Origin of the sequence: Acinetobacter seifertii (assembly GCF_000368065.1) — a bacterium.
GTDB lineage: Bacteria > Pseudomonadota > Gammaproteobacteria > Pseudomonadales > Moraxellaceae > Acinetobacter > Acinetobacter seifertii.
Genome location: NZ_KB851200.1, coordinates 379,170 through 492,542, shown reverse-complemented (window position 1 = coordinate 492,542; position 113,373 = coordinate 379,170). Strand labels below are relative to the sequence as shown.

124 protein-coding genes, 3 tRNA genes, 8 pseudogenes and 2 other annotated features (2 of these 137 running past the window's edge) are annotated in these 113,373 nt (G+C 39.1%); of the genes and pseudogenes, 52 read left to right on the top strand and 83 right to left on the bottom strand.

From position 1 onward, the window contains the following. From queF to F985_RS09710, 6 genes are all read left to right on the top strand, one after another. On the top strand, positions 1–517 hold the 3' portion of the coding sequence (gene queF, locus F985_RS09735) for an NADPH-dependent 7-cyano-7-deazaguanine reductase QueF (RefSeq protein ID WP_004700447.1). It extends 296 nt beyond the left edge of the window; the window shows 517 of its 813 coding nt (coding positions 297–813); the start codon falls outside the window, past its left edge; its stop codon occupies positions 515–517. Between the two features lie 23 nt (positions 518–540). Beyond that, positions 541–1,191: a hypothetical protein gene (locus tag F985_RS09730; protein ID WP_004700442.1), complete on the top strand. Its 651-nt coding sequence runs from the start codon at positions 541–543 to the stop codon at positions 1,189–1,191. 126 nt (positions 1,192–1,317) lie between these two features. Then, a complete protein-coding gene (rodA, locus tag F985_RS09725) occupies positions 1,318–2,460 on the top strand; it encodes a rod shape-determining protein RodA (RefSeq protein WP_004700437.1) in 1,143 nt (380 codons plus the stop codon). 19 nt (positions 2,461–2,479) lie between these two features. Next, positions 2,480–3,481 (top strand): lytic murein transglycosylase B, encoded by a 1,002-nt coding sequence (mltB, locus tag F985_RS09720; RefSeq protein WP_004700436.1) that lies wholly within the window; start codon positions 2,480–2,482, stop codon positions 3,479–3,481. Positions 3,482–3,771: 290 nt separating this feature from the next. After that, a complete protein-coding gene (locus F985_RS09715; protein ID WP_004700433.1) occupies positions 3,772–4,389 on the top strand; it encodes a septal ring lytic transglycosylase RlpA family protein in 618 nt (205 codons plus the stop codon). A 586-nt stretch (positions 4,390–4,975) separates the two neighbouring features. Next, positions 4,976–5,428: an Mpo1 family 2-hydroxy fatty acid dioxygenase gene (locus tag F985_RS09710; protein WP_004700432.1), complete on the top strand. Its 453-nt coding sequence runs from the start codon at positions 4,976–4,978 to the stop codon at positions 5,426–5,428. Positions 5,429–5,466: 38 nt separating this feature from the next. Here the strand turns inward: F985_RS09710 and F985_RS09705 are convergent, their stop codons facing one another. From F985_RS09705 to rpsB, 6 genes are all read right to left on the bottom strand, one after another. Next, a complete protein-coding gene (locus F985_RS09705) occupies positions 5,467–5,784 on the bottom strand; it encodes an AzlD domain-containing protein (RefSeq protein WP_004700429.1) in 318 nt (105 codons plus the stop codon). A 1-nt stretch (position 5,785) separates the two neighbouring features. Next, on the bottom strand, positions 5,786–6,502 hold the full coding sequence (locus tag F985_RS09700) for an AzlC family ABC transporter permease (protein ID WP_004700427.1): 717 nt from the start codon (positions 6,500–6,502) through the stop codon (positions 5,786–5,788). Positions 6,503–6,596: 94 nt separating this feature from the next. Next, the gene (locus tag F985_RS09695) at positions 6,597–7,421 is read right to left on the bottom strand and encodes a helix-turn-helix transcriptional regulator (RefSeq protein ID WP_004700426.1); all 825 of its coding nucleotides are present in this window, start codon (positions 7,419–7,421) and stop codon (positions 6,597–6,599) included. Positions 7,422–7,517: 96 nt separating this feature from the next. Then, entirely contained in the window at positions 7,518–8,000 is a 483-nt protein-coding gene (locus F985_RS09690; protein WP_004700425.1) for a DUF3465 domain-containing protein, read from the bottom strand. A gap of 66 nt (positions 8,001–8,066) precedes the next feature. Then, a complete protein-coding gene (gene tsf, locus F985_RS09685; protein ID WP_004700424.1) occupies positions 8,067–8,942 on the bottom strand; it encodes a translation elongation factor Ts in 876 nt (291 codons plus the stop codon). A gap of 137 nt (positions 8,943–9,079) precedes the next feature. Further along, positions 9,080–9,832 carry a 30S ribosomal protein S2 gene (gene rpsB / locus F985_RS09680; protein ID WP_001982118.1) on the bottom strand — a complete coding sequence of 251 codons (753 nt, stop codon included), beginning with the start codon at positions 9,830–9,832 and terminating at the stop codon, positions 9,080–9,082. A 210-nt stretch (positions 9,833–10,042) separates the two neighbouring features. On the opposite strand from rpsB, the gene map reads away from it, so the two are divergent. The 4 genes from map (at position 10,043) to F985_RS09660 (ending at position 15,269) form a co-directional block, all read left to right on the top strand. Next, the gene (map, locus tag F985_RS09675) at positions 10,043–10,867 is read left to right on the top strand and encodes a type I methionyl aminopeptidase (protein WP_004700423.1); all 825 of its coding nucleotides are present in this window, start codon (positions 10,043–10,045) and stop codon (positions 10,865–10,867) included. Between the two features lie 205 nt (positions 10,868–11,072). After that, positions 11,073–12,128, top strand: a complete 1,056-nt coding sequence (locus F985_RS09670; RefSeq protein ID WP_004700422.1) for an OmpW/AlkL family protein — start codon at positions 11,073–11,075, stop codon at positions 12,126–12,128. Between the two features lie 410 nt (positions 12,129–12,538). Further along, positions 12,539–13,885 carry an MFS transporter gene (locus F985_RS09665; RefSeq protein WP_004700421.1) on the top strand — a complete coding sequence of 449 codons (1,347 nt, stop codon included), beginning with the start codon at positions 12,539–12,541 and terminating at the stop codon, positions 13,883–13,885. 169 nt (positions 13,886–14,054) lie between these two features. Further along, positions 14,055–15,269: an MFS transporter gene (locus tag F985_RS09660; RefSeq protein ID WP_004700419.1), complete on the top strand. Its 1,215-nt coding sequence runs from the start codon at positions 14,055–14,057 to the stop codon at positions 15,267–15,269. 243 nt (positions 15,270–15,512) lie between these two features. On the opposite strand, the gene sthA is transcribed toward F985_RS09660, so the two are convergent. Further along, complete coding sequence (gene sthA, locus F985_RS09650) at positions 15,513–16,925, bottom strand: Si-specific NAD(P)(+) transhydrogenase (RefSeq protein WP_004700414.1); 1,413 nt, start codon at positions 16,923–16,925, stop codon at positions 15,513–15,515. A gap of 202 nt (positions 16,926–17,127) precedes the next feature. Here sthA and lipA point away from each other — a divergent pair, with 202 nt between their 5' ends. The 3 genes from lipA to F985_RS09635 all read left to right on the top strand — a co-directional run bounded on the left by lipA (position 17,128) and on the right by F985_RS09635 (position 21,373). Next, positions 17,128–18,141, top strand: coding sequence for a lipoyl synthase (gene lipA / locus F985_RS09645; protein WP_004700412.1), 1,014 nt, complete (start codon positions 17,128–17,130; stop codon positions 18,139–18,141). 279 nt (positions 18,142–18,420) lie between these two features. Beyond that, positions 18,421–20,886 carry an acyl-CoA dehydrogenase gene (locus F985_RS09640; RefSeq protein WP_004700411.1) on the top strand — a complete coding sequence of 822 codons (2,466 nt, stop codon included), beginning with the start codon at positions 18,421–18,423 and terminating at the stop codon, positions 20,884–20,886. Positions 20,887–20,989: 103 nt separating this feature from the next. Continuing rightward, the gene (locus F985_RS09635) at positions 20,990–21,373 is read left to right on the top strand and encodes a carboxymuconolactone decarboxylase family protein (RefSeq protein WP_000043120.1); all 384 of its coding nucleotides are present in this window, start codon (positions 20,990–20,992) and stop codon (positions 21,371–21,373) included. A gap of 38 nt (positions 21,374–21,411) precedes the next feature. Here F985_RS09635 and F985_RS09630 read toward each other — a convergent pair whose 3' ends face one another. Then, on the bottom strand, positions 21,412–21,948 hold the full coding sequence (locus F985_RS09630; RefSeq protein ID WP_004700408.1) for a cysteine peptidase family C39 domain-containing protein: 537 nt from the start codon (positions 21,946–21,948) through the stop codon (positions 21,412–21,414). 221 nt (positions 21,949–22,169) lie between these two features. On the opposite strand from F985_RS09630, the gene ahcY reads away from it, so the two are divergent. The 6 genes from ahcY (at position 22,170) to F985_RS09600 (ending at position 32,024) form a co-directional block, all read left to right on the top strand. Continuing rightward, a complete protein-coding gene (gene ahcY, locus F985_RS09625; RefSeq protein ID WP_004700407.1) occupies positions 22,170–23,552 on the top strand; it encodes an adenosylhomocysteinase in 1,383 nt (460 codons plus the stop codon). Positions 23,553–23,622: 70 nt separating this feature from the next. Next, positions 23,623–24,459, top strand: a complete 837-nt coding sequence (gene metF, locus F985_RS09620) for a methylenetetrahydrofolate reductase [NAD(P)H] (protein ID WP_004700404.1) — start codon at positions 23,623–23,625, stop codon at positions 24,457–24,459. A gap of 18 nt (positions 24,460–24,477) precedes the next feature. After that, complete coding sequence (locus F985_RS09615) at positions 24,478–25,200, top strand: 16S rRNA (uracil(1498)-N(3))-methyltransferase (protein ID WP_004700403.1); 723 nt, start codon at positions 24,478–24,480, stop codon at positions 25,198–25,200. Between the two features lie 134 nt (positions 25,201–25,334). Beyond that, the gene (locus F985_RS09610; RefSeq protein ID WP_004700401.1) at positions 25,335–28,187 is read left to right on the top strand and encodes a putative bifunctional diguanylate cyclase/phosphodiesterase; all 2,853 of its coding nucleotides are present in this window, start codon (positions 25,335–25,337) and stop codon (positions 28,185–28,187) included. A 236-nt stretch (positions 28,188–28,423) separates the two neighbouring features. After that, positions 28,424–30,694 carry an NADP-dependent malic enzyme gene (locus F985_RS09605; protein WP_004700400.1) on the top strand — a complete coding sequence of 757 codons (2,271 nt, stop codon included), beginning with the start codon at positions 28,424–28,426 and terminating at the stop codon, positions 30,692–30,694. 91 nt (positions 30,695–30,785) lie between these two features. Continuing rightward, positions 30,786–32,024: a multifunctional CCA addition/repair protein gene (locus F985_RS09600; RefSeq protein WP_004700397.1), complete on the top strand. Its 1,239-nt coding sequence runs from the start codon at positions 30,786–30,788 to the stop codon at positions 32,022–32,024. A 49-nt stretch (positions 32,025–32,073) separates the two neighbouring features. On the opposite strand, the gene F985_RS09595 is transcribed toward F985_RS09600, so the two are convergent. After that, positions 32,074–33,249, bottom strand: a complete 1,176-nt coding sequence (locus F985_RS09595; RefSeq protein WP_004700395.1) for a S1C family serine protease — start codon at positions 33,247–33,249, stop codon at positions 32,074–32,076. A gap of 194 nt (positions 33,250–33,443) precedes the next feature. On the opposite strand from F985_RS09595, the gene F985_RS09590 reads away from it, so the two are divergent. From F985_RS09590 to F985_RS09565, 6 genes are all read left to right on the top strand, one after another. After that, positions 33,444–34,202, top strand: a complete 759-nt coding sequence (locus F985_RS09590; protein WP_004700393.1) for a Nif3-like dinuclear metal center hexameric protein — start codon at positions 33,444–33,446, stop codon at positions 34,200–34,202. 145 nt (positions 34,203–34,347) lie between these two features. After that, a complete protein-coding gene (locus F985_RS09585) occupies positions 34,348–34,974 on the top strand; it encodes a superoxide dismutase (RefSeq protein ID WP_004700390.1) in 627 nt (208 codons plus the stop codon). 146 nt (positions 34,975–35,120) lie between these two features. Then, positions 35,121–35,196 (top strand) — tRNA-Asn (locus F985_RS09580). A gap of 8 nt (positions 35,197–35,204) precedes the next feature. Beyond that, a tRNA-Asn gene (locus F985_RS09575) sits at positions 35,205–35,280 on the top strand. 181 nt (positions 35,281–35,461) lie between these two features. Continuing rightward, positions 35,462–35,537, top strand: a tRNA-Asn gene (locus F985_RS09570). Between the two features lie 56 nt (positions 35,538–35,593). Then, on the top strand, positions 35,594–36,037 hold the full coding sequence (locus F985_RS09565) for a DUF2726 domain-containing protein (RefSeq protein ID WP_004700388.1): 444 nt from the start codon (positions 35,594–35,596) through the stop codon (positions 36,035–36,037). Positions 36,038–36,048: 11 nt separating this feature from the next. On the opposite strand, the gene F985_RS09560 is transcribed toward F985_RS09565, so the two are convergent. From F985_RS09560 to glnA, 6 genes are all read right to left on the bottom strand, one after another. Continuing rightward, positions 36,049–36,249 carry a hypothetical protein gene (locus F985_RS09560; RefSeq protein ID WP_004700385.1) on the bottom strand — a complete coding sequence of 67 codons (201 nt, stop codon included), beginning with the start codon at positions 36,247–36,249 and terminating at the stop codon, positions 36,049–36,051. A gap of 119 nt (positions 36,250–36,368) precedes the next feature. After that, positions 36,369–37,070 (bottom strand): IS1-like element ISPa14 family transposase, encoded by a 702-nt coding sequence (locus tag F985_RS09555; protein ID WP_001223318.1) that lies wholly within the window; start codon positions 37,068–37,070, stop codon positions 36,369–36,371. A 78-nt stretch (positions 37,071–37,148) separates the two neighbouring features. Continuing rightward, complete coding sequence (locus F985_RS09550) at positions 37,149–38,456, bottom strand: alpha/beta hydrolase family protein (protein ID WP_004700383.1); 1,308 nt, start codon at positions 38,454–38,456, stop codon at positions 37,149–37,151. A 110-nt stretch (positions 38,457–38,566) separates the two neighbouring features. Continuing rightward, on the bottom strand, positions 38,567–39,445 hold the full coding sequence (gene ubiA / locus F985_RS09545; protein WP_004700380.1) for a 4-hydroxybenzoate octaprenyltransferase: 879 nt from the start codon (positions 39,443–39,445) through the stop codon (positions 38,567–38,569). Next, entirely contained in the window at positions 39,442–39,951 is a 510-nt protein-coding gene (locus F985_RS09540) for a chorismate--pyruvate lyase family protein (RefSeq protein WP_004700378.1), read from the bottom strand. The genes ubiA and F985_RS09540 overlap by 4 nt, the downstream gene beginning before the upstream one ends. Positions 39,952–40,076: 125 nt before the next feature. Continuing rightward, positions 40,077–41,492, bottom strand: a complete 1,416-nt coding sequence (gene glnA, locus F985_RS09535) for a type I glutamate--ammonia ligase (RefSeq protein ID WP_171057781.1) — start codon at positions 41,490–41,492, stop codon at positions 40,077–40,079. Positions 41,493–42,194: 702 nt separating this feature from the next. On the opposite strand from glnA, the pseudogene F985_RS09530 reads away from it, so the two are divergent. Both F985_RS09530 and F985_RS09525 read left to right on the top strand, forming a co-directional pair. Next, a pseudogene (locus F985_RS09530) lies at positions 42,195–43,756 on the top strand (peptide MFS transporter). Next, positions 43,753–45,555 (top strand): aminopeptidase P family protein, encoded by a 1,803-nt coding sequence (locus F985_RS09525; protein ID WP_004700372.1) that lies wholly within the window; start codon positions 43,753–43,755, stop codon positions 45,553–45,555. The pseudogene F985_RS09530 and the gene F985_RS09525 overlap by 4 nt, the downstream one beginning before the upstream one ends. Positions 45,556–45,682: 127 nt before the next feature. On the opposite strand, the gene F985_RS09520 is transcribed toward F985_RS09525, so the two are convergent. From F985_RS09520 to F985_RS09510, 3 genes are read right to left on the bottom strand one after another with little or no spacing between them, the layout of a single operon-like run. Next, on the bottom strand, positions 45,683–46,162 hold the full coding sequence (locus tag F985_RS09520; protein WP_004700369.1) for a hypothetical protein: 480 nt from the start codon (positions 46,160–46,162) through the stop codon (positions 45,683–45,685). Continuing rightward, positions 46,152–47,468: a LysM peptidoglycan-binding domain-containing protein gene (locus F985_RS09515; RefSeq protein ID WP_004700368.1), complete on the bottom strand. Its 1,317-nt coding sequence runs from the start codon at positions 47,466–47,468 to the stop codon at positions 46,152–46,154. Before F985_RS09515 ends, F985_RS09520 begins: the two co-directional genes overlap by 11 nt. A 2-nt stretch (positions 47,469–47,470) precedes the next feature. Beyond that, positions 47,471–47,911: a hypothetical protein gene (locus F985_RS09510; RefSeq protein ID WP_004700366.1), complete on the bottom strand. Its 441-nt coding sequence runs from the start codon at positions 47,909–47,911 to the stop codon at positions 47,471–47,473. Positions 47,912–48,024: 113 nt separating this feature from the next. Here F985_RS09510 and F985_RS09505 point away from each other — a divergent pair, with 113 nt between their 5' ends. Beyond that, the gene (locus F985_RS09505) at positions 48,025–48,675 is read left to right on the top strand and encodes a hypothetical protein (protein ID WP_139344720.1); all 651 of its coding nucleotides are present in this window, start codon (positions 48,025–48,027) and stop codon (positions 48,673–48,675) included. A 397-nt stretch (positions 48,676–49,072) separates the two neighbouring features. Further along, positions 49,073–49,834 (top strand): annotated as a pseudogene (locus tag F985_RS09500) (tyrosine-type recombinase/integrase); the annotation flags it as partial. Positions 49,835–49,887: 53 nt separating this feature from the next. Here F985_RS09500 and F985_RS09495 read toward each other — a convergent pair. Continuing rightward, entirely contained in the window at positions 49,888–51,222 is a 1,335-nt protein-coding gene (locus tag F985_RS09495; protein WP_004699130.1) for an ISNCY family transposase, read from the bottom strand. A gap of 92 nt (positions 51,223–51,314) precedes the next feature. Here F985_RS09495 and F985_RS09490 point away from each other — a divergent pair. Further along, positions 51,315–51,755: pseudogene (locus F985_RS09490) on the top strand (tyrosine-type recombinase/integrase); the annotation flags it as partial. On the opposite strand, the gene F985_RS09485 reads toward F985_RS09490, so the two are convergent. The 3 genes from F985_RS09485 to F985_RS09475 form a co-directional block, all read right to left on the bottom strand. Continuing rightward, on the bottom strand, positions 51,752–51,946 hold the full coding sequence (locus F985_RS09485) for a hypothetical protein (protein ID WP_004700357.1): 195 nt from the start codon (positions 51,944–51,946) through the stop codon (positions 51,752–51,754). The pseudogene F985_RS09490 and the gene F985_RS09485 sit on opposite strands and share 4 nt — an antisense overlap. A 127-nt stretch (positions 51,947–52,073) precedes the next feature. After that, on the bottom strand, positions 52,074–52,619 hold the full coding sequence (locus F985_RS09480) for a glycoside hydrolase family 108 protein (protein ID WP_001019718.1): 546 nt from the start codon (positions 52,617–52,619) through the stop codon (positions 52,074–52,076). Positions 52,620–52,957: 338 nt separating this feature from the next. After that, positions 52,958–53,857 carry a BRO-N domain-containing protein gene (locus F985_RS09475; protein ID WP_000096283.1) on the bottom strand — a complete coding sequence of 300 codons (900 nt, stop codon included), beginning with the start codon at positions 53,855–53,857 and terminating at the stop codon, positions 52,958–52,960. Between the two features lie 165 nt (positions 53,858–54,022). On the opposite strand from F985_RS09475, the gene F985_RS09470 reads away from it, so the two are divergent. Beyond that, entirely contained in the window at positions 54,023–54,283 is a 261-nt protein-coding gene (locus F985_RS09470) for an Arc family DNA-binding protein (protein WP_000124482.1), read from the top strand. 19 nt (positions 54,284–54,302) lie between these two features. Here F985_RS09470 and F985_RS09465 read toward each other — a convergent pair whose 3' ends face one another. From F985_RS09465 to F985_RS09395, 16 genes and pseudogenes are all read right to left on the bottom strand, one after another. Then, positions 54,303–54,794: a hypothetical protein gene (locus F985_RS09465; RefSeq protein WP_001226299.1), complete on the bottom strand. Its 492-nt coding sequence runs from the start codon at positions 54,792–54,794 to the stop codon at positions 54,303–54,305. A gap of 56 nt (positions 54,795–54,850) precedes the next feature. Continuing rightward, a complete protein-coding gene (locus tag F985_RS09460) occupies positions 54,851–55,177 on the bottom strand; it encodes a hypothetical protein (protein WP_000735265.1) in 327 nt (108 codons plus the stop codon). 3 nt (positions 55,178–55,180) lie between these two features. Next, on the bottom strand, positions 55,181–55,522 hold the full coding sequence (locus F985_RS09455) for a hypothetical protein (protein ID WP_000720514.1): 342 nt from the start codon (positions 55,520–55,522) through the stop codon (positions 55,181–55,183). A 198-nt stretch (positions 55,523–55,720) separates the two neighbouring features. Then, complete coding sequence (locus F985_RS09450; protein WP_004700351.1) at positions 55,721–56,110, bottom strand: hypothetical protein; 390 nt, start codon at positions 56,108–56,110, stop codon at positions 55,721–55,723. A gap of 118 nt (positions 56,111–56,228) precedes the next feature. Next, positions 56,229–56,768 carry a DUF4376 domain-containing protein gene (locus tag F985_RS09445; RefSeq protein ID WP_004700348.1) on the bottom strand — a complete coding sequence of 180 codons (540 nt, stop codon included), beginning with the start codon at positions 56,766–56,768 and terminating at the stop codon, positions 56,229–56,231. Continuing rightward, positions 56,765–61,855 (bottom strand): TipJ family phage tail tip protein, encoded by a 5,091-nt coding sequence (gene gpJ, locus F985_RS0104270; protein WP_004700345.1) that lies wholly within the window; start codon positions 61,853–61,855, stop codon positions 56,765–56,767. The genes F985_RS09445 and gpJ overlap by 4 nt, the downstream gene beginning before the upstream one ends. A gap of 56 nt (positions 61,856–61,911) precedes the next feature. Beyond that, positions 61,912–62,580 (bottom strand): tail assembly protein, encoded by a 669-nt coding sequence (locus tag F985_RS09440; protein ID WP_004700344.1) that lies wholly within the window; start codon positions 62,578–62,580, stop codon positions 61,912–61,914. After that, positions 62,564–63,319, bottom strand: coding sequence for a C40 family peptidase (locus tag F985_RS09435; protein WP_004700342.1), 756 nt, complete (start codon positions 63,317–63,319; stop codon positions 62,564–62,566). The genes F985_RS09440 and F985_RS09435 overlap by 17 nt, the downstream gene beginning before the upstream one ends. A gap of 6 nt (positions 63,320–63,325) precedes the next feature. Beyond that, positions 63,326–64,132 (bottom strand): phage minor tail protein L, encoded by an 807-nt coding sequence (locus F985_RS09430; RefSeq protein ID WP_004700340.1) that lies wholly within the window; start codon positions 64,130–64,132, stop codon positions 63,326–63,328. Then, positions 64,119–65,288, bottom strand: coding sequence for a phage tail fiber protein (locus tag F985_RS09425; RefSeq protein WP_004700337.1), 1,170 nt, complete (start codon positions 65,286–65,288; stop codon positions 64,119–64,121). Before F985_RS09425 ends, F985_RS09430 begins: the two co-directional genes overlap by 14 nt. Positions 65,289–65,341: 53 nt before the next feature. Then, positions 65,342–65,686 carry a phage tail protein gene (locus F985_RS09420; RefSeq protein ID WP_004700334.1) on the bottom strand — a complete coding sequence of 115 codons (345 nt, stop codon included), beginning with the start codon at positions 65,684–65,686 and terminating at the stop codon, positions 65,342–65,344. 146 nt (positions 65,687–65,832) lie between these two features. After that, positions 65,833–65,991: a hypothetical protein gene (locus F985_RS25890; protein WP_004700330.1), complete on the bottom strand. Its 159-nt coding sequence runs from the start codon at positions 65,989–65,991 to the stop codon at positions 65,833–65,835. Between the two features lie 207 nt (positions 65,992–66,198). Then, positions 66,199–68,319 (bottom strand): annotated as a pseudogene (locus F985_RS09415) (transglycosylase SLT domain-containing protein); the annotation flags it as partial. A 532-nt stretch (positions 68,320–68,851) separates the two neighbouring features. After that, a protein-coding gene (locus F985_RS09410; RefSeq protein ID WP_085945696.1) for an IS3 family transposase occupies positions 68,852–70,071 on the bottom strand; the annotation gives its coding sequence in 2 pieces (ribosomal slippage) (positions 68,852–69,795 and positions 69,795–70,071; 1,221 coding nt in all). Further along, positions 69,680–69,796: a sequence feature (AL1L pseudoknot), on the bottom strand. Its footprint overlaps the gene before it by 117 nt. Before the next feature lie 58 nt (positions 70,072–70,129). Then, positions 70,130–71,572, bottom strand: a pseudogene (locus tag F985_RS09400) (tape measure protein); the annotation flags it as partial. Positions 71,573–71,641: 69 nt separating this feature from the next. Next, positions 71,642–72,085, bottom strand: a pseudogene (locus F985_RS09395) (KilA-N domain-containing protein); the annotation flags it as partial. Between the two features lie 50 nt (positions 72,086–72,135). Between F985_RS09395 and F985_RS09385 the strand changes: the two are divergent. Further along, a protein-coding gene (locus F985_RS09385) for an IS3 family transposase (protein WP_085945696.1) occupies positions 72,136–73,355 on the top strand; the annotation gives its coding sequence in 2 pieces (ribosomal slippage) (positions 72,136–72,412 and positions 72,412–73,355; 1,221 coding nt in all). After that, positions 72,411–72,527 (top strand) — a sequence feature (AL1L pseudoknot). (Overlaps the previous gene by 117 nt.) 37 nt (positions 73,356–73,392) lie before the next feature. On the opposite strand, the pseudogene F985_RS09380 reads toward F985_RS09385, so the two are convergent. Together F985_RS09380 and F985_RS25880 are read right to left on the bottom strand one after the other, a co-directional pair. Beyond that, positions 73,393–73,875, bottom strand: a pseudogene (locus tag F985_RS09380) (KilA-N domain-containing protein); the annotation flags it as partial. Between the two features lie 79 nt (positions 73,876–73,954). Continuing rightward, the gene (locus tag F985_RS25880; RefSeq protein ID WP_164463375.1) at positions 73,955–74,116 is read right to left on the bottom strand and encodes a ribbon-helix-helix domain-containing protein; all 162 of its coding nucleotides are present in this window, start codon (positions 74,114–74,116) and stop codon (positions 73,955–73,957) included. 124 nt (positions 74,117–74,240) lie between these two features. On the opposite strand from F985_RS25880, the gene F985_RS26310 reads away from it, so the two are divergent. Beyond that, positions 74,241–74,759 carry an Arc family DNA-binding protein gene (locus tag F985_RS26310; protein WP_001293807.1) on the top strand — a complete coding sequence of 173 codons (519 nt, stop codon included), beginning with the start codon at positions 74,241–74,243 and terminating at the stop codon, positions 74,757–74,759. A gap of 42 nt (positions 74,760–74,801) precedes the next feature. Here F985_RS26310 and F985_RS09365 read toward each other — a convergent pair whose 3' ends face one another. The 10 genes and pseudogenes from F985_RS09365 to F985_RS0104260 all read right to left on the bottom strand — a co-directional run bounded on the left by F985_RS09365 (position 74,802) and on the right by F985_RS0104260 (position 80,381). Then, on the bottom strand, positions 74,802–75,725 hold the full coding sequence (locus F985_RS09365; protein ID WP_004700318.1) for a hypothetical protein: 924 nt from the start codon (positions 75,723–75,725) through the stop codon (positions 74,802–74,804). A 64-nt stretch (positions 75,726–75,789) separates the two neighbouring features. Then, entirely contained in the window at positions 75,790–76,314 is a 525-nt protein-coding gene (locus F985_RS09360) for a DUF4468 domain-containing protein (protein ID WP_004700315.1), read from the bottom strand. Positions 76,315–76,412: 98 nt separating this feature from the next. Continuing rightward, positions 76,413–76,817, bottom strand: a complete 405-nt coding sequence (locus F985_RS09355) for a type II toxin-antitoxin system HicB family antitoxin (protein ID WP_004700312.1) — start codon at positions 76,815–76,817, stop codon at positions 76,413–76,415. Between the two features lie 64 nt (positions 76,818–76,881). Continuing rightward, a complete protein-coding gene (locus F985_RS09350; RefSeq protein WP_004700309.1) occupies positions 76,882–77,064 on the bottom strand; it encodes a type II toxin-antitoxin system HicA family toxin in 183 nt (60 codons plus the stop codon). Positions 77,065–77,392: 328 nt separating this feature from the next. Then, complete coding sequence (locus F985_RS09345) at positions 77,393–77,926, bottom strand: hypothetical protein (protein WP_004700308.1); 534 nt, start codon at positions 77,924–77,926, stop codon at positions 77,393–77,395. 51 nt (positions 77,927–77,977) lie between these two features. Next, positions 77,978–78,913, bottom strand: a complete 936-nt coding sequence (locus F985_RS09340; protein ID WP_004700306.1) for a phage tail tube protein — start codon at positions 78,911–78,913, stop codon at positions 77,978–77,980. A 106-nt stretch (positions 78,914–79,019) separates the two neighbouring features. Beyond that, complete coding sequence (locus tag F985_RS09335) at positions 79,020–79,232, bottom strand: hypothetical protein (RefSeq protein WP_004700304.1); 213 nt, start codon at positions 79,230–79,232, stop codon at positions 79,020–79,022. Position 79,233: 1 nt separating this feature from the next. Next, positions 79,234–79,677 (bottom strand): phage tail terminator-like protein, encoded by a 444-nt coding sequence (locus tag F985_RS09330; protein WP_004700302.1) that lies wholly within the window; start codon positions 79,675–79,677, stop codon positions 79,234–79,236. Further along, positions 79,634–80,002: a hypothetical protein gene (locus tag F985_RS09325; RefSeq protein WP_004700301.1), complete on the bottom strand. Its 369-nt coding sequence runs from the start codon at positions 80,000–80,002 to the stop codon at positions 79,634–79,636. The genes F985_RS09330 and F985_RS09325 overlap by 44 nt, the downstream gene beginning before the upstream one ends. Further along, a pseudogene (locus tag F985_RS0104260) lies at positions 79,968–80,381 on the bottom strand (hypothetical protein). The gene F985_RS09325 and the pseudogene F985_RS0104260 overlap by 35 nt, the downstream one beginning before the upstream one ends. 91 nt (positions 80,382–80,472) lie before the next feature. Between F985_RS0104260 and F985_RS09320 the strand changes: the two are divergent. After that, the gene (locus F985_RS09320; protein ID WP_001223318.1) at positions 80,473–81,174 is read left to right on the top strand and encodes an IS1-like element ISPa14 family transposase; all 702 of its coding nucleotides are present in this window, start codon (positions 80,473–80,475) and stop codon (positions 81,172–81,174) included. Positions 81,175–81,228: 54 nt separating this feature from the next. Here the strand turns inward: F985_RS09320 and F985_RS09315 are convergent, their stop codons facing one another. The 30 genes from F985_RS09315 to F985_RS0104255 form a co-directional block, all read right to left on the bottom strand. Continuing rightward, positions 81,229–81,759: a hypothetical protein gene (locus tag F985_RS09315; RefSeq protein ID WP_004700297.1), complete on the bottom strand. Its 531-nt coding sequence runs from the start codon at positions 81,757–81,759 to the stop codon at positions 81,229–81,231. A 62-nt stretch (positions 81,760–81,821) separates the two neighbouring features. Then, on the bottom strand, positions 81,822–82,190 hold the full coding sequence (locus tag F985_RS09310; RefSeq protein WP_004700296.1) for a hypothetical protein: 369 nt from the start codon (positions 82,188–82,190) through the stop codon (positions 81,822–81,824). Continuing rightward, positions 82,190–82,570, bottom strand: coding sequence for a hypothetical protein (locus F985_RS09305; RefSeq protein WP_004700294.1), 381 nt, complete (start codon positions 82,568–82,570; stop codon positions 82,190–82,192). The genes F985_RS09310 and F985_RS09305 overlap by 1 nt, the downstream gene beginning before the upstream one ends. 3 nt (positions 82,571–82,573) lie before the next feature. Beyond that, positions 82,574–82,909, bottom strand: a complete 336-nt coding sequence (locus F985_RS09300; RefSeq protein WP_004700291.1) for a HeH/LEM domain-containing protein — start codon at positions 82,907–82,909, stop codon at positions 82,574–82,576. Between the two features lie 44 nt (positions 82,910–82,953). After that, complete coding sequence (locus F985_RS09295) at positions 82,954–83,904, bottom strand: major capsid protein (RefSeq protein WP_004700288.1); 951 nt, start codon at positions 83,902–83,904, stop codon at positions 82,954–82,956. A 13-nt stretch (positions 83,905–83,917) separates the two neighbouring features. Continuing rightward, entirely contained in the window at positions 83,918–84,673 is a 756-nt protein-coding gene (locus tag F985_RS09290; RefSeq protein WP_004700287.1) for a hypothetical protein, read from the bottom strand. A gap of 108 nt (positions 84,674–84,781) precedes the next feature. Then, positions 84,782–85,096, bottom strand: coding sequence for a Gp49 family protein (locus F985_RS09285; RefSeq protein ID WP_000589036.1), 315 nt, complete (start codon positions 85,094–85,096; stop codon positions 84,782–84,784). Positions 85,097–85,147: 51 nt separating this feature from the next. Next, positions 85,148–85,300: a hypothetical protein gene (locus F985_RS25875; RefSeq protein WP_004700284.1), complete on the bottom strand. Its 153-nt coding sequence runs from the start codon at positions 85,298–85,300 to the stop codon at positions 85,148–85,150. 15 nt (positions 85,301–85,315) lie between these two features. Then, the gene (locus F985_RS09280; RefSeq protein WP_000004552.1) at positions 85,316–85,546 is read right to left on the bottom strand and encodes a hypothetical protein; all 231 of its coding nucleotides are present in this window, start codon (positions 85,544–85,546) and stop codon (positions 85,316–85,318) included. Continuing rightward, entirely contained in the window at positions 85,543–86,649 is a 1,107-nt protein-coding gene (locus F985_RS09275; protein WP_004700283.1) for a minor capsid protein, read from the bottom strand. The genes F985_RS09280 and F985_RS09275 overlap by 4 nt, the downstream gene beginning before the upstream one ends. A gap of 9 nt (positions 86,650–86,658) precedes the next feature. Continuing rightward, on the bottom strand, positions 86,659–88,002 hold the full coding sequence (locus tag F985_RS09270) for a DUF4055 domain-containing protein (protein ID WP_004700281.1): 1,344 nt from the start codon (positions 88,000–88,002) through the stop codon (positions 86,659–86,661). 39 nt (positions 88,003–88,041) lie between these two features. Continuing rightward, positions 88,042–89,358 (bottom strand): phage terminase large subunit family protein, encoded by a 1,317-nt coding sequence (locus F985_RS09265; RefSeq protein WP_004700278.1) that lies wholly within the window; start codon positions 89,356–89,358, stop codon positions 88,042–88,044. Next, a complete protein-coding gene (locus tag F985_RS09260) occupies positions 89,342–89,899 on the bottom strand; it encodes a DUF2280 domain-containing protein (RefSeq protein ID WP_004700276.1) in 558 nt (185 codons plus the stop codon). Before F985_RS09260 ends, F985_RS09265 begins: the two co-directional genes overlap by 17 nt. A 59-nt stretch (positions 89,900–89,958) precedes the next feature. Further along, a complete protein-coding gene (locus F985_RS09255) occupies positions 89,959–90,600 on the bottom strand; it encodes a putative metallopeptidase (protein WP_004700274.1) in 642 nt (213 codons plus the stop codon). Continuing rightward, complete coding sequence (locus F985_RS09250) at positions 90,560–91,003, bottom strand: hypothetical protein (protein ID WP_004700270.1); 444 nt, start codon at positions 91,001–91,003, stop codon at positions 90,560–90,562. The genes F985_RS09255 and F985_RS09250 overlap by 41 nt, the downstream gene beginning before the upstream one ends. An 11-nt stretch (positions 91,004–91,014) precedes the next feature. Further along, positions 91,015–91,206, bottom strand: coding sequence for a hypothetical protein (locus F985_RS09245; protein WP_004700268.1), 192 nt, complete (start codon positions 91,204–91,206; stop codon positions 91,015–91,017). Positions 91,207–91,283: 77 nt separating this feature from the next. Next, complete coding sequence (locus F985_RS09240) at positions 91,284–91,496, bottom strand: hypothetical protein (RefSeq protein ID WP_000527469.1); 213 nt, start codon at positions 91,494–91,496, stop codon at positions 91,284–91,286. Between the two features lie 172 nt (positions 91,497–91,668). Beyond that, complete coding sequence (locus F985_RS09235) at positions 91,669–92,421, bottom strand: hypothetical protein (RefSeq protein WP_004700265.1); 753 nt, start codon at positions 92,419–92,421, stop codon at positions 91,669–91,671. Between the two features lie 62 nt (positions 92,422–92,483). Continuing rightward, positions 92,484–92,942 (bottom strand): hypothetical protein, encoded by a 459-nt coding sequence (locus tag F985_RS09230; RefSeq protein ID WP_004700264.1) that lies wholly within the window; start codon positions 92,940–92,942, stop codon positions 92,484–92,486. A gap of 5 nt (positions 92,943–92,947) precedes the next feature. After that, positions 92,948–93,271, bottom strand: coding sequence for a hypothetical protein (locus F985_RS09225; RefSeq protein WP_004700262.1), 324 nt, complete (start codon positions 93,269–93,271; stop codon positions 92,948–92,950). Further along, positions 93,261–93,467, bottom strand: a complete 207-nt coding sequence (locus F985_RS09220; RefSeq protein WP_004700260.1) for a hypothetical protein — start codon at positions 93,465–93,467, stop codon at positions 93,261–93,263. The genes F985_RS09225 and F985_RS09220 overlap by 11 nt, the downstream gene beginning before the upstream one ends. Continuing rightward, a complete protein-coding gene (locus F985_RS09215) occupies positions 93,460–93,861 on the bottom strand; it encodes an HNH endonuclease (RefSeq protein WP_004700257.1) in 402 nt (133 codons plus the stop codon). Before F985_RS09215 ends, F985_RS09220 begins: the two co-directional genes overlap by 8 nt. Beyond that, a complete protein-coding gene (locus F985_RS09210; RefSeq protein ID WP_000017854.1) occupies positions 93,858–94,265 on the bottom strand; it encodes a hypothetical protein in 408 nt (135 codons plus the stop codon). The genes F985_RS09215 and F985_RS09210 overlap by 4 nt, the downstream gene beginning before the upstream one ends. Beyond that, positions 94,262–95,011: a hypothetical protein gene (locus F985_RS09205; protein ID WP_004700254.1), complete on the bottom strand. Its 750-nt coding sequence runs from the start codon at positions 95,009–95,011 to the stop codon at positions 94,262–94,264. The genes F985_RS09210 and F985_RS09205 overlap by 4 nt, the downstream gene beginning before the upstream one ends. Further along, positions 95,004–95,954 carry a YdaU family protein gene (locus F985_RS09200; RefSeq protein WP_004700253.1) on the bottom strand — a complete coding sequence of 317 codons (951 nt, stop codon included), beginning with the start codon at positions 95,952–95,954 and terminating at the stop codon, positions 95,004–95,006. The genes F985_RS09205 and F985_RS09200 overlap by 8 nt, the downstream gene beginning before the upstream one ends. Next, a complete protein-coding gene (locus tag F985_RS09195) occupies positions 95,951–96,865 on the bottom strand; it encodes a DNA cytosine methyltransferase (protein WP_004700250.1) in 915 nt (304 codons plus the stop codon). The genes F985_RS09200 and F985_RS09195 overlap by 4 nt, the downstream gene beginning before the upstream one ends. Next, complete coding sequence (locus F985_RS09190; protein ID WP_004700249.1) at positions 96,862–97,164, bottom strand: hypothetical protein; 303 nt, start codon at positions 97,162–97,164, stop codon at positions 96,862–96,864. The genes F985_RS09195 and F985_RS09190 overlap by 4 nt, the downstream gene beginning before the upstream one ends. Further along, entirely contained in the window at positions 97,161–97,445 is a 285-nt protein-coding gene (locus F985_RS09185; RefSeq protein ID WP_031944437.1) for a hypothetical protein, read from the bottom strand. Before F985_RS09185 ends, F985_RS09190 begins: the two co-directional genes overlap by 4 nt. Positions 97,446–97,494: 49 nt before the next feature. Then, entirely contained in the window at positions 97,495–97,815 is a 321-nt protein-coding gene (locus tag F985_RS09180) for a hypothetical protein (protein WP_000048916.1), read from the bottom strand. 10 nt (positions 97,816–97,825) lie between these two features. Further along, entirely contained in the window at positions 97,826–98,014 is a 189-nt protein-coding gene (locus F985_RS0104255; RefSeq protein WP_000703023.1) for a hypothetical protein, read from the bottom strand. A 104-nt stretch (positions 98,015–98,118) separates the two neighbouring features. On the opposite strand from F985_RS0104255, the gene F985_RS09175 reads away from it, so the two are divergent. The 5 genes from F985_RS09175 to F985_RS09160 all read left to right on the top strand — a co-directional run bounded on the left by F985_RS09175 (position 98,119) and on the right by F985_RS09160 (position 100,374). After that, positions 98,119–98,871 (top strand): LexA family transcriptional regulator, encoded by a 753-nt coding sequence (locus tag F985_RS09175; protein ID WP_000052252.1) that lies wholly within the window; start codon positions 98,119–98,121, stop codon positions 98,869–98,871. Between the two features lie 14 nt (positions 98,872–98,885). Next, positions 98,886–99,089 carry a hypothetical protein gene (locus F985_RS09170; RefSeq protein WP_000370476.1) on the top strand — a complete coding sequence of 68 codons (204 nt, stop codon included), beginning with the start codon at positions 98,886–98,888 and terminating at the stop codon, positions 99,087–99,089. Positions 99,090–99,219: 130 nt separating this feature from the next. After that, positions 99,220–99,558, top strand: coding sequence for a hypothetical protein (locus F985_RS0104250; RefSeq protein ID WP_025469088.1), 339 nt, complete (start codon positions 99,220–99,222; stop codon positions 99,556–99,558). A 113-nt stretch (positions 99,559–99,671) separates the two neighbouring features. Next, positions 99,672–99,911 (top strand): hypothetical protein, encoded by a 240-nt coding sequence (locus F985_RS09165; RefSeq protein WP_000891954.1) that lies wholly within the window; start codon positions 99,672–99,674, stop codon positions 99,909–99,911. Between the two features lie 259 nt (positions 99,912–100,170). After that, positions 100,171–100,374, top strand: a complete 204-nt coding sequence (locus F985_RS09160; RefSeq protein ID WP_000845537.1) for a hypothetical protein — start codon at positions 100,171–100,173, stop codon at positions 100,372–100,374. A gap of 6 nt (positions 100,375–100,380) precedes the next feature. On the opposite strand, the gene F985_RS09155 is transcribed toward F985_RS09160, so the two are convergent. Further along, positions 100,381–100,623 (bottom strand): hypothetical protein, encoded by a 243-nt coding sequence (locus tag F985_RS09155; protein WP_000051959.1) that lies wholly within the window; start codon positions 100,621–100,623, stop codon positions 100,381–100,383. Positions 100,624–100,816: 193 nt separating this feature from the next. On the opposite strand from F985_RS09155, the gene F985_RS09150 reads away from it, so the two are divergent. The 12 genes from F985_RS09150 to F985_RS09095 all read left to right on the top strand — a co-directional run bounded on the left by F985_RS09150 (position 100,817) and on the right by F985_RS09095 (position 106,461). Further along, complete coding sequence (locus F985_RS09150; protein WP_001102070.1) at positions 100,817–101,260, top strand: hypothetical protein; 444 nt, start codon at positions 100,817–100,819, stop codon at positions 101,258–101,260. Then, a complete protein-coding gene (locus tag F985_RS09145; RefSeq protein ID WP_004700239.1) occupies positions 101,260–101,550 on the top strand; it encodes a hypothetical protein in 291 nt (96 codons plus the stop codon). The genes F985_RS09150 and F985_RS09145 overlap by 1 nt, the downstream gene beginning before the upstream one ends. Beyond that, positions 101,543–101,866: a hypothetical protein gene (locus tag F985_RS09140; protein WP_002134806.1), complete on the top strand. Its 324-nt coding sequence runs from the start codon at positions 101,543–101,545 to the stop codon at positions 101,864–101,866. Before F985_RS09145 ends, F985_RS09140 begins: the two co-directional genes overlap by 8 nt. 11 nt (positions 101,867–101,877) lie before the next feature. Continuing rightward, positions 101,878–102,999 (top strand): ATP-binding protein, encoded by a 1,122-nt coding sequence (locus tag F985_RS09135; protein ID WP_004700236.1) that lies wholly within the window; start codon positions 101,878–101,880, stop codon positions 102,997–102,999. Then, positions 102,996–103,997 carry a hypothetical protein gene (locus tag F985_RS09130; protein ID WP_004700234.1) on the top strand — a complete coding sequence of 334 codons (1,002 nt, stop codon included), beginning with the start codon at positions 102,996–102,998 and terminating at the stop codon, positions 103,995–103,997. Before F985_RS09135 ends, F985_RS09130 begins: the two co-directional genes overlap by 4 nt. A 1-nt stretch (position 103,998) precedes the next feature. Then, positions 103,999–104,244, top strand: coding sequence for a hypothetical protein (locus F985_RS09125; RefSeq protein ID WP_000654847.1), 246 nt, complete (start codon positions 103,999–104,001; stop codon positions 104,242–104,244). Between the two features lie 2 nt (positions 104,245–104,246). Further along, the gene (locus tag F985_RS09120) at positions 104,247–104,579 is read left to right on the top strand and encodes a hypothetical protein (RefSeq protein ID WP_025469087.1); all 333 of its coding nucleotides are present in this window, start codon (positions 104,247–104,249) and stop codon (positions 104,577–104,579) included. Continuing rightward, on the top strand, positions 104,566–104,790 hold the full coding sequence (locus F985_RS09115) for a hypothetical protein (RefSeq protein ID WP_000854113.1): 225 nt from the start codon (positions 104,566–104,568) through the stop codon (positions 104,788–104,790). Before F985_RS09120 ends, F985_RS09115 begins: the two co-directional genes overlap by 14 nt. Continuing rightward, the gene (locus F985_RS09110) at positions 104,787–104,996 is read left to right on the top strand and encodes a hypothetical protein (protein WP_000028947.1); all 210 of its coding nucleotides are present in this window, start codon (positions 104,787–104,789) and stop codon (positions 104,994–104,996) included. Before F985_RS09115 ends, F985_RS09110 begins: the two co-directional genes overlap by 4 nt. Further along, positions 104,993–105,493, top strand: coding sequence for a DNA N-6-adenine-methyltransferase (locus F985_RS09105; RefSeq protein ID WP_004700228.1), 501 nt, complete (start codon positions 104,993–104,995; stop codon positions 105,491–105,493). The genes F985_RS09110 and F985_RS09105 overlap by 4 nt, the downstream gene beginning before the upstream one ends. Then, on the top strand, positions 105,493–105,762 hold the full coding sequence (locus tag F985_RS09100) for a hypothetical protein (RefSeq protein ID WP_004700226.1): 270 nt from the start codon (positions 105,493–105,495) through the stop codon (positions 105,760–105,762). The genes F985_RS09105 and F985_RS09100 overlap by 1 nt, the downstream gene beginning before the upstream one ends. A 114-nt stretch (positions 105,763–105,876) precedes the next feature. Beyond that, positions 105,877–106,461 carry an anthranilate synthase component II gene (locus tag F985_RS09095; RefSeq protein ID WP_000925676.1) on the top strand — a complete coding sequence of 195 codons (585 nt, stop codon included), beginning with the start codon at positions 105,877–105,879 and terminating at the stop codon, positions 106,459–106,461. Positions 106,462–106,558: 97 nt separating this feature from the next. On the opposite strand, the gene F985_RS09090 is transcribed toward F985_RS09095, so the two are convergent. Together F985_RS09090 and F985_RS09085 are read right to left on the bottom strand one after the other, a co-directional pair. Then, on the bottom strand, positions 106,559–109,330 hold the full coding sequence (locus tag F985_RS09090; protein ID WP_077164824.1) for a M1 family metallopeptidase: 2,772 nt from the start codon (positions 109,328–109,330) through the stop codon (positions 106,559–106,561). Positions 109,331–109,337: 7 nt separating this feature from the next. Beyond that, the gene (locus F985_RS09085; RefSeq protein WP_004700223.1) at positions 109,338–112,070 is read right to left on the bottom strand and encodes a TonB-dependent receptor plug domain-containing protein; all 2,733 of its coding nucleotides are present in this window, start codon (positions 112,068–112,070) and stop codon (positions 109,338–109,340) included. Between the two features lie 357 nt (positions 112,071–112,427). On the opposite strand from F985_RS09085, the gene trpD reads away from it, so the two are divergent. Beyond that, a protein-coding gene (gene trpD, locus F985_RS09080; RefSeq protein ID WP_077164829.1) for an anthranilate phosphoribosyltransferase crosses the window boundary here: on the top strand, positions 112,428–113,373 show its 5' portion. It continues 104 nt past the right edge of the window; only the first 946 of its 1,050 coding nucleotides appear in the window; its start codon is at positions 112,428–112,430; its stop codon lies beyond the right edge, outside the window.

Genomic DNA, 113,373 nt, shown 5'->3' with positions numbered 1-113,373 from the left:
AGCGTTATTTATTGAAACAGTTGAAAAAGATTTATCGGCTGCGGCAGGTGCAAAAGTTGAGCTAACGCTATTTCAAGTAGATGATCTCGATATTTCCAAGCCACAAGGCATTTGTATTGATGATCTAACACCTGAACGTTTAGAACAACATCCCGATGCATCGCTTTTAAAACTAGATGAGTCTGACGAAGAAGTTGAAATTGAACTGTATTCTCATCTTTTGAGAAGTAACTGCCCAGTCACGGGACAACCAGATTGGGGGACAGTTTTTATCCGTTTTAAGGGCAAAAAACCTTGTTATCGTAGTGTTTTAGCTTATATTATCTCGTACCGTCAGCATAACGGTTTCCACGAACAGTGTGTTGAGCAAATCTTTGCAGATGTTTGGCAAAATTTGCAGCCTGAAAAGCTGATGGTTTATGCAACTTATACTCGCCGCGGTGGACTTGATATCAATCCTTGCCGAGTATCGGATCTATCATGGATGCCAAAACCGATTCGATTGGCACGACAATAAAACGAATAATTTGAGGATACACCATGCCGTTTTTTGGTTTTACCCCTTCTGAAGGCTTATTGAACGATATGCAGACTGGAATTGCGAATAAAAATTCTAGTGAACCGCTATATCCACTTCGAGACAAAATTGCTTTACAACTCAATGAAGAAATTATTGATAATGTACTGATTCAGTTAGTACAACATTTCCCAGCGAGTGAAAAAAGAGATACTGCCGAAAAACTTGCTGGTTATGTCAAATCTACAGTTGCCGTACTTTTAAAGCAATTACTCAGTAAAGCACCAAATGACGTTGTTAAGCAGTCAGTTGAGTTTTCAGAGAAAAGCTTATTTAAAGATCCACAAGGTCAATATAAAGTTGGCGTAGCTTTAGATGCTAGCTTAGTGACTAATTTGAAGCATAATTTTGCTGAGCTTCAAGCAGGTAATGACATTAATAAAGCAGCATTAGCAGAACTCTATAAACAGTTTGGCGATGCTATGGTTAGACACTTTATGTCTGATTTTAACAAGACATTAGATTTAGGCATGATTAAGCGTAAAGCAGCCGATATTGGCGCTGCTGCTGTGACTAAAGCGGTTCATATCGCGATCGATAAACTCATTCCAAGTTTAAATCGCACTGAATTGAAAGCGATGGCTGAATATCATGATGGTCTATTCTTTAACTAATAAAAAGTAGACTATCGGAAACCTGGCAAACGCCAGGTTTTTTTATTGCAAAATATTGATATACATTGCCATAAATCACGTTTATGTTAGCATGCGCCAAGCACTGATTGACCTAGTTAAAGCCGCATGTCTCCTAGTCCACAATATAAATTTTTACGCCAAGCTCCTCGAGATGGTCTTAGTACTGCCATGCAACCTTCACGTTGGCAGCAACTCCATATTGACCCTTGGTTATGCCTATTTTTATTCCTAAATGCTCTGTTAGGTTTAACGGTACTATATAGTGCATCTGCACAAGATGTCGGCTTAGTCAGTAAACAGGCTATGAGCTTTGGTATTGGCTTTTTAGTCATGATTGGTCTGGCTCAAATTCCTCCAAAGGTTTATCAAGCTTTTTCACCCTACTTTTATTTATTTGCACTATTTTCCTTAATTGGAGTTATGGTCTTTGGTGAAGTTCGTATGGGGGCTAAACGCTGGATTGATATTCCCGGTTTCGGAAGTGTGCAACCCAGTGAGTTCATGAAAATTGGCATGCCAATGATGATTTCATGGTTTTTAGCACGCAAACCACTTCCCCCTAGCTTTTCTCAAGTTATTTTATCATTAATGTTAATTGGTGTTCCTTTTTTACTCATTGCGGAACAACCTGACTTAGGAACATCTCTACTCGTATTAGCCAGTGGTATTTTCGTACTATTTTTAAGTGGTCTATCTTGGCGTATGATCGGCGCAGCAGCAGCCTGTGCCGCTATTGTTATTCCAATTGCATGGGAATTCCTTTTACACGACTATCAACGTCAACGTGTTCTAACGCTACTTGACCCAGAAGCAGATGCATTAGGAACAGGCTGGAACATTATTCAATCTAAAACAGCTATTGGTTCTGGCGGCTTCTCAGGTAAAGGTTTTCTTGAAGGTACACAGTCACATTTACACTTTTTACCAGAAGGTCATACTGACTTTATTATTGCGGCTTATTCCGAAGAATTTGGCCTGATTGGCGTGCTTATATTAGTTATTCTTTATTCAGCTATTATTTTTAGAACATTCCAAATTGGTTTACAGAGCTTTCATAATTATGGACGCTTGGTTGCTGGCGCCTTTGGTTTGTCTTTTTTTGTTTATGTATTTGTAAACGCAGGAATGGTCAGTGGTATTTTACCTGTAGTGGGTGTTCCTTTGCCTTTTATGAGTTATGGCGGTACAGCTATTATTACTTTAATGGCCACTTTTGGTTTAGTCATGTCTATTCATACACATCGATAATTTGGAATTTTAAAAAGATATGTTGTCTCAATTTGTTAATAAAACTTTAAAAGTACTCGCTTTGTGTACTGGTCTAGTGAGCACAAGTCATTTTGCTCAGGCCAATGATTTTGTAAATGATCCTAATTATTTAAATTTTAAACAAAAAGCCATGAATACTTATGGTTTAAGCAGTGTACAAGTAGATGCCGCGATGAGCGGTGCAAAAAATTTACCAAACATTATAAATATTATGACTCGCCCAGGTGAAAGTAAGCCTTGGTATGATTATCGCTCTATGTTTTTGGTTGAAGGCACTATTCAGCGTGGTGTCCGCTTTAAAAACCAATATGCAGATGCACTTAACCGAGCTGAACAGCAATTTGGTGTCTCTCAAGCTGTCATTTTAGGTATTTTAGGTGTTGAAACAGGATATGGAGCCAATAAAGGTTCTTTCATCACTCGTGACGCGCTCGCGACATTAGCATTTGGTTACCCGCGCCGTGCTGATTATTTCAGTGATGAGTTAGCTGCTCTGATTGCATGGACCTATAAAGAAGGCTATCCAACCAATAGTATTGTTGGCTCTTATGCTGGAGCAATTGGCTACCCACAGTTTATGCCAAGCAATATCAGTAAGTATGGAGTCGATTTTGACGGTAATGGACACATTGATCTTCGTAACTCTGCGGAAGATGCAATTGGCTCAATCGCAAACTACTTAGCAAAACAAGGATGGCAACGCGATCAACCGATTGGCTTCATGGCTCGTTATGTTGGCTCAAATCCAGAAAATATCATTGCTAAAGACCTAACTCAGCCCTCTCCATATGGCGTACTCAAAACTCAAGGGATTTCACCATTAAACCCTTTAGTTAAAATTGATGACCTAGATATGGTAAATGTTATTCAATTACAAGACTATTACGGTCCGATTTACTATTTAACCTATCCAAATTTTCAAGTGATTACGACTTATAACAAAAGCCGAATGTATGCGACTGCAGTATGGTTGTTAGGCACAGAAGTAGCTAGCCGATAGGCTAGCTTTTTGATGGGTTTTTGTAAAAGTCAATAAATATTTTTGTTAAATCGATCACAATACACACATTTTAAATATCCTTTTACATATTTGATTATTTTTTAATCTAAAACTGTAAGTTTTTGCCCTTTTTGTAACTATTTCTCGTTAAAGACTAGACACTCTCCGTAAGCGATGAATATTATCCACCCCAATCAAGCAATTGCAAAAGTGAATAATTAGGCATGTTCACTTCAATTTTTAGTCTGCCGGCTAAAAGAAAAAGAGCATGTTCTCAGGAGTTTATATAAATGCAGTTATCGCTGAAATACATTCTTGCACTGACGGCTAGTTTAAGTATGGCCCCGCTGCACGCTGAAATGATGCAGTCATCATCATTAAACAGTGATGTAGATGGTCCAAATGCAAATTTAGCAGCACGTGTATTGAGTAAAGATACTCAAAGCTTTAATTCTCGTTTTTCTAACATTAACAGTCTTTCAATCACTGAACGTTCTGGCGATCAAATTCGCCGTCAAGCTATCGCAGCTAAAATTGAAATCCCTGAAGATGAGCCTTCAGTGATTGAAAAACTTAACACAGTAGCTTCAAATACTGTTCGTAAGTTTAGCCAAACTGGTATGGCATCTTGGTATGGTCGTCAATTTCATGGCCGTAAAACTGCAAGTGGTGAAACATTCGACATGAATGCACTTACTGCTGCTCATCGCAGTCTGCCATTGAACTGTTATATCCGTGTGACAAACAAAGACAATGATAAAAGTGTGGTAGTAAAAGTAAACGACCGTGGTCCATTCCATGCAAATCGTGTACTTGATTTATCATACGGTGCAGCAAAACGCCTTGGTATTACCAATGCTGGTACTGCAAAAGTAAGTATTGAACGTGTAGACGGTCCTACTTCATAAGCGATTACTCCTAGAGTTCATGAAAAAGCCACAATTTAATTTGTGGCTTTTTAATTTTTAGCCCCCCAATATAAAAATCATGCTCAAAATTTTATGTTTTCACTCTTTTTTTAATTACAAAATTGATTAATTTTTAACCCAAAAACACATCTTTTTAATACCTCTCATTTTTTTCTTCTATTTTTCGATTAGAGCCATTTTAAAAAAATTACGCTACCCTAGTACCACTTTAGTCTAAAAAGGGCTATTTATCGCCTTTTAAGAGCAGTTGAGTTGAGTATTTTTCTGTTATTTTCCGGCTTTTCATAAAAAAGTGCTTTTTTGGGTCATTTCCTGACTTCAAAACCCGCAAATAAGTAGTTCGAGTTTTTTTAAGTACATCTCACTCTTTCTAAGTTCATCTTTTAATTTTTCAAACCTATTTTTATAGATGGTCAGATCTTAAATTTATGCTTATAAGAATATTCAGAATAAATGAATAAACGATAAGGAACATGTACAACTTGTCTTGTCTACTCAGATAACAACAGGCTAAAATATAGGCATAAAAAGAATGATTCAAAATTAGACATGGAGAAAAAGGTCTATGAAATCTATTGGTGAATGGTTTGATGAATACAGTCAAAGCCATCAAAATCCAAAAAACAAGAAAATCCACTGGGTATGCGTCCCAGCTATTTTATTTTCTATTATCGGAATCATTGCCCACTTTAGCGCCTTACTCACTGCTTTACTCATTGTACTGACTCTAATTTTCTATGCTCGACTCGATCTTGTACTTGCAGTAGCAATGGCTGCACTTCTCGTTGTAATGGCTTGGCTTATTTATGTCCTACCTGTTGGTGTCGGGTTTTATATTGCTCTTTTTGTTATTGCTTGGATTGGACAATTTTACGGACATAAAGTTGAAGGGAAAAAACCTTCCTTCTTTAAAGATTTACAATTTTTATTGATTGGTCCAGTTTGGTGTATGGATGCGTATCTTGGAAAAATGTTGCCAAAGTGGAAAAGTCGGCAGAACAAATTGATTACTCAATAATTTATTAAAAAGCTGAATCTTTTAGATTCAGCTTAAATTTACTGATTTATTAGAAAATTTATAAAATAGAAAAATGCTAGGCTGAGTAGAACACTGGGTAAAACTTTTTTTAAATAGAAAGCAATTACAATACAAAATATTGTCGTGTATAAGTAAGGATTATCAAAAATACCTCTTAGTTCATTTCCCTCAAAAAAGATTACTGGTATACAAATAGCAGTTAATAAGCAAGGTGCTGAATAATTTAGCATTTTATTCATCAATACGGGTAATTTTACTTTTACATTGGGTTCTAAAAAATAATAACGATTAAAAAACACAATAGCAGCCAATCCTAAAATCATGAGCCATGACATATTATTTTTCTCCTGTTCTATTTTCTGCAAAAACCGCAATAAGCATTCCCAATAAACCAGAAATTAGAATACCTCCTTCCAAGTTTAAAAATTTGAAAAAAAAGCCAGTAATGCAAGTTGTTAAAACTCCAGCTATGACAGGCTTTTCCTTACACATAGGAATAATCATGGCCACAAAAATAGCAATAATCGAAAAATCTAAATGGTAGGACAATAAATCTGGAATCGCCGTAGCCAATAAAATTCCGGCTAAACTAAAAACCACCCAGAATAAATAAAAACATATACCCGCCCCTAACAAATAATGAGGATGCCTTTTTTCGTTCGGAGCACTTAAAGCAAACAATTCATCTGTTAGCAAAAAACCTAAACTTAATCGCTTTGGCAAAGACAAAATAGAAATGTTATTTCTTAAAGTTAATGCATAAATAAAATGCTGTGCAGTAAGAAAGAAAATCGTGATATAGATTGTTAATAATGATGCACCTTCCATCACCATACTCAAACTGACCAATTGTGCAGCACCAGCAAACACAATTCCTGACATTGCTAATGCTTTATAAAATGATAAACCTGCATGAATTGCCATTGAACCAGCCAAAATAGCCCACGGAATAACCGAAATAGACAATGGCAATATATCTACCGCCCCTCGTAAAAAAAGATAAGGTGGTTGGCCTTTAGAAAATCTTACAGATTGATTTAAGTGAGCATTCATCTCTAGACATCTATAACATTAGGTATTTATAGAGCTTCTTGTATTTCGCCCAAACTCTCTTGAACAAAATTGCGGTTAGAAATGAAAATAAATTTTAGAGATTAAGGCTTGCTACATACTGGGTAGGTGTAACGCCCATTGCCTTTTTAAAGTGACGGTTAAAATGACTTTGATCAGAAAACCCACATTGCTGTGCAACCATCACAATTTGATCACCTTGCTTTAATAGCTGTCTCGCTTTTTGCAAACGTGCCTGTACCAACCACGCATGAGGTGGTAAACCCACATATTTTTTAAATTGTCTTAAAAAATGCCAAGCGCTTAATCCAACCATATCAGCCAATTCCTGCAAAGAAAAATTCTTTTCAGGCATATCTACCAACAAATCTTTAACTTTTAAGATTTTCGAATAAGCTTCTGGTAGCTCACAAAAGGTATGCCGTGATTTACCATGACGCATCATTAAACAAGCCAATGTCGACAGATACATGGTTTCTTTCAGCAAAAAATTATCTTTTTGTTCTAATAAATCAAATAACAAGCAAAGTTGTTGAGACAAACCCAGATCTTGAATAACTGCTTGAGGAAACCAAGGTGCGCCATGACCATTCTCAAAAAAATCCTGGCTCACTTCAGCAAGCATATCTGGTGTGGGATAAATTGCTCTATAACGCCAACCCGATTCGACAGCAGATGAACCTGTATGAATTTCATCTGCATTCACCAAAATAATGTCGCCTTTAGGGGCTACATGTAGCTGTCCCGTCCTAAAAAAAGACTGTGCACCTTCTTCAATCACACCAATACAATACCCTTCGTGGGTATGCTTTGAAAATTGCGTTTGGTGGTAATGTGCTTTTAATAGTTCTAAACCGCCCAACTCTCGCAAATGCAAGTAGTCAGCCTGTTCGCGGTACATATATACATCTCATCTACTTATCTAGAAAAAACATAGCATGTTTTAAAAAGATGCATAGAACAAAATTGCTGTTAGATAGAAATGTATATCCGTTTTCTATTGGTAAATACGCCCATTATGTTTTAGCCAACCATTTTCATGTCGATTTTGTGGATCATGGTGCGTCCAATGCAATACACCACCTTTTTCGTTATATTCATATTCACCATTAAATTCGACAATATCCCCTTTTTGCAAATCTTCAATTTTTGGTGCTAAATCAATATTATGTGCGACCAAAATTGAAAGACCATTTTTTAATACAAGAATAAATTTCTGGTGTCTTGTCCCATCATTATCTTCTCTTAAAATTGCTTTTACTCGACCACTTCCCTGCACTTGAACATTACTTTGTTTACGATCATAAGCAGTTTTTATGGTATCCGCACCATCATTTGAAAGCGCCGTTTCAGTATGCTGAGTGATCGGAGTGGGTGATGATGTTTGATTCTTCTTATGCCCAGATGAATCTAGACCGAAATATGCAGCAATCAATAAGACAATAATGCCGCCAATACTTAGATTTTTTTTATTTGTCATCTTTATATTCCGATTTCAATAGGGATAAAAAAAGCCCCATAGGGGCTTTTTTTATTGTGATACGAATTACTTCGCAGCAGCTTGAGCAGCAGCAACTTCTTCAGCGAAGCTCATTTCTGCTTTTTTCTCGATACCTTCACCAACTTCGAAACGTACGAAGTTAACAACAGTTGTACCAGTCGCTTTTAATACGTCAGCAACTTTTTTGTCGTTGTCGATAACGTACATTTGACGGTCAAGAGCAACTTCGTTTAAGTATTTCTCAACAGAACCAGTTACCATTTTCTCAACGATGTTTGCTGGCTTACCAGATTCTAACGCTTTCGCTTCAGCAATTTCTTTCTCTTTAGCGATAAGGTCAGCTGGAACAGCTTCAGCGCTTACTGCTACTGGGTTGAATGCAGCAACGTGCATTGCAATACCTTTACCAGTGTCAGCATCACCTGTGTAAGAAACTACAACACCGATTTTTAAACCGTGTTTGTAGATAGCCAAGTTTTCGCCTTCAACGATTTTCGCGCGACGAACTTGGATGTTTTCACCGATTTTTTGAACAAGCGCAATACGAGCTTCTTCAACTGATTGGCCATCAGCCAATTTTAATTCAGCGATTTTAGCAGCATCAGTTTCGCCAGCAGCTAAAGCAGCAGCAGCAACTGCGTGTGCAAAGTTAGAGAAGTTTTCGTCTTTAGCAACGAAGTCAGTTTGACAGTTTACTTCAACTAAGATCGCTTTCTTACCGTCTTGAACGATAGTGATTGCACCGTCAGCAGCAATGTTGCCAGCTTTTTTAGCAGCTTTAGCTTGACCAGATTTACGAAGGTTATCAATAGCAAGTTCGATGTCACCGTTCGCTTCTGTTAATGCTTTTTTGCATTCCATCATTGCAAGACCAGTACGGTCACGTAATTCTTTTACCATGCTTGCAGTAATTGCAGTCATGTTGATCTCCTAAAATCGGTAGAAAATAAATCTTTTCAACAAAAACGGCCCAAAGAAACTCTGGGCCGTTTGCACTCTCGACGCTTAATTTGCCACCATTACATGTCGCAAAAATGACAAGCCTGCGTCAAAACGCATTAAGCCTCAGAAGCGTCTTTCGCAGCGTCATCGCCTTTTGCTTGAGCGTTCGCTTGAGATTGAGCGTATTCTTTACCAGCAAGAATTGCGTCAGCCATAGCTGAAGCATATAAAGTTACTGCACGGATCGCATCGTCGTTACCAGGAATAACGTAATCAACGTTGTCTGGGTTAGAGTTTGTATCAACGATACCGATAACAGGAATACCTAAGTTCTTAGCTTCTTTAATTGCAATCGCTTCGTGATCAACGTCGATTACAAATAATGCGTCAGGTAAACCACCCATGTTTTTAACGCCGCCTAAAGAACGCTCAAGTTTTTCCATCTCACGAGTACGTTCTAAAGCTTCACGTTTAGTAAGCTTAGCAAAAGTACCGTCTTGAGATTGAGTTTGAAGATCTTTTAAACGGTTGATAGATTGGCGAAGTGTTTTCCAGTTCGTCAACATACCACCTAACCAACGGTGGTCTACATATGGTTGACCAGCACGTTGAGCTTGTTCACGGATGATGTTAGAAGCAGCACGTTTTGTACCAACGAACAAAACTTTATTCTTTTTGCTTGCTAATTGGTTAGCGAAGTTCAAAGCATCATTTAACGCAGGAACAGTGTGCTCAAGGTTGATGATGTGAATTTTGTTGCGCGCGCCAAAAATGTATTGACGCATTTTTGGGTTCCAGAAACGAGTTTGGTGACCAAAGTGCGCACCTGCTTGAAGAAGGTCGCGCATGCTTACGTTGTAATCTGCCATTTTCTTTACCTTAAAAGTTGGGTTAGGCCTCCATATATCCGCATTCTCCACCTTTTTACGGGCACCCAGAGTAATGTGACGATATATGTGCGGATTTTTTACTCCATCTATCAAAATTCTTCGTAAAAGATATTCACGAAAAGCATTTGATAAAATGGGCGGCTATTTATACCATAGACGCTTGTAAATTACCAAAAGTTTTTAGAGATCATGAACAGTACTTATACAGCTCCACGTCGATTAATCAAAACTCCAGATGAAATTGAAAAAATGCGCATTGCAGGACGACTGGCGGCTGAAGTTCTAGAGATGATCAAGCCGTATATTAAGGCCGGTGTAAGCACCCTCGAACTTGATACGATTTGCCGTAATCATATTGAAAATGTACAACACGCTATCCCAGCTTGTGTGGGTTATGGCGGTGCTCCAGGACGCCCTGCTTTTCAACATTCTATTTGTACTTCGGTTAACCATGTCGTGTGTCATGGTATTCCTTCTGAAAATAAAATCTTAAAAAACGGCGATATCCTTAACATTGATGTGACCGTAATTAAAGATGGTTATCACGGCGACACCAACATGATGTATGTCGTAGGAGGTGAAACTTCTATTTTGGCAAACCGTTTATGTAAAGTTGCTCAAGAAGCAATGTACCGTGGAATGGCAACAGTTAAAGACGGTTCATACCTAGGTGACATTGGCCATGCTATCCAGAAATATGTTGAGTCAGAACGTTTTAGCGTAGTACGTGAATATTGTGGTCATGGTATTGGTACCGTTTTCCATGACGAACCTCAAGTGTTGCATTATGGACAAGCTGGCACTGGTATGCGCTTAGAAGCAGGTATGACCTTTACGATTGAACCAATGGTCAATGCTGGTGTTTGGCAGACTAAATTACTTGGTGACAAATGGACTGTTGTAACGAAAGACCATAAACTTTCTGCTCAATATGAACACACTATTTTAGTGACTCAAACAGGTATCGAAGTGTTAACTGCTCGTCCTGAAGAAGACCTTTCTCGCTTCAACTAATAATTTAATAAGCATTAACAAAAGGCTACTTTGAGTAGCCTTTTGTTTTTTATTTTGTATTTTTTATTAATAATTCTTTCCAAATATAAACAAATATTTCAAAACAATTACAATTATTAATTTTTATTAAACAATCAATTTAATAAAACGCGCTATGGTGGGCTCAATAAAAATCAGTAAACAAATGTCGGACATGGAGTCCTTTATGATGAAAAAGTCATTATTTTGTATGACAGCTGCCTTTTTTGCTCTGCCAACAGTCACTTTCGCCGCTTCTCCATATTTTAGCTTAAAAGATGGTGATGGTTTTAAACGCTTTTCAGTCTCTGCCGGCTGGTTACATGCAATGCCACAAGGAAGCGCAAATCCAGTCAACATTAATACCAGTGTCGCTGAAGGAACCAGTTCTAAAGTAGGTTCTGTATCAAAACAATCCGTCTTAAATGCGGCGGATCGGAATTCCAATCCCCTCTTATACGATGCAATTAAAATTCTACCTACAGATACATTACCATCCATTCTTACAGGTACTGCAAAAGTAAATGGATTATCAAATTGGCAAAGTGAAGGTACAGGCTTAGAAGCTCAAAGTGTTGATACTCTAGGTATCATGGCAAATTATAATTTTACAGATAATTTATCTCTGGAAATTAAAGCTGGCGTTCCTCCAAAGGTAGATATAAAAGGTAAAGGAAATATTTATGCACCATTATCTGGTTCAGCAAACACAGCTCTTGGTTCAATCGGTCTAAAAGAAGATATTCATATCACTGATCTTACTCAAGGCGGTAAAGCTGCCACAGCACGAGCTTGGTTACCAGCAGTTGAACTGCATTACCAATTTGGTAAATCTGGTGTAAATAAATTTCGTCCATACATTGGTGCAGGTGTGATGTATGCCTATTTTAATGACTTAAAAATGAATTCAGGGATTGAATCAGATTTAATTAAAGCAGGCCATATGATTCAAAATATTCATGATGGTCAAGCGGGTGCAGCATTAGACGGTAAAACGTCTTCAGCTAACCCTATTGTTAAACTTGAAGCGACCGATACTTTCGCACCGATTCTTACGGTTGGAGCGACCTATGACTTCAATCCGAACTGGTTCGCCGTCGGCTCAGTTTCTTATTCAAAAATGAATAATGAGGCAAAAATTTATGTCACAGATCAAAATACAGGTAAAGAGCTAATTAAAGCGAATACCAAAATTGATATCGACCCACTTATTACTTATGTAGGTGTAGGCTACCGTTTCTAATTTTTTAAAACACTCAAGCTATAAAAGCCTTACTGAAGCTTTTATAGCTTTTTACTGGTAAGTTGAATCCTGCTTCTTTTTAAACCAATATGCTAAAAAAATGAGCATTTCTTATTAAATTATTAGGAAAAACTCATGTCCTACCTCCGTAGTTTCCTTTTTTCTTAATTTTATTTTGTTAATTAATTTTATTAAATTCCAACTAACTGAATAAAATTAAAAACTAACATTTTCCTTTTAGTAAAAATTATTTTTTGGCACATCCTTTGCTTTATCTAAAGCATGATGAATCAATGGCGATTCAATGGATAAACCAAGACGGCCAAAGACGTCCGCTCTGATCGGTATGCAAATAGACAATTTATTTTGTCGTGCAAATTAAAAATTCGTTCAGTTCAGAGGGACGGCGTATGTCTTCAAATATCAATCTAGATGCAAAAAAAGCAACTGAGATTAAATTATTCAGCTTCTCAACTCCAGCAATGCGTGCCTTTCACATGTCTTGGCTCGCTTTCTTTGTCTGCTTCTTCGCATGGTTTGCCTGTGCACCTTTAATGCCTGTTATTAAAGGTGAGTTCGGTTTAACTAAAGACCAGATTGCCAATATTAATATTGCCGCCGTTGCAATTACAATTTTAGTGCGACTCGCTGTCGGTCCCCTTTGCGATAAATATGGTCCACGTATTACCTACACAGCCCTTCTCTTACTAGGCAGTATTCCAGTATTTGGTGTTGCTGCTGCCAACAGTTATGAATCATTTCTATTCTTCCGCTTACTGATTGGTGCAATTGGCGCAAGCTTCGTTATTACGCAATATCATACAAGTATTATGTTTGCACCTAATGTTGTAGGTACAGCAAACGCAGCGGCGGCTGGTTGGGGTAATGCTGGCGGCGGTGCAACTCAAGCCTTAATGCCTTTATTACTCGGTGCAATTGTCATGTTCGGTGTTGAGCAAACTATGGGCTGGCGTATTGCTCTTATCGTACCGGGTGTGATGATGGTGATTGTGGGAGTCCTTTACTGGAAGTTAACTCAAGATTGTCCTCAAGGTGATTTTAAAGAAGTTCGTGCACAAGGCATTGATGTTGGCAGCGGCAAAAAAGGTGGTATGGCAATTTTAATGCAGGCTGCGCGTAACTACCGTGTCTGGATTTTATTTCTGGCTTATGGTGCATGCTTTGGTATAGAAATTTTTATTCATAACGTAGCAGCCATGTACTATGTTGATCAATTCAAAATGGATTTAAAAACTGCGGGTTTAACGGCAGGAATATTTGGTCTTCTTGCATTATTTGCACGTGCACTAGGGGGCATTATTTCCGATAAAGTCGCACTTACTAAAGGACTAGATGGACGTACGAAAGTACTTGTACTCATGATTTTAGGCGAAGGTTTATTCTTAGTCCTTTTCTCTCAAATGAATGGTGTCGCCCTCGCTATTCTTTCAATGACTATTTTTGCACTATTTACACACATGGCCTGCGGCGCAACATATGCTCTTGTGCCATTTATTGACCGTAATGCATTAGGCGGTGTAGCAGGAATTATTGGTGCGGGTGGTAATGCAGGTGCAGTTGCAGCTGGCTTTTTATTAAAAGGTGTACTTGATATTCAAACTTGCTTATTTATTTTAGGTGGACTGGTTATGGTTGCAGGTTGTAGCGTGATTTTGATTCGCTTCACAACCGAACACAAAGAAAAAGAACAAGTCCTTTTTGAAGAAGCGCTACTTGAGCGTAATTCTGCAACTTAATTTTTTATAATCAGCAGAAATTAAAATGATTTCTGCTGATTTGCTTTTGTTATAAAGAGACTAGCGTTGTTACCTTTTAATTTTTCTTAAATATTCCACCATCTATATCGATATCTTTCGATACATCTTCTACAATAACTCATCACTTTCCTATAATTTTCCAATCACAATGACTAAAACAGGCAATCAGTTCTCACAGCCACTTATATACATGTTAATTGGTAGCGCTCTTATCTTGGCTCTTTCATTAGGTGTTCGTCATGGTTTCGGCCTTTATTTAGTTCCAATGAGTCATGATTTTGGTTGGGGGCAACATGTTTTTAGTCTTGCAATCGCAATGCAAAATTTAATATGGGGAGCCGTTCAACCTTTTACAGGTGCAATTGCAGATAAATATGGCAGTAAAATTGTGGTTGCTGTTGGTGGGCTGCTTTATACCCTTGGCCTACTGTTAATGGCCTTTAGTTCAAGTGTACTCATTTTGAATTTAAGCTTAGGTCTTATTATTGGTTTAGCTTTATCAGCAACTTCTTTCACAGTTTTACTCAGTGCCGTAGGCCGAGCTGCTCCACCAGAAAAAAGAAGTATGGCAATGGGCATTGCCAGTGCGGCAGGCTCTTTCGGTCAGTTTATTATGCTGCCTTCCACCCTTCTCTTACTTAAAACAGTAGGATGGTCCGCAGCTTTAATGGTGAGTGCTCTCCTTATTGCTCTAATTATTCCTCTAGCATGGATGTTAAAAGGGCCAAGCAACCAAGCCCCAAAAGCAATCGCTCAACCTCAGCTCACCTTTAAACAAGTACTAAATATTGCTAGAAAACATAAGCCGTTCTGGTGGTTAGCTTTAGGTTTTTTAGTATGCGGGTTCCAAGTTGTATTTTTAGGGGTACATTTACCAGGCTATTTAATCGACCATGGCTTTGATGCGGCGACAGGTACAGTGTTTCTGGCTTTAATTGGCTTATTTAATATTGTGGGAACTTATGGGGCGGGTTGGCTGGGAGATCGTTTCTCAAAACCTAAATTATTAATGGCACTTTATGGTAGCAGAGGGATCGCGATCATTGCCTTTCTACTATTACCTTTAAGCACTTATACAGTATATGCTTTTGGCGTCGTTATGGGTCTTCTATGGCTCTCTACTGTTCCCCTCACCAATGGCATTGTCGCAAATATGTTTGGTGTTAAATACCTTTCAATGCTGAGCGGTATTGTGTTTTTCACCCATCAAGTTGGTTCTTTCTTTGGTGGTTGGCTTGGCGGCGTTAACCATGACTTAACAGGTAATTACAATGCGATTTGGCTATGTTCAATAGCTTTGAGTATATTAGGGGTAATTGTACATTTCTTTGTAAATGAGGAGGCTGTTATTCATGACGCATAATGCCTTACTTTTGAAAACAATTATGACTTTCTTCATTGTCGCTCTTTTGGTTCTTTCCATCATTTTATGGAAACAGACACCTGATTTATTTGAATATTTTAATCAAGCATTTTGTGCACACTAGAAAGATGAGGCGCTGAAATCACTCTGTAGATTGTCATAAAAATATAAAAAACGTATGGTCTAATGAAAATAAAAAAGCCCGCAAATTTGCGGGCTTTTTTATTGAAAAATTATTTAAAATCAAAACAAGCGATTCATACCGTTAAGTGCAGCTACACGGTAAGCTTCAGCCATGGTTGGATAGTTAAACGTTGTTTCGACAAAATATTTCAAAGTATTGTTTGGGCTGTGCATAACTGCTTGCCCAATGTGGATAATTTCGGCAGCGTTATTACCAAAACAATGAATACCTAAAATTTCTAAAGTGTCACGATGGAAAAGAATCTTCAATTCACCTACTGTATCACCCGTAATTTGTGCACGAGCTAAATGACGGAAAGAAGCTTGACCTACTTCATACGGAATTTTCTCTTCCGTTAATTCCTGTTCATTTTTACCAATAGATGAAATTTCCGGAATGGTGTAAATACCCGTTGGGATATCACGTACTGGCTTCGCATCTTCACCACTCATGTTTGCACCAGCACAGCGCCCTTGGTCATAAGCAGCAGAAGCAAGTGATGGCCAACCAATCACGTCACCAGCAGCATAGATATTTTCAACTTCAGTTTGATACTGATCATTTACAGAAAGTTGACCACGGTTGTTTGGTACTAACCCAACATTCTCAAGACCTAAGCCTTCTGTATTACCTGAACGGCCATTACACCAAAGGATCGCATCGGCTTTAATCTTTTTACCACTTTGTAAATGTAGTACAACATGGTCATCAAATGTTTCAAGATGATCCATTTGCTCGTTGTGACGAATTAGCACACCCTGTTCACGTAAGTGATAAGACAAAGCATCAGCAATTTCATCATCTAGATAACTTAATAGTTTTTGCTGAGTATTAATCAAGTCAACTTTATGATCTAAACCAATAAAGATCGAAGCATATTCACAGCCAATAACGCCTGCACCGTAAATAATGATTTTTTGAATTGAGTAATCGAGATCAAGAATTTTGTCTGAATCAAATACACGAGGATGGTCAAAGTCGAGACCTTGTGGATGATAAGGACGACTACCTGTCGCAATCACGATTTGCTTACAAATGATTGTTTCTTTAATGCCTTCATGGCTAAAAACTAAAACTGTATTTTTATCTTGAATATATGCACGGCCATGAAATACGCCGATTTTGTTTCGGTCATAAAAGCGTGTATGTGTATCAACCTGTTGTTGAATCACTTTGTGTGCGTTACGCAACACCTGTTTCATGGTGAACTGTTTCCATTCACCTACTTTTTGAAACATCGGGTCACGTTGATAGCGAATAATACTAGAAACTGTTTGACGTAATGCTTTACTTGGAATAGTCCCTACGTGAGCACAGTTACCACCCAGTTGATCACGTACATCTACAATTGCAACACGCTTACCCGCTTTTGCAAGCTTCATTGCCGCGCCTTCACCTGCAGGTCCAGAACCGAGAACTACCGCATCGTACTTAACGAAATTCCCACTAACGACCTCTTTTTTACGTGGCATTGAAAGCTCCTTCCTCTCTTGAATGACCATATTTTATAATAGATTATGACTAATATGCGGTGAATTTATGTATTTCTCAACCCTATATTTCTGAATAACCACATTTATTATATGAATAGTTATTTTCCGCTATTAACCAAAGAACTCGGCTATAATACAATGTCAATGTCAATGTCTCTATAAACGAGTGGAAAAGTTAAATATGTCAGAACACCGTAAACCTGAACAGGGTGTAAAACTTCGTGGCGCAGAAAAAGTCGCAAGAATTCCTGTAAAAGTTGTACCTACGGTTGAAGTGCCGCGTAAACCTGACTGGATTCGTGTCAAGATGACGGCACCAGAAGAAGTTCAGCGTATTAAAACCACTTTACGTGCTCAAAAACTCCATACCGTTTGTGAAGAAGCAGCTTGTCCTAACCTACCAGAATGCTTTGGTGGTGGTACAGCAACATTCATGATTATGGGTGATATTTGTACACGTCGTTGCCCGTTCTGTGATGTCGCACATGGTCGACCAAATGCATTAGACCCTGATGAACCTCGTCACATGGCAGAGACTATTGCCAATCTTAAACTCAAATATGCAGTAATTACTTCGGTTGACCGTGATGACTTACTTGACGGCGGTGCACAACATTTTGTGGACTGTATTAAGGAAGCTCGTGCGCTTAGTCCAAGCACATTACTTGAAATTTTAGTTCCAGACTTCCGTGGACGTATGGATATTGCTTTACGCATTATGACTGAATGTCCGCCAGATGTTTTCAACCATAATATTGAGACTGTACCTCGTCTCTATAAAGCGATGCGTCCAGGTTCAGATTACCAACATTCTTTAAACTTATTGAAAATGTTTAAAGAATACTGCCCTGACATCCCGACAAAATGTGGTTTGATGGTAGGTATTGGTGAAACTGAAGAAGAAGTCATTGCATTGCTTGATGACTTACGTGCTCACGATGTCGACTATGTGACTATTGGTCAATACTTGCAACCTTCAAAACAACACGCACCAATTGACCGCTTTGTAACACCAGAAGAGTTTGAGCGTTATGCAGAGCATGGCCGTAAACTTGGTTTTAGAAACATCTGGTCTGCGCCAATGGTTCGTTCGAGTTACTTTGCTGACCGTCAATATCACGGTGAGCCAGTACCAGAAGTTCGTCGTAAAGTAGATCCAGCTAAAAAAATCGCTGTTCAAGTCGTCGAAGCTTAAAAATTAAATTTCTATAAAAAGCCCTCTAATACTGAGGGCTTTTTATTTGTATAAGAAAATCAATAACATTTCTTGACAAATAGATAAAACAAGCTATTACACTTTCACTCAAAAATATCTTATACCTAAAAGTACGATATATCCCTGCTCTAGCATATAGATCAATTGCGACATAAAAAATCAAATTTAAACAGCATTAAAAATGAGCTAGTTAAGCCTTAAATCTCTCCTCGCCTTTTGTAACGTCTAACTTGAGGGCTTATCTAGCAAGGAGCAAGTATGATTTTCCTACTCTTTGTTTTAAGTATTGTCATTCAGCTTATTGCAATATGGGCAATTTTCTTTTTTAACCTAAATAGAGTCATTGGTAGTGTTATTACGATTGCTGTAGCCATCCTTACTGCACTCATTTTAACGCCATGGTCACTGCTTTTAGGGATTCCTGTTATTGCTCTTAGCATTATTATTTTGTTTAAGCCTTTACGGTTTAGCTTAATTACAAAACCTGCATATAAAACTTTGGCAAACTCAATGCCGAGCATCAGTACCACTGAGCAAGAGGCTTTAGAAGCAGGAACAAGTTGGTGGGAAAAAGAATTATTTATGGGTGCTCCAGATTGGTCGCAATTTGAGAAGTATCCTTACCCGACACTTTCATCAGAAGAACAAAGTTTTATTGATAATGAAGTTGAAGTGCTATGTAGCATGCTCAATGAATGGGAAATTCATCATCAATTAAAAGACCTTCCACCTGAAGTTTGGCAGTTCATTAAAGATAAAGGTTTCTTAGGCCTAATTATTCCAAAATCATTTGGTGGTAAAGAATTTAGCTCATTTGCTCAAAGCCGCATTATGAGCAAAATTGCGTCACGCTCATTAACTGCTGCGGTAAGCTGCATGGTTCCTAATTCCCTAGGACCCGGTGAGCTACTCATGCACTACGGTACAGATGCTCAAAAGCAGCAATATCTACCGGGTCTTGCCAAAGGTGAAGAAATTCCATGCTTTGGTTTAACTAGTCCTGAAGCTGGTTCAGATGCAGGCGCCATTCCAGATTCGGGTGTGGTGTGCTACGGCGAATATGAAGGTGCTCAAGTCCTTGGCCTGCGTATGAATTTCTCTAAACGCTGGATTACACTTGCTCCGATTGCCACAGTAGTTGGCTTAGCATTTAAGCTTTATGATCCTGAAGGTCTACTCGGCGATAAAAATAAAACCGAATACGGTATTACCTGTGCCCTCATTCCTGCAAGCCACGCAGGTGTAAAAATAGGAGCACGCCATTATCCAGGCTCTCCATTTATGAATGGAACAGTTGAGGGGGAAGATGTTTTCATTCCTATCGACTGGATTATTGGTGGACAGGAAAATGCGGGTAAAGGCTGGCGTATGCTGATGGAGTGTTTAGGTGTTGGGCGTGGTATCTCCCTTCCAGCATTAGCTACAGCCGCAGGTGAAATGAGCTATTTAACTGTAGGTGCTTTTGCGAGAATTCGTCAACAGTTCAATATTTCTGTTGGTAAATTTGAAGGTGTGCAAGAAGCAAGCAGTGAAATTGCCAGTGATGCCTATATGCTTGAAGCATTTCGTTATTTAGTAACATGTGGCCTAAATCAAGGTGGAACTCCTGCCGTGATGACTGCCATGGCAAAATACTATGCAACAGAAACTATGCGTAAAGTCATTAATCACGGTATGGATATTGCCGGTGGACGTGCTATTCAGCTTGGACCTCGTAACTTCCTTGCACTCACCTATCAAGCCATTCCTATTGCAATTACGGTCGAAGGTGCAAACATTTTAACCCGCTCACTCATGATCTTTGGTCAGGGTTCAATGCGCTGTCACCCTTATCTTTTTGAAGAGCTACAATTACTTCAGTCTGACGACAAAGCCAATGCAGTTCAAAAATTCGATGACCTGTTATTTAAACACTTAGCGTATACCTTTAATCGCGGCGCAAAATCATTTGCTTATGGTTGGACAGGTGGTTCAAGTGATGCACCTCAATCATCAGATCAATTCACGGCAAGTTACTATAAAACCATTAACCGTTTTAGTGCCAACTTCGCCCTTGTTTCTGATATGTCACTAGGTTTACTTGCAGGAGATTTAAAACGCAAAGAAATGCTCTCAGGACGTTTAGCTGATATTCATGCACACTTGTTTATTGCCACTGCAATTTTAAAGTTTTATGAAGCTGGGCAAAAAACTGAAGCTGAACAACTGCATGCAAAACTAGCATTACAAAAAGCGTTCTTAAATATTCAGGAAGCATTTTGGGGATTATTTGACAACTTCCCAGCCAAGCTTCCAGCAGCCTTAGTGAAATGGATTTGTTTCCCGTTAGGTCGTGTGATTGCAAAACCTGATGATGAGTTAAAACAGCAAGTTGCTGAACTCATGATGGAAGAACATCCGTTTAGAGAGCAACTCAAACGCCATGTGTACTATTCAACTGAACCTAACGATGTTACTGGCCGTCTAGAGCACACGTTCCAGATTTTAAGAACCCTTGAACCGCTTTGGGATAAGTTTAAGAAAGCTGAATCCAAAGGCAAGTTTACTGGTCTTACTTTTGAAGAGAATATTGCACAAGCGATAAAAGAAGGCTTTATTTCTGAAAACGAAGCTCAACAATTATTGCAATACAACGCAATTCGATTTGACAGCATGCTTACCGATGTTTTTGATGAAAAACTCGATAAGGACCTACCTTTGTCAAACCCTCATCAAATAGTGTGACTGATGCCTCCACCAATTCACTATTGCAATCATTTTTGATTCGCATTAATTAATAAATAGCCATAAAAGCGTCACACGACGCTTTTATTTTTAGGAGAAATTAATGTCTAAGCAAGATTACGAAAATGGATTAAAAGTACGTACAGAAGTGATGGGAGAAGCTTTTGTAAAACGTGCCCAAGAAAATACCGTACCCTTTACTCAACCTTTACAAGACTGGATTAATGAACATGCATGGGGATCAACTTGGCAACGTGAAGGTGTGCTTCCACGTAAATATCGCTCATTAATTACTTTAGCAATGCTCACAGCACTTAAATCGCCAACTGAACTTAAAGGCCATGTTCGTGGCGCACTCAACAATGGTTGTACAGTTGAAGAGATTCAAGAAACTTTATTGCATAGTCTGCCATATTGCGGCGCGCCTGCTACTCAAGAAGCCTTTCGTGCTGCTTTAGAAGTCATTCAAGAATATCAACAAAAATAACTTCAATCTGAGCCAGCACTCTACTGGCTCACTTTGACCTAATTTAACGTAGTCGAATAAATATTTAAATTACGATCACCAATTACAATAGCCTGACGACAAATCCCTTCTGCTTTACGCTGGTTCTCAAAAACTGTTGCTGACATCGGCTCAAAACTATCGAAAAAGCAAATTTCTTTTGAATCTACAGAATAAACGAGCGACTGATTTCCAACACCATCTAAAGTGTCGTAGTACACGATTACCATTTGCCCATCTTGAATTGCGTCTTGAATGTCTTGATAGCTCAAAGCAGGCCCTGTCGATATGTTCAATACCATTGCCTCTTTATAACTCATACGTTCGCTGGGGCTAATGTTAGGGTCTTTATCTGAATAAAATGAAACATCAAAGCCAAACTTTTTTAAAGCAACAGCTAAAGCAATGGTATAGGTACCATCTTGCTCATATCGGCAAACTTTAATCAACTCAGCAACATCAACTTGAACCCCATAATGCTTTAGCACCATCCAAACTGCAAAAACACCACTGTTTGCCTCGAGGTTTGCCAAAGATTCGGGAATATTTAAGGCCATAATTTAAATCTAAAGTCGTAATTAAGCAGATAATAAACAAAACTGGATTGGCACTAAAAGCTTTTCCAAGTACAATGTTTCGCTAGTCGAGGGATGCTGCGACAAATGATCGGCACTAAAGATCAATTTGCCAGGCTCGACGATCGGTTAAACACTCGTTTTAACCAACAACGGCATCCGCGAACAGAATGATCAATACTATTTTTTCCTAGGAGATCCTGATGAACGCGGTTAATGCTTCATTTACAGATTACAAAGTTGCTGACATCTCACTTGCTGACTACGGTCGTAAAGAAATCAAACTTGCTGAAGCAGAAATGCCAGCTTTGATTGGCTTACGTAAACGCTATGCAGCATCTAAACCACTTGCTGGCGCAAAAATTCTTGGTTGTATCCACATGACCATTCAAACAGCGGTTCTTATTGAAACGCTTGTTGAATTAGGTGCTGAAGTTCGCTGGACTTCATGTAACATTTTCTCTACTCAAGACCACGCTGCTGCTGCAATTGCTGCTCGCGGTATTCCAGTTTTTGCTTGGAAAGGTGAAACTGAAGAAGAATATGTATGGTGCTTAGAACAACAGATCAATGTAAATGGCCAACCTTGGGATGCCAACATGATTTTGGACGATGGCGGTGACTTAACTGCTCTTGTTCATGAAAAATACCCTGCTCTTTTAGAACGTATTCACGGTATTACCGAAGAAACAACTACAGGTGTTCAACGTCTTATCGAAATGTGGAAAGACGGCACTTTAAAAGTACCTGCAATTAACGTAAATGACTCTGTTACTAAGTCTAAAAACGACAACAAATATGGCTGCCGTCATTCATTAAATGATGCAATCAAACGTGCTACAGATATGTTGTTATCTGGCCGCCGTGCACTTGTGATTGGTTACGGTGACGTAGGTAAAGGTTCTGCTCAATCTTTACGTCAAGAAGGCATGATTGTTCGTGTAACAGAAGTTGACCCGATTTGTGCAATGCAAGCATGTATGGACGGCTATGAAGTTGTATCTCCATACAAAAACGGCGTACAAACAGGTAAAAAAGAAGATGTTAACCAAGACCTTCTTGGCAACACTGACCTTGTTGTAACGACTACTGGTAACTACCACGTATGTGATGCTGCAATGTTAGATAGCTTAAAAGCTGGTGCAGTTGTATGTAACATCGGTCACTTCGATACAGAAATCGACACAGCTTATTTACGTGGTTACAAGTGGGTTGAAGTTAAGCCACAAGTTCACCAAGTTTATCGTTCAGAAGACGAAAATAACTACCTTATCCTTCTCTCTGAAGGTCGCCTTGTAAACCTAGGTAATGCAACTGGTCACCCATCACGCGTGATGGACGGTTCTTTTGCTAACCAAGTTTTAGGTCAAATTCACTTATTCCAAGAGAAATTTGCTGACCTTCCTGCAAACGAAAAAGCTGCAAAAATTCGTGTAGAAGTTCTTCCTAAGAAACTTGACGAAGAAGTTGCTGCAGCAATGGTTGCAGGTTTCGGTGGTGTACTTACCCAGTTAACTCAAAAGCAAGCCGATTACTTAGGCGTTGCTGTTGAGGGACCATTCAAGTCTGACGCTTACAAATACTAAGAACTTAAGGGCAGACGGTGAACCGACTGCCCTTTTTTCTAAAATGTTTCGCTGTTTACAAGGATTTGACATGACTAAACGTACACCTATTTCTTTTGAGTTTTTCCCGCCAAAAACCGATGCCGGTGCTGAAAAACTGCGTATTGTTCACCAAGAACTACAGCTATTAAACCCTGAGTTTTTCTCGATTACTTATGGAGCTGGTGGCTCTACTCGCGAACGCACGCTTGCTGCTATTGATGATTTCAATGGCAAAGGTACACCGGTTGCCCCTCACCTTTCTTGTATTGGTGATGATAAAGCGCGTATTGCTGAACTACTCAATTTATACAAGGCACAAGGTATTGACCGTATTGTCGCTTTACGTGGCGACTTACCATCTGGTCAAGTTGGACTTGGCGAGCTTCCTTATGCTCAAGATTTAGTACGTTTTATTCGTGAGCACTCAGGTGATCATTTTCATATTGAAGTTGCAGCTTATCCAGAAATGCATCCTCAAGCTGAAAATCTTGATTCAGATATTCAACGTTTTATTGAAAAAGTACAAGCTGGTGCTAATGCAGGAATTACCCAATTCTTTTTTAATCCAGATTCGTACTTTTACTTTATAGAGCGCTTGGAAAGTGCAGGAATTAACATTCCAGTGGCTCCTGGTATTATGCCAATTACTAATGCAAGTAACTTAATTCGCTTTGCAGATGGTACTGGTGCTGAAATTCCTCGTTGGATTCGTAAGCAATTACAAGCCTATGGCGATGACAGTGAAAGTATTAAAGCTTTCGGTCATGAAGTTGTTGTTAAGCTATGCGAGCGCCTGATTGCAGGTGGTGCACCAAGCTTACACTTCTATTCAATGAATCAAGTCGAACCAACCCGTCAACTTGTTGTTGATCTTGGTTTAAATTAATTGTGTAAGGCGTACCCAATGAATCGTTTTTTTATCGAAACTGAACTTACAGTTGGCTCAACAATTCAACTGACTGAATCGGTATTTCATCATTGGGTGCGTGTTTTACGCGCACAACTACAAGAACAAGCGACTCTATTTAATGGACAAGGTGGCGAATATCTTGCGACACTCACCGAAATTAATAAAAAAAATGCATTTGTCGCCATTGAGAATTTTAATCCTGCCAACCGTAATGCCCCTTTTAAAGCTGTTCTTGGTCAGGTCATGAGTAAAGGCGACCGAATGGATTATGCCATTCAAAAAGCCACCGAACTTGGTGTAAGCAAAATTCAGCTTTTAACCAGTGAACGCTGTGAAATGCGTTTAAAATACGACCGCGACCAAAAAAAATTAGATCATTGGCAAGCTGTTGCAATTGCAGCCTGTGAACAATGCGGGCTTAACTTTGTCCCAGAAGTTTTAGCACCCGTCCCTCTTCATGAATGGCTAAAATCTTCTGATCTTCCTGCATCTAAATTTGTTTTGGCTCCTGAAAAAGAACAAAAAGATGTATTAGCAGGGATCCAACCAGAACTCGCTCTCTTAATTGGTCCTGAGGGTGGTTTAAGTGAAAATGAAATTACACAAGCTAATCAAGCAGGATTTATGAACTGGTGTATTGGAGATCGTGTTTTACGCACCGAAACTGCGCCTGTTGTTGCATTATCTATTTTAAATTATCGGTTTTTATCCATATAAGCTAATTGAACATTGATTAAATCAACAATTAAAGTTAACTTACTTTTAATGTATGAATATTAATTTAAATTCTTTTCCACTGATAAATCAGATTCTTTCTGTATAAATGTAAAAAAATAGGATAGAAAAATCTTATGTCTGGCCTTCAGGAAGAATATTTACAGCATCAAACAAGGATTGAGCAGCTCCGACTCTCAATTCAATATATTCGCTTGTATCTGATTAGCTTAATATTACTTTGCTTAATTTCGGCCATTATTTTCACTTGTTACTTTACTTCTTACATCACAAATTTTATTTGGTCAATTGGTTTCACTATTTTATGTCTTGGTTGTCTATTATTTATCCCAAAGTTTTTAACACGTTATCGTGACATTAATTTCATTAGAAAAACTGATTTAACATTACAAGCTATTTGTTTGGTATCAGGGATATTAATGGGATTAAATATAATTGTTCTGCATTTCTCTCTTCCTTCTACAATTATATCTATCTCTGATGTTCATATTCTAATTGGATTATTTATTAGTTCATCTCATATTATCGGTCTTACCTTTCTAACTCAGCAACCCCGATATTTTTATTTACTTTTTATTCCAAGCACTGTTCCACTTATTATTAGCCAGTTTACACATGTACAGACATCGCAACTTCCCTTTTACTTTGCGTATAATTTAGCCTTCTTAGCTACCCTACTTTGTGCTTACGCAACTCAACGCAACTACCAAAAAATTTCTCAGCTCCTATTTAAAAATAAACAACTCGTACAAGTTGCGGAACAACATACGCAATGGGCTGAAGAATTATGTATACAACTTCAACAAGAAGTAAATAAATCAAAAGATATTGAAGCACAGCTTCAATTTAATAATCATTTGCTCGAACAGAAAGTACGTGAAAGGACCTATGATTTAACCAAAATGAATGAGAAGCTTGAAAGCCATCATCATAATTTAGCATTTGCTCATGAAACTGCTGGTATTCGTCCGTGGGATTGGGACATTGAAAAACAAAAATTAGAAATTACTTTTTTTGATCGACAAAAGCAGACTCAAAGTACATCTTTACACCTCAATACAATTTTAGAACGTATCCATCCTAATGATCGAAAGTTATTTGATGAGCGCCTAAAAGAGCATTTAGATGGAAAATCTGATCACTTCAATATTACCTTTCGTATTCTACGGCGTAATGGTTCTTGGCGCTGGATTCACGATGTAGGCCGTGTCATTAGCCGTGACCCTAAATCCAATAAAGCTTTACGCATGGTGGGAATGACCAGAGATATTCATCAAGAAAAAAAAGATCAAGAACATTTGAGACTTTGCGCTATTGTGCTTGAACAAGCAGCAGAAGGAATTTTTATTTTAGATGATAAACTGAATTATATTGATGTTAATCCCTATTATGAAAAATTAACTGGTTTCTCGAAATCTGAATTGTTAAATCAACAACTATTCAATATCACAATAAATCAGAAATTACAGCAACAAGAGTTTCATGACTCCATTACCCAGCAACTACTTAAAACTGGCGAATATATGGGTCAATTTGATGAAAAGTTTGTATCAGGTAAAAGTGTTCACTTATGGCTCCATATTAATGCTGTGAAAGATGAACATAATCAAGTTATTAATTATATTGGTTTTGCACGTGATTTAACCGAACAAAAGCGGCAAGAGCAACATTTATCTTATTTAAAAAATTATGACAGCTTAACTCATCTTCCTAATCGTTTTTATTATTACAATCAATTACACCAGTATTTAATTAATCCATCTTATAGCTTTAAAAATCTTGCATTAATACGTATTAATATTGATAGGTTTAGAGCGTTTAATGAGTTTTTAAATAATGATAGTGGTGATGAATTACTAAAACAGTTTGCACAGCGTCTACGCCTCACCAACATTAATGCCATTTTAGTGGCTTACTTAAATGGTGATGATTTTGCAATTATTTATGAAATATCACCAATTCATCCTAATATTGAGCAATATTGTCAAAATATTTTACAAGCATTAAATGCTCCATTTTATATTGATCAACAAGAGTATTTTATTACCGCCTCTATTGGAGTTGCCTGCTTTCCAGAGCATGGTAGACAAATTGACCATCTCAATAACCATGCCGAACAAGCACTATCTGAAGCAAAACGTTTAGGGGGTAACATCATTTGCTACTATTTCAATAAAGCAACCAATCCGTATAAAACCGCAGATTTAGAGCAAGAATTACGCAAAGCCATCCAAAATGATGAATTTATTGTTTATTACCAACCAAAAATTAATTTAAATGACAAATCTCTTAAAGGTTTTGAAGCCTTAATTCGCTGGCAACATCCTGACAAGGAATTAGTCATGCCGAATATGTTCATTCCTTTTGCCGAACGTAGTAGCCTTATTTCCGATATTGGTAAAGTGGTTTTAGATAAGGTTGGCAAACAATTACAAGAGTGGAAAAACTTAGGTTATTCAGATATTCAAGTCTCTGTAAATATTGTTGCCCAACAAATTCATCGTGGACTTTTACTGAATGATCTAGATGAAGTTTTAGAGAAATATCAACTCGATGGATCAAATCTAGAACTCGAAATTACTGAATCGGCTTTATTAGACAATACTGATAATGTGAAAAAATTATTGCATTCAATTAAAGAACGCAATATTTCGATTGCACTCGATGACTTTGGTACAGGCTATTCATCTTTAGCTTACCTGACAGAATATCCAATCGATGTTTTAAAAATTGATCGAGCCTTTATTTCGAAAATCGGCGATCAAAAACAAGAAGCTATTGTCAATGCCATGATTGCGATGGGCAAAAGTATGGGGTTAAAACTGGTGGCTGAAGGTGTTGAAACCGAAGAGCAAGTTATTTATCTACAAAAACAACAATGTGATTTTTTACAAGGCTATTTCTTTAGTCGCCCACTTCATCCAAATCAGATTAAGCAATATCTTCAATCAAATACACATATTTCATAATTGTTTTAACAGTCTATTTTACATGCACTGGTTTTTCCAAAAATGAGCGTTTTTGACTGTGAGAAATAGAGAAGTAGTGTTATATTCTTTAGCATTTAGCTCACTATGGGGCTATTGGCAATTCGTCTACTATTCTCTTAATTGGTAAAAATTAAAGCATAGTAAGAGCGTCACATTGCCTCCCCCTAAATGAGTGATTTGACTAGTTTGCTTTTTTGTATCAAATAGAGACTCAGATGGACGATCAATCTTTAAAACAGGCCGCTTTAAATTACCACGAATATCCAAATCCAGGGAAAATCAGCGTCACGCCTAGTAAGCAGCTCGTCAACCAACGAGATTTAGCTCTAGCTTATTCACCAGGGGTTGCTGCTCCATGTTTAGAGATTGAACGTGATCCTTCAGCTGCTGCAAAATATACTGCACGTGGCAACTTAGTTGCTGTTGTAAGTAACGGTACTGCGGTTCTTGGTTTAGGTAATATTGGTCCATTAGCTTCTAAACCAGTAATGGAAGGTAAAGGCGTTCTTTTCAAAAAGTTCGCTGGTGTTGACGTATTTGATATTGAAATTGCTGAAAACGATCCAGATAAAATCGTTGATATTGTTGCTTCATTAGAACCAACTTTCGGCGGTATTAACCTTGAAGATATCAAAGCGCCAGAATGTTTCTATATCGAGAAGAAACTTCGTGAACGCATGAAAATTCCTGTGTTCCATGATGACCAACACGGTACAAGTATTATTGTAGGTTCAGCATTATTAAATGCTCTACAACTGGTTAACAAGAAAATTGAAGAAATCAAAATTGTTGCTTCAGGTGCAGGTGCTGCTGCCCTTTCTTGTTTAGATTTACTTTGCGCTTTGGGCGTAAATAAAGAAAATATCATTGTAGCCGACTCTCGTGGTCTTCTTACGACTTCACGTGAAGGCTTAGATGAATCTAAAAAACGTTATGTACAAGACATTAAAGCGACTCAATTACATGAAGTAATGGCTGGCGCAGATATGTTCTTGGGCCTTTCAGCTGCTGGCATTCTCACCAAAGACATGGTGAAACTAATGGCTGAAAATCCAATTATCTTTGCTTTGGCAAACCCAGATCCAGAAATTTTACCTGAACACGCGCATGAAGTACGTCCTGATGTCATTATGGCAACTGGTCGTTCGGACTACCCGAACCAAGTAAACAACGCTTTATGTTTCCCTTATATCTTCCGTGGTGCACTTGACGTAGGTGCTACAACAATTAATGAAGATATGAAAATTGCTTGTGTACATGCAATCGCACGTATGGCTCACGTAGAAGCTGATGCTGCTACTTATGGCGAAAAATCTGCTTCATTTGGTCGTGACTACTTAATTCCACGTCCACTTGATCAACGCTTAATTTTAGAAATCGCACCTGCTGTTGCTAAAGCTGCAATGGATTCAGGTGTGGCAACTCGTCCTATCGAAGACTTTGCTGCATATCGTCAAAAACTGTCTGAGTTTGTTTATAACTCTGCATTCTTGATGAAACCAATCTTCGCTCAAGCAAAAACAGATCCTAAACGTATTGCATACGCTGAAGGTGAAGATGAACGCGTATTACGTGCTGTTCAAATTGCAGTTGATGAAGATTTAGCTAAACCAATTTTAGTTGGTCGTACTGCAGTCATTGAAGCAAACATCAAAAAATTAGGTCTACGTTTACAACATGGCGTGAACATTGAGATTGTAGATCAAGAACAAAACCCGATGTACGAAGAGTTTTGGAAAGACTACTACCAAACAATGCAACGTAAAGGCATTACTGTTGAATATGCTCAACGTGAAGCTCGCCGTCGCTCAACTTTAATCGCATCGCTTCTGGTTAAATTTGGTAAAGCTGATGGTATGTTATGTGGTACTTACAGTAGCTATAACATTCACCTAGACTTCGTACGCAACGTTATTGGCCTTAAAGAAGGTATGAACAACTTCTTCACGCTCAATGCATTAATGCTTGAAGACCGTAACTTGTTTATTGCTGATACCTATGTAAACACTAACCCGACTGCTGAACAACTTGCTGAAATGACAATTTTAGCAGCTGAAGAAGTACGTCGCTTTGGTATTACACCACGTGTAGCTTTACTTTCTCACTCAAGTTTCGGTAGCGACCAGACTGATTCAAGCGCTCAAAAAATGCGTGAAGTTTATCGTATTTTATCTGAGCAAGCTCCAGAGCTTGAAGTTGAAGGTGAAATGCATGGTGATGCAGCATTAGATGAAAGCATTCGTCAATTTGCATTCCCAGGTTCACGCTTCAAAGGCTCGGCAAACTTGCTCATTATGCCGAACCTAGATGCAGCAAACATTTCATTTAACTTGCTAAAAGCAACTTCTGGTAACAACGTTACCATTGGTCCAATTTTGCTAGGTGCTGCTAAACCAGTTCATATTTTGACACCTACAGCGACGACTCGCCGCCTTATCAATATGACTGCTTTAACTGTTGCTGAAATTCAACAACAAGAAAAGTAATTTAGAAACTGCTTTTTACGAAAAGCGTTTCTAATGACTTGAGAAAACCTCTATTCTGTAGCATGATTGCTTGAAGAATAGAGGTTTTTTCATGCAAGTGTATTTAGTAGGCGGTGCTGTTCGAGATTATTTACTTGGGCATCCCTATCAAGAAAAGGACTATGTTGTGGTCGGTGCAACGCCGGAACACATGCTCGCCCAAGGTTTCCAACCTGTAGGCAAAGATTTCCCTGTGTTTCTTCATCCCCAAACCAAAGAAGAATATGCACTTGCACGAACCGAACGGAAGTCAGGTCAGGGATATCACGGATTTCAATTCTTTACTGATACCACCGTAAGCTTAGAAGATGACTTAATTCGTCGTGATTTAACCATTAATGCAATAGCCATGGATCAAGACGGCAAAATATACGATCCATATGGTGGGCAAAGCGACTTAGAGAATAAAACTCTACGTCATGTTTCAGAAGCTTTTGCTGAAGACCCTTTAAGAGTTTTACGTGTGGCTCGTTTTGCAGCACGATACTTCCCATATGGTTTTCAAATTGCTCCTGAGACTTTGCAGCTTATGCAAACTATGGCAGAGTCAGGTGAACTAGATGCATTAACACCAGAACGTGTTTGGAAGGAAACTTCTCGCGCTTTAATGGAAACTCATGCAGACATTTACTTCCAAACTCTGCGTGATTGTGGGGCGTTAAAACATCTTTTCCCTGAAATTGATGCTTTATTTGGTGTACCTCAACGTCCTGAATATCACCCAGAAGTAGATTGTGGCATTCATACTCTTATGTCATTACAACAAGCTTGTAAATCGAATTATTCACTCGATGTACGTTTTGCTGTTTTAGTGCATGATCTTGGTAAAGCATTGACCCCTGCTGATGAGCTTCCTCGCCATATCATGCATGAAGAGCGTGGTATTAAACCAGTTACTGAGTTGTGTGAACGTTTACGAGTTCCAACTCAGACCAAGCAGTTGGCATTATCAGTGTGCAAAGAACATTTAAAATGCCACCAGATTATGTCCTTAAAACCAGGCACTTTATGGCGTCTATTACAACGCCTAGATGTTTTACGTCGTCCTGAAAGAGTAGAAGCTTTTGTACAAGCGTGTGAATGTGATGCAAAAGGAAGATTAGGATTAGAAGATCGTCCTTATCCTCAAGCTCAATATATGCTTGAAGCCATGCAGATTGTTCGCTCTATTAAAGTTCAAAATTTACCTGAAAATATTAAAGGTGCTGAAATTGGTGAGATGCTCATTCAATATCGAATTGAAGCTTTAACTGAATTTAAAAATCAGCATCAAAGTGTTAGTCATTCCTAATGAGTAATCATAAAAAAAGCCTCTTTACGAGGCTTTTTTTATTTAGATTTTAACGCTTTGGAAGCGGAATATACTGAGATTGGGTATTTTGCGCTTTACGCTCCCCTACAGTCACAACAAAGTGTTGTTGTTTACCGTCTCGTTCAACCAGTACATTAATTTCGCTATTTGGTGCTTGTAAAGCCACATAGTTAATTAAGTGAGAAGCTGAAGTGATCTGTTCATTATTTACTTGAACAATCTTATCACCAACTTTAATACCAGCTGAAGCTGCTGGACCATTTTTCAATACATCAGCAACTACAACTCCGACCTGTTGTTTTGGTGCTAATACATCATCTTGCGTAGGTGGAAGTAAACTAATACCTAACCAACCACGGACTACACGACCATCTTTTAAAATAGAGTTGAGTACTTGTTGGCAAACTTTAGCAGGGATCGCAAAACCAATACCTAATGAACCACCAGATTGCGAGAAAATAGCAGTATTTACACCAATCAAGTTACCTGCGACATCAATTAACGCACCACCCGAGTTACCTGGGTTAATTGCAGCATCTGTTTGAATAAAGTCTTCGTAAGTATTGATACCTAAATCTGAGCGACCAGTTGCGGAAACAATTCCCTGAGTTACTGTTTGACCCACACCAAATGGATTACCAATTGCTAAGACAACATCACCAACTTCATTACCACTCAATTTAAATGGCAATACTGGTAACTTATCTAAATCAATTTTAATCACTGCTAAATCTGTATCAGGATCTGTCCCGACAATTGTAGCTACGGCACGACGTCCGTCATGTAAAGCAACTACAATCTGGTCGGCTTGAGCAATCACATGATTGTTCGTCAAGATATAACCATCGGCACGAACAATAACACCAGATCCTAAGCTATTTTCATTTTGCTGTTGTTGTTCAGGAACCTGATTTCCAAAAAATTCACGGAAGACAGGATCACTCAATAAAGGATGATTTTGTTTAACTTTCTGGGTCGTAAAAATATTCACAACTGCCGGCGCTGCAACTTTTACAGCAGCGCTATAGGACACCACCCCGCCCGTTCGAGAAGTATCCACCAGTGGTTCAACTTTCTCAGCAGGCATTTGCACACCATCAACTGCAACAGTTGGTTTCGGCCGATGGTATTTTTGCCATGCGATAAAACTGGCAATTACAATAATAAGTAACACCCAAGGTAACCATGTAAAGGTGCGGCGCACGTTCATATCCTCTACGAAAAGAAGTTTTTAATTAAATTAATATATTGAACAAAAAGAGTTTTCAATTACGCATTTTAAATTAAATATGTCGATATACATAAAAAAGTCAAAAAAGATTTGTCTAGCTTTAGTTACACAACAAAATATGTTTCTATAGCTTTAGCAATTATTTACTACTCAATTCAGGAAATATCATGGCGAATTTGCATGAAATTATTCAGTGGTGTGATCAAACCTTAAAAGCGGCAGAATTTAAAGATTACGCACCAAATGGCCTGCAAATTGAAGGTTCAACTGAAGTAAAGCATATCGTTTGTGCCGTTACTGCTTCCGAAGATGCTATTGATGCAGCAATTGCTCAAAATGCAGACTTACTACTCGTACACCACGGTTATTTTTGGAAAGGCGAACCGTACCCAATTACAGGAATGCGCGGTAATCGCATTAAAAAACTCATTCAAAATAATATTTCATTAGTCGCTTACCATCTGCCGTTAGATGCGCACCCAACTTTGGGCAACAATGTAGCGATTGCAGAGAAATTAAATTTACAGAATTTAGAACCTCTTGATTTAACCGAAAAACATCCGATTGGTAATATCGGTTATTTAGAACAAGCGCTTTCTGTAGAGGAATTTAAAACAAAACTACAAAATAGCTTTGATTTTAAAGTCATTCACTTACCAGCAGAAAAACAAACTATTCAAAAAATAGGCTTCTGTACAGGTGGTGCTCAAGATTATATTTCTAAAGCGGCTTTACAAAACTGTGATGCTTATATTTCTGGTGAAGTGAGTGAACGAACTTTTTACGAGGCTAAAGAATTAGGTGTTCATTATTTTGCCTGTGGTCACCATGCAACCGAACGTTATGGTGTTCAACGTTTGGCCCAAGCCATTTCAAAACAATTTGCAATTGAAGCTGAATATTTTGAATTGAATAATCCGATTTAATTAAGTTTTTTTTTCAATCTGTGTTATGCGTATTAATTAGATCTTTATTGTGTATAGTTCTTTAAAACGATGCCCTATTGTTACCAGAATCATTTACAATAGAGCCACTTAATTGTATAACCCAGCAAATGCAAGGAATAGGAACATGACAACCATTACTTTACCTGCACTTCCATATGGCTATGATGATTTAGCGCCACATATCAGTAAAGAAACTTTAGAATACCATCACGACAAACACCACAATACCTATGTTGTTAACTTAAACAACTTAATTAAAGGCACTGACCTTGAAGGTAAAACTTTAGAAGAAATCATTAAAGCAACTGCTGGTGATGCTTCGAAAGCTGGTATTTTCAACAATGCTGCTCAAGTTTGGAACCACACTTTCTACTGGAACAGCATGAAACCAAATGGTGGTGGTAAGCCTACTGGCGCAATCGCTGCTAAAATTGACGAAGCTTTCGGTAGCTACGAAAAATTTGCAGAAGAATTCGCTGCTGCTGCAACAACTCAGTTCGGTTCAGGTTGGGCTTGGTTAGTTGCTGATGAAGTAAACGGTAAACTTTCTATTACTAAAACTTCTAATGCAGACACTCCACTTGCACACGGCCAAATTGCTGTATTAACAATTGACGTATGGGAACATGCTTACTACATCGATTTCCGTAACTTACGTCCTAAATACATCTCAACTTTCTTAGAAAGCCTTGTGAACTGGGACTATGCAAATGCAAAACTTGCAGGTCAACCAGCTGGTGTAGAGAAATAATTTTATTTCTTTATAAAAAACCACCCTTTTTAGGGTGGTTTTTTTGTTTTTAGTGCAGTAAAAGCATATTAATCAAGCAAACGATTCATTTTCTTTAATATTCTTATTGACGCATTTAGATTTCATCCATAAAATGCGCATCAGATTCTCCAATAGCTCAGTCGGTAGAGCGACGGACTGTTAATCCGCAGGTCCCTGGTTCGAGCCCAGGTTGGAGAGCCATCTACTAATCTCCCATAGCTCAGTCGGTAGAGCGACGGACTGTTAATCCGCAGGTCCCTGGTTCGAGCCCAGGTGGGAGAGCCAAGATTCTAAAAGCCCACATTTATTGTGGGCTTTTTCTTTTCTAAGGATTTAATAATTTTCCATTATTTTGAATAAAATCAATGTTTCGTGTATTTTTAAACCAAACGATTAGATATTCTCTTTAATTCTCTTATTAGCCCTTGACCTAGCTCCCTTTCCTCCCTAAAATCCTTTTCCAGATTCTCCCATAGCTCAGTCGGTAGAGCGACGGACTGTTAATCCGCAGGTCCCTGGTTCGAGCCCAGGTGGGAGAGCCAAGATTCTTAAAAACCCACTCATTACGAGTGGGTTTTTATTTGTATGATGTTGTCACATGTTCGAATCGAGTCATTTATTTTTTATTATTTTAGGCTGCTTAAGCACCTGTATTTTTCTTGTCGTTTGTTTACGTCCCTATTTATTTCAAAAACAAAAATTCTTTGCCCGCCCTGTCATTACTAATTTTGAAACTCAGATGTTTATCCGTTTGAAACAGAGTTTCCCTAGTTACCATGTTTTAGCTCAAGTGGCCTTTAGCGCATTAATTACCAGTAATGATTATAAAGTTCGTAGTCAGTTCAACCGTAAAGTTACCGACTTTGTTGTGCTAAACGACAAAATGGAAGTCATCGCAATCATTGAGTTAGACGACCCTACCCATCTTGAGAAAGTAGAAGAAGACCGTATGCGTGATCAAATGCTTACAGAAGCAGGATATATCGTAAAACGTTATACAAGCATCCCTAGCGTACGCCAGCTACAAAAGGATATTCATTAACAGCACTGCTATTATTTCTTTTCAGAACTTGCAGCTTCTTTCTCAGCTATTCTTTTTTCCATTTCTAAACGTTGCTGCTCATACTGCTTTTTATTCTTAGCATCACTTTTTGCAGCAAAGAAAAGTATCCCAATAATCAAAAAAGGAATAAGCAAACCTAATCCCATTAATAACCACGGAACAGACTTTTTTTCAACAGGTTGCTGGCTCATAAGTGTTTTAAACTCGAACGGTATCAATTTTCAGAATGCGTAACAATATAACAAAAAGGGCCCACTTTTGGACCCTTTTAATTTGAATATTTGGTGGTGTTTCAAAAAGTATGCTGACATTAAATGAAGCCATTATTGATGTAAAAAAAGGTTAAGTCGAAAGCTTTAAAATGGTTTTCAATCTTTTTTGAAAAATTACAACTCCTTCTAAAACCACGCCTAATTCGATGCCTTATTTTGCAATTATTACCTTCAATACCTACAGTAAAAAATTTACCAATACTTTGCTTGCAGTTTTTAAAAGCAGTTATGAAACTGTCCCAATGATCACTTGCAATTCGGGTGTAGTGAATACCTAATTGTTTAAGCTTTGTTTTCAATCGTTGAACTGTAGCTAAGTCTCTTTTACCCCAAACATAAGCAACAATCTCACCTGTTTCTCGATGGTAGGCGTAAATAAGCCATTGTTTATTATTTTTATTTCCCACAAAAGTCCAAAACTCATCAACTTCAAGAGACTCATAATGACTTTGTTTAGGCTGAATTTGGTAGGTCGATTCGGTTAAAGTACGTAAAACTTTACCGATACTGATTCGCTCAACTTCAGCGATATCTCGTATACCACTACCTCTGACCATCAACTGTAATATTTTTCGAGTAATGCCTGAATTACATCCTAGATAGCTCAGAGCATGGTCACCAATAAACTGACGTTTACAGTCTTTGCACTGATAGTTTTGTTTCCCATCTACTTTGATGCCATTTTTCTTTATACTGTCACTGAGGCAGGTTGGACATTTGATTTCTAGAGTTATTCGCATTTCTCTATTTTATCAAAATTCAACCTGCTTTGTTTCAGCATACTTTTTGAAACACCACCGAATATTTTAAATACACATTTATTGTGCTAATCCTGTACATTCAACATTTTTACTAGCATCTATTACCGATGGATCAAGCACTATATTTGTTTTAGCTGGCATCTTAGATTGAACAAATTGATAAATTTCAGCATTTCTACATACAATCGCTTGAGTGTGAGCAGCCCCTAGAACAGGTACAAACGTCACATCAGTTCCCATTTTTTTAAGACCATTTTGCAAGGCATCTGTAACTGGATATGGTACAGCCATATCAGCAGTACCTTGAACGATCATGACAGGTGAATTAATTTTTTTAGTCGCAGGCTGGTTATCAGTCAAGAATTTTTTCACAGTTGGGTTTTCTTGGAAATTACCAGCTAAACCTGGATAATCTGTAACTATTTTACCAGCATTAGTCGCAAGATAATCACGGATATCAGCCGCAAATTTATTATGTAAATCGGTTAAGCACATACCATTTTCGCCTGTGGTACCCTCTGCGAACTCAGCTATACTTTGTGACCGTTGTTGGAAAATCTCACGATAATTAAATTTAGGTTCATAAGCCGTAATACCTACTGTGGTATATGCAGCATATGCAAGTAGCTCAGCATAAACTTCTACAGCCGTACCAATAGGTGCTGTACCGGCTTGCTCTTTTTTAAGAATATCTTGAATTGCTTGTGGTGCCACTACAGAAATAATATAGCCAAGACTAGAAGCTGGTGCCGTTGCAACTGCACCTTTATAGTTGGTGTCGTTATTTGCAAATTCCGCAGTACCTAGAGAAGCATGCCCACCTTGAGACTGCCCAATCGACATCCATGCACCGTTTAGCTGATTACCATAATGATCTTTTGCCGCTTTAACAGCTGCAATTGCAGATTTAGCTTCACTTCCCAAATTAAGGTATGGATGCATTCCACGCGTACCTAAACCTTCATAATCTGGGGCTATCACAACATAGCCTGCTGCCAATAATGTATCCGCTAAAATTTTGAAACGTGGATTAATTGTATTATTGCTTGGTGCGCAGCCATCTCCTACACCTACTGTTCCATGCTCCCATACCACCACCCGATAGCCATCTTTAGGTTGTGCAATTTTAGGGAACATAACAAGAGCTGTTGCTTGAGCAGTTTTGCCTTGTACATTCTCCATGTTATAAGTCATAACTTTAATAGATGCGGCACCGCTTAAACTATCTTGAGAATAAGTTTTCTCAGAAATATAGGTTTGATCAGGATTTACACCAATATAGTCATCATTATTGTCATTACACGCTGTAAGAAATAATGCTGAAACTGATAATGTTATAGCTAAAGCAATGTTTGACCGTTTCATAAAATATCCTTTTTATGTGTTATTTATTCCGCATATTTTTTATGCACAAATATTAAGACATAAAAAAAGTGCTCTGCATAGAACACTTTTCAACCTTACGGTCATTTTTACTATATGAAATTTAAAAATATTCCTAGAAAAATGATTAATCCAACCCAGCGATTGTGACGAAATGCCCAGAAACAAACCTGAGGATTGCGGTCTTTGGTTTTAATTGTTTGATATATAAAATCGAATGCCACTAAAACCAAAGCAATGGTCGCCCATGGAAATAAAATATTTTCTAAATATAATGCGCTTCCAATCAAAACAAGGCTGGTTACTTGTAAAAGTGCAATAATTTGGATGTCATAACGCCCAAAAAGAATAGCGGTAGATTTCACGCCAATTTTTAAATCATATTCACGGTCTGTAATTGCGTATTGAGTGTCATAAGCCACTGTCCAAGCCAAATTGCCAAAATAGAGCAACCAACAAGTTAAATCTAAAGGCTTACCCATTGCTGTAAAAGACATTGGAATGCCCCAAGAAAATGCCATACCTAATACGACTTGAGGTAAATGGGTATATCTTTTCATGAAAGGATATATAAATGCTAAAACCAACCCTCCTAACGCACAATAAAATGTCGCGATAGGTAAAAAGAAAAGCGTACAAGCACTTGCAAATACTAAAGCTAAAAATACATATATAGCTTCTCTTGGGCGAATTACACCAGTTGCCAAAGGACGAGTTTTTGTACGTTCTACATGACCATCCACTTTACGATCAGCAAAGTCATTAATAGCACATCCAGCAGCACGCATAAAAATTGTACCTAATACCATCGCTAAAAGAATATGTAGAGGTGGCATTCCCTCTGCTGCAACCCAAAGTGCCCACATGGTTGGCCAAAACACCAGCTCGGTTCCAATTGGCTTATCAAATCGACATAGATAATAATAAGCTTCTAAACGCTGACGCCATGTTGTACCTGTTGCAGTCGTCATAGTAATTCCTTGTCGTGCTGCTGATATAAAAAAGCTTCAAAAGCTGGTAAGAATGTTTCTTGAACAATAAATTTACACCCATGCCAAGTATAGCAACTTTGTCGCGTCCAGCCTTCTGGTAAGCGAATAACACGGCGATCACACAGTGGAGTTGTTCTTTGAAATAAAAAACGGCCTATCGGTTTAGAACCAATATGCTGAAATATACGGGCTTTTTTTTGTAAGCTTTGAATTGGAAAAATACTTTTTGCTTTAACCCACGGCTCTACTTCGCAACCATATAAATAAGTTTCCCTCACCCATGAAGTGTGGGTATGAGGCATATTCATCCATTGACTGTCTGCAAAAGTTAACCGTTGAAAATGTTCTTTGAAAGGTTTTACGCTGAACTGTCCACTGCCAAGTTCAGTCAATTGTTGTGTCAGAGAACCAGACGCATACAACCATGTTTTCAATGCAGGATTTAAAACTTGTTCCTGTTTAAGTACTGGTTGACGTTTACGCATAATCTGCTCACATGAAAACTCGCACCTAGTTTACCCCAATTTTTTGATAAAAAACGTAGAGAATTCAATCAACATTCCAAGCAATAAAAAAGCCTGCATAAGCAGGCTTTTTTATGAAATACGTATTACAAGCTGTAGTACATATCGAATTCAACTGGGTGAGTAGTCGTGTTAAGACGACGTACATCTTCAGTTTTAAGTTCGATGTATGCATCAAGCATTTCTTTAGTGAACACGCCGCCTTTTAACAAGAATTCGTGATCTGCTTGAAGTGCTTCAAGAGCCATATCTAAGCTATGAGCAACTGTTGGGATTTTTGCTTCTTCTTCTGGAGGAAGATCATACAAGTTCTTGTCAGCAGCTTCGCCCGGATGGATCTTGTTTTGGATACCGTCGATACCAGCCATTAACAATGCAGCGAAACCTAAGTACGGGTTCATCATTGGGTCTGGGAAACGAGCTTCGATACGCTTACCTTTAGGGCTTGAAACGTATGGAATACGGATAGACGCAGAACGGTTTCGTGCTGAGTAAGCAAGCATAATTGGTGCTTCGAAGTGAGGAACCAAACGCTTGTACGAGTTTGTAGATGGGTTTGTGATTGCATTCAATGCACGAGCATGCTTGATGATACCACCGATGAAGTACAACGCCATTTCTGAAAGGCCTGCATATTCATCACCAGCAAACAAGTTCTTGCCATCTTTAGAGATAGACATGTGAACATGCATACCAGAACCGTTATCACCTACCATTGGTTTAGGCATAAACGTAGCTGTTTTTGCATATTGATGTGCAACGTTCCAAACAGCATATTTAAACTGTTGAACTTCGTCAGCTTTACGAACAAGAGTATTGAAGCTCACACCAATTTCTAACTGGCAAGAAGCAACTTCGTGGTGATGTACTTCTACACGACCTGGACCCATGATGTCTTCGATTTTTGCACACATTTCTGCACGCATATCTTGTGAAGAATCAACTGGAGGAACTGGGAAGTAACCGCCTTTCACACGTGGACGGTGACCAGAGTTACCAGACTCATAGCTGTTACCAGTAGACCAAGCAGCTTCTTCAGCGATTAATGTATGACGAGCGCCAGACATATCGATGTCCCATTTCACTTCGTCAAATACAAAGAATTCTGGTTCTGGACCGAAGAATGCAGTATCACCGATACCTGTAGATTTTAAGTATTCTTCTGCACGGCGAGCAATCGAACGTGGGTCACGCTCATAACCTTGACCAGTTGAAGGTTCAATAACGTCACAAGTCACAACTACAGTTGGTTCAGCAAAGAACGGGTCGATGAAACCAGTTTCTGCATCTGGACGTAAGATCATGTCAGACGCTTCAATGCCTTTCCAACCAGCGATTGAAGAACCATCAAACATTTTACCGTCTTCAAAAGTATCTTCATCAATAGAATCAGCTGGGTAAGTTACGTGCTGTTCTTTACCCTTAGTATCAGTAAAGCGAAAATCGACCCATTTTGCGCCACTTTCTTGTATGAGTTGAAGGACCTTGTTCGCCATGCTCATTTTGCTCCAATGAAATTTTGTTGCACTTGTTGAGTGCGTGTTAGTTGCTGGTATTTATAAAGCAATTCTCATACCAACTTTATAAGACTTACCTAAAACATTGAATTACTTATATCTATTCATGATTTAGGCCCCTTGTCTTGAACCCATTATACTGTTTGAATGTGCAAATGCACCATATTCACACATTTTCAAATTATGGCATATTTAAACAGCTCATTATTGCCCTAATTTAGTGCAAAATTGTTGCACTGATATAACCCGCTGCATCAATTTCTAACAGTCATTTCTGATCATAATACTTTCTTATATATAATGTTGAGATTGTTATCAGATTACACAAAAAAATTTACGGGTCTTAAAGCCATAGATCTCACTCATTTTTACGATGCTTAAATGAGTCAAGCTAACTCATTAAGTAATCCAAATAATCTTTCTGTTGTTTACCTACAATCTTATAAATAGTTTTCATTTTTATGAATTCTTATCTTTCATTTCAGCACTATACAGTTCTTTGATTCAGCAAATGAACACTGATCATAATTAACACCTAATAACTAACTCCACTATTCATGTTCTTTTTCATTCACTTTTTTTATACAAGGTAAATTTGCTTTTATTATTAAAAATAACTAAAAAATAAAATATAAATTTTGGTTATAAATAATCAAACTAAAAGTTATGTTTATAAAAAAGCAGAAAATCATTCAAGGATTTGAATAATGAAACATGAACTTAAACAGCCAGATAAAGCATTTTTTGGTCATCCTAAACCGCTACAAGGTTTATTTTTTACAGAGCTTTGGGAAAGGTTTTCTTATTATGGTATTCAGCCTTTACTTATTCTCTACATGATTGCTATGGTCAATGAGGGTGGCCTAGCACTCGACCGACCAACGGCTGCCGCTATTGTTGGGTTATTTGCAGGTTCAATGTATTTAATGACCGTCTTTGGTGGATGGGTTGCAGATAACTGGTTAGGGCAAGCACGTGCTGTCTGGTATGGATCAATTATTATTGCCTTAGGTCATTTATCAATTGCCCTTAGCTCTCTGTTTAATCAGTCGTTCTTTTACTTAGGTTTAGTACTGATTGTTTTAGGTACCGGATTATTTAAAACCTGTATTTCGGTGATTGTAGGAACACTATATAAAACTCATGACGCAAGGCGTGATGCAGGTTTTTCTATTTTTTATATGGGAATTAACATGGGGTCTTTTATCGCCCCACTCATAACGGGACTGTTGGTACAAAATCATGGCTGGCATTTAGGCTTTGGTATTGGTGGCATCGGAATGTTAATTGCTTTATTAATTTTCCGCTTTTTTGCACTCCCGCAACTTCAAACTTTTAATGAGTTACGTCAGGAAACCAACACCTGTAATAAACCTGTTGTAGATAATAAAAATGCACCCAAAATTGTATTTAGTTTTTTATTCGTAGTTGCAATGATTATTGCGTTAACTTTGCTTGGGATTATCCACATTAACCCAGTCGTTGTAGCAACCTACTTAACCATAGGAATTGGCCTAGGAATTATTGCCTACTTTGCTTATTTATTGCTTTTCCTTAATTTAGATCAAAACGACAAATTTAAAATTATTATTTGTTTTGTGCTATTGATCACTTCCGCTCTTTTTTGGTCTGCTTTTGAACAAAAGCCAACATCTTTTAATTTATTTGCTCAGGACTATACAAACCGCAATGTTTTAGGCTTTGAAATTCCAACCGTATGGTTCCAGTCTATTAATGCCTTTTTTATCATTATTTTTGCCCCAATTGCCGCATGGCTGTGGGCCAAACTAGGCAAATCGAATAAAGACCCCAATTACATTTCAAAATTTATTATTGCGCTTTTACTTGCGGCAGGCGGATTTTTAGTAATGTCGTTTGCTAGCCGTTTTGCGATTAGTGATGGTTTGGTTTCGCCGTTTTGGATTGTAGGCAGTTTATTTTTACTTACACTAGGAGAACTCTGCCTAAGTCCAATTGGTTTATCGACCATGACCAAACTTGCACCAAATGTAATTCGTGGGCAAATTATGGGACTATGGTTTACAGGTACTGCTTTAGGTAACCTCATGGCAGGTCTAATTGGCGGACAAGTTTCAGCAGATGCGATCGAACATTTACCTAGTTTATTTATGCGCTGCGTATTGGCGTTGGTTATTGGCGCAATCGTGTTATTTTTATTAAAGAACCCCCTGAATAAATTAATGAATAAAACTAGCAACAAAGCTCAACCTAATTTGGAAACGATATGACCGACTTAACTGTTCCAGAAAAACTAGCAAAACTTCGTGAACTCATGACCACTCAACACGTTGATGCTTTGATTGTTATGAGTGCAGATCCTCATATGTCAGAGTATTTACCTGACTACTGGAAAGCAAGGCAGTGGTTAAGCGGTTTTAGTGGCTCTGTTGGCACCTTAGTTGTGACTCAAAACTTTGCGGGACTGTGGGCTGATGGTCGCTATTGGGTGCAAGCCGAACAACAACTCGCAGGAACTGGCTTTCAATTACAAAAGCTGACCAGTGATGAGTCTTCAACACATCTTGCATGGATTGAGAAAAACTTATCCGCTGGTTCGGTTATTTCAGTAAACGGTCAAACGCTTTCAATCCAGCAATTTAAGGCTTTAGAAGCTACAGCAAAACAACGCGGTTTTAAACTTGAAACACAACAAGATTTAATCGGTTCAATCTGGTTCAACCGCCCTAAACTTCCTTCAGAGCAGATTCATTTAATGTCCGAAGGCTTAAATGCACTATCTCGTAAAGAAAAAATTCAGGCGCTTCGTGAGACATTAGCTAACAAGAATATTACGGGTCATTTTATTTCATCTTTAGATGATATTGCATGGCTCCTAAATGCACGTGGGCAAGATGTAGAATATAACCCAGTATTCCTTTCGCATTTATATATCAGTGCTCAACAAGCTGTTTTATTCATTGATAGCATTAAAGTTGATTCAACCATTCAACAGGCTTTCAAAGCAGATGGCATTGAGATTCGTGACTACCAAGATACAGCTCAGTTTTTAGCGAATATTTCTGATGCTTCAGTACTTTTAGATCCAGCCAAAGTATCGGTTTTTCATGAACAAGCGATCGCAAAAGATATTCGGATTGTCTACGACATCAACCCAAGTACACTTTTTAAATCGCGTAAACATGAAAGTGAGATAGCTCATATCCGTCACGCCATGGTGAAAGATGGGGTTGCACTATGTCACTTTTTTCACTGGTTGGAAAAAGCACTTCATCATGGTGAAAGCATTTCAGAGTTGACTATTGATGAGAAAACTACAGCCTTCCGTGCTGAGCAAGAGGGTTTTATAGGCCCAAGTTTTTCAACGATTGCTGGCTTTAATGCCAATGGCGCTCTACCCCATTACCGTGCAACTGAAGAGCACTACTCGTTCATTGAAGATAATGGTCTGTTACTGATTGACTCAGGTGGACAATATGTAGATGGCACTACCGACATTACTCGTGTTGTTCCCGTCGGCACACCAACAGAGCAACAAAAACGTGACTACACCTTGGTTTTAAAATGTCACATAGCTTTGGCAAAAACGATTTATCCAGAAGGTTTAGCTGCTCCTCTACTCGATTCAATTTGTCGCAATACTTTATGGCAACATGGTTTAGATTATCGACATGGAACAGGCCACGGCGTCGGCTTTGCGCTTAATGTTCATGAAGGACCGCAAGTGCTTTCTTATTACGCGCCTATACATGCCTATAGCAAACTACGCGCGGGAATGATTATTTCTAACGAGCCAGGCTTATACCATGAGGGACAATACGGTATTCGTATTGAAAATCTGGTTGCAAACAAACTTCACTCAGGGTTTGAGAAAACTTATGGCGATTTCTTAGAGTTTGAAACGCTGACCCTTTGCCCGATTCATTTAGATTGTATTGTCGTTGACATGCTAACGAATGAAGAGAAAGACTGGTTAAATGGTTACCATCAAACTGTTCAAGAAAGACTGGCTGAACATTTATCTGGCGATGTTCTAGATTGGCTGATTTATAACACACGTAAGATTTAAATATTTAATAGCATTAAACCAAATCAAAGCCTTGAAAGAGCCAAGGCTTTGATTTAAATCCTATAAGATATGTAAAGAATCAAAAACCATACTAAATACTTATTCTAATCCGTTTATTATTTTTTATTTAGTTACAGTTTCTGTCTAATAGAATTTTAGGAACTTTTTTCTTATAGAGTTCAAATTTTTTTGTAATTTGTCTATCTTTGTTTCCAACAAATGACTTATTTGCTATTAATTCCATAGCACCTTTATTTGATTTTTTACTATCATCAGCAATAAGGTCATCTAAGTCATTATTAGCTTCTATCAAACCATTCTTATATCTATATTTTAGGTAATTTGTATTAATCAAATTATCCTTCTTAAAATTGAACTTATATTTTTCTTGTCCCGATTCTCCATAAAGACTCAATATAAGAGAACAATAATTTTTCTCTTTTTTCAATTCGATCCCGCCACCTTCAGGACTAATTCCCTGATCAGTTAAATCTAGCTCATAGATTTTCTTTGGAGACATGTTAGTTTTAGCGGATAAGTTACATCCTGTTAAGAGAAAGAAAAAACTAATAATAAGTTTTATTATCGTGCCTTGTTTATTTAACATTATATACTACCTTTAATGGATCACCGCCTGCATCTTTAGTTAGTTGTCTAAGCTGCGACATAGTTTTTCCAGTTTTTAGTTGGAAGTGAGGATTATCAACTATTGATTTCCAATCTCCACCCCACTCTAATCCAATACTTTTCCCGACAGGGGCGACTTTTCTCAGTATTTGAATATTTTTAGCATCCGACTTTGCATCCATGTGAAGTTTACCATCTTCCCATAATGGAAAAACATCAACAGCCAAAGCAAAGTTATGGTTACTTTGACCACCTCGTGCTCTTGTTACAATACTTCCAGGTGTTGTACGTCCTTTGGCGTACAAAGCATCTTGCTGTGCATAGGTACGATAATCTTGAACAATAACAAGTTGTACCTGGTGCTTTGCATACACTTCATTGATGAACTTTCTGATTAAGTCCCTTACTTGTGGATGTAATCTAGCTATAGCTCTCTCATTCTTTGCAGAAACTTTTGAAGATGCAGAGGTTGACGATGATACCTTTGCAACTGGTGTCTTTTCCTTATTTTGTGAGGCATCCTGAACAACTTTAGGTGGTGTTACAGGCCGATTCTCGTCTTTTTTCTTCTCAGTATGTGGTTTAGGCACAGTAGACTTAATTTGACGATCATAGACTTTTATCGTTTGGTTTTGTGAGATTTTACCGTCACTTAATCCATTAAGTTTCTTAATTTCGTCAATGCTATTACCAGTAAGTTTAGCAATTAAAGGCAAAGTATCGGTTCGCTGAGCTACGATAATCTTAGTTTTCTCTGCCTGATATTGCTGTGGTACAGGGGGTTTTGGCTTGTTTTCAGGCGCAGGCGAAGAAGCCTCAGTTTTATTGGTAGGTATCTTTAAGACTTGCCCAGCATGAATATCTTGGTCATTTTTTAAGTTGTTGATTCTTATTAACTCATCCGTAGTTGTATTGTTGTCTTTCGCGATTCGAGATAAATAATCTCCTTCAGCAACAATATAAGTTGATCTAACATATCCTCCCTGTGCTACTTCTTTAGTAGTTAGCTTTAAACCTTTAAGCAAGACTTTAGGGCTAGGTATAGTAAAAATAGTCTTTTCGCCAATTAGTTGTATTTTAACTTTAGAGTTGTACTCTCCAGTGGCTATACTTCTAACTCGAACATCAATAACTGTTCCAACTGGACGTTTAATCCATACTGATTCGCCATTGGCAGTAGTAACAAACTCAGAAATTAATGAGGAACCAACCCAAAGTTGATGAGCTAACCCATTTATTGGTTGGCCCAGGGCATCTAAGAATTTTATATTGGCTAGACAATCCATGATTATATCTCACCCCCATATTCATGATTTTCGTGTGAACCACATTTACATTCATAATCATGTTCATCATCTTCATTGCCAGTTTCAACTGAAACAGTCCAACCCTCATCTATACCAATCAGCATATCGTAACTTTCACTAGTAGAAGTATTTATACGTTGAGTTCGACCATGTTCATCTAGCGTTCCTGAAATATAAGTATTGTTTTTATTATTAATTAATTTGTATTTCACATTTGAGAAATTAGATTCATAAAATAAATCATAAAAATCCCATTTATTTGTATAATTATTAATCTCATTAACGACAGGTAAATTAGGAAGTTCCGCTTTAACTCGCTGTCCATCATTAAAGATATGCTGACCAGCTTTAACTTCAAATTTACCCCCTGTTATCAAACTAATACCTTTATCATTAATTACAATACGTGTACCACCAGCCATACTTTTTTTATTCTCTAATATTAGAATATAAAGTTATACTAGCATAATCTGATTAAATCTAAAAATTAAACCCAATGACCATGATTGTTTCTGCTCACTTAGGTGATGTTATTATGATTGCAGCAGATAAGAGGGCAATGAATTATAATGTTGAGACTAATGAATTAAGCGTATCACATAATAATGAAAATAAAATACAGTTATGGTGCAGAGGTGCAATTGCGGGAACAGGTGATGTTGTATTTATAAACAGAATAATGAAGCGATTCGCTGATATTTCTATTGAAGAACAAAAGATTAAACAAATAGATATAATTGCTGAGGAAATAAATAGAAGATTATATGAAGGATTACCTATAGATTTTATTAATAATAATACAATTGTATTTTCTATTTTTAATGGTGTGAATTCCTTATTATATTCAATACCGATTAGCGCATTTCTTGAAAAACAACTGTCTAATACTTACCTTAATAAAGTTGAACCAGGAACAGTTGAAGTGTGCTGTCTACATACTCCTCCAGATTTATCGTATCTAAAAAACTTTCAAAGTAATTTACGGAGTCTTAATAGTTTCGATAGCATTGTTCAATTCCTTATGTGTTATGTTGAACAACTAAAACAAATCTTTGCGATGCAAGCTTCAATTGATCCCAGTGTTACTTCTGCATTTGATTTATATTTACAGTCTTGCCAGTCAGGTCAAAGGCTTGCTTTACATATTGAAAATCCGCTTTTAATTTCATCTATTATATTTAAATGACTAAACATCTAATTTAGAAGTACTTATTTTGATATGCTTCTATGTAAAAGATAAAGTCGAAGAATATAAAAATTCTGATATAGTAGCCATCTATTGATGGTGGCTTTATTTTATACATGAGTACTTTAGCAATCTTGGGTACTAAATTGAGAATAAAAACCACATCAAAATAGAATCCCCTTATTTATTAGCGAGTTGAATCTAAAATGCTTCTAATGATCGAAAAGAAATATTAAACAAATCTAATAAAATCTAGCAAAATTTATAAATCTACAAATTATTGAAAATTATTAAAAATACAAATCTACGCAAATCTAGACAAACTATGCAAAATCACTAATCTTGAGTATCATTTTGAGTATGGCCCTAAAATTCGAAAACGGATACTCAAGATTTCATGTTAAGCGACTCAAAAATCAGAAGTGCAAAACCAAAAGAAAAGCTTTATAGAATTGGTGATTCGGACGGGTTGTGTATTGAAATCAAACCTAATGGAAAGAAGTATTGGCGCTACCGTTTCCAGTGGCTTAAGAAAACTCAAATGATGAGTTTAGGTGAGTACCCTATTATTGGCTTAGCCGAAGCACGTACAAAACGAGATGAAGCTAAATCTTTAGTGGCAAGTGGTGTGAATCCTGTTGAAGATAAGGAAAAACAAAAAAAGGCTAAACATGATGAGTATGAAAATAGAGTGCTCTTCAAACATGTTGCAGCAGAATATAAAGCTGAAAAATTAAATAATCGTTCAGAGAGATACCAGGAAGCTTTTCAACGCGCACTAGATAAAGATATTTTAAAAGTTATTGGCGATAAGGACATAAAGGAAGTTACCTCAGCAGACGTTTTGACAATTATGAAAAAAACGATTGCACGAGTTAAGCGTCAAAAAAACCATGGTACCGGAGAAGTATCGGCAATCCAAAATCGTACTTTTATTGGTGGCGTTATGCGTTATGCAATCGCTACACTTAGAGCTGAGTATGACCCCACCTATGCAGTCAAAAATGTTGTTGAACGTCCTGAAATAGAACATGCAAGACCAATGGAAAAGCATGAGGCTGCACAACTTAGAAATAAATTAAGTAACTATGGCGGCTCTACTACTGTAAGAAATGCTGGACTTGTAATGCTCTACTCGATGCTTAGGACTATCGAGATTGTTATTCACCAATTAAAATGTCTATGCGATAAACCATTTAAAATGTCCTGTTTTTAACCACAAGAGTCAAGCACAGGATTTAACTTTCTTTGTTCAATAACAGCTTTCTGAGCTTTACGACTCGGCATACTTTTCTTGAGACGGGAACGTTTATTCTGTTTTTCCAACTCTTCATGCTGTTGCTGAATATGTGCCAGAACTGTACCTAACCGTTTATTCTCAACGATCTCATTCTGCTGTAGCCCAGCTAATTTATTGAAAATGCTGTAGTTGAGCTTTCGTCCCTCGTACATGAGGGCCACAGTGCCATCTGGGTACTCCAGAAATGAAATATATTGCCCAACAAGCTTATGATTCAGCTCTGTCGGTTCAAGCAGATAAATACATTTGTCATAGGTCAGGGTCAGATTCTTGGTGACCTTACGCGGTTCCTGCCAGGTAAAAATATCATCCAGTTCAAGATGAGATTCGGTTAATGGCCGATGTAAATTCTTTGAGTTTCGCGCACACTTGGCAAACTTCTGATTGAAATGCTCAATAAAGCAGGGCAGCCAGGCATTTGCCTCGGCAATTGAACAGATACCTTCTAGGCGCATTTCCTTGATCAGGCGATCCTGGAGTGTTCTATTGGCACGTTCCACACGGCCTTTGGCCTGGGGTGAGTTGGCGAAGATAATATCAATATTTAACTCATTCAGAATCCGCCCAAATTGCGTGATCTGGCTGTCCTGGCTCGATTTCTGGTTCACTCGGAAGACCGAATGTTTATCGCTATAAAAGGCCAGAGGCTTACCGTATTGTTCAATGTAGGCTCGGGTTGAAAGCATATAGTCGAAGGTCGTTTCCGCCTCACAGAAGCGCAGATGCAACAGCTTTCCAGTGGCATCATCGATATAAACCAGCAAGCAGCACTTAGCAGCGCGTCCTTCGAACCAGTCATGATATGAGCCATCAATCTGGATTAGCTCACCGAAGCAATCCCGGTTATAACGTGGCTGATATGGACGTTTAAGGCGCTTGGATCGTGGAATCCAGAGGTCATTTGCAGTCATCCAGCGCCGAAGCGTTTCTACCGGGATATTCAGGTCAAACATGCTGCTGAGCTTCTCATGGGCCAAGGTAGGTCCAAATCCCAGCAGATGTTCAGAAATAATGGAAAGACATTTTGATTTTAATAAATCATCATGGCGACGATGGCCAGGTTGACCACGACTGGCATGCGCCATACCTGAAACACCATCTTGATTGAGCTTCTGTAATAACCGGGTAATTTGACGGGTTGAAAGATTAAGGATTTCAGCAGCACGGACTTGTGTAATACGATGATCTCGAACGTCTTGCAGAACAGCAAGACGTTGAATTTCTTTGTCAGACATAGTGATCAGCATCTATATTTCATATCCAGTCCATGATGTTTAAGCCATCATAAACTAGACATTTTTATTGGTGAGAATATAGACACTTTAAATGGGTTCTAACAGAGATTCGTCGAATGAAATGGGATTATGTTGATTTCGAAGCTAGAACTATCACATTTCCCAAAGAGATGATGAAAAAGAAGCGCATACATATCGTCCCAATGTCTGATCAGGTCTTCAACATTCTTCAAGAGCAACGTAGTTTAGTTGGCAACAGAGAATATGTATTTCCTGCCATTTATCAAGATGGAATGCTTTCAGCTACCACAATGAATAAAATGCTTGATTATATTGGCTTATCTGATGTAACTGCACATGATTTTCGTGCTACAGCATCCACGCTTTTAAATGAAAAAGATTACGATGATAAGTGGATTGAAAAACAGTTAGCACATGCGGATGGGAACAAAACTCGTGCTACTTATAACCATGCAAAGTATTTGGAAAGCAGACGCAAGATGTTGCAAGACTGGGCTGATATTGTAGATAGCTGGAAAGACTAAAAGTTTTGCTTCTTATCAAAGGTCCATCTTTTGCCATTGTAAGTCACAGTGCCATCTAAATTAATGGTCAACTCTTTTAATGAGTAGTCATAGATTTTAACAACACTCCCATTCTTATCTAAATCAGCGGGTAGATTGCAAGTATTTTCCATTCTGCCCGCTTCCGAAACCATGATCATGACTTGCGACATCACAAAGCTCTCACACAAATCGAGACATTCACATTACTATTAATTGTGTGAGCTGTGCAACCTGAGAAAAGGAGGCACAGCAGTGTGATTGTGAAAGCTATCTTTGAACGTCTGTATTGAAAGAAAGTCATATAACAACCCGATTGGCAATCCAACCATAGAAAAACTGTTCCTGCTTTGGATTACGCTCACAGATTTCAATGTAGCGTTGTCCTTGCATAATATTGAGAACTCGCACCAGAACTTTCTCGCCTTCTTTCCCGCGTTTGGCCAGATAGGTTTTTAGAGCTCTAAGAGTTTCAGATCCATAAACACCATCAACCTCTAAATCTGCATATCCAGCTTTACCTTGGTTGTTTAGTAAGTTCAAAGCTCGTTGTAAAAGAGGTTTTGCAAAGCCGGTACCGCAATTCACACCAGTGTCTAGAAGCTCTTCGGCCACTGCTGAGCTGATTGTATTTACTTGGTCAAATCGCGGAGCTGTCCAATAGTTTTTGCGGTAAATTGCTTTGGCCACATCCAGAGGTAAATCTCGCATATTACCTTTGAATCCATTTGCTCGAGCAACTGCTTCAGTAATTCCATACTTAGTTGCACCACCACGGTCTGCTGGGTTATTTACGTACCCGCCTTCTCGTTTGATCAACTCATCAAGATATTGTTCGATGTTCATTTCACTTTCCTTTAAACGTAAAAAAGCCACCCGAAGGTGGCGCAGTTTTTTCAAGTTGGTTCATGCTTTTATAGAAGCAATAATTACATCCAACTTCCACATTAAGATTGGCACGGAAAGCAAAAGAATAAATGCAACTATTGTTTGCCATAAGCCATACTTTTCAATAGACACTTTTATAAGCTCCACTATTGGTTTAAAATGCTCCATATAGATTTACTTTCCTCTTACTTTCGTCGGTGGGTGGAATGAAAAACCCCGGTAGTTAGCGCTACTGGGGTTTTGTTTTGGGTATTAAAAAACCCACTCGATGAGTGGGTTTTGTTAAGTTGATTTTATTAGTGACGAATCAGACTACCTGAAATTTCAAGTACTCCCATCAATCGACTTGACTCCATCAGTGGGTGAAACCAACGGTCGCCATAATGTTGATTACCTGTTGTGTAGCTTATGGTTTTTAAATCATCACTAATGATTTCTCTATTAAGAGGTCCTCTTAAATCCATTGTTCGAGTGAGTTTTAGAACTGCAATATTGGTTTTAAACGCATATTCAGCTAAGTAGTGACCTTGTTCATTACTAAGCATGTGTATTGCACGATAGATTTTGCTTGTCACAAAGTTTTGGGAAATAATTGCATCTACCAGATCCTTAACCAAACCCAATGTTTCATTATCAAATAAAGAACCTTGAGCCTTCTTCTCTGCACTACTGTACATCGCAATCAGATGATGAACATATTCCACTGCAACAGGAATCATGTCATATGGGATTTCATCAATATGCTGAACATTGAAACGCTGATGAACTAATTTATAAGCATCGCTGTAATTCAAATGCTTAGTTTTAGCTACAAGAAGATTTACAGCATTGGTTAGGGGTTCACGTTCGGATTTGTGGGTTTTGGCAACTGGTGTGCCAACTTCTTTATCTAAAACATCAAGTACCCACTTGCGGAATTGCTTCGCTACAGCAGTACGAGCAAATATTGCTATTAGGTGGCAGCCACGTAGTGAGAAGATCCGCATACCCAAATTGGGTAGCCGAGGATTATCAATAATTTGTGTCATATTTTCCGTAAATTCATCAGAATTACGATTAAAAATTTTACTGACCGCGTTCTCTTGTTTATATCCTAATGCTTGTGCCAATTCACCTGAAGAAAGCCAAATCTGGCCATCTTGCCGTGGCACGGGATTGAATTTCACTTCATTAAAACTTAATGCTAAACTAGACATATCAATATCCTTTCCTATGGTTGTTGATAAAAGCCCCTTGCCGTCAGAAAGTTGGGGGCTTTTTACATCCCCAATGGGGACTTTTACAATGTAAGACTTTAAAAACTTCTTGTCAATCCCCATTGGGGATATTATTATAAATAAAATTTATTCGAGTATAGGACCATGGCTAGAAGCTCAGACGTTGAATACAAAATGCGTATGACGCAAGAACTAAAAGAAAAAATACTTGAATCAGCAAAGTTAAACAGTCGATCAATGAATGCCGACATTGTTGCCCGTCTTGAAAAAAGCTTTGAAAATCAAAATTATGAAAAAACTGTAGAACTGATCCCTACCGAAACTCTAATGATGGAGTTAGCTAGCCGTATGAAAGGTTACACCATTACTGTTTCAGAAAAATCAGACATTAAAAAAGCACCCTAGGGTGCTTAAGAACATAAAACTAAATTTCCTTAAAAATCATAAAACTACTTCTTTCTGGATTGTAATTAATCTCTAAAGAATAATCCGTACATTCATATTTAAAAACTTTAACCCCATTACTCTTTGATTCTATCCACCCTGTTTTTGGTAGTGAATACAACGCCACTAACCCATTTTTATAATTATTAGCACTAAAATTATCTAAGTGACCAAAACTAACGCTAAACGCATTAATTAACTTTGTATTCCCATCAAAAGAAATGAATCCCGCATTGGTAGCTGGTGTTCCACTAAAAGCATCCTCAAATTCATTAGAGTGAACATAGTTAATATTTGCCTTATTAGTCTCATGATCTATGCTCAAATTTTTAGGATGTTCTGCTTTCAGTGATAAAATGGATTTACCCAATGCTAAACCGCTTATATTAATTTTACTTTTTGCCACCTCGCAACTATTTGCATATGCGAATACAGGAAGGCAAATAAGACCCAATAAAATAATCTTTCTCATAAAAACCTACTTATAAACTTTTCTCAATTTCAATAATTAGAGCACCTTAAAGTGCTCTATTTATTTCGATTTGCTTGCTTGCACTGAATGTACCAATTGTTTGCAAATTCAGTTATTGCTTCCGCCTTATACTCTTCTGATCCAAACTTTGGTTCTTTATAGGCTTCCTCGACCATCATCTCCATTAACCTTTTGAAATCCCTGCTTGGTTTGATACTCTCTATCATCTCCATTTGTCTAACCACAGAAACCCCTTCCTGCCTAAAGAGCATGACATTTTCAGCAAGTTTATTCACATCTCTACAGTGTTTATCATTAGTATCGGCTGAGTGAGTTACAAATGATGCTGTGAGTAAAAATGCAATTGGTAGTAGCTTTTTCATCAGTTACTTCCTTACATACTCTGGAAATTCTTTTAATAAACTATTACAAATCTTATTCTTCCCGTCTTTCTTTACATTTCGGTCAAATTCTTTCATGCCAAATATAAGGACTTTTTTTCCATATTCTTCGCCAAGTTCATGCTGAAAACACTTGGCTGAATCTGAGATTAACTCATTGTTATATTCACTATATCCACATTCAAATTGTGCTCTAGTTAATAAACCATGGACCGAAACAATCTGCTCACAATAAGTTGGCTCATCTCCATTTTTGGGAGCTAAAGCATGTGAAAATGATGTGGAAAAAACAGCCACTAACATGCTCCCTAAAATTATCTTTTTCATGAATTTCACCAATTGTTATAAATATAATAACTTTAACAAACTGGTTACTAAATGTCACATAAAGGAAAACCACCCGAAGGTGGTCGTTTCATAATATTGGTCGTCAATAGGTTTTCGTAGTAGTCAGCGGCTTGCAGTGTCAACAGGTAATTTCTCTCTTATACGTGTACTTCTAAACAAGACCGCCCGAAGGCGGCATTAGCTGTTTTCAATGTCTTTTCTGGCTTTCTTAAACTCTTTAATCACTTCAACAATCGTTTTCCCTTCCTGTTTATCTATGAAATTAAAAATCCAACGGACTAAAGCCCAACCGGGTAAACCACAAACAAAGAAGAACCCACCTAGAGCAATCATCCCCCATACATCAGTAACCCATTCATGAAGTCCCCACTTCACAATAATGAATGAGCCGCCAGCCAAACTTGATACAACCGTACAGATCAAACCAACTGCCCACTCTTGTGGTGAGCGTGGCATTCGTGTCATCAATACAACTGCTGCAACTAAAGCAACCGCTAAAGTCACCATAATTGCTGCACCATAAAATTTTAAAATTGCTGTTAAACCGTTAGTGGAAACTGGTTCCATTAATATCTCCAGAAAATAAAAAAACCGCTAGGAAGCGGTAGTTTTTCGTTGTCCAATCCATCATTGGACCGACCATAAAAAAAGCACCCGGTTGGGTGCTATCTAAGAAATTTCTAAATTAAAAATTTACTGCTTCAATTTCTTCATATGTCAAAGCAGCTTCAATTTTCTGTCGTGCAATACGCCCACGTTCATGAGCGTTTGCAATATGCGCTTGCAATGCGGCATAGAGTTGCTGCAACTGTGATGCGCTTAAATCAATTGTTGTGTTATCAGCCAAAGTCCAAATTTGATCTACACCTGCAGCAGCCGCACCCATGATACGACCTTGTGACACTTGATCTGAGTCATAAATATTGCCCTCAAACTCAAAACCACCAAACTCAAGTTGATCTCGCATGACTTTAATCTCGGCCCATTTCTGGGTTTTAATTTCGTCGAGTGAGCGGGGGTCGACCCATTGCTTTATGTCATAGTTAAATATGTGGTACGGGGATGGCTGAGCAGGCATCTCTACCCACCCACCCTGATAAAACATATTTGAGCTTGGCGGGTCATCAACCGCAACCCCATCTTTCGGGGTGTTTAAAACAACTGTTTCTTCATTTGCATAAATCATCTGAAGAATTTCACCATTTTTTGAAATAATTGCTGTCATTTTTTCAGCTCCAGCGCAACAAAACGAATGTTATTCACACCGAATACACCTGACGGGTGATTCAATACAACTCTTATTGCTCTACTCCCTCTATTTGCAAATCCAAGCTTAAGAGTGTAAGTCGTAGTACCAATTGTGTTATCAGTGTCTATTATCGCAAGAGCGTTTAAAGCTCCTTCAAAATAGAATCCAGATTGACCAAGCACTTGTGTCGGCGGCACTTCCGCTCGCCCCACCAGAACAGACCCTTTGTATACAGAAAGCACTAATCTGAGCATCAATCTGTCATTTTCACTAAGATTGCCGTTGTCTTGAGCATAAGCAGTCAAATATGCAGATGCTGCTACATTACAAGAAGCATCAAATCTGCATTGCCCTCCTTGTCTATTTAGCGTTATCGTCGCAAGCGGGCTAAACTTTGCTTCCCACTCGGTCAATTGAGCAGTGAAATCAAAGTATTGCGGGAAAAATTCCCCAGTGGTCCGTACAATATTTGGGTTTGAGACTCCAATTGGCACTGTAACTGCTTCATTTTGAATTTTTAGCGTAGTCACCGCCAAATCATCAATCTTCCCACTAGTCACCGCCAAATTATCAATCTGCGCAGATTTCACAGCCAAGTCTTTAATATGGGACGTATCAATAGATGCATAATCCATAAATGCGGTTTTGAGATAAGCCCCTACCGGAAATACCGTGCCTGTGTTTGGGTCGGTGTAAGGCGTATTGCGGAAAATGAATGGGTAATAACCAGTGCTATCACCTGAACCAATCGCAAATGAATCAAAGTTCAGAATAAAATCAGATTCTTTGCCATCGTTAGCACCGCCCCATCCTGCAACTTTGCCGTTTACGTCAAGCTTGATGTACTTTTGCGCATACAAGCCGTTTACTGATTCGCTCACCTCCTGAATTGATGCGGTGTTTTGACCTACGGTTGTTTGCAAGGTTGTTGTTGCTTGCACGTTTGCAGAAACAGCATCAGCATTCGCTTTGATTTGTTGCTTGTATAAAGCATCGTTTTCTTTAATCGTTGCAACAACTTGATCTGTACGTTTAGATTGAGCCAAATCGCCTTCAATACGTGCAGATTGCTCCGACCATACGCCTGCATAACCTCCCTCATTACCTACCAATTCAGATTCTGAACCAATCAAAGGCGGGTTGAGTTGAGCGTAAACACCGTCAATACGAGTTGTTTGAGCAGTGATCTTATTATCAACGTCTCTCACATCAGATTTGACTTGCTCCAGTGCACCAGTGCTTGCCTTGCCCCCCAAATCGACTTTAATAGACTGGATCTGCTCTGCATTGGCAGCTGATTGAGAAGCTGCTGCACTCGATTGAGATAATGCGGTTGCTGCATTCGTTTTCGCTTCATTCGCATTAGCTGCTGCACCATTTGCCGTATTAACTGCATTACTTGCAGTTGAACTTGCTGCAGATGCTTCTGCATGTGCTTGTTGTGCAATCGATGCCGCTGAATCAGCTTGTGATGCGGCTATTTCGGCTTTGCTTATCGCACTTGCTGCATTCTGCTTTGCTTCACTTGCATCTGTTGCAGCTATATTCACACGACTGTCGAGTGCAGTTAAAGCCTGAGCATTACTTTCAGACTTAGACACGGCTGATTCAGCACTTTGTCGAACATTCGCAAGAGCCTGATCATTACTTGCACTGTAATCAGTTAGAGCTTTAGCAATAACTTTGTCGCCCTCAATACGCGCAATTTGCTCTGAATTTATGCTTGCAGCATTTTGATTTATAGAAACAATTACTTGATCTGTACGTTTTGCTTGTAATAAATCTCCTTCTTGTACAGCAGATAAAATTGACCAGACACCCGCATAACCAGCATCATTGCCAATCAAATCAGATTCAGAACCAATCAAAGCGGGCTTAGTAACAACTTCTACACCTGTTACACGTTCAGCTAGTGCTCTATCACCCTCAATCCGTGCTTTACTTTCATCAGTAACTAATGCACGGGTTTGAATATCATTTTCAACCGACTCAGCTCTCACTGTTTCAATTAATTCTGCATTTGCAGAGTCACCTTCAGCACGAGCTTTTGCCTCTTGCTGAATTGCTGCTGTATTATCACCAGCTTGTGCAACTACAGTATCAATTCTTCGACCTAATGCACTATCAGCGTCAGTTCTAGCTGTTTCCTCACGCTGAATTGCAGCTGCATTATCAGAAGAACTAGCACTAACCGCTTCAATTCTCTGAGAGAGATGTTCATCACCGCTAATACGCTCTTCTTTTTCAGAGGTAATTGCTGTATCACGCAATTTTGCTTCTTCAAGAATTGCAGCTTCACGTGCTTTTTGTTCTGAAAAATCAGCATTGATTCGGTTCTGAACTTCTTGTGCAATTAACTGATTTGCAGAATCAATATCTTTAATTCGTGCTTCACGCTCTAAATTAAGATTGTCATTTGCTTGATCTATCGCTTGTTGAACAGAGCTTTGACGGTCTTTAACTTCTTGCGAAATTTGGTCTTTGGTATTCTTGATGTCCTGCTTAATCTCAGGAATCTGAACATCAATAGTCTCAATTTGATCAATCTTAGTTTTTAAATCCTGACTAAGTTGAGTTTCACTGATTTGATCATTCAAGAGCTCCAGAACATCTGTAGCATCGGCAGAAGTTGTCGCATGAGTCCAGTCCGACCAAGGTCCAACATTTCCGATCCGGTCAATTAAACGAGCTTGATAAAATTGAGTTAGGTTTGGCTGCAAACCTTGAACTGTATGTGTAGTCGTCGGATAAGCGAATAAGCCCAATTGAGAAATATTGCTGGTACCATCTGGCGATAGACGAATTTCAGTATAAGCAGTATCAAGCGCACCTGAAGATGGAAAGCCCCAATCAAGTTTTATACCGAATAAAATTCCTGTAGCTTGAATAAAAGCGGGTTTCGGCGGCAAGCCTTGCTTTCCAGAGAGTTCAGTCAAAGTTGAATAAACAGGTAAAGAAGCGATCTCAAATGCTGAAATCGCAGTTACACGTGCTTGATACTGCCCTGCATAAATGCCTGGTACTTCGACTGAGTTGTTGCCAGTAATTGGTAGCTTAATCCAACTACCATCATCTTTACGCCACTCAACCTGATACTTTACTGCTCCTTTAGTCTGTGACCAGGACACAATCATTGTCGCCACATTGATACCCTGATCAATACGGCTTTCACTAGTAATTACGACATCAGTTACAGGATCCTGAATTGTTGGGTTCACAATCGAAATCGGAACATCATCAAAATAAGCACCCTTGTCAATCGCATCAAACTTAGCTGGGTTATATTGAAGTGCAGTCACTGAAAATTGATGACTTTCGTCTTGAGTAATCGAGATCACTCGAAACTTCATTGTTGCTAAATCTTGGGCATCTATAACCCATACATTTTGAGTGGCAATAGCATCAAATTCATGAGTAACAGTTACCACTCGACCCGAAATAGATTGAACAATACGAGTTTGAGCTTTACCATCCTCACCGTTAATAATGAGTCTGTCGCCAGCAATTGCCACAACATCATCACGGTCAAGAGTAATGCTTTTACGATCAGCAGAGATTTTAGAAACACGTCCACCGTTTGCTCGACCAGCGAACAGAGGATCCGCAATTTCAACCACTTTGCCAGGTAGAGGAATATGTCCATCAAGACCAACTTTAAAACTAACAGTTCGTGTTTCTAACTGTTCAGACTTTAATGCCCACCAGCCCGCTCGCTGCGCTTGTCCACGTGAAGTACATCCCCAAGCATCAATTTCTAAGATACGAACTTGGCCAGCTTCGGCAATCGCCTTTTCATCACGAACAAACTCATATTCCGTTTTGTAGTGATTAGCCGGGTTATCCCACGCTACTTTAACGACATTATGTCTATCTCGAGCACGGGTTCCCGCGTACTCAAAATTACCTTCAATAACATTGGCACGCGTATATGTGAAATAAGTATCTTGGGGAATATCCGCATCACAAATAATGCTCATCCCATCCCAGAATGTTATCGCACGAAATACACCTGCTAGCTTTGTTAAAATCTCAAAAGCGCTTTCAGCACTCTGAAGATAAACATTACAAGTAAAGCGTGGTTCCTGACCACCCAAGCCATCTGGAACAAGCTCATCACAATATTGCGCTAAACGATATAAAGACCACTTATCAACCATTAGCGGGGTTAAGCGGTCGCCCAAAGCATAACGGTCAGTAGTGCATATATCGTAATAGATCCATGCCGGGTTATTAGAATATGCCTCTTTGAAAGTACCGTCCCATATACCCACATACTGGCGTGTACTAGGGTTATAGTTTGTAGGAACTTTTAGAATTCTTCCCTTTGTATCTGCTGCAATTTTGGCAACGTTTCCAAAAGTTTCAGCATCATATTGAAGGCCCAATAATGCTGTATTGGGGTAACTTAATTTCGCATCAATAACTTCGGTTACAGCGGAAATATACATCTTGTCGCTGATAAATTCAGAAGTAGAATTAGGAGTAAGACGGCGCACACGAACAAGCCATCCAGAATCAGCTCGAGGCAAATTAATGCGGTGTGCTCGTTCGTAATTAGCAGATGTTTTATCTGAAATTTTGGTTTTTAGTACTTCAGTCCAGATCCCCCCGTCAGTCTGTAAATCAATTGCATATTCAATTGTTACGCCTGATACATCACCATTTGTGGCATCTTGGCTTCGTAATGGCCCCCATTTCAAGCGTAAGCGAACCGCATCAAGATCAAGATTACTAAAAGCGCGGACCCATGGCGTTTCGGACTTCAACTCCACATCGATGGCGGTTTCACTTTCAACTGCTGGAAAGCCCTCAATGTATTCCTGATCATTAGTTCCTCTTCGAAAATCAACTTTTACATTTTCAAAGTTAAAACTTCCGTCTGCATTTTGAAGTGGAGTTTCTTCTAAATAAATTGACTGGAGGCCATTTGCTAGCCCCTCAATTTCTCCTTCAGCTAATCCATAAAGGACTTTAATATATGTTTTCGACTGTGCAGAATCTGGAGAAATTACGGGTTGCCGTTGTTTTTTACTTCCCTTTTTTGCGCCTACTACTGCATTCATAAGAAATCTCACGCAATAAAAAAGGCGCTAGAAAGCGCCTGTTAAATAATTAAAATTTACATCTGATCTTCTGGATATTGACCAGCACTCACAATAAATCCACCAATCTCACGTTGCCCATATAAAAGCGGCACAGGATTACCTTGAGCAACCGTTGTTACGGCTCCGCCAAAGCCTTTATTCGCTCTGTTTCCATCTTGGTTTTGATCTTGAGTAGTTTCGATTTTAGGCATTAACATCATGGCAACTCCCCCGAGCATCATCCCAATACCAGAGCCAATCAGAGCAGCTCCTAGTGGGGCTCCGCCGCCCAATGTACCTACCGTCACCAAAACGCCTACGACGATTAAAACAGCGCCTAATACTGTCTGCAGAATTCCACTATCTCCACCTGCACCAATTATCCGTGGAACAACATGAATAATTTCAGCTTCAGTATTCATATCAAGCTGTTCTTCACCAATGTTATCGCCAGTAATCAGCCGCTTGGTTTCGTGGTCATAAATCGCAGGTCGTTTCTTTCCCCGCTTATTACTTGAGTTCTTACTTTTTAAAAACACGGCAAAGCGTAGACCCTGTTCATGTGCATGTAACATAAAATGCTCAAAGCCAGCGATCTGGACGGATAATGCACGCATTGCTTCACGCGTATTTGCGACATCGAGCTTAAATTCACGACCAAATTTTTGCCCCAAGATGCCGTACAACCTAATTGTTTTTAACATCTTTATGCCTCAAGATTTTTACCGTTCTTGTTGACCATTGCTGTCCGTAGATTTCACGAATAGATTTACGGCCGTGAAGCTGATGCAAAATTAATGTATTGCCAATACAAGGTTCAGATTCTTCAGACTTTAAATTTGCATTATCTCCCAGCCAAATGATGCAATGATTTGGATGTTCAGTTCGAGGTACTCGGCAAATCAACATATCTCCATATTGCGGTGTATCAACTTCATAAAATCTGGCTTTCGGAAAGTTATCAATCAATATTGACGGATGATTTTTGTCTTCCCACCAACCATCTTTCCGTTCAAAGTCTGGCAATTTAATACCTAGCTCACGGTCATAAAAGTCACGAACCAATGCATAACAATCCTGATAATAATGAATATAATTACGCCCCACTAAGGGAGCGCGATACCCACAAGGCTCGTAGACTTGAAAATCAAGATCCGGATATGAACAAATGACCCACTGCTTTTGATGTAATTCCATTTGAGTCAGATCAAGTTCTGAAGCTCTTGTTGTTCCATCTGGATGAGAGTGTACATAAGCTAAGATTTCGCCTTGATCTTCAGCACTTGCCAAGTCTTCGGGATGAATTTCAAACTGATCAGATTGTTCAGCGATATTGCGACAAGGAATATATTGCTTTTCGACAATCACCCCACAGCATTCATGCGGGTAACATGCATCAGCATGGGCCATGATTGCTTTTTTAAGTTTTGCTGTAAGTTTCATAAAACCTCACAATAAGCTTGAAGCTGGGAACCCACCAAATGGCAATGGTTTATTTTCACCAAATCGCAAGCGGCAAGAACGTAAATGCCCACCGCATCGATCAAGTGCAGGATTATCTGTTAGCTCATCTTTATCGGTGAACATTGCTACACCTGTGTATCCACATTCTTCGCCACGATACTTCCCGACCATGCACCAGTGACATAGTGAGGTGATTTGTCGAACTGGGATTTTCAAACCTTCAAAATCTATAGGATTAGAAAGCTCAAAAGTCACCACCTGAGAGTTTTCAGAGGTTTTCTGTTCGATATACCAGATTTGTTCTTTAGCTTCATTTGAAGCAGTTGGATTACCTTCTGTAAAGTTCTCAGCGTCAATATATTTGGCAAGTGTTGTAATGACTTTAAGCTTAGCCCCAGCAAAGTCTTTAAACTGCAAACAGTAAGCAGAAACAGCATTCTGGATGCCGTTAATGTTGTTCGCCATGCTCAAAGTAGGCGCTGAAGCTTTACCATCTGAACGCATTTCAAGCCCAGACACTTCCATGGCCATCGGCTCAAAAACTTGACCTTGCCAGATAATATTTCGGTTCCATACTTTCTGATTACCTGTGTCAAAGACCTTACCTATGCTTCCAGAATCAGCACCGATTAATCCTTCAGATCCTATGGATGAGTAAATTTTCTCCCAATCATGAAAAGCGATATGCCCGTGGAAACGTAAAATGCCAGCACCTAAGTTGTTGGCATCTAGTTCATACAAATGGATCAATCCATCCACATATAGCTTCTGAAAATCACTATTCAGACTCATGGGTTACCTCGTCATAAATCTGATTTCCATCTTTATCAAAGACTGGCACATCATCAAAAATAGGATTACCCTCGCCGTCAACAGCTTGAACCCATTCAATAACTGGCTCCCCCTTCTCATTAATGACGGGTTGATTTGACAAAATAGGTGTACCGTATTGATCAGTTTGAATATGAGTGACAGGTTTCTGATAGTTCTTACCATCCACAATGACCGCTTTCCCTTCATCATCAAATAAGTCTTCATATTTAGTGATGTAAGTCAGCTGTGGCGCATACTTTACTTGCTGAATCATGCGTGGTTGTTTTTCAGTGCGTGGAATTTTCCTAACAATTGTCTTCTTAATGCTGTTTAAACGGATATCAATCCAGCGCGGCTCACCATTTGCATTGTTTGGAATATCAATTGGCGCATCAAGATTGGCAACAATGTCACCCTCTTCATTCATTCTTTTCTTATATGTTTTAATTTCAAGATCGCCATTTTCAAGCGTTTGATATTCTACCGCACAGATTTTATTGCCATGAGTGTCGGTAGGAATTTCAATCCACCAGCCTTCTTTAGCAAAGCCTGAACTGCCTTTAACCAAATAATGACCAATCCCTACTTTTTCAAAAGTAATGTTCTGCTCAGCAGCCTCATCATTAAGTTCAATTTTTTCTGCAAATAGTTTTACGATCGGTGAAGCAGCTTTAATAAAGCCGTTTGCATCAATAGTTGTATTCCCCGAGTGTCTAATTAAAACCGGAACCCTCCAAGCTGCACCTCCGACCTCATTACTTCTTAGATAAAACTTGTTTGTGTACGGTAGAACACCGATCTCAAAGCCGCGTGGTAAATTTGAAAATGATGAACGCAATACAAAGACATTCGTCTCGACTTGCTGCCACGTACTTGAACCTGCTGTACCAACATCATAATAATAGAAACCCGAACCCATCACATCTGTGTCGTTTGGCATTGGTATTTTCGTCATATAACCACCCAAACCAAACGCTCCAACTTCCATGACATTCCCAGCAGCAGTACCTACATAACGACTTGCTGCATGAGTGTTGTTCGTAAAGTTTTCATTAATTTTTGCGCCAGTAGAGCGAAATGTGTCGCCGCCTGCGCCAGTCGGTGCCGAACCAAGATTTACTGTTTGAATCGTCATTTACTTACTCGCATAAAAAAGCCCCTATTAAGGGGCTATGAAATAGTTAGTTGTTAAGGGTAAAAAACTTGGGTGAACGTTGTGGAAATTTGCCAAGTGTCACCGCCAATTTGGCGAGGTTGATATTCTGGGCTAGTTTTTACCCGAACTTCACCGTCTAAAGGAGAATCCCAAAGAAATGAGTCTGCTCCCTTGTGCTGATCGAAGAATGCTTTGATTTGCATAATTTCAGCTTTATAAGCCGTTCTTTGATATGTCCATTCACCAGATCGGTTATTGATACCTATGGCGATGTTTTGTTCATAACCGTCACCGAACTTAGAAGACAAAGTATTAAAACGTTGGGTATTACTATTTCCGTCTAAGTCACATTCAAATGTGAATTTAAGGTCGCTCATAAATTGATTCCATAAAAAACCGACCTCATTTTGGGTCGGCTTTTAAGCTTTAATTGCAGCAATGATTTCAGGTAATTTCCACAAGAATATTGGGATGGAGATCATGAGTGATGATTTAAATACATCCCATAAAGTGTATTTTTCGTTCATTGAAAAACCTCAATCAACTTTGCGGTAGCATTAAGTATGTTTGAAAACTGCCAGATTAAAATTCCTATCAAAATAGATCCTGTTACTTTCCAGAAACCATGTTCTTTCATAATTACCTCTACTTTTTGCAGAACTATTGCTATAATTTCATGCATAGATACTTTTTCCTATTTGCTTAGGCGAGTGCTGGAAAACAAAAAACCCTCGACTGCCATCGAGGGTTTTTTGTACGTAAAAATATAAAAGGTGCTAAAAAAGCCCCTATTATATTGTTCTGTTTTTCTCGCTCTTAAATTTCCCCCTTGGATATCCTGGGCGAATGGGCTAAAACACAAAATGAAAAACCCACTCATTCGAGTGGGTTACTTTGATAATAAACCGCCTTGTCGCTGCTCTTGACGGATTACTGTCCTTATAGCATTTCCAAGCATTTGACCGAGCTGCTTAGAATCATTTTGAGTATTGATTTTACTTGAACCATCAGAATTAACCGTGACATAAACATTGATCGGAATATCACCCGAACTGCTTTGAGTTTGATTTGAATTAATAGCATCAAACTGACGTGCCTCCCGTCGAGTTGCCATAACATCGGATGTATTGTTAGAAACAAAACCTCCGTTCGCATAACCACTTGGTTTGCTTTGACGCATGCTTTCAACAACACTTACACCACCCCAGCGTTTGATATCTTCTTGCGACCAAACAACCTCACCTTTATGTACTACTCCAGCTGGAGTATGTTTAAGCCCATTTCCTGTATAGCCACCATCCGCAAAACCTTGCGGCGTTGCAGCTTGGATTAATGTAATAAAACTACTTGATTTAGCAGTTGCTATTGCAGCCTCAGCCAATTTGTTCCAAACGGTACCTTGGGCATTTGCATATGCATCAGATGCAGCTTTCCAAACATTCATACCAGCTTGAGCCAAAGCAAAGGCCTTTTGAGTTGCAAATAAAGTTTTATAAGCCGTTGATGATTCTCCTAGAATTGCACCAAACATTCCTGTAAATGCACCAGTCACCGCTTGAGCTTGTGATAACTGTAGATTCAATGAATCGTTCTGATAAGTTGATTCAATCATCTTTAATCGCTCAAAGTGTTCTTTCATGATTTGTTCACGTTGTGCATTCAGAGCCACCATATCTGCATTTGGATCTTTAGCTTGAATATCGAGTGCAGCTACTTGAGTATTTGCTAAATTTAAAGATTGAGCCCTCCGATCAGTACGTGATTGGTTTAGCTGGTATTGTTGACTATTACCCGTCATATCAGCTTTAGTCTGATCCCAATTTTTACTAGATTGAAAAGCCTTATCTAGAATCTCTAGACGTTCTTGCGCCTTAGATAAAGACAGACGTTCCCGTCGCTCTTCCTCATCTTTAGTAGTTAATGCAATCTGTTCCCGTTCAATACGATACCTTTCCTTAATAGCATCAACTTCTGAATACAAGAACTGTCTGGCCTGAAATAAACGTTGCTCTCTAGCTAATTGAATTAGGCCCAATTCTTGCTGCAATTGTTTTGCAAGTAGATCAACTGCCTCCTTTCTTTGTTCTTTCGTGAATTCTAAATCATGAGCTGCTTCAAACTGACGCTTAGCGAAACTTTCTGTCAAAAGTTGCTCTTCTGTTTTCAAATAATCACGATATGAGTCTAGCTTCGTTTTAGTAGCTTGCTCAGCAATAGCAATATCATTTTCAGCACGCGACTGTAACTGAGCCTTGATTTGCTCTTTACGCTCTGGACTAAAATTGGCTTTATCAACTTCTTCAAGTTTTTTTGCTAAATCATTTCGAATTTTGGTTACTTGATTTGCTACATCATTTTCAAGCTGTAGACGCAACTTGGCTTGTTCTTCAGCTAGTTTAGTATCATCATCAAGACGCTTATCAAAGTCCTTTGCTGAGATGTCACCTGCCTTGTAGCCATTAAATCCAGCTGCATACGACTTTACATTTGAACGGTAGTTTTTAGTTTCATTAAATCCATCTGCCTTTCCGCTTTTTACATTACCTGGGCCTGCATTGTAAGCCATTACAGCTTTATCAACGTTTCCATTGAATGTTTTCAGCAAATCAGATACATACCGAATCATTCCATTGATACTAGATTCTTCACTTTTAACATCAACACCATATCGTTTTGCCGTCGCAGGCATAAATTGCGCCAAACCTTGCGCCCCGACAGAAGATGTCAATAATTTACCTTTTCGATACGTATCCCCTCTGCTTTCTTGCATAATCATGCCTTCAATCAGGCCTTGTGGGATTCCCGCAGCTGTAGCCTTTGCAGGAATATTATATTTGCTAGATAAAGTTCGGACTTTTTCATTCACTTGTAGAATTTTTTGTTGTTTCTCAAGTTCACTTGTATGTTTCCGTTCAGCAGCAGTTAGCGCATCCTTTTTATCTTTAAGTAGGTCTAAAGTTTTAACTGCTTGAGCAGCTAAATCCATTTCCTCTTTAGTGACAATTGCAGTTGTGCCAGGAGGCGCTACCGCTTGCTTAGCTTTTTGTAACTCAAGAATCTTTTGAACAGCTTCTTCGCTGTACCCTTGATTTAATAAAGCCAGCTCTTCATTCGATTTAAGTACTTCAGTACGAAGACTATCGAAATAACCTTTCTGCGCTTTGGCTGCTCTATCTGCTGCACTAGCATTACCATGCAATTCGTCTGTATTTCCTTTTACTTGTACAGCAGCATTTTGTGCCTTATTGCCTGCAAGACTTACTTCAACTCCGAATAATTTCAGTTTTTCTGCCGACAAACTCGCCTTAGATGAATTTTCATCATATTGTGCGGCTTGCGTTTTAAGATTCTCATAAAGGTCGGTAGGCAACTTAATTTTATTTAAACGCTCGATAGCTTCTGAATAACTAATTGTTCCTGTGCGAGCAGCTTGAGATATTTTTTCAACTTCCACATTTCCGCGAGCATAATTTTCAATATCAATTAGTGCTGCATTAACAGTATGAACCGTACCGGGTTTGTCGGAGACTTTTTTATTTAAGTTAGGCCACCTGACCTAACGGGTTAATCTTATCATAGTACATTGCTTCAAACTCAAAAGGCGATACATAACCCAGTGCACTGTGTACACGCTTTTTATTGAACCAATCTACCCAGTTTAGTGTCGCAAGTTGTACATCTGCTAAACCTTGCCAATCTGCTTTTAAATATTCAATCACCTCTGTTTTGTATAAGCCATTCACCGTTTCAGCCAAAGCATTATCGTATGAATCACCAGTTGTACCGACTGATGCTCGTAAATTTGCTGCTTCCAAACGATGGGTGTAACGAATAGAAAGGTATTGCACGCCTCTGTCGGAATGATGAATTACATTCTTTGGCATACCGCGAGCATGTAACGCTTGTTCCAGTGCATCAAGGACCATGTCTGTATTCATCCGTGTTGATACTTTCCAGCCAACAATTGCCCGTGAGAAAACATCAATCATAAAGGCGGTATACACCCAGCCTGAATGGGTTTGAATATATGTGAAGTCTGCGACCCACAGCTGATCTGGATGATCAGCACTAAAATTCCGTTTCACCAAGTCGGCTGCTCGTTTTTGATCATCTCTGCTACGTGTCGTTTGTTTGTTCTTACCACGCCAAACACCTTGTATTCCTAGCTGTTGCATCAATCGAGCAACTGTACAGCGCGCAACAATATAACCTTCCCGTTTCAGTTTTTGCCAGACTTTACGTACACCATACCGACCTGAACTTTCCTGCCAAATTCGTTTAATTTGTTCAGCATGATGCAGGTCATGTAGATCTCTTTTCGCTCGATGTTCTGGATTGTCCGCAAGATCTAAAGTTCGATAATAGGTTGAAGTTGCGATTGGTAGAATTCTACAAATCGCCTCAACACCGTATAGGTCTTTATGGTTATGAATGAAATCCACCATTATTTGTGTGGGCGGTCGAGCTCCGCCTGGGCGAAAAAAGCAGCTGCTTTACGTAGAATTTCATTGGCTCGCTGCAGTTCTTTATTTTCGCGTTCAAGTTGTTTAATGCGTTCTTGGTCTGAAAGCTGCTGTACTTTAATTGGATTCTGTTGATTCAAATGCTTCTGATGCCAGGAACGTAGTGTTTCAGGAGTACAGCCAATCTTGGGAGCAATTGCTGTGATTGCAGCCCAAGTAGAAGGATAATCTTTTTCGGATTCAATCAATAATTGAACCGCTCTATCTCTGATTTCAGGGGTGTATTTTACTTTTTTCATCGGGACATTCTCTCAAGAAAAGTGGTCTCCGACAAACCCGGTACGGTTCAGTAAAAGAGGATTTCTCCAATGCTTCATTTTGAGCCTTGAACGCAGTAGATAAGTCATTAACAGCTTTTGTTTTATCATTACCAGATAGTTTTTTTAGAGCCTCATCTGTTCTTTCAGCAACTCTTGCCTGTTCCTCAAGCTTTTGATTTGCTTTTGCGGCCTTGTCTTGGAAATACATATAACCCGCAGCTAAAGCTGTGATCCCAAGTGTAATTGCACCTATCGGTCCACCAACCAGACCCAAAGCTCTACTTCCCAAAGTAGCTACAGTTGTTAATCGAGATTGAGCTACCGAATAGGCTGTAGTTGCAATCGTTGCTTCTTTTGTAGCTATATTATGTGCAATTTCTGCCGCAGTTAATCTTTGTATAGCCAATGCACGTTGATTAGCAGTCAATGCACCGTTATATTCAGCTCGAGCTAAACCTAACTCAGTAATAGCTAGTGCTGCTGACTGTCTTGCTCGCATTGCTTCTATACCGAGTAACTGCACTTGAGACTCAGCCTCTGCAAAATTGGCTGCTCGTTGTTGAGCAGAAGCAACGATACTAGCTTGAATGGCAATTGTTTTAGTTAAAATAGCTTTAGTAATTAGACCAATACCTACAATTATTGCACCATCAATAATGACATTTAAATTATTGCCAAGTAACTGAATACCACCAGCTAATGTTTGTGCTGCTCCCGATCCTTTCCCTGCTTCGCCAACAAACTTTGTGACTTGATTATTAAGTAGAGTTAGAGACTGCCCGATAGTGATATCTGTTTTAGCGAATAAAGCATCAACATCATTCTGAACATTTTTAAGTGCTTTAACGATCTCTAGTGAAGTGATTTTCCCTTCAGCAGCAACAGAACGCAATTCGCCTACGGTGATTCCCATACCCTGAGCAATTGCTTTTGCTAATGCAGGGGTTTGCTCCATTACAGAGTTAAGTTCTTCACCACGCAAGGTTCCACTTGCTAATGCTTGTCCAAACTGAACTAAAGCAGCATCAGCTGCTGATGCACTCGCCCCACTGATAGCAACAGCTTTAGACACTGTTTCAGTTAAACGAGCAGTGTCATCCATTGTGAGATTAAGTGTTTTTGCATTATCACTAAAACGTTGATACACCTGCAATACAGAATCCCAAGCTGAATATGTCTTTTGAGCAATTCGGAAAGTGTCCTCAGTAGCCTTATTTAGCTCAACTTGGTTGTTAGTCACTAACTTAAGACGGTTCTGAAGGCCCGTATAAGTGTCCATATTATTAATGGCAGCACTTACAGTAACCAATCCAGCCATGTAGCCAGCAAGTTGGCGCGTTGCCACAGACAAACTATCCATTGATTTACTTGCAAAGTCGCCTTTGCGCTCAATGCTATCCAACTCATTGCCTAAATTACGCGCATTACGTTCAGCATTTTTTGAATCAATAACAATGACCAAACGGGATTCTTGTGCCATCTTTACTTTCCTCTAGGCAATAAAAAACCCACTCAAATGAGTGGGCTCTGTTTAAATTAAAAATAATTACTAAGCTGGGCAGTTAAACCAGTTCGGTCGTGCTAGAAATCTTTGTCCATTAGACATGGCTATCACCGAACAGTCTGCATCAATCAACGGCTCATTTTGTAGGTTCCTGAAATCCAACAATCGAGCGATATCTCGTGCTGCTTCATTCGCTTTCACTACTAAGTGTGAGTAATACGCGAACTTCTTCACATCAAGCATTTTTACAGCAAGCAGAACCGGAACGATTTCATCATTTTCTATGATGACTGCTTCAGTAAGTTTGCGAACCAGCTCATAGGCGTCTTTATCAAATAAAGGATCTTGAGGTTTCTTTTCCTCTGGCTTTGCCTTTAAATCCATAACTTCTAAATAATGCTTAGCATCCTCAAAGTGAATAGCTCGTAATTCTCGGTAACTTGCTGAGTATTTAAAGTGATTCTTTAAACGACTCCACATTTGCACAATTGAACCGTACCGGGTTTGTCGGAGACCACTTTTCTTGAGAGAATGTCCCGATGAAAAAAGTAAAATACACCCCTGAAATCAGAGATAGAGCGGTTCAATTATTGATTGAATCCGAAAAAGATTATCCTTCTACTTGGGCTGCAATCACAGCAATTGCTCCCAAGATTGGCTGTACTCCTGAAACACTACGTTCCTGGCATCAGAAGCATTTGAATCAACAGAATCCAATTAAAGTACAGCAGCTTTCAGACCAAGAACGCATTAAACAACTTGAACGCGAAAATAAAGAACTGCAGCGAGCCAATGAAATTCTACGTAAAGCAGCTGCTTTTTTCGCCCAGGCGGAGCTCGACCGCCCACACAAATAATGGTGGATTTCATTCATAACCATAAAGACCTATACGGTGTTGAGGCGATTTGTAGAATTCTACCAATCGCAACTTCAACCTATTATCGAACTTTAGATCTTGCGGACAATCCAGAACATCGAGCGAAAAGAGATCTACATGACCTGCATCATGCTGAACAAATTAAACGAATTTGGCAGGAAAGTTCAGGTCGGTATGGTGTACGTAAAGTCTGGCAAAAACTGAAACGGGAAGGTTATATTGTTGCGCGCTGTACAGTTGCTCGATTGATGCAACAGCTAGGAATACAAGGTGTTTGGCGTGGTAAGAACAAACAAACGACACGTAGCAGAGATGATCAAAAACGAGCAGCCGACTTGGTGAAACGGAATTTTAGTGCTGATCATCCAGATCAGCTGTGGGTCGCAGACTTCACATATATTCAAACCCATTCAGGCTGGGTGTATACCGCCTTTATGATTGATGTTTTCTCACGGGCAATTGTTGGCTGGAAAGTATCAACACGGATGAATACAGACATGGTCCTTGATGCACTGGAACAAGCGTTACATGCTCGCGGTATGCCAAAGAATGTAATTCATCATTCCGACAGAGGCGTGCAATACCTTTCTATTCGTTACACCCATCGTTTGGAAGCAGCAAATTTACGAGCATCAGTCGGTACAACTGGTGATTCATACGATAATGCTTTGGCTGAAACGGTGAATGGCTTATACAAAACAGAGGTGATTGAATATTTAAAAGCAGATTGGCAAGGTTTAGCAGATGTACAACTTGCGACACTAAACTGGGTAGATTGGTTCAATAAAAAGCGTGTACACAGTGCACTGGGTTATGTATCGCCTTTTGAGTTTGAAGCAATGTACTATGATAAGATTAACCCGTTAGGTCAGGTGGCCTAACTTAAATAAAAAAGTCTCCGACAAACCCGGTACGGTTCACAATCAAATTTTTATTACCTTTTGCTCTTGTATGAACAATGTTGTAAAGAATGCCAGCTTGTTCTGGTGAGATAGTTTGTTTGCCATTTAGCAACCACTCCATCACAAGTGAATCGTAAGCACGAATCACCATTAAATGGAATTTAGGACTAATCCACATTGCATAGGCATAGACTAGCTCCTTAACAACATAAGTACCCTGTTTGTCAGAACCACCTTTGATTACTTTTACAGCGATATGCAAATTCTCATATCGCTCAGAATCTGAACCATTTACATTTGATAGTTCAATTTCTGCGATTAAATCTTTAGTTTGTTGGTTGCGAAGAAAATATGCAGGGAAATGTTTTTTATCATCTCCACTAGCCTTATGTAGATCATTCAAACAATAACGTCCTTCATCATCTTGGCGAATCGTGAAGTCACCAATAACTAGAGGCTTATTGTTTGGGTTTAAAAAGTTTTGTGCTAAACTTGTCATAGGTTTAATTCCTTTGTGTGGGTTAAACAAAAAGCAGATTGATCTTGGCGGACGTCTGCTTTTTTCATGTCTTTAATATTCATGCTTTCGCACTCTCTTTGGTTTGTAAAAATTGTTTAATCGCTTGATTAACCACATAGGTCAAGGATCGGTCCTCTTTTTCAGCAATTTCCTTTAATTTCAAATGATCAGAATCATCAAAAAATCTAATTTTTAACTGCTGTTGATTTTGCTTTGCCATAATTATCTCCACAATAGCACCAAGGAGGTACATCCATAATATGTACCTCCTTGCGGCCATTGTCAAGTACCTCTATGGTACTTTATGATCAGTATTTCATTTTTGCGGTATATGGTTTATTTAAATGAGCGAGAATCAAAAAGACCCTCAATACAAACTAAGATGGTCTGAAGAGTTACGCGACAAAGTGGCTGAATCTGCTAAGGCATATAAGCGCTCTATGAATGCGGATATTATCGCTCGACTTGAAAGAAGCTTTATCTTAGAACCTGAATTATCTCCACTGAAAATGCCGCCTGAAGAGCTAGAAGCGCGGCTAACTAAAGTATTAGAAGAACAAGAACAAAATAGAAATAAAGGCGAAGAGCTCAATATAGAAATTTCATCTGAATCTGAAAAGGACAAAAAGATTCAGATCCTAGAAGAACAACTAGCTAATTCTATGAAGATGATGGAAATGATTACAGGTATGTTTGAATCAATGCTTAACGGTAACCAAGAAGAGTACATGGAGTCAGTTTTCAAGAAATATCCAAATGTGAAAAAGTTCTATAAAGAGAAAACTAATTACTTCCCAAAAGATGAAGAAAATGAAAATAGCTCTGAACCTAAAACGGAAGATAAAGAAAAAGGCTCATGGTAATTTTTGATAAATAAAAAGCACCCTAGGGTGCTTTTTTCTATCTTAATATTTCTTTTTCGCAGCATCCAATCCATCTAAGAATGAAACTACCATATCGGAAGGTACTTTGATAATCCGATCTTGTTGACCTTTAAGTTTTAGCTCAAAGCCATTTTTATTTTTTCTTAGAAATGGTTCTGACAATGATACCCCAACTATCTCACTTAATTTACAGTCCATGTACCTATTAGAGCAGTCTGCATCTCGATCAATTTTCACAACTTCATGAGTATTTCCATCGGTATCATAGGCAATTTGAATATTCCCCCATTTACCTATAAATGATGTATTCAAATACAATTGACTTGTTAAAAGTTTCTTTGTTGTTGGGTTATATGTCCCTCGCAGTAACATATTATCGAAATCTTTAGTTTTTATATTAACTATTTTTTCAAAACGATCAAAAATTACAGATGCAGACGTGTCTTTTTTCTTCAGAGCACTTCCAACTAATTCAATATAGCTCCCCTCATCAGCCTTACTACCATCGGCTTTTAAGAACATAAATTGTGTAGATTCTGGTCTTAAAGTTACACCTCCACTTAAATAATAAGTTTTACAGTCAGATGTTAATAATTTTGAGGCTAAAGCTCTATCGTGCACATACGATTTATTATTAATAACAAATTCTGAATATCTAGTTGGAAGTAATCTCTTTTCATTTGTGCTAGTGAGCACGCCTGTTTCTACTACTTTGAATTTATTATTTTTCAACGATTCATAATTCTTTTCATTGCGTTGAATTCCAGCAAAAATATCCTTATTCGGATCAACAAAAAAAGAGTTAAGCACATATTTTTTTGACATATCTGTTAAAGAAAATTCACTTCCTTGCAATTTCTCATAACCACATTCACTTGCGTGAACGCTTGTTAACCAAAAAAATCCTGCACTCATTAACCCTGCAGTTATAAATAGTTTCTTCATATCAACCACTACAATGTAATACTTAATAAAGTAAGAGCACTCATGGTATGAGTGCTCTTGTTAATTACCAATCGGCATTAATTTTTTGTTGAGTTTTAATCTTTTCAGCCATTTGATCGAATGATTTATTTAATTCATCCATAATTATTTTAGCTGATGGATAGTCTTCAGTAATAGGTCTATTAGTTTCATTATATCGAACTCCACTAATTACCTGCGCTGGTTTATAGTGAGTAAGATTATCGTAACTCACTTTCATTTTCCCATCTTTCGTATCTACGCGCACTGTGAAATCCACTCGATCACCAGCCGTAACAGTCATACAATCAGCAAACCCAGAACAACGGTATGGCATATTACCTTTGCCAATAATTGAACCCGTAGTCTTATCCTCATACTGAATTACTGCATTTGCCGAGCGAAAAGCTGTAGCAAACCATTGACGTGCGCCATCATAAATTTGCCCTTGCTTTAATCCATCTATTTGATAAACCTTTTCAAATTTTACAGGTTCTGATGGTTGCTGAGGTGTGGTAGCACACCCAACTAATCCCAAACTCAATAATCCAGCAGCCAATATTTTTTTCATGAATTTCACCATTTGTTATAAAGTGTACTAACTTTAACAAACTGGTTACTAAATGTCACATAAAGCAAGACCACCCGAAGGTGGTCTTTTAAATCAGGCTATGCATGTAAAAGTTTTTCAGCACCAGCGGCCAAAAATGCTGATCGAGTTTTAAATCTTTTATCTTTACCTACGTTATCATCAATCTTCCGAATTAAACGGCTAGGTAAAGTTACATTGATTTTTTCCGGCTTACCTAAATAACGACTGACATCAACCTCAGTAACTGCCCAGATCATACCTCTATAATCTTCTTGGTCAATAAACTTACTGACATCCGATGCTAATGGAATTTCTTCTCCATCTTCAGCAAGAATTTCTAAGTGGCCAGAAATTGCCTCTTTAACGTTCTCGATAGCTTCCTCTAATGTATCGCCTGCGCTAAAACATCCTGGAATATCTGGAACGGTGACACCAAAGGCTTCAGTGTCGATACCTCTCTCAATAGCAATTGGATACAACATTGCACTCACCTCTTGTACAAAATCGTACTGCGAAATAGGACTATATGTGTCTGATTGAAGCGGGTCACGTTAGACCCGCTTGCTTCAAAATGCTTTTAACAGTTCCGCTTGGTAAATCCTTTTTAGGATGCGGGATAGTAACTAATCCCTTTTTGTTTGGGTGCTTGAAGTGATGATGACTTCCTGTAACCCGAACCTCATACCAACCGTCTGCTTCAATCATTTTGATTAAATCCAGACTTTTCACACCGTCCCCTTATTAACTTGATGGTGCAATTATAACCCTAGAGTTATTTCTAGTAAATACCTCTAGGGTTATTTTTTAGAATTGTTCGATTTTTTATGTGACTCATCTAGAAAGAGATTATCAATTGCAAAAATACAATCATTAAAGATGTCTCTTTCTACTGGCAATTCATAGTGCTCACAGTATGCAGAGATGGCAGAAATATCCAAAGAAAGCGGAATACCCTGCTCATATCGTCTAGATCGCGAAATAACGTTATATGCTGAGAGAATAGCATTTGATGTATATGAATACTCGGGTTTCTCTATGACATTAGCATTTTGAAGATTTAAGGCTTTTGCGATCGCTGTCTGCTTCGCGTTGTAGTCGCTCGCTTCTTCTTCTGAGTTGAACTTGCACCAGTTGTAGAGCTGCAGGACTTTCCCACGACTTCATCCTTATATGAATCAGCTTCTTTCTGGATATCTTCAGCTTCTTGCTTTACGTATAGCCAAATTGAAATGCCAATATCGCCCATGTTAAGAAGCTTCGTCGCATTTTCTGGTGAATACTCAGGTTCAGTTTCAACCACTTCACCGCCGTCTTTCATTTCTTCAAAAACTACGCCTTTCCAGTCTTCAATTAGATGACATGCAGCAGCTTCGAGAAGTAATTCGTGGTAAAGCTTGTCATCTTTTCCAGCCTTACTGACATCAAAACCTTTTGAGTTAATCTGATTATTCGCACGCTCAAGTGCAACTTGATATGGTTTATATCCAGATCCACGAATTTTAAACTCAGCTAAAACATTTCCTTCTGAGTCGGTATATTCTCGCCATTTGCTGACTGTTTTGCTTGTTTGAATAGTTACTTTTAAAGACATATTGAACTCCCAAAAAAAGCAGCCAAGAAGGCTGCTATCAGTCAAATTAAATTAAGGATTTGGATTAGGTGCCGGTGCTGGAATACGGGTAATTGTCGGTTCTTCATCAGCAACTTTATATTCAAACGAGGAGTTTAAAATATCGCTGTTTCCACCACTTGGCAAAGTCGCAGTAATTTCTGCTTTAGGAATAAAAATTTCATATTTATTCCCATCTGTATCAGTGATTGGAACTTTTAATGAAATCGTTTTGTTAGTGAATTGCTTTTCATACATATCGGATGTATTGCGTGACCAAGCTGCGGTAAATGAGCCAGTACCTGCAGCAAGGGTCTCTAAAATAGCTCGGGCATTGATTCCTTCGCCTAAGCATTTCTGTAACTTCATTGTGTTATCCCATTTGAATGAGAATGCAGTCAAACAAGAGATGCCAGCTTGAGATACACCATCAATCAAAATTTCACCCACAGATACATTAGATAGCTTAGGGTTATTATCTGCTGGGGTTACTGCTCCAGCTGGAGGCGCTGAAAAGTTAGTTCGACCTAAAGCCATTAGGCCAAAAGCCATCGTAATAAATCCAGCTTCAGGAACTTCAATACTGAATGTATTTACATGACAACCTCGGAACACATGGAAATCATTAACATCTTCAAAGCCGCGAAGTACTGAAAAAGTTTGACGAAGCGAACCACCAAAATTAAGGACATTGGATGACCAGCTATTAAAGGCTGCCGCTGCCATTAAATCTTGCACAAGTTGGCTATATTTAGCCTCGCATTTTAATTCACCAGCATATTCAGCACCTGTAATCATTGATGAGCGAGCAATGCGCCCGCTAGTGATAGACTTTGACTCTTCTTTTGAAACTGTGGCGTCTAAGCCATTATCTGTAAATTCAAAAGTCGTCCGAGCAAACGGTGTCGGCGTTACACCCACCGTAGTTTCTCTTGCAATTTGTGTTATCTGACGTGCACCACTCGACATGGCTTTTACTCCTTATAGGCATAAAAAAACCACCTCGAAAGGTGGTTACAAAATTTGGAACATAAAAAAACCGCTCATAGGCGGTAATATCTTTAAAATTTAAAAATCAATCATCTAGATCGACACTTACTCCAGTTACTACATTATGCTTTGCACCGCCAAGACTACTAACATCGGCTAAACGTATATTCACATCAGAAACACATAGTTTATTGGCCAATTGCCATTTATTCAGCTCTTCAGCCATTACACCTGCCAAGTGTCGTTCCAGTTCTTGCCGTTTAATTTCGATTTCTTCTTGAGTAAGCATGCAGGACATATTAATTCACCCTATAACCAATAGTCACATTATACTGAACAAAGTCAGCATCTTGACCGACAAAAATTGATTGACCATTCAAACATTCTAAATGTTCGACTGAGAAATATTCAAAATGTGCCAGCAATGCATCACTAAGTTCTGTTATTTCCCTGTCTCCAGTATTAGGACGGGCAAAACATTGAATTAAGATATTCCCAGTACGGCGTGTACACGGCTTATTTCCTAGTCCAGCTATAAAACTTGGTCCTCCCGTAATGGTTAAACGACACCACACACCTTTTGTTGGTGCCGTAAAACCTGGTGCATTTGGATACTGGATTCTATCTTGAGAAATCCCTGTAAAACTCATCATTCGGTCCACGATAGCTTGTCTAGCTTGCTCTAAAGTCATTGCCATTTTAGCCACCGTACTTTTGAGAAATAAAGTTAAATGTGAGGCCATAAATACCTTGTGGCGCTTGATCAGACCAACCGTTTTCTAAGCGCTCAGCATATGGCTGGTTGTTTTGAATATAGATCAAACTACCCAACTTAAACTTAACAGCTTGAATCGCGGCATCTTGCACGGCATTTGTAGAGGGTTCTCGCACTCCGTAATCGCCAGATCCAACAGAAACAATATGCGATGCCCGATAAGCGCCTGTATCAACAGGACTAGAAACAACAAGTGATTGCACTGTATCCATGGTAATTTTTTTTACATGCTCATCTGCCTGTTTCTCAACTTCAAAACTAAAGCTGCTCGGCCTTGCTCCCTTCCACCCCATGTTTTTTAACCTCACTTGCTTCGAACATTTCAAAAAGGTCTTGAGCGATCGCTTGTATCGAATACGCTTCAAACTCAACACTCGGATCGCGCTCACCCATTCGCCGTTTCACAAACTGCCAGACATGAACAGCTTCATGTAAAAGCAATCCATAAACTTGTATTTGGTCCTTATCCGCTGTATCACCAATTTGGACAATTGCATAAGCGCCGTCTGAATAAGAACTAACCTGAGCATCTGCCCCCATATCTAAAAATTGATCAGCTTTGCCCATATCTTCAAATAACAAATCCATATGTATTTGATTTCTAGCAAGCGTGTACTACACATGTTGGAATGGTGAGATATACCACTCTGGTACATAATCTGTACTTATCATCTAAACTCCAAAATTGCGCCCATAAAAAAACCGGTGGTGTTTCAAAAAGTATGCTGAAACAAAGCAGGTTGAATTTTGATAAAATAGAGAAATGCGAATAACTCTAGAAATCAAATGTCCAACCTGCCTCAGTGACAGTATAAAGAAAAATGGCATCAAAGTAGATGGGAAACAAAACTATCAGTGCAAAGACTGTAAACGTCAGTTTATTGGTGACCATGCTCTGAGCTATCTAGGATGTAATTCAGGCATTACTCGAAAAATATTACAGTTGATGGTCAGAGGTAGTGGTATACGAGATATCGCTGAAGTTGAGCGAATCAGTATCGGTAAAGTTTTACGTACTTTAACCGAATCGACCTACCAAATTCAGCCTAAACAAAGTCATTATGAGTCTCTTGAAGTTGATGAGTTTTGGACTTTTGTGGGAAATAAAAATAATAAACAATGGCTTATTTACGCCTACCATCGAGAAACAGGTGAGATTGTTGCTTATGTTTGGGGTAAAAGAGACTTAGCTACAGTTCAACGATTGAAAACAAAGCTTAAACAATTAGGTATTCACTACACCCGAATTGCAAGTGATCATTGGGACAGTTTCATAACTGCTTTTAAAAACTGCAAGCAAAGTATTGGTAAATTTTTTACTGTAGGTATTGAAGGTAATAATTGCAAAATAAGGCATCGAATTAGGCGTGGTTTTAGAAGGAGTTGTAATTTTTCAAAAAAGATTGAAAACCATTTTAAAGCTTTCGACTTAACCTTTTTTTACATCAATAATGGCTTCATTTAATGTCAGCATACTTTTTGAAACACCACCAAAAAACCGCCTGATTGGCGGTATTTTTTAATTTGGTTTTACTTCAGCTAATAACTTTCCAAGCTTATCTTTTACATCCTCTATATCTGGTACATTTCCAGACCGAAGATCATTTCCAAAATCATTAACTGCCCTTAGAAGAGCATATAAAATAAAACGGCTTGTATTAACGACAAAAAAACTTGGATCATTAAATTCTGGATTTATATCATCTTGATGTTTCAAATTATCTAAAAAAAATAATTGTCTAGAAACTTTCTGATTGACGATGTCACGCGAAATAGATGAATGATTATGAAGCATTCCATTTCTTGATGCCCATATCTCTTCAGGCGTTATTTGGGGGTAATACTTGATAAAATACTTTTTCACCCAAGATTTAAAATAAACATTAACTTGACTTTCGGAACCACTAATTAGCCAAGCGAGCTGATCAATTAAAATATAAGTACAATATTTTGCTTGAGCGTCAAATTGATTGTCATATAAAAGCTTTATCCCATTTAAAGATTGCTGAATATGTCGATCAAAATTACTTAAATCAATAGTTTGTGTCATGTTTAATATTAACTTTTATAAAAAATCAAAATATTAATATAACAAAGAAGCTTCATAAACACTTAAACCTTCCTCAACTGACATTTCCAAATAGTAGAGGCTGGATCCTGCTGGATATAAATTACCCGGAATGAACCTAACGCTGTTAGCCATTCATCATCAATTTTCGGTACCATGGTTACTTCATTTTGAAGCACTGTAGCTTTCTTATCGGTGGCCAGTACTCCAAGCGTTTGTATTTCATATTGACTGTATGAGCCAAACAGAACGCCACGCCCTTCATAATGCTCAATGATGTTTTCCGAAGTATTTGTCTTAGGGTTCCAGTTGGTACTAGTAACGCGGTCACAAGTAAAAGAATGAACGGCGTCCGCTAAATCATCATTAAATGCTTCGGTAATATCTGCCTGAATTTCGTCACGTAAGCCCATTAGATTTTCCTAACAAAAAATACAGCTTTTCGTTTGCTGTAAGGCTTAATCAAATCAAGAATGAATTGCTCAATCGCACTAAGCTTTACTGATCCGTCCTGATATTCCTTTTCAGTTTCAACCGTATCAGCTTTGACTTTCTTACGTTTTAGTGCCTGTTCCTGCCCTTGATATAGATCACCTTTCATAATGCCCTTGATTATTTGATATGAGGCAGTTTTTAGAGGTTCAGGAACTTGGGTAACGTCTTCATAAGGCTTTACGTTACGTGCTAACAGATATGCCTCGGCCATTTGGAGGAATTGAGCCTTATCACTGGCAGATAAAGCATCAAAGCCTTCAACATGTTCTATCGCTTCTTGTTCAGTGATAAAGCTCATGGTTTATTCCTTTGGAATTAATGCTAAAAGTTCTTCTTTTTTAGCACCTGATTCAAATGCAATACCTTTTTCAGTTAACACAGCTCGAAGTTCATCAACTTTAAGCCCTGCATAGTTAATTGGTTGTGGTTGAGTATCACTTGGTTTTTGGCCGTCTTCAGGTGTTTGACCACCTTCACCTGCTTCCAGTTCAGAAATACGTGCTTTCATTGCCTCAGGATCATTTTGGAAGGCAATGAATTCACCTTTCAAAGTTGCCAGTTGTTTTTCGAGTTCAGCAATTTTTGTTTCTGTCATTTGTTGTCTTTCCCGTGCACGGTTAAATGATGAAAGTCCCATATGTGGATCTCCAAATAGTTAAGGCGGTATTACCCGCCTTTTTGTTATTTGATCTTGTGCTTGAATGCCACAATGCGGATCTGTTTTGGATCGTAAACACGTTCCCAGTTTGCAGCTGTTGCTAGACCAGCGTTATTAGGAGCAATACCTGTATCGCCTGCCCACTTAATGCCGCGAGGGTGCAAGACAAAGTGACGGCGGTTAATAAGAATGTCAGTACCCGCTAAACTGTCACGGTCTGTTTCTACACCAACTGGTGCGCCAATATCTTGGAAACCAATCGCACCTTGGCCAAACAAGAATGAGGTAAATACATCACCATCAACTGGCATGCCATCATCAACGATCACACGACGGTCCATAAAGGTTTTGTATAGAACCACACCATCAGCATCTCGAACAGTTTCGATTAAGCCTTGCTTAGCTAAAGCCGCCATGGTTGCCGAGTGCATTGCAATAGCCGTTAATTTATCTACGGCATCACCCAACTTATAAGAAGCATCAACAAAAGATACACCATCAATTACAGCGGCAGCTCCAGTTCCAGCAGAAATATCGTGAGTATTTCCTGTCATGCTGGCCGCCCCGAATACACCTTTAAGGGTGTTTACGGTAAAACCTTGAAACTCACGCGACCAGTAATCTGCCACCAGATCACCAACCGCACCAAGTGGATCGTCACCAGATAATGCTTTAGCCAAATCATTAGCGCCCCATGCTTTACCACGTGCATGAAGAATCGCAATGTCCTTGCCTGAAGTGATGTTATTTACAGATAAATGTTTTGAATCTGAAAGTACTTCTGACTCACCGCTTAAATCATTCCAGAATGGGATATTTACAGTTGTACCACCCTCTGTTCCGAAAGCTACATCTACATCTAAATCCCCAACAATGCCAGACTGCCATAATGCAGACTTTTCAGCAGTTTTATTTAATACGTACGGAGTGAATAACTCGGGTACGATTACATCAGCAATTTTTGTGTCGCCCATTAGGCTTTACTCCTTAAAGTTTAATACCGTGTTTTGCCGCTAGCTCTTTAGCTAGTTGCGGATTTTCATTTCGTAATTGCGCTAATTTGGTCATATTTACCGAGCCATCGGCTTTGAGAATGTCTGGCTGACCTTTTGAATTGTTGCTACCAGGTGCGCCCATGCCATTAGGCTTAGGCCAGTAATACGGTTTTTGCTCGCGTAGAGATTCAACCCATTCTTTTGGAGTCATCGGTGTCTGACCATCTTTACCAATGACCACATCCCCGTTTTCATCAACTGCCACAGCTTTGCCGTTTTCATCTAATGCAAACTTTGTCTGAGCTAAAAAGGCGATATCAGGGGTCGCTTCTGGCAGTGCTTCAAGTTCAATAGCAGCCTGAACAATTTGGCTTTGCACTACTGATTTCTTGAATTTCTCGGCATAAGCTTCAGCTTTATCTGCCCGTTCTTTCTCTGCCTTAAGAACCTTGTCATGCTCTTCACGCATCTTCTCAGTGCGTTTCTGAATAACTTCTTCAATCTTGCCTTCTGCAATAAGTTTGGATTCTTCATCCTGATTTGATTTATCAAGCAGGACCTTGATTGCATCCAGATCTAAACCCTCAACCTTTGATTTCAATGAACCTAGTTCATCTTTCAACTCTTTTTTATCTTTGATAAGTTCAGCGTTCTTATCTTTAAGACCTTTAACAGCTTCATCAACGGCGGCTTGAATAGCTGCTTTAATTTCAGGATTTTCCAAATCAACTTTGATTTCGTCTGGCATTTAAAAATCTCCTTGAGATACCGCTTAGCGGGTTTAATTGTTGAACCCTCTGCTTAGCTTCAGGCATTAAAAAAGCGCCCATTAGGACGCTGTATTTCGATTAAAATCTTAGAAATTTGTTGCAAATAAACGGTAGCCTTCTAGCTCCCAAAGTTTATTTTCAGCTGACTTTTCTGCATTTCCACGAGCCATACGCTCACCAATTTCAGCATCAAAGTTTTCAGCATTCACACATGCACTAAAACCCGTTGCTAGGAAAAACTTTCCATCTAAAAATGCATGGACAAAAGTAGATGTCGTGCCACCGGGGCGTTGCTCAACCGTATATGTAACACGCTCCATCAATGAATCAATTTGCGCTTTAGTTACTCGGGGTGCCACAGACTTTTCAGCTAACTCTTGCTCTGTTACTTCTTTGATCATTTTCTTCTCACAAAAAAAGCACCCGAAGGCGCTAAGGTTAAAAATTAAGTTCTAATTGATGAGTGCAATTGCTTTTAATCTTTCAAAAGTAAAACCGTAAATTGCCATGGCTCTTGAAATATTAATTTGAAGAAATGGCACCAGAATTAATTTTGTGCTCAGAATATATTGAGCATCTGACATAGTGATTTGCTTTTCAGACATTTGTAATACCTTTCGCTACATTTCCTTTGTTTGATTTGGCCTTGGTGCATCACTCACTAAGCGAACACCATGAGCACCATATGCTTCAAAAGTTACAGTAATTGTTGCGGGTCCATTTAAGGCATCAGAATTCATCTGTACTGCTCTTTGTCCAGCTAGAGGTTGTCCAGTTTCTTCATCACAAATAACCAGATAACCTTTCAAAGTAGGGTGACGCTTTAGCACTAAATGTCTTGACTCACTCATAAGCCCAACTCCTTAAAGGTTTGCTCATCCAACTTTCGAAGTTGGTCCAATGTATATAACCGCCCCTCTGGATCGAAGAACTTATCAAAATCAAACTTCCCCTCTTTGAAAAGTTTGTAACGCTTTGGCCCTAACCATTCTTTCTGGAAAAAGTCATCAGTCTTGCTAAAAAACTCTTTGAAAGACGTGTTTGCATCCAGTTGGCCGATTAATTGGCTCCGCTCTTCTTTTGGAATGTCTTTAACTCGCCGCTCATCCATCACAAATGGGCGTACACCGACAAGCTGCCCGTCTTTTTCGACCGGTATCAAGATACTTCGACAATTAGGATGCAACGGCGGTACCCGCTTTGCTGGGTCATTCACTTCCCAAACAGATCCGTCCAAAGAAGCACATAATTTTGTTGTTCTACCATCCAAAACACTTACAAAACGGACATACTCAAAACCGATTTTATTGAAAGTGTCTAAATATGCTTGATTGGCTACATGGCTTCGTACTGTTCTTACAGTACGATCTATATCAGCTTTGGAACTAGTTAATAAGCCATCTTCATAATTAAGGCGTTTGGTACCACGAATCCGCTGGACGATTTCCTGATTAGTTTTGCCTGAGCTAATCCCGTCACGGATAGCATATTCGACCTTTTGACGTGCGCTTTCAGCAATCTTACTTAGAAGATCATCTACAAGAGCACCACCAACTAAAGGGACCTTCTTTGCAGCAGTAAACAGCTTTTCACCGTTAGGTTTCTTAATCTTGCCGCCGTATAACTTAGCTGTGTAATTAGCTTCATATACAGCCATTGCAGTTGCTGAAACAGCAAATACCTCAGGCAATGAAGAATTTAAACTGGTATGCCAACCAGATATTAAGTCTCGTAACTCCTTGAGGTTAGAAGTAGTATAAAGACCTGCTGCAAGAGCTGCTTTTTCAGAATCATTTAACTCATCAAGCAAATCCCGAAGCTTTGCCAGCATTAAAGCTGACTCATCATTAAAGATTGTTAGTAATTCATTAACTGATTGAGATGAAGTCCGGTACAAATATGCTTGGTGTTGAGTTAGTACCTCGAGTAGTGATTTATCTTCTTTTGAGGCCATTTATTACTCCTACAACGGCATACTATCCCGCTCACTTTCAACACGCTTCAACTCTTCCTTAAAATCATGAGCTGGCAACTTACCCGTAGCGATATATTCCCAATAGGTTTGGAACGAATTCTTTCCAGCTATTGCACCTTCATATAGTTGCTTAGCAAGATTGATGTCGTATTGCTGAACTATAAATTCAGGCTCAACCGTAAAAGAGTATTTAGATGGATCTAGCTTTAACCATTGGGCAGCATATTTGATTGCCTGCTCAATAGCAGCAGCTGCACAAGTCACAATACTATGGAGGCTTGCTTGCTGGTCATCCTGACGGGCACGGCGCGCTTCGCCTGACTCTTGTGAGTTGGTATCAATTACCTTTGCTCCAGCTTCAAGAGCTGCATTCTTTTGAGCATCCATTTCATGCTTTGTGAGTTCAATACCATTGCCTGAAATTTCTAAATAACCACATTGTGAATCTTTGGGTAGGCTCCAGACAGCCATTACACCAGTTACGCTAAGATCGGGATCTTCATCATCAATGCCATTAATCCATGGCTGAGGGTGCGCTGTATGGTGAAGTGACTGAAAATAATCAGCACTGAGCTGGTAATACTTCAAAGCAGCTTTAGCCATTGTCAAAAGTGGGACTGTACCGACATCTGGTGAATTATCAGTGGTGCCGCAAAAAACAAATGGTGTAAAAGAAAGCAGATTACCGCCTAGACCAGGTGTTTTATCTTCTTCCTTAGAACCATCAAATAAACGTACTGATAAAGCGCCATCTGTCATAGATAAAACACGATGAACCGTCTTTGTATTGTGGCCAAACTCATCCTCACTATTATCAAATTGCTCCTCAAGTACTAATAGCTTTAGATCTTTGCGGCCACCAATGCTGTTTTCCTTCCAGTTTATGATGGATAGGGCATCGTAAAGCGCGAAATAAGGCACGCCATTAGCATCGACATCAACCAGCAACCCACAGCGACCATATTCCAGTAACTCTAAGCAAATTCTGATAAAGAGTTGTTTAAGGCCAAATCCATCATTTGTTGCATTCGTGATAAGCCCTTGCAGCAAAGTGCTTTCAATCACGATATTTGGATCTAACTTTGAAACCAAACCAATCATCGTGCGAAGAGAATCTTGAACCCAAAGTGGATACTGAGCACGGCTTAAATAAGCTTTGTAAATCTCTCCAGCTGTATCACCCTGCTTTTCAGCCTCAATCATGCCAGCCGATTTAGCCAAGTACTTTGTTTGTGCCTGTTTGATCTGCTCTTCACCGGCAACGGCGTCACGCATAATCAACCAGCTTTTTTGTGCAGCAATATACTGCGGATGTTTATCAGTAACTGCCATAAAAACACCAATAAAAAAGCACCTATAAAGGTGCGTTGTTTAAGACATCCCGCGAATCCTACGAACTCCAACAGATTTCTTGTCGATCGGGAATAAATAAGCGATTGGATATGTACCTGCATCATTCATATGGTCAAAACCGGCACTCTTATCCGGCTGTCCATAATCATCATAGATTTGTCGTTCTAGGCATTTTGCAAAGTGAGGACATTTATCTACATTTACAAATAATCTGCGCTCAGACAAAGTATTGCAGAGCATACCGTTCATTGAGTTAATACGATCTTTAACTGCTGGGTTTCTACTGTTCACATGTACTTTAAAACTAGCCTTTCTTAGTAAAGCTAGATCCGTTTCACTAGCATTACTCGACTTTCGATTATCACCTGAAGCATCGGGATAAACTGCAATTTCATGTTTTGGATATCGTTCCTGTATCGCTTCAATCATTGCTGGGGTATCAAAGAGATTTACAAACTCATCGACAGCATGCATCTGCTCACCACGGCGAACATACACAACAGCAGCCATTTTGGTTACGTTAAAATCCATCCCGATATGAAGCACCTCATTTACTTGAACTGTTTCAGTAGATGCACTTAATAAGCGATTAAAGCAATAGAAAATGACACCTTGGTAACTTTCAAAACTTGCCTCATATTCCTGGCTAAATGTCTTCGGATCCATCTTGCGTTTAGCAACAATGATCTCAGATTCAGGAATATTCCCACCCTGAAGCGATGTATAAGAAAAGCTTTTACAATCCGGTTCATGCCCTGGCTGACCGTCCATGAAAGTGTCATAACAGTGGTTGAAGCCTTTAGGTGTTCCGATCCTTAAAACATGACCACCAACCCTCTGTTCGCCGTTGACAACATATTTACATGTTGAAAGCATCGGGCGAAGTACTTCTTCCCATGCCGCCCATTTACAATCGGCCCATTCATCAATAATTAAGAAAAATAAACCAGATCCACGAAGATCATCATAATTGTCTAGACCTACGACACGAATTACATGGCCACTTCTTAAAGTGATTGAACATTCAGTTTCATTTGGTTTACCAGCTCGCCATGAGGCTGGAATAGCCTGCTTTAATCGCTTCCAGAAAACCCGCTTTGCTTGCTTAAATGTTGGAGCTGCATACCAAATTTCATCCTCGACAGAAACATTCCATTTAGCTGCTAATCTTGCGGCTCTGCGCATTTCAGCCTTAGCCAAGAATGTTTTACCAAAACGTCGACCACAAACAGCATCACGAAAACGGGCTTCTTTTTGCCAGCCCCACAAATAAATATTTGCCTGCTTTGGTGTTAATTGAACCGAACCTTCTGGAGGATTAAAGAATTGGCTCATTTGGTATCTCCTCATCAGGATTCAGCACAAGCTTGTAATCCTCTTCAGGTGGACGATACTCAGGTGGATTTACCTCACGTTGTAACTTCTGAAGTTCAAGCTTTTTAATCTCAAGCTCTACTTCAGCTTTGGTTTTGTTCGCTTCAGGATTACCACCTTTATTATTTTGTTCCCCCTTCTTGTCATAAAAGCCTTTCATGATCTTTTGTATTTGGTCCACGATCTTAATTGTCATGGTCACATTGTTTTTTTTAGTCCAAAGCAAATCACTTAAAATCTTCAACTGAACAATGTCATTTGCACCACTAATTTTATTTAGTGGTTGACTCAAATACTCTTCCCGTGTTTTTTCGAAAATTTCTTTAAGTTCCTTGCTTAAGTCTCTTCCAGCAAACTTTGTAGGGTCATATGACTCTACCTGCTGTCTAGAAACATCAATGTCAAATTCTTCCTTGACGAGACCAACTGTTTCTTGAGGGGTATTAAACACAGCAAGCGATTGTACAATAAAGAGTTTTTGCTTTTTGTTTAATGTCGCCATTTCTCTCTATCCGTCAAGGTACATCAAGGAAACAAGGCAAAAAAAAAGAGCCCTTAGGCTCAACTTATTAAACATGTTCCACAGCACTTTGAAATATTTACCTCTGATACAAACGGCGCTTGCTTCGCCACTTCAAGTAGCCGCTTAACGCTTTCGTCCGCTCCCCATCGTTTTACAACGCCTACAAATTCTTCAACATCATGACCTGCCAAGTAGTGCTTTGGTAAACCTGTCATATCACTGTAAAAAGCTTCGCCATCTTCATCACGCTCCACGCCAATGTGATAAAGTTCATGTTCGATTAAAGCGCAAAAGTCTCGGTCTGTAGCTTGGTCGCAATAACTAGCATCAATTGTTATGAGGTAAACCGGCACATAGCCGAACCAATCACGCATTTGCTGCTCTTGCCGTGCTTTCTTCCAACCACCTTGATTGAACATTACTTTTTCACATTGACCTAAAACCATACGCTTTTTAGCCATACAAGCAGATGAAGCCCATGCACAGGCTAGGAATTCTTCATTATCATGAAGCAGCTCAGCAATATGGTCATGATCAGGGTTATGTAGAGGTCCACCAATAGTTAAAAAGTTTGTGATCACCCAATTCATTAGGTCAGGTGCTGGGGCCAATATAATAGCCTCATCCTCCTCGGCTTTATCAATCAAGTCCTGTGGAGGAAATGGTCTGATCTGATCCATCTTCAATTCTCGCTAATTCACTTTTTATCCAGTTGATGACATATCCCGACAAAATAGAATCTGGATGAAAGCGCTCTATTTTATAACCCATCTCTTCAGCTTGATCATATCGATCAAGACTCCATGCTTTATTTGCCAGCTTTCCACCACGTCCACCAGACCAGGGCCCACCCTCAATTTCAATGAGCAAACGCAATTTCACAATATGAAAATCAAAGCGCCAGTGTTTGGTATGGATCGGTTGAAACTTACTTTCAAAACCAATCGCCAAATCCTCAAGTTCTTCCTTAAGTGTTGCCTCAGCCTCGAGATATTTTTGCTTCGCCTTAGGCAGTGGTCTGGATTTGGGTTTGGTTTTAGGTTCTTTTTTTCTTGTAAGCCAAAAATAATCTTTACCATCCATGCCCTAGCCCCTTAAAAGAAGCCCTTAGGCTTGTTGTTGAGCCGTGCAATTAATTTGTTTTGCTTTGCTATGGCTAAAAAAAATCGCTCATCTAAGTGAGCGATCTCTTCTTCTGTTAGGCCTTTGGTTGTGCAACTGCCTGTGTGATTTAGCTCTATTTGGAGCTGTCTAATCTCATGCGTAATTTTTTGAAATTCAGTCATACATACTCCAAAAAGAAAAAGCCCCGCCAATAACTAGTATTTGGCAGGGCTTCATGCGCCGTAATACGCTCGGCAAATTAAAAATTTAAATCTGAAGAAAAATTTATACTTCTTATTAAATGGATAAATTGATTGTATTCATCTTCACTATCGAACGGAAACTCTACTTCAGAACCATCCGAGAAATTAACTAATACGGAGCTAAGGTCTATACTTGATTCTATTTTGACAATTTGATCAAGATTATAATGACATGTACCAACTTGATAAAATTTAGGCAGATTACCCATTTCTTATTCCTGTTTAATTTTATTTAGAAAATTATAAGGCCTAAGCATAAAATTTCATAATTCATTCAATACAAAAAAGCTCACCATTTGGCGAGCTTTTAAAATCTTTCTGGCGATTACTTTACATTTCGCCCATTTTAGAAATCTTTATACTCAAGTGTATACCCAACTGTCAAGCACAAGTTTCTTGATTATCAGGAAGTTCAAAACGAAATGAGCGAGAAATACCCGATCTAATTTCATTTTCCCATTCTGCAACAATAGATTCTCCAAATAACTCAAACTTTTGATAGCTTTTTATGTAAGCAGTCTTAGTGGCAACAATTCCTGCAATTTTCATTTTTTCATTTAATGTATATGGACGCTTGCCAGTTCCATTACATTTTTCGCAAAACTTTGCCCCTTCAGAAAAACCTTTTGAATTAAAAGTTTCGAGTTTTCCTATTCCTTGGCATCCTCCACACATAGCCTTAACAAAAACATGGCCACGCAAAATAATCTCAGCCATTCCTTTAGCCAGATTAGTGAGATCACCTTGAGCATTAGTAGGTGTAAATTTTTTCTTTACCATTTCTTCATGAATCTTTACCGCTAATTTATTTCGCGCTCGGAAAAAATTACCAGATTTAATCTCGCCGCGAACGAATTCAACCTTGCCCGGAATATCTTCAATACGGCGTTCAGTTTGAAAATTAAAATCATATTTACTGTAAAAAGTTTCAGTTTGTTTTTGTGCCGGGGTAATTATTGCAATACGTTCAAAATCAACCTTCTCAACCAGTACTGTGGCCCAAAGCTTTGCAGCTGGTGATAACAGCGCTAATTCACCTAAAACTACATCTTTTGAAATTTTCTTACCTTCTGCTTTGCCTTGAGCAATAGCAAGGCGAAGTAACTCAATAAAATCAAACTTTTCAACTAACATAATCGCCTTCCTACTTACCCTTTACCTTTAATAAAAAACAACTTGTTAAAACCTTTTTCACATCAAAATTTTGCATATCGCCCGAATACAAGCATTGCTGCATCCCGTGCATGTTCATTAGTTCTCTTTGCCCACCCTGTTAGTTTTGAAAAATACTTAGCATCAGTTTTGGTTTTGTTAGCTGCAGGGTGAATCATCTTGTATTTCAAGCCTTGTTCTTTGCACCAATCCTCCCAAATCTGAGCATCCCTCTTCACGGATCCGATCCCCTCACGAACTCCGGCACCGCTGCGAGCTTGTCGCGCGTCTGCATTACCAAACCATGTACGCAAACGGGCATCCTCAATAAACAACATTAGATTTTCTTTGCCATGGCCCTCTACCAGCTCTAAAACTTTGCTCATTGCCTGAGTAATTGTTAGAGATTCAACATCGTGTAGTTGGCCACCAGTACCCTGGTCAAATGCCACTGCAAAGCCGGTATTTACTCCAGTATCAATTCCAATTAAAACTTTGCTCATTACACTTAACCCTTAAGTAACTGGTCTAATTGATTGGCAATGCCGTTATAAACACGTGATTTATCCAGATCACCCAATAGAGTTAACGCATGGGCATCTTGTTTATATTTTTCTACTAACTTAGCTAGATCTTCCTTTAACTTAATTATTGGATCTGGCTTATATTGATTATGAGGTAGATTTGGAAAACCTAATGCTGGCCGCCCCCGTGCCGTAATTTCCAATTCATAAAGGTTTCTTAAATTGTGAAACCCAATTGGACAATGAATCTCACGATCTACCAATTTTGCTAATTCGTGGCGTTGTTCTTCCAGCCATTTACTGTCCATTATTTCCGCCCTCTATAGTTAAAATTGCGCTCTGCAATTCATTCATCTTTTGAGTTATCAAAGCGCCTGTTCTTGGATACTTATTTCTTAATCCTCCATTCAGCTTGAAATAACGCCTCATGTAAGCCTTTGCTTCTGGAAGACCACCATAAGAATTTATTAATTCTTCAGCTGCACAGTGTGGGCATTTATTCATGGCTTGCTCCTTTGTAATTCTCAAAGAAAAACTTCACCGGCTCAGATTTAATTTCAATCAGTCCAAAACGAAGCAAATGACGAGCATGTGTGCTATCGCGTAGTAACTGCACATCACGATAATGAGTAAGCATCTTCCGCCACCCTTCCAGCGGCATAGACGATTTGTTTGTATTGCAAGGAACACATGCAGGGTTCATGTTTTCTAAAGTGTCGTTTTGCGGTCTAGTCATTTCACCCGTAATTAACTTACCGCCACCAACATGAATTAAATCTCGTCTCACTGCTTCGATATGATCTGCATGCCACTTTTCACCCAGTAATTCCCCGCAGTAGGCACAATGTCCACCAAACTTTTGTTTTAGCTCAGCACGTTGCTGTTTAGTTAACTTCATCGGCTATGCTCCACTTTCATACCGTCAAACTCTTGATCAATTACGGCCATACCGCGCACTACAGCTGCTTGTGAAGGAAGCTTCTTAAAATCAATAGTGTTTACTTCATGGCAGTGTTTGCACATAAACTTATTTTTCTTTTCAAGCTTTGCCTGTATTTCACGGACCTCTGCCAGCATTCTGTTATTACGTTGGGTGACTTGATTCAATTGGTCTAAATATTTGGCAATCCATAAAACTGGATTAAGTTTTGTTTTGCAGTCCATACAAAGGATCTCATTATCTTCCTTTGATATTTGAATACGCCCGTGATCACACTCCACAATCTCATTTCTACGTGTGAACTTGATAACTTGATTTTGTTCATCAACATGAATCACATGCTTATCTTGGAAATGGCTCATACATTCGCCCCTTCAATTAGCTGAAGAATATTTCTAGGTATCGGCATACCTTCTCGGCGACACATCTCTGCGTATTCATGCGGATTGTCGAAAGGATCTGGCCCTAATTCTTTTGCAAGTTCAGGCTCTTTTTCTTTTGCCTGAAGTTTTTGTACTGGTGCTGGTTTACGGCCATTAATCTTTAACCGCTCCATTAAAGATTTGAGATGCTTTTGCGCTTCGTCATTGCTTACTGGAGTGTGTTCAGGTTCTTTATGCTCTAGTTGTAACGGCGGTGTGTAAAACTCTTGCTGACGGCCCTTTAACTGCGCTTTAGCCACCATCACGTTGTAGGTTCCGAAGAAATTATCTTGAGCTGCTCGCATTTGGCCGGCTTCGATCAAATACATCACTTCGTCTAATGCATATTTTGTAATTTGTGTAATAACCACGGTACGGTCAGTCGTAAATTTACATGCACGTGACCAAGCTTCTTCGGGAGACATCCAACTTTCACCGATGCACCAGGTGCGAAACTCGGCAAATGACGGCATAAAGCGTCCACCTGCTGTAAGTAAACGACCAAGTGCGTTGTTAAATTGGTTTTGTTGAACGCCAGCCAGTGTTTTAAGTGCGATCTGTTCTACTACTGACAGCGGTATTGCACTCTCTCCACTTGTAGGGAATTGCTTATTGAACTGAGCAGCGTAAACAGTGCGAAGAGAAGCGATTAATTGACGCACTTCGTTCAAGGTAATCTCATGCATGACCTATCTCCTCAATCATTGGAAACTTTTTTGCCGGGGTTACATCCACGATTTGAGATTCGATTTGTTCTTCAAAAAGATTGGCGAAGTAACCCGACTCTTGTGGTTTTTGAACAGCTGAATTGATTTGCTCTTGCTTCTTGCGGTTAGCAGCAACTTGTTTCTCGTTGTTTTGAACCCAAGAGAACCACTTAACCAGCCAGATGCTTGGTGTATTCAACGAACTTGATTCGTTTGCAAAGTACCAGTCACCGAAATTTTGAATCATGGTTCTCAAGTCGATTTCAGGTACAGAAACAAATCTTTGTTGAGCAAGTGAGATGAAATCGTATTGAAACTCGCTGTATTCAGAAATGAATTCACGCATTGAGTAACGCTTGTGATCATCGATCTGATACTGAGCAAATTGGATTGGTGTAAATTGCGAATTTTCTTCACGCGCATTACTACTACTATCAATAATTGGTTCTTGGTTTATGGTTAATGGTTTATGGTTATTGGTTGGTTGCACGCCCGTTTGTTCTTCGTCTAACGGATTTTCAACGACCGTTGAATTTTCGTTAGACGATTGGTCATCTTTTGATGAACCACTGTTGGACGAACCTTTCTTTTTCGCTGCACGTTTTGCAGCAGACGCTTTACCAGCCTCACTCGCTTGTTTCTTTTTCCCGTGATATTCAGCAATTTCTCGTTCACAACGATTATTGCGATAAACACCTTCTTCAAGAATGAAAAACTCATCAAGTACATATTTGAGAGCTTCTTTTTGCTCTTCGGTAGTACATTGCAAACGACGTGCTAGACGATCAATGCTTGATGCATCAATCGCCTTCTCCGTGTCGTAATACATGTCTAATAAGTCGCGGTAAATCGCACGCTCAATTAAACTGAGGTGGCGAGTCGCATTGTTAAAGTCACCAATATGGTGTTGGTAATAATTCATTTTGCACCACCTAAATATTCGAATGCGCATTTAGCCACGATTGAAACTTGTCCATTTCCAATGGCTTTAAGTCGGTCCACCCGATGGGCCACCCCATCAGCCACTCGACCCAGTTCGGGTTCAACTTGCCACCATGTGAATTCATTACATGATGATCGAGCCGATCGTTTACCCTGCTCTTGCCATCTTTCCTGGTCAGCGTCGCTGGTGAAGACCCTTTGCTCATTGAGGCAGTCGGGGTGGGCAAATTCTCCACCACGCCGGCTAAACCGTTCCTTGGATGATTGCTCACCTTGCCTCGCTTGTTCCCATCCGAAGCTTTGGGTGTCGGAAATTGCATTTGACGCTTCTTTAAGGCCTTCCTGCTGTTGCTTCCACCATCTAGACCGGTGCAATTCGGAGTGTGAAAGAAGCTGACTCCATTTGGCGACAATCCATATTCGGTCCCGGATATGGGGCGCTCCAAAGTTAGATGCTGAAAAACGTGCCCATTGCGCGTCATACCCCATTTGGGCAAGGTCACTGATGACTCTTGTAAGTCCTCTGGAAACAAGCATTGGTGAGTTTTCCACGAACACGTATCTAGGTCGTACTTCACCGATAATTCGTGCCATTTCTGACCAAAGCCCGGAACGTTCACCTTCAATCCCTGCGCCTTTTCCTGCGGATGAAATGTCTTGGCACGGAAAGCCGCCAGATATAACGTCAACAATTCCTTGCCATGGTTTTCCGTCAAAAGTTGTAATGTCAGACCAAATTGGGAAAGCTTCGAGAATTCCATCATTCTGTCGTTGCGCCAGAACTTGTGCGGCGTAGGCATCACGTTCAACTGCGCACACTGTTCGCCATCCCAAGAGATAAGATGCGAGTACTCCGCCACCAGCGCCTGCGAAAAGAGCCAACTCATTCATTTAGACTCCTCTTCATTCATCTGAATAAAAGTGCTGCCTAAGTACCGGATCCGTTTAGCTTGATATAAGCTTGAAATGATTTGTCCAGCATGGAAAATTGGCATTCTGTGCTGTTCTGAAAGGGCTTGCATAAACTCATCACGAGTTACCGCTGCATTATTTTCGTCATAACCTTTGTTACGTAAATTTTGCTTTTTCACCTCAAATAGGTGCCCAAGCACTCGCAATGCAGGCTCATAAAAAGATTGGATTTCACTTTGCTGACGAGAATCTTTGATTTGGTGTGTAAAGCTGTTCATGACACCTCCGCTAATGCTTGCTCAGCGCTTGTTAGTCGGCGTTTGGCATTAAGTTCTGCAACTGTTGCTGTGCGGATTTCTTTTGAAGAAACCAGAATCAAATGATTCTCTGATTTGATAGTCCACAACCTAGTCAAAGTTTTATTTTTAACCTCAAATAAATCATTTGATTTGAAAGTACGACACTCTTTAGTAAGTACTACAACGTCACCCACTAAAAATTCTGGCTGGTTGCGTTCGGTTGTTTGATTTGATAAATTAGTTTTATTCATTTGATTCATCTCGACTGAATGCCTATAAACCACTCCTGTTACAGCAGGTAGTGGTTTTTTATTTGAATAAAATCCGCATGTATTCAGGTGAAGTGAATGCATGTGCTAAATAAACTCGCGTTGCTTCTGCAATTTCAGGTGAGCAATACACATCACTTTCTTGCACAACCTTCAAACCAATGGCTGTCAACAAAAAGCTAATAAACTCAATCTCAGTCCATCCATTTGATTTCTTTTCTGTTTTCATCCGTGAAAGGATGCTTGCATCGACATTTATCATCTCTGCTACTTGTCTTTGATTGCTAGCGTTAAGTGCTTGCAATATGAGCGATTCGTTATTGCTAGCGCTTGCAGGCAATTCATTTAATACTTTGCTCATGGTTTAGTTCCTAAGCGGTTAATGCTTGTAAATCGGCTTTAAGTTTGCCTTTGGTTTTGACTTGCAGGACTGCTTGAGTTCTGGCTGGTATACCGTTGTTTTCCCACTTCCAGAGGGTCACGGTTGAATATCCAGTTTTTTCAGACAACTCTTTCCGATTTTTGCAGCCGTGGTATGTCATGAGGTCACTAATTTTCATGGTTACACCAAGTTAACTATAGTTAATAAGCCAAATTTACCACTTGTTAACCATAGTTTCAATAGATCGTATTAACATTAGTTAATGTTTTTGGAATATTTGTTATGTCTTTACACACTCGAATTAGGCAAAAACTTGAAGAAAAAAAATTAAGAGCCGCTGATTTAGCAAGAGCAACTAAAAAATCTCCTGTTGCAGCAAAGAAATGGCTAGATGGAACTAGCGTACCTACAGCAGAAAATTTGAAAGTCATTGCGAAATTTTTAGGTGTGAGTGACGATTGGTTGCTTTATGGTGGATCGGATGAACAAGAATCGAGTAACAATTTAGCTCAATTAAATGTTATTGATATTGAAGCATTTAAGCAGAAGTACAATATTCCAGATAGTGAAGATGCCGTTAAGTTTGTTCAAGCGCCAGCTAAGCCTTTCCCTATACAAAAAAGATATGTTCCAGTTAAAGCCTATTCAAAAATGGGAATGGATGGGTATTTCACAGATATGGGATACGATGGAAATGCTGGGGATGGCTATGTTCCAACTCATACAGCAGGTCCACGAGCCTATGGCATTAAAGGCACTGGCGACTCAATGTTTCCAGCAATTCGTAATGGCTGGTATGTTGTATGCGACCCTGATGCAGATCTTGTGCCGAATGAGTTTGTTCAGGTGTGCTTGAAGGATGGAAGATGCACAATTAAAGAATTTGTCGGCATCAATGGTGGGGTTTTAAGTTTGCTTTCTGTGAATGGTGGTGAGCGATTTTTCTTTGAAATGGACGAAGTTGAAAGTATTACCGCTATTACAGATATCGTGCCGCCAAGTCAGCACAGACAAGAACATCCTTATTCGCATTAATCACAGGAAGACTTATGGACAACTCTAAACTACCAATCAACCAGATTATTGCTCGCATCAATGATGCTGCGAAACATGGTGAAGCTTTGGTGCTAACAGCCGAAGAAGTGAAGATTCTTTCTAAAGACATTGGCGATAAGGTCTTTATTCCTGTGCTTACTAATGAGCAGGTCGTGCAGTTGGTGAAAGAAGGAAAGCTTGGGCAGAAAATTAAATAATAAAAAAAGACCGATAGTAAGTCGGTCTTTCCATCCAAGGTTAGCAAGGTCTTGGATTTGACTAATGTTGGCAGCATTAGCCTTTGCGCCCACCAATATCACAAGATAATTGATAAATTGAGAATAATACGTGTTTGGAAAAATATTAAATAAGTTTAAGGCTCGGTACAAGGGTGATCCTGGTGATATGAGATGGGATCCACGTACCGATACTTACGTAGGCACTAGAGAGCCAAGCAAGCATTGGACAGCAAAGGTATTATCTTATTTTGTTGATTTTTCCTTACTGATAGCTAAATCAATTAAAAAACACCCCAGCGCTTACATAACTCAGCTTTTAGCATTTATTGCTATCCTTGTTTCGTGTTTTTCTATTTATCTTCAATATTATGTAGATGATGATGAGTACAAGCGCTGCACCATAGCACATACCAACAATCAAGCGATTGCATTGAAATGTAAGAAATGACATTGCTAAAGCAATAAGGCTCATTGCCATTGTTAAATAATTAATTTCATTTTTCATAAATTTACCTGTCGTGACCCGAAACGATCCTTTAAAACATATCGGGAGGAGAGAAAATGCTTGAACTTACTGTAATTGATGTTTCTAGTGACAAACCCGAACCTTTATATGCAAGACAATTTACGACACACCCTCGTATTGGTGAATGGATCGATATAAATATTGATGAAGAAAGTACAATGTTTGAGGTTGTTAAGGTTGCTCACTCAACAAATGGTGGCGACTCTGATTTGTACGTAAAGCGTCTAGGGTTAGCCTTTGAAGTTGTTCTGGATCTGTGCAATAAAAATGATTAGCAATGTTTTGGTAATCACCATTTAATTGACTTGGGTTAGTAATGATTACCCCTATAAATTGATGTCCAGTAATTGATGAGTTGCTTTCAATCTGTAAAAGCTCCCCTTTTTTTGTAATAGCAATCATCTCAACAAACTCCATCTAACCCACCACCACGGTGGGTTTTCTTTTTTAATATATTCAAATTTTCCCTGATATTATGGGATTAAGACTTTGTGCCAACATTGATCTTAAATAACCATTAATATCGGAGAAAATATGAAAACTGAAATCATAGAAGCTCTAGCGTTAGAGCTTACTAAGGCAACCATTGCTGATACTGATCCTTCAACCATCAATATAAAAAGTGCTGATCTTTGGGTTAAAACCTACCAGGAATCACTGAAAGCGGTAGAAGAAGCTTTAAAAGAACTTAAGCCAAAGCCTAAAGCCACATCAAAACCCATTTCAGGAATGAGCTAACCCTGATTACTCACACTCTACTATACTCAGCTTGCAGTTATTCTTGGTGGCAAAGTCATCAAGAATAGCTTTCAGCGCATACGCGTTCCGAAGCGTGCACTCTATTTTGAAAGCGGCTGTGCAATCACCAAAAAGAATCTTTTCAGCACGATCAACTTTTTCTTCTAGTTGATCAATATTACTTTCCTGAAGCAGTAGTTTCTCAACCATCTGCTTGCGCCATTCAAACATTTCTTCGCCTAGACTCATTTCTATCACCTTTGATAGTTGGGTTTTCTTTTGTCTATTAAAGCATGAATTATAGTTAATAAAAAGATTAACCATTGTTAACTTTTCTCTTGACTAAAAAATTAACCATAGTTAATATAAATCTCGTAGACAACAAAAAAGCACATCGGAAGGTAAGAGAGTCGATGTGCTTTTGCAAACTGCGAGATCAATTATGAACGTAAATGCAATTCCATTCAACCATATCAAGGTAACGGGTGTTACAGCACTTGTTTTGATTGCTGGCCTAGCTTCTTGTGAATATAAGGCAGCTAACTCTAGCATCCCCTTCAATTACTCATATGAAAGCAAACAAGTAGTTGCTTCTGAATATGAACTCTTAGGAATTAAGCAAACTGGTGAAAAAACTGGTGTAGCTGTTATCCGCATAGACGGCTTCAAACTAAACGTAAGCTTTGATTTTGACGGGGTAGCAGATAACTACGGTGTAGCTGGATCTGACTTTACAGCGGCTGAAATTACTAACCTTGCTATTGAGTCAGTAACTGACTTAAGCGGCAAACCTTGGAATGATTTCACCAATCATGACGACCATAAAAACATAAATATTTTATTAGCGGGCTATATCGACCGTAATAAATGGTTGGAGGCAGCTTAATGAAAGATTACAACTGCCCTACTTGCAAGAAGATGATTCCTGTTGACCGTTCAAAAATCAAAGCTGGTGATGAGGTTTCATTTTGCAGAGTAACCCAATCTTCTAAATCTGCTCATTTTTCTTCAAGAGAAGGAATTGTCGATTGCCGTGAAGGTGATGTGGTTTTAGTTAAATATCGAAAAGAAATTATTCCTTTAAATATTAAGGATGTTTCTCCAGTTGATGCTCCAAGCCCGCTTACCTATGCCTTTGTTGGTACATGTGAATGTAAGGAAGCTGAACATGTCTAATTTCAAAAAACATCCTGACGGCTACAAGTCATTTTTAGGCCGTGATGATAAAGGGCTGTATTCAGTTCGCATTGGCTGGCAAGTGTACGCATCTAATGCTAATGGCTCAGTTCTTTACAAAGTTAAAGACGGAGTTAAGACGCCTTTAAATGTGTTCAGGTTCCAAACTTCTTATCCAAAAGTTTGGAATGAACTCACCCAAGAAATCGATTTTCAGCGCAGAAAGCAGCTCGCTATAAAACTGCGTGAAACAAATATCCCTACTTATGACCGCAAAGCATATAAGCAAAAACGCGGTTTTACAGGCTCAAGATAAGGATAAGAATAATGGCTCTACCGATTATTACTGCTGACCAAACTTTATTGGTTCAAGCAATTATTGTGTACCTATACGCTGATCCGGGTTTAGGTAAATCATCGATGGGCTTTACTGCGGAAAAAGCAATTTCTTTTGACTTTGACCGTGGTGCTCACCGTACTGGTGAATTACGTCGTGGTGCGGTTGTACAGGTTCAACAATGGAGTGATGTTGCAAACCTTACTCCGCAGGACTTAGCACCATATAAAACCGTAGTCATTGATACCGTGGGTGCAATGCTTGAATGCATTAAAACCCATCTATTGCTAACTGCTAATAACCGTCAAAAAGATGGCTCTTTAAAGTTAAAGGCTCAAGGTTTAGCGAACCAAACGTTCAAGCAATACATCAATACTTTGATCAGTTTAGGTAAAGATGTTGTTTTCATTGCACACGCATCAGAAGATCAAAACGGTGATCAAATTATTTACCGCCCAGATCTAGGTGGTAAAAACCGTAACGAGCTTTACCGTATCGCAGATGTCATGGGTTATCTAACAACTGTTACTACTGGTGAAGGTAAAAATGCCCGCGTTATTAATTTCAAACCTTCGCCTACACATCATGCGAAAAACTCAGGTGCTTTAGGCGGTGAAACCGGTGAAGTATGGGTACCTGATCTTAAAGCACACCCTACTTTCTTGGCTGACCTGATTACTCAAGCTAAAGATCACATTAACACCTTAACGCCTGCACAACTTGCAGCAGCTAAAGCCCAAGAAGAGCTAGAAAACTGGAAACAAAGCTGTGAGGAAGCAGAGCATGCAGGTGACCTTAATCAATTAACTGAGTCGCTTGATAAAGAACACATGTATTACCAGAACATGCGCCAAGCAATGTTAATGAGAGCTAAAGCATTGAATTGCACGTTTGATAAGCAACGTGGCACTTGGATTAGTCCACCAGAATTTAACGGTATCTCAGATCAACAAAGAGATGAACTTCAAAACTTCATAGCTGAACGCGGCCTAGACGTGAAAACAGTTTGTGAACACTTCGGCATAGATGCCCTTATCCAAATTGAAGCAGCAAAACTACCAGCAGTTAAACAAGACATTGAATCATTAGCTAAAACGGGGATGACAGCATGAAAATTCTAAATAAAGTTGAAGCCAAACTTGCTTGGGCCAACGGTGAATTACTTTTAGTAAATAATACTGAGCGTAATGGCTGGGAACCATTTAACCCTTATGACTTTGGCTTTGATGTTTTTGATAAATTCGAATTTCAATTAAAGCCTAGAACTATTTTTATTGGTGAATTTGAGGTACCAGAACCATTAAGAGTTGCGCCAGAAAAAGGTTCTACTTGCTCTTACCCTAGCCCAACTGTTGAATTAGGTGTGCAGCAGTTTAAGTGGAATGGATCTAAAGGACAATTGCGCATGCTCCAGCATGGCCAAGTTCACTCAAGTTTTGATAATGCTTTTGCTCATTGCTGCGCCATTATCAAAGTAAGTGGAGGTGAGTTTGCTGAAGATATGCTCAAACTTCTGAACAAGCCAACTGATGAAGTTGAAGAAGAAAAGCCTTTAAAAAATGAAGTTGAGAAATCACCTCAGGTTAATACTGAAAAAACAGTAATTGAAGAGCCTACTAAAGATTTAAAAGAGGATCTCGATAGTGCAATTGTTGTTACTGAGGGGCCTTATGTTTCATCATCCGAGGATCTATTAGTTCCAGAAACTAACGAGCCTAAAGTAGATCCAGAATATCAGCAAACCCTAGATACTCTTCTACAGCGTGTAAAAGAGTCAAAAACACCTGCAGAAGTAAATGCGGTTTATCGTTATACCCGCACATGGGATGACGAACAAATGAAGCCTATCCTTCTCGCCACTCACAAACGTCTTGAAGAGCTAGAAAAAGAAAAGGCATCTGCTAATGAGCCACCCTCTTTAATGGTTCAAATCCAAACTGCACCAGACCTTACAACGCTAGATGCTTTGGAAATAGACGTGGCTGCACGAGATCCGCAGATTCAACCGAAGCTAATGGGGTATGTGAGAAAACGCCGCTATGAATTAGAGAATCCTACACCTACTCAACCTGAAGCTGATCCTGATTATCTATTAGTGGACGGTTTCTAACATGAAAGATCAGTACAAGAAAGTGAGCCAAAAACACATGCTTGGTTTTATGTACTACTTGCAATTGCTGGGCTACGTAATAGTCCGGCAAGGCATGGATCAAGCAATGTTTCTAACCAAGCATTATGCGGTACCAGTCGCTTGGCGCCGTATAACTATCGACTATCACAACCGGTTAAATAAACCAGCTCAACAACTTTATAAAGAGTTTGTTGAGTGGACTAAAGAAGAATATTTGAGGGCGTAATGATTTTTGATTTGAATAAGGAAAGAGAGGCTTTTGAGAAGCTTTCGGAAATTGCAGAAATACTGAATGAGGAAAAATCTCATTTTAATGGTGATTTTTACGACTTACCATTCAACTCATGTGCAGAATCATTTATCAATGGAGCTTGGTATGCATGGCAAGAAAAAGCCAAAGCTCAGGCGGTGCCAGAGGGTTATGTACTAATGCCTAAGGTTCCATCGGAAAAGATGTTCCAAGCATACGAACGATATTCAGTCGCGCCGATGTCGACGCTAAGTAAAACTGGATATAAGGCAATGGTTGAAGCAGCAGGTGATCAAAATGAAAACTCTTAAAATTACTTGGCTTGATGCCTGCTCTAATTGTGGTTTTGGCGACTATGCAGAAGTAACAACTGAACGTGGCATTGGGTGCTACTTGTGGGATGGGGACAAGGTTCAGTGTCCTAATTGCAATCACAAGGGTGAAATAGAATGTGATTCAGGGGTTGCCTTTGTCAATTGGGATGAAGTTGAAGAAGCAAGCGAATCGGGAGCTGAACAATGAGCATAACTCTTAATGGTCACCAATTAAAAAGCCTTCTCGAATTTGTAAATCCAGATGGTGAAAATGATTTAGATCAACTTGAAACTGAACTAACTATTAAATTTTTTGAAGATGGGCACAGTGGCAAAGGCTATTACTTTTGGATGACCGAATATCCAGAGGAAGGCAGCATGTTGTTGGATGTTGAATCGGGAGCTGAGGGATGAACACAATGGCCCAAAGCAAGCTGTTTGGTCTTGCTGAAAATAGAACAGATGTATGGTCAACACCGCAAGATTTTTTTGAAAAATTGGATCGAGTTTTTAACTTTGATTTAGATGTTTGTGCTCTGCCTGGGAATGCCAAATGTGAGCGCTACTTCACGCCTGAAATTGATGGGCTGAAACAAGAATGGTCTGGAACATGTTGGATGAATCCACCATACGGCCGTGAAATTGTAGATTGGATTGCCAAAGCAGCAGAAACAGCAAGTAAGGGTCATACGGTAGTTGCACTCGTTCCTGTTCGCACTGATGCCCGTTGGTTTCAAGACTATTGTTTGGGTCGTGAAATTCATTTTATTCGTGGCCGCTTAAAGTTTGGCGGTTCATCATCTAATGCGCCATTTGGTTGTTGCGTTGTCGTATTTCGTCCAAGTCTTAAAGATGTTCAGTGGATTGTGACAGAGACTGATTTTAGAAAAGCGGAAAGTAAGGAGGGGTAATGGGACAAGTAGTTAAAATAGAGGCTAGTATTCTAGAAAAGATTGTTGCAGTAGCTGAACGTATTGCCCAGTCAAAAGAAGAACGCCGAGTTGGTCGTGAAGAATTTGCACACATGCTCAATATCGAACCTGAAACTCTAGACGCTCGAATTCGTGAAGGCAGATACCATAGGCCTTATAAGGATGGGCGAAAAAGTTTTTGGTTATTGTCATACGTGCAATCTGTCGTTACAGACACAAAAGAATCTGGTAAAGTAGCCACCTATTGAGGTGGCTTTATTTTATCCAAATATATAGGTACTTTATCAATCTTGAGTATCAAATTGAGTACCAAAACCACATCAAAATAAAATCCTTTTATTTATTAGTGAGTTGAATCTAAAATGCTTCTAATGATCGACAATTACGACTCTTTTACCTACAACATCGTCCAGTATTTTGGCGAGTTGAATCAGGAAGTAAAAGTAGTTCGCAATGATCAAGTCACATTAGAGGATATTGAACGATGGCAACCAAAATATCTTGTGATTGGTCCTGGCCCTTGCTCTCCAAGTGAAGCAGGTATTTCAATTCCTGCAATTAATCACTTTGCCGGAAAAATTCCTTTGCTTGGCGTGTGTTTAGGGCATCAAAGTATTGGGCAAGCTTTTGGCGGAAAAATTGTAAGAGCCAAAACGGTGATGCACGGACGTTTATCTGATATGTACCACAGCAATAAAGGTATTTTCAGTAATCTTCCTAGCCCATTCTCGGCAACTCGTTATCATTCTTTGGTGATCGATCAGCAAACACTGCCTGATTGCCTTGAAGTAACTTGCTGGACCAATGAAGCAGATGGTTCAATGGAAGAAATTATGGGTGTTAAACATAAGACACTTCCTGTTGAAGGCGTGCAGTTCCATCCTGAATCAATCTTAAGTCAACATGGCCATCAAATCTTTAAAAACTTTTTAGATATCTATGCATAAGGCTGCCGTAAATAGATTATTTTAAAAGTAATGTGATAAGAACCCTGAATAAAAAAAGCCAACTACGATCAGTTGGCTTTTTTAATGCTTGAATCAATTACAACTTTAACTGCTGCACAATTGATCCATCTTGTTTTGCCACTAAAGATTCACAGAGTTGAATACGTTCTTTGGTCTGTTTCAATCCTCTTTCAACCCCGACTAATTCTTTAGTTCGTGGTGCAAAAAAGTCATTTAACTGGACTGCTTGTTGTTGGGTACATGCTGCCCCACTGAACATTGCAGGAAAACGCCCAGCTGAAGATTTCCCTAAACGATCAAATACGGCGTCATGATTTACCTTAAACCAAGACCATAAGCCACCTTGTTCATCTCCATAATTATTGATTGAGTTGACCACGGTATGAACTTCACCGACTTTAACACGCGGGTTCAAAATTAACTGACGTGCTTGTTGGCGTGTTGCTTCTTGATTTGCTGAACCTAGAGCCGTAAGAATTGCAAGACGTTGTGTTGGTTGAGTCACGCGTTGTAACTCTCCAGATAAACGATCAAAAGCAGGTTGGCCTTTTTCTTGTACACGTACAGCTAAAATGGTTGGCAATAATTCAGGGGTTACTTGCGCAAAGTTAAGCTGCTTTTGAGCAAATAGAGCATCTGACTGTTTTAACAGTTGTGTACGGACTTCGGGAACTTGAATATCTAAAGCAAGAAACTTAACTAACTCACTACGCCACAAACTGTCTTCAGCTGCTTCATCTGTTTTGCTGACATAACCCAACTGATTTAATTTAGGTAAATATAAATTAGCTAAGACTTTTCTAAAATGTTCACGTTCAGCTTCTGTTTTTAATACATGACGATGAATAGTACTTAACTGGGAAAACAAGGCTGTACTAATTTGTCGGCTATTCGAATTGGCAAATTTCTTCGCAGCATCTACGACAGCCAATAAATTAATATCACCATGGTTAAATGCAGCAGAAATTGCGTAGGCGTAGGCCAACTGTTCACTGTTAGAAAGCTTCTCTGTAGCGGCAGTCAGGCGAGTAAATTCTTTTTGAGGCAAACTAAATTGGTAGTATCCCGCCGCATTTGCATTTGGAATATACCAACTGCCAAGACTAGCACCTTTGAGTTCAATCTTAGCTTCTGCTTGGTCTACCAATTCACATTGCACTTTACTACCTGCATTTGGAACTTCATAACGTACACATAATGGTACGCCCCACAGGCTTCTGGCATCACCTTTTGAACCCACAGGTAAATAACGAGTTTGCTTCACATTTAAAAAGACTTTATTACCTTTTTGCTGTAGTGAAGTATTGAGTAAAGGTACACCCGGTTGATCAAGGAAACTTTTCATCGCTTTGGCAAAGCGCTCGCCTTGCTCAGACTGCTCAGCTAAAGCGCTAATTAAATCATTGGCTGTCGCATTACCATATTGGTGCTTATTAATATAATTGCGTACGCCTTGTTTGAATTTTTCTTCACCTAAGTAGCTTTCAAACATATTTAAAACAGCTGCACCTTTTTGATACGTGATGCCATCAAAAGCAGTTTGAATATCGGCATTGCTTAAAATAGGCTGACGAATACGACGCACACTTACCAAGCTATCACTTTTCATCGCATCTGCGGTGTCTGAAATACGCTCTAGATCAGCATTAAATTCGGGATGTAATTTTTGAGTAATTTTACTTTGCATCCATGTCGCGAAAGATTCATTGAGCCACAAATCATCCCACCACGGCATCGTAACGACATCACCAAACCATTGATGCGCCAGCTCATGTGCATTGACATTAAATGAATTCTGTACAAATGAAACTGGTGAGTCCTTATCTAGTAACATTAGATAATCTCTAAAAGTAATCAGCCCCGGGTTTTCCATTGCACCAGCGGCGAAGTCTGGTGCTGCCAGTAAATCGAGCTTGTCAAATGGATAACCAAAGGCAAAATAATCTTCTAAAGTTTTTAAAATGGCTGGCGTTTCAGATAAAGCATGCTGCATTTTTTCAGCTTTAGCATCAGGCGCAATACCACGTAACTGAATCGGCTGCTTACGCCATGAAGTTGTCCCAATATCTGGCCCTTTTTGTAATTGCCACGGTCCAACAGCCAGTGCAAGTAAATACGTTGGTAGTGGTTTAGTTTGTGCAAAACTTAGTGTTTTCCAACCCGACTTCTCTGCTTGCTCGGATGTTTGTTGGGTATTGGCAAACCCTGAATATTTGCTTGGAATCGTCAAACGAATATTAAACGGCGTTTTAAAACGTGGCTCATCAAATGACGGAAATGACTGGCGTGCACTAATTGCTTCCATTTGTGTCATAACATAAGGTTTACCCTCAAACTCGATTTTATAAATACCGTCGAGCTGCTGGTCGTACGCCGCATTAAAATCCAGAACGAGTTGATACTGGCCTGCTGGCAAGGTCTTGGCAAATTTAATTTTACTCACCCCATCAACCTCGGAGGCTTGCTCATATTTTGCCGTGGTTTTGACGCCCTCTGCCGATGTAATATTCACATCTTTCACCGTCAAAGATTTACCATGAATCCAGATGTGATCTGTGGCTTGAGCCAGCTTTAAATGAATCGTAGTTTTACCGGTATAGCCTTTTTGTGCGGGATCAATCTTAAAATCTAAATCATAAGATTCGGGTACGACCCACTCGGGTAATTTACCAATCGGGATTTGTTCACTGTTATTCGATGCAAAAATCTGTGTCGCCGATAAAGATAATAATGTTGAAAGTAGCAATCTTTTTTTAAATGAAGGCTTGACCAGCATAAGGGGTTTTATCCTCTGTAGTTTTAAATAAAAAGATGCAGCAAATGCTGTACCACTTTGCTGCATCCACACATCATTCTTAGAATTTATAGTTAAACTCCAACCAACCTTGACGGCCGAATGGTGAATATGATCCTACCGGATAATACGGCCATCCGCCTGTGTCATCTCGTTTCACTTTGTCAAACAAGTTATTAATAATGATTGAAGCAGAAGCTTTTGGAGAGATTTGATAAGTACCACTCCAGTTCACCAAATACGTTGGGCTTAAGTAAACAGTTTGGTCGCCGTTTGGAATTTTGCCATAACGATTAACTAATACTGTTGATGCCCAATCACCAAAGCTCCAGCTGAGGCTGGTATTAAAACGGTCACGCCAATCAGGAATGGTTAAATCTTTTAAGTAGTCATCTTTCTCGCCATCTTTTGATTGTTGATATTCATGTTCTAGTACGCGGCTATAATTTACCGTCCAGAGGAAGTTACCAAAGCTGTCTGTTTTCCAGCGCCATCTCGTAGTGAAGTCAATCCCGCGGGTATGATCTGATGCAGCATTAATCGGGACAATATTAATATTTTTAATCACATTTGGATCGACAACTGCATTTGCAGGATTGCGTTCTACACGTGCCAAAGCATCAATACAGGCCGCAGAGTTAATATCTTGGTTTCCTAAACGACAATCTGCTTCTAAACGTAGAATTTTGTCCGCACTTAAGTTGGTCACAAGATTATCAATTTTGATATCCCAGTAATCGACGCTAATATCAAATTTATTGGTTGGTGACCAAACAAAACCTGCACCATAAGATTTACCCTCTTCAGGTTTAAGCTCTTTGTTTCCGGTTAAAGTGTAATTCGCCCCAGGTGAGTAATCTTTAAAGCTACATTTATCTAAAGGTTGTCCCGTTTGGCTACAACGTAAATAATCTGTTGTACTTGGGAAATAACCTTTTTGCTTATTTAAAAACAGATAGTTCATATCTGGTGCACGAAAGCTGGTCGCGTAGTTACCACGCACCAATAAAGTCGGATGTGGTCTAAACTCAAGGCCTGAACCAAAAGTTAGCTTATCAATGCTGCTATCTGACAAAGCATAACGGTCATAACGTCCAGACAGGGTTAAATTTAACGGTTTTGCTAAAGGTAAGAATAATTCTGCACCGAGTGCTTGGCGTGTACGTGTACCCCCATATTCGCCACTAGAACTTGCATTGTAATATTCACCATTTTCAAGTGCTTGATCTGGCTTAATCGAAAAACCTTGACGCCCAATTTCGGCCACAGCCGCAAGTTTGGCCGTTCCTGCAGGTAACTTAAATACGTCACCATTCGCGCTTAAAGTTAAACTTTGTGCCCACGATTTATCTTTTTCTGTTGTTGTACCCGAAATACTTTCAAATTCACTTGCTGTGAGTGGTCGACTTAAACGATCTAATCGAGGGGAATAAATAGGAATGCCATCTACATCTGTACCAAGTTGCTGACCTAAGAAATATTCATCGACATTAGAACGTAATAAACCTTGGCGCTTTAGCTGACTGGTATAAATGGAACCATTATAGGCTGCTTCATAACGCCAGCTTGTCTCGCCAATATCGCCTCGAATTCCGAAGTTTAAGTTCGAAGAAAGTTCTTTCCACTTTTTATTTACGCGTTCTACCCCGCCTAATTCTTCAGGTGCAAAACGGCGATTCCAAATTTCATAATTGCCTGAATCTTGATTGAGAAAATAACCGCTCGATGCACCTAAAGAAGTCCATGTCGGACCACGGGTATTATTTTCGATTTGATTGGCGCCAATTAAAAAGTCGCCAAATAATTGAGTTTTATCATTCAATTCATAATCTAAACCGAGGTAACCATTTTGACTGCGGTTTTGAGTTTGAACCGTCCAATAGGTTGGTCGTGCTAGACCACTGGCACAATTGTCCGCACCTGCTTGTCCTATATTATTGACTGATCCTTTAAATAAACCGTTAAATGCCTGACACCCACCAATTGAAAGATATTTACCAGTATCAGCATTTTTACGGCCAACAACCGTGTCAGGCTTCTCACCCAAACGTGTTCGGCTCGACATAAAATCTCGATCGGCTGCCCATATCGGCTCACGGCCACTAAGTTCAACCCCATAAACGAGACTAAGCTTGTCTAAAGTTTTACTGCCACTTAGTTGTAAACGTAAATTTTCACCGCCTTCTTTGGTTCCGCCTGCTTTAATATTAAATTGTGTGCCATCTGTTTTCTTTTTCAGAATAATATTCACCACACCTGCAATTGCATCTGAACCATAAATTGCAGAAGCACCACCGTTTAATATTTCAATACGGTCAATAATGGCCGTTGGAATATTAGCTAAGTTTACGAAATTGACAGAGCCATCATAAGGCACAGGATAATCTGCAACCCGATGCCCATTAATCAAAGTCAAAGTGTGGTTGGGTCCTAAGCCTCGTAAACTAATAGCATTAGCCGCAGGTGTAAAAGTATTTCCATAATCGGCACCTTGTACAAAACCCGTGTTTTGCGTCAGGTTATTGAGTGCATCAAATGCATTACTAAAACCTTGTTTTTCAATATCGGCTGCGGTAATGACAGTTACACTGGTCGGGCCATCTTTTTGTGCTTTTGAAATCCTAGAACCTGTCACGGCAACGCGTACCACTTTATCTGGTTTAGCTTGATTTTGTGGTTGCTCTACAGCTTCTTGTGCATAACTTTCTAACGGATGGAACAGTACAACAAATACAAAAATAAATGAGCGCTTATTTTTTAAAGCCCCTAGATATTTGAAGTTATTTAAATACATATTTATTAATAGACAAAATAAAGACCGCCCTACTATATCCACTTTTATTTGGTTGATTTATACACATTTTTTCTAGATATATTGATGTTTAAGATATACCAAATGGTTAATTATTTATCATAAAAACTCACAACAAACTAAAACCTTTTTCAATAAATAAATTTTGTTTATGAATAGATCCAAAACCTTCATTAGGCAAAATTTCTAAATCTCTTATCGAACAACAAAAATCTTTGGTTATTTTCTGCTAACATAGCTCCCCGTAGCTAGTGAAACATGGAACGCAATAGGCCGAACCTCCCACTCTTGATCAACTTCACCTAAAAATTTTAATCATTAATGCTGTAAATCATGACTATGAATATCCAACAGGCGCTCAACCACATTACCAAGAACATTCATTTGACTCAGCCGCAAATGGAAGACATAATGCGTAGCATCATGCAGGGTGAGGCAACCGAAGCACAAATTGGTGCTTTGATGATGGGCCTTCGCATGAAAGGTGAAAGTATTGACGAAATTACTGCTGCTGCACGTGTCATGCGTGAATTTGCCATTAAAATTGATGTCAGTGATATCAAATATTTAGTTGATATTGTCGGCACGGGTGGCGATGGTCAAAACTTATTCAATGTCTCTACCGCTTCAAGCTTTGTAATTGCGGCGGCAGGTGCAACCATTGCCAAACATGGTAACCGTGGCGTTTCAAGCAAATCAGGTTCATCTGACTTACTTGAGCAAGCTGGTATTAATCTTGATTTAGACATGCAACAAACTGAACGCTGCATCCGTGAGATGGGTGTAGGATTTTTATTTGCTCCAAACCACCACAAAGCAATGAAATATGCTGTTGGACCACGTCGAGAGCTTGGTGTTCGCAGTATCTTTAATTTACTTGGCCCGCTTACGAATCCGGCTGGTGTAAAACGTTTTGTGATTGGGGTATTTTCAGATGAACTTTGTCGTCCAATTGCCGAAGTGATGAAGCAACTTGGTGCTGAACATGTGATGGTGGTTCATTCAAGAGATGGGCTTGATGAAATTAGCCTTGCAGCGCCTACAACTGTTGCTGAACTCAAAGACGGTGAAATTACTGAATGGACACTTACCCCTGAAGATGTCGGAATTGAGTCACAAACTTTAAACGGTTTAGTGGTTGCGGATGCTGCTTCCAGCTTAAAGCTCATTAAAGATGCATTGGGTAAAAATAAAACTGATGTTGGTGAAAAAGCAGCAAATATGATTGCGCTTAATGCAGGCGCAGGAATTTATGTGGCGGGTATTACCAAAACTTATGCTCAGG

Excerpts from the sequence above, each read along its gene's own strand:
- F985_RS09730 (WP_004700442.1), top strand. The coding sequence starts at position 541 with ATGCCGTTTTTTGGTTTTACCCCTTCTGAAGGCTTATTGAACGATATG.
- rodA (WP_004700437.1), top strand. The coding sequence starts at position 1,318 with ATGTCTCCTAGTCCACAATATAAATTTTTACGCCAAGCTCCTCGAGAT.
- mltB (WP_004700436.1), top strand. The coding sequence starts at position 2,480 with ATGTTGTCTCAATTTGTTAATAAAACTTTAAAAGTACTCGCTTTGTGT.
- F985_RS09715 (WP_004700433.1), top strand. The coding sequence starts at position 3,772 with ATGCAGTTATCGCTGAAATACATTCTTGCACTGACGGCTAGTTTAAGT.
- F985_RS09710 (WP_004700432.1), top strand. The coding sequence starts at position 4,976 with ATGAAATCTATTGGTGAATGGTTTGATGAATACAGTCAAAGCCATCAA.
- F985_RS09705 (WP_004700429.1), bottom strand. The coding sequence starts at position 5,784 with ATGTCATGGCTCATGATTTTAGGATTGGCTGCTATTGTGTTTTTTAAT.
- F985_RS09700 (WP_004700427.1), bottom strand. The coding sequence starts at position 6,502 with ATGAATGCTCACTTAAATCAATCTGTAAGATTTTCTAAAGGCCAACCA.
- F985_RS09695 (WP_004700426.1), bottom strand. The coding sequence starts at position 7,421 with ATGTACCGCGAACAGGCTGACTACTTGCATTTGCGAGAGTTGGGCGGT.
- F985_RS09690 (WP_004700425.1), bottom strand. The coding sequence starts at position 8,000 with ATGACAAATAAAAAAAATCTAAGTATTGGCGGCATTATTGTCTTATTG.
- tsf (WP_004700424.1), bottom strand. The coding sequence starts at position 8,942 with ATGACTGCAATTACTGCAAGCATGGTAAAAGAATTACGTGACCGTACT.
- rpsB (WP_001982118.1), bottom strand. The coding sequence starts at position 9,832 with ATGGCAGATTACAACGTAAGCATGCGCGACCTTCTTCAAGCAGGTGCG.
- map (WP_004700423.1), top strand. The coding sequence starts at position 10,043 with ATGAACAGTACTTATACAGCTCCACGTCGATTAATCAAAACTCCAGAT.
- F985_RS09670 (WP_004700422.1), top strand. The coding sequence starts at position 11,073 with ATGATGAAAAAGTCATTATTTTGTATGACAGCTGCCTTTTTTGCTCTG.
- F985_RS09665 (WP_004700421.1), top strand. The coding sequence starts at position 12,539 with ATGTCTTCAAATATCAATCTAGATGCAAAAAAAGCAACTGAGATTAAA.
- F985_RS09660 (WP_004700419.1), top strand. The coding sequence starts at position 14,055 with ATGACTAAAACAGGCAATCAGTTCTCACAGCCACTTATATACATGTTA.
- sthA (WP_004700414.1), bottom strand. The coding sequence starts at position 16,925 with ATGCCACGTAAAAAAGAGGTCGTTAGTGGGAATTTCGTTAAGTACGAT.
- lipA (WP_004700412.1), top strand. The coding sequence starts at position 17,128 with ATGTCAGAACACCGTAAACCTGAACAGGGTGTAAAACTTCGTGGCGCA.
- F985_RS09640 (WP_004700411.1), top strand. The coding sequence starts at position 18,421 with ATGATTTTCCTACTCTTTGTTTTAAGTATTGTCATTCAGCTTATTGCA.
- F985_RS09635 (WP_000043120.1), top strand. The coding sequence starts at position 20,990 with ATGTCTAAGCAAGATTACGAAAATGGATTAAAAGTACGTACAGAAGTG.
- F985_RS09630 (WP_004700408.1), bottom strand. The coding sequence starts at position 21,948 with ATGGCCTTAAATATTCCCGAATCTTTGGCAAACCTCGAGGCAAACAGT.
- ahcY (WP_004700407.1), top strand. The coding sequence starts at position 22,170 with ATGAACGCGGTTAATGCTTCATTTACAGATTACAAAGTTGCTGACATC.
- metF (WP_004700404.1), top strand. The coding sequence starts at position 23,623 with ATGACTAAACGTACACCTATTTCTTTTGAGTTTTTCCCGCCAAAAACC.
- F985_RS09615 (WP_004700403.1), top strand. The coding sequence starts at position 24,478 with ATGAATCGTTTTTTTATCGAAACTGAACTTACAGTTGGCTCAACAATT.
- F985_RS09610 (WP_004700401.1), top strand. The coding sequence starts at position 25,335 with ATGTCTGGCCTTCAGGAAGAATATTTACAGCATCAAACAAGGATTGAG.
- F985_RS09605 (WP_004700400.1), top strand. The coding sequence starts at position 28,424 with ATGGACGATCAATCTTTAAAACAGGCCGCTTTAAATTACCACGAATAT.
- F985_RS09600 (WP_004700397.1), top strand. The coding sequence starts at position 30,786 with ATGCAAGTGTATTTAGTAGGCGGTGCTGTTCGAGATTATTTACTTGGG.
- F985_RS09590 (WP_004700393.1), top strand. The coding sequence starts at position 33,444 with ATGGCGAATTTGCATGAAATTATTCAGTGGTGTGATCAAACCTTAAAA.
- F985_RS09585 (WP_004700390.1), top strand. The coding sequence starts at position 34,348 with ATGACAACCATTACTTTACCTGCACTTCCATATGGCTATGATGATTTA.
- F985_RS09565 (WP_004700388.1), top strand. The coding sequence starts at position 35,594 with ATGTTCGAATCGAGTCATTTATTTTTTATTATTTTAGGCTGCTTAAGC.
- F985_RS09560 (WP_004700385.1), bottom strand. The coding sequence starts at position 36,249 with ATGAGCCAGCAACCTGTTGAAAAAAAGTCTGTTCCGTGGTTATTAATG.
- F985_RS09555 (WP_001223318.1), bottom strand. The coding sequence starts at position 37,070 with ATGCGAATAACTCTAGAAATCAAATGTCCAACCTGCCTCAGTGACAGT.
- F985_RS09550 (WP_004700383.1), bottom strand. The coding sequence starts at position 38,456 with ATGAAACGGTCAAACATTGCTTTAGCTATAACATTATCAGTTTCAGCA.
- ubiA (WP_004700380.1), bottom strand. The coding sequence starts at position 39,445 with ATGACGACTGCAACAGGTACAACATGGCGTCAGCGTTTAGAAGCTTAT.
- F985_RS09540 (WP_004700378.1), bottom strand. The coding sequence starts at position 39,951 with ATGCGTAAACGTCAACCAGTACTTAAACAGGAACAAGTTTTAAATCCT.
- glnA (WP_171057781.1), bottom strand. The coding sequence starts at position 41,492 with ATGAGCATGGCGAACAAGGTCCTTCAACTCATACAAGAAAGTGGCGCA.
- F985_RS09525 (WP_004700372.1), top strand. The coding sequence starts at position 43,753 with ATGACCGACTTAACTGTTCCAGAAAAACTAGCAAAACTTCGTGAACTC.
- F985_RS09520 (WP_004700369.1), bottom strand. The coding sequence starts at position 46,162 with ATGTTAAATAAACAAGGCACGATAATAAAACTTATTATTAGTTTTTTC.
- F985_RS09515 (WP_004700368.1), bottom strand. The coding sequence starts at position 47,468 with ATGGATTGTCTAGCCAATATAAAATTCTTAGATGCCCTGGGCCAACCA.
- F985_RS09510 (WP_004700366.1), bottom strand. The coding sequence starts at position 47,911 with ATGGCTGGTGGTACACGTATTGTAATTAATGATAAAGGTATTAGTTTG.
- F985_RS09505 (WP_139344720.1), top strand. The coding sequence starts at position 48,025 with ATGATTGCAGCAGATAAGAGGGCAATGAATTATAATGTTGAGACTAAT.
- F985_RS09495 (WP_004699130.1), bottom strand. The coding sequence starts at position 51,222 with ATGCTGATCACTATGTCTGACAAAGAAATTCAACGTCTTGCTGTTCTG.
- F985_RS09485 (WP_004700357.1), bottom strand. The coding sequence starts at position 51,946 with ATGTCGCAAGTCATGATCATGGTTTCGGAAGCGGGCAGAATGGAAAAT.
- F985_RS09480 (WP_001019718.1), bottom strand. The coding sequence starts at position 52,619 with ATGAACATCGAACAATATCTTGATGAGTTGATCAAACGAGAAGGCGGG.
- F985_RS09475 (WP_000096283.1), bottom strand. The coding sequence starts at position 53,857 with ATGTCTAGTTTAGCATTAAGTTTTAATGAAGTGAAATTCAATCCCGTG.
- F985_RS09470 (WP_000124482.1), top strand. The coding sequence starts at position 54,023 with ATGGCTAGAAGCTCAGACGTTGAATACAAAATGCGTATGACGCAAGAA.
- F985_RS09465 (WP_001226299.1), bottom strand. The coding sequence starts at position 54,794 with ATGAGAAAGATTATTTTATTGGGTCTTATTTGCCTTCCTGTATTCGCA.
- F985_RS09460 (WP_000735265.1), bottom strand. The coding sequence starts at position 55,177 with ATGAAAAAGCTACTACCAATTGCATTTTTACTCACAGCATCATTTGTA.
- F985_RS09455 (WP_000720514.1), bottom strand. The coding sequence starts at position 55,522 with ATGAAAAAGATAATTTTAGGGAGCATGTTAGTGGCTGTTTTTTCCACA.
- F985_RS09450 (WP_004700351.1), bottom strand. The coding sequence starts at position 56,110 with ATGGAACCAGTTTCCACTAACGGTTTAACAGCAATTTTAAAATTTTAT.
- F985_RS09445 (WP_004700348.1), bottom strand. The coding sequence starts at position 56,768 with ATGACAGCAATTATTTCAAAAAATGGTGAAATTCTTCAGATGATTTAT.
- gpJ (WP_004700345.1), bottom strand. The coding sequence starts at position 61,855 with ATGAATGCAGTAGTAGGCGCAAAAAAGGGAAGTAAAAAACAACGGCAA.
- F985_RS09440 (WP_004700344.1), bottom strand. The coding sequence starts at position 62,580 with ATGTTAAAAACAATTAGGTTGTACGGCATCTTGGGGCAAAAATTTGGT.
- F985_RS09435 (WP_004700342.1), bottom strand. The coding sequence starts at position 63,319 with ATGAAACTTACAGCAAAACTTAAAAAAGCAATCATGGCCCATGCTGAT.
- F985_RS09430 (WP_004700340.1), bottom strand. The coding sequence starts at position 64,132 with ATGAGTCTGAATAGTGATTTTCAGAAGCTATATGTGGATGGATTGATC.
- F985_RS09425 (WP_004700337.1), bottom strand. The coding sequence starts at position 65,288 with ATGACGATTCAAACAGTAAATCTTGGTTCGGCACCGACTGGCGCAGGC.
- F985_RS09420 (WP_004700334.1), bottom strand. The coding sequence starts at position 65,686 with ATGAGCGACCTTAAATTCACATTTGAATGTGACTTAGACGGAAATAGT.
- F985_RS25890 (WP_004700330.1), bottom strand. The coding sequence starts at position 65,991 with ATGCATGAAATTATAGCAATAGTTCTGCAAAAAGTAGAGGTAATTATG.
- F985_RS25880 (WP_164463375.1), bottom strand. The coding sequence starts at position 74,116 with ATGGCAAAGCAAAATCAACAGCAGTTAAAAATTAGATTTTTTGATGAT.
- F985_RS26310 (WP_001293807.1), top strand. The coding sequence starts at position 74,241 with ATGAGCGAGAATCAAAAAGACCCTCAATACAAACTAAGATGGTCTGAA.
- F985_RS09365 (WP_004700318.1), bottom strand. The coding sequence starts at position 75,725 with ATGAAGAAACTATTTATAACTGCAGGGTTAATGAGTGCAGGATTTTTT.
- F985_RS09360 (WP_004700315.1), bottom strand. The coding sequence starts at position 76,314 with ATGAAAAAAATATTGGCTGCTGGATTATTGAGTTTGGGATTAGTTGGG.
- F985_RS09355 (WP_004700312.1), bottom strand. The coding sequence starts at position 76,817 with ATGTTGTATCCAATTGCTATTGAGAGAGGTATCGACACTGAAGCCTTT.
- F985_RS09345 (WP_004700308.1), bottom strand. The coding sequence starts at position 77,926 with ATGTCTTTAAAAGTAACTATTCAAACAAGCAAAACAGTCAGCAAATGG.
- F985_RS09340 (WP_004700306.1), bottom strand. The coding sequence starts at position 78,913 with ATGTCGAGTGGTGCACGTCAGATAACACAAATTGCAAGAGAAACTACG.
- F985_RS09335 (WP_004700304.1), bottom strand. The coding sequence starts at position 79,232 with ATGTCCTGCATGCTTACTCAAGAAGAAATCGAAATTAAACGGCAAGAA.
- F985_RS09330 (WP_004700302.1), bottom strand. The coding sequence starts at position 79,677 with ATGGCCTCACATTTAACTTTATTTCTCAAAAGTACGGTGGCTAAAATG.
- F985_RS09325 (WP_004700301.1), bottom strand. The coding sequence starts at position 80,002 with ATGGGGTGGAAGGGAGCAAGGCCGAGCAGCTTTAGTTTTGAAGTTGAG.
- F985_RS09320 (WP_001223318.1), top strand. The coding sequence starts at position 80,473 with ATGCGAATAACTCTAGAAATCAAATGTCCAACCTGCCTCAGTGACAGT.
- F985_RS09315 (WP_004700297.1), bottom strand. The coding sequence starts at position 81,759 with ATGACACAAACTATTGATTTAAGTAATTTTGATCGACATATTCAGCAA.
- F985_RS09310 (WP_004700296.1), bottom strand. The coding sequence starts at position 82,190 with ATGGGCTTACGTGACGAAATTCAGGCAGATATTACCGAAGCATTTAAT.
- F985_RS09305 (WP_004700294.1), bottom strand. The coding sequence starts at position 82,570 with ATGAGCTTTATCACTGAACAAGAAGCGATAGAACATGTTGAAGGCTTT.
- F985_RS09300 (WP_004700291.1), bottom strand. The coding sequence starts at position 82,909 with ATGGGACTTTCATCATTTAACCGTGCACGGGAAAGACAACAAATGACA.
- F985_RS09295 (WP_004700288.1), bottom strand. The coding sequence starts at position 83,904 with ATGGGCGACACAAAAATTGCTGATGTAATCGTACCCGAGTTATTCACT.
- F985_RS09290 (WP_004700287.1), bottom strand. The coding sequence starts at position 84,673 with ATGCCAGACGAAATCAAAGTTGATTTGGAAAATCCTGAAATTAAAGCA.
- F985_RS09285 (WP_000589036.1), bottom strand. The coding sequence starts at position 85,096 with ATGATCAAAGAAGTAACAGAGCAAGAGTTAGCTGAAAAGTCTGTGGCA.
- F985_RS25875 (WP_004700284.1), bottom strand. The coding sequence starts at position 85,300 with ATGTCTGAAAAGCAAATCACTATGTCAGATGCTCAATATATTCTGAGC.
- F985_RS09280 (WP_000004552.1), bottom strand. The coding sequence starts at position 85,546 with ATGAGTGAGTCAAGACATTTAGTGCTAAAGCGTCACCCTACTTTGAAA.
- F985_RS09275 (WP_004700283.1), bottom strand. The coding sequence starts at position 86,649 with ATGGCCTCAAAAGAAGATAAATCACTACTCGAGGTACTAACTCAACAC.
- F985_RS09270 (WP_004700281.1), bottom strand. The coding sequence starts at position 88,002 with ATGGCAGTTACTGATAAACATCCGCAGTATATTGCTGCACAAAAAAGC.
- F985_RS09265 (WP_004700278.1), bottom strand. The coding sequence starts at position 89,358 with ATGAGCCAATTCTTTAATCCTCCAGAAGGTTCGGTTCAATTAACACCA.
- F985_RS09260 (WP_004700276.1), bottom strand. The coding sequence starts at position 89,899 with ATGGCGACATTAAACAAAAAGCAAAAACTCTTTATTGTACAATCGCTT.
- F985_RS09255 (WP_004700274.1), bottom strand. The coding sequence starts at position 90,600 with ATGGATCAGATCAGACCATTTCCTCCACAGGACTTGATTGATAAAGCC.
- F985_RS09250 (WP_004700270.1), bottom strand. The coding sequence starts at position 91,003 with ATGGATGGTAAAGATTATTTTTGGCTTACAAGAAAAAAAGAACCTAAA.
- F985_RS09245 (WP_004700268.1), bottom strand. The coding sequence starts at position 91,206 with ATGACTGAATTTCAAAAAATTACGCATGAGATTAGACAGCTCCAAATA.
- F985_RS09240 (WP_000527469.1), bottom strand. The coding sequence starts at position 91,496 with ATGGGTAATCTGCCTAAATTTTATCAAGTTGGTACATGTCATTATAAT.
- F985_RS09235 (WP_004700265.1), bottom strand. The coding sequence starts at position 92,421 with ATGTTAGTTGAAAAGTTTGATTTTATTGAGTTACTTCGCCTTGCTATT.
- F985_RS09230 (WP_004700264.1), bottom strand. The coding sequence starts at position 92,942 with ATGAGCAAAGTTTTAATTGGAATTGATACTGGAGTAAATACCGGCTTT.
- F985_RS09225 (WP_004700262.1), bottom strand. The coding sequence starts at position 93,271 with ATGGACAGTAAATGGCTGGAAGAACAACGCCACGAATTAGCAAAATTG.
- F985_RS09220 (WP_004700260.1), bottom strand. The coding sequence starts at position 93,467 with ATGAATAAATGCCCACACTGTGCAGCTGAAGAATTAATAAATTCTTAT.
- F985_RS09215 (WP_004700257.1), bottom strand. The coding sequence starts at position 93,861 with ATGAAGTTAACTAAACAGCAACGTGCTGAGCTAAAACAAAAGTTTGGT.
- F985_RS09210 (WP_000017854.1), bottom strand. The coding sequence starts at position 94,265 with ATGAGCCATTTCCAAGATAAGCATGTGATTCATGTTGATGAACAAAAT.
- F985_RS09205 (WP_004700254.1), bottom strand. The coding sequence starts at position 95,011 with ATGCATGAGATTACCTTGAACGAAGTGCGTCAATTAATCGCTTCTCTT.
- F985_RS09200 (WP_004700253.1), bottom strand. The coding sequence starts at position 95,954 with ATGAATTATTACCAACACCATATTGGTGACTTTAACAATGCGACTCGC.
- F985_RS09195 (WP_004700250.1), bottom strand. The coding sequence starts at position 96,865 with ATGAATGAGTTGGCTCTTTTCGCAGGCGCTGGTGGCGGAGTACTCGCA.
- F985_RS09190 (WP_004700249.1), bottom strand. The coding sequence starts at position 97,164 with ATGAACAGCTTTACACACCAAATCAAAGATTCTCGTCAGCAAAGTGAA.
- F985_RS09185 (WP_031944437.1), bottom strand. The coding sequence starts at position 97,445 with ATGAATCAAATGAATAAAACTAATTTATCAAATCAAACAACCGAACGC.
- F985_RS09180 (WP_000048916.1), bottom strand. The coding sequence starts at position 97,815 with ATGAGCAAAGTATTAAATGAATTGCCTGCAAGCGCTAGCAATAACGAA.
- F985_RS0104255 (WP_000703023.1), bottom strand. The coding sequence starts at position 98,014 with ATGAAAATTAGTGACCTCATGACATACCACGGCTGCAAAAATCGGAAA.
- F985_RS09175 (WP_000052252.1), top strand. The coding sequence starts at position 98,119 with ATGTCTTTACACACTCGAATTAGGCAAAAACTTGAAGAAAAAAAATTA.
- F985_RS09170 (WP_000370476.1), top strand. The coding sequence starts at position 98,886 with ATGGACAACTCTAAACTACCAATCAACCAGATTATTGCTCGCATCAAT.
- F985_RS09165 (WP_000891954.1), top strand. The coding sequence starts at position 99,672 with ATGCTTGAACTTACTGTAATTGATGTTTCTAGTGACAAACCCGAACCT.
- F985_RS09160 (WP_000845537.1), top strand. The coding sequence starts at position 100,171 with ATGAAAACTGAAATCATAGAAGCTCTAGCGTTAGAGCTTACTAAGGCA.
- F985_RS09155 (WP_000051959.1), bottom strand. The coding sequence starts at position 100,623 with ATGAGTCTAGGCGAAGAAATGTTTGAATGGCGCAAGCAGATGGTTGAG.
- F985_RS09150 (WP_001102070.1), top strand. The coding sequence starts at position 100,817 with ATGAACGTAAATGCAATTCCATTCAACCATATCAAGGTAACGGGTGTT.
- F985_RS09145 (WP_004700239.1), top strand. The coding sequence starts at position 101,260 with ATGAAAGATTACAACTGCCCTACTTGCAAGAAGATGATTCCTGTTGAC.
- F985_RS09140 (WP_002134806.1), top strand. The coding sequence starts at position 101,543 with ATGTCTAATTTCAAAAAACATCCTGACGGCTACAAGTCATTTTTAGGC.
- F985_RS09135 (WP_004700236.1), top strand. The coding sequence starts at position 101,878 with ATGGCTCTACCGATTATTACTGCTGACCAAACTTTATTGGTTCAAGCA.
- F985_RS09130 (WP_004700234.1), top strand. The coding sequence starts at position 102,996 with ATGAAAATTCTAAATAAAGTTGAAGCCAAACTTGCTTGGGCCAACGGT.
- F985_RS09125 (WP_000654847.1), top strand. The coding sequence starts at position 103,999 with ATGAAAGATCAGTACAAGAAAGTGAGCCAAAAACACATGCTTGGTTTT.
- F985_RS09115 (WP_000854113.1), top strand. The coding sequence starts at position 104,566 with ATGAAAACTCTTAAAATTACTTGGCTTGATGCCTGCTCTAATTGTGGT.
- F985_RS09110 (WP_000028947.1), top strand. The coding sequence starts at position 104,787 with ATGAGCATAACTCTTAATGGTCACCAATTAAAAAGCCTTCTCGAATTT.
- F985_RS09105 (WP_004700228.1), top strand. The coding sequence starts at position 104,993 with ATGAACACAATGGCCCAAAGCAAGCTGTTTGGTCTTGCTGAAAATAGA.
- F985_RS09100 (WP_004700226.1), top strand. The coding sequence starts at position 105,493 with ATGGGACAAGTAGTTAAAATAGAGGCTAGTATTCTAGAAAAGATTGTT.
- F985_RS09095 (WP_000925676.1), top strand. The coding sequence starts at position 105,877 with ATGCTTCTAATGATCGACAATTACGACTCTTTTACCTACAACATCGTC.
- F985_RS09085 (WP_004700223.1), bottom strand. The coding sequence starts at position 112,070 with ATGTATTTAAATAACTTCAAATATCTAGGGGCTTTAAAAAATAAGCGC.